Origin of the sequence: Nostoc sp. DedSLP04, from assembly GCF_034530775.1 — a bacterium.
GTDB lineage: Bacteria > Cyanobacteriota > Cyanobacteriia > Cyanobacteriales > Nostocaceae > Nostoc.
In genome coordinates, this window is record NZ_JAVRCL010000010.1 from 1 (window position 1) to 115343 (window position 115343).

Below are 115343 nucleotides of genomic sequence, written 5' to 3' on the forward strand. Positions count from 1 at the left end.
TTTCATCAAGGTCTACTTCCAGTTTATGGCTTAACCGCCTTGGCGGTTGCTATATTTTGCAGTTATATTAAGCCAAATATTATATATATTACCTTAGTTGTCAGTTAATTAAAGCAAAAATAAATCTAGCTAAAATTTTATTTTTTAAACTTATCATTCAAACCTTGTAAAGAATAAATCTCTTGGATTAAGAATAAGAATTATTCATACAACTCCTAACTTTATTATGTATGGGAGTCCCATTTGCCTGTACTAACATCTTGTTTACAGCATAATAGCTAGATTTTATCCACTATTTGAACTAGGCAACACTACTACAAATTTTATATTATTTATTCATCTGATTTTTTTTGTTTTTCATCTGTCTGTAAATAGCTGCAATGTTGCGGGCATCATCAATGCCACGATGATGTGTACCTTTTAATTCTATCCCCAACTCATTGAGAGCTTGTGCCATGCCAAATTTTTTAGATACGCCAAGATATTCCGAAAATTCCTCTTTGATATTTATGTGTTCTGAAGTAAAAGGATAAGGGAAATTATGAAACGTGCAATCTTGAATAAATTGCTTTTTGTCATAATTACCCCAAGAACAAAAAATATAGTCAGGAAATAAATTAATCCATTCTTTGAAGCGAGAAATTGCTTCTAAAAATTTTGGCGCTTCGTCAACATATTGCTGGCGAATACTAGTCAATTCTGTGCAAAAATTTGTCAGTTGCGGATGTCTCACAGGTTGGATGAATTGCTGAAACTCCGAATCAATTTCCCACGTTGTTCGGTTGAGCATCACTGCACCGATTTCAATGATTTCCATTTGGTGACGTGGAATAGTTTTACTGTTACAGCATGTAGCTTCCAAATCAACTATCAGATAATAGTGAGATATTCTAGTATTCATATTAGATTGAGAAGAATATTAGTAACTTTTTATACTTATATTTTAAAATTATAAAGTTTGTAGTAACTGCATACATTATACTACAAAAACGTAATGTTTACAGTAGCTTTGCTTTTTTCATTTATTTGAACCACAACCTTCTGTATAGGCTTACAGGTAGCTGTAAGATTACAGAAATTTAGATTGATGAAAAAGGTTTAACCCAACGGAGTTGAATAGCCATATCAAGAACGATCGCAGCCAGCGCAAACCATAACAAACTTTCTGCCGCCAACACCAAAAAAGGCCAAATTGCGCTGTGGGAATTCCACCCAAATTCTATCTGAGTTAATCCGCGCACCAAGCCAAAGGCTAACACGCCACCAGCTTTGAGTTGGGGATTTTGATCGGAGCGGATGATATAGCGGTAGGTGACACCAAATAGGAAACCAGTAAAAGTTGCGATCGCACCACTCACCACCAAGTGCCAGTTAACATCACTTTGCAGACATACAAGTGTCTGAAAATACTTTGCCAGTATGAAAGTATTCAACAGGTTAGCGATCGCAAAAGCCAAACACACAGAGAATCCCCCAACTATTCCAGCCTTGAGGGATTCTATGCGTTCTGCCATTAATTGAGGATCTAAAATTGAGTTCACTCTATATAGAAGTTAAGGATTAGGTATTAGGGAAATTTTTCCTTACTCTCCAGTATGATAAATGCTTGAGCAGCTTTGTCATTAATTAAATACCGCTCTCAAGTGGGAATTTTGATGATAAATTCGGTTCCCATACCAGGTTGAGAATTTACTTCTAATATACCTTCGTGTTTTTCTACAATAATTTGGTATGCGATCGACAAGCCAAGTCCAGTACCTTTGCCAACAGTTTTTGTCGTAAACAACGGCTCAAACAAGCGTTTTTTCAGCCGTTCAGGAATACCAATCCCATTGTCAGCAATCCGAATTATAACCAATTGTTGAGAATCTATTTCTGTGATAATTTTAATCTGAGGAATTATATTGCTGATTTTGCCTTCCATTATAGCTTCATCAAGGGCATCAATTGCATTCGCGAGAATGTTCATAAACACTTGATTCATCTGCCCTAGATAACACTTAACCTGTGGTAATTCTCCATAATTTTTAATCACTTCAATGCGGGGACGATCGCTATTAGCATGGAGGCGGTGTTGCAAAATCATTAGGGTACTATCTATTCCTTGATGTAAATCAGCAGATATTTTGGCATCGCTATCCGAGCGACAGAAACTGCGGAGTGAACTAGAAAGGTTGCGAATTCGTTCGCTTCCTATGTGGAGTGAGTTCAAGATTTTTCCCATATCTTCGAGAACAAAGTTTAGATCCAAGTTCTCAATAGTTTTGGTAATTTTGGCTGTTGGATTTGGATACTCTTGTTCATATAGTAGAAGCAACTCGGTTACTGCTGTAATATATTCTTGCAAGGGTGGAATATTGCTGGAAATAAAGTTGATCGGGTTATTGATTTCATGGCCAATACCAGCGATTAGCTCTCCGAGTGTTGATAGTTTCTCTTGCTGTACTAATTGGACTTGGGCTTTTTGCAAAGCCCTGGTGCGATCGCTAACTTGTTGTTCCAAAGATTCAGTCAATTGTTTGAGTTGTAAATGTACGCGTACTCTTGCAATCACTTCTTCTTGTGCAAATGGTTTCGGGATATAGTCAACTGCGCCAAGGGAAAATCCCTTCGTTTTGCTCTCTGTATCCGCTAATGCAGTAGTGAAAATAATCGGAATGTTTTGGGTAACAGGATTGGCTTTGAGGCGGCGACAAGTTTCAAATCCGTCAATACCAGGCATTTGTACGTCCAGCAAAATCAATTCTGGTTGATTGCGTTCGACTTGAGCGATCGCACTTTCTCCATCGACTGCAACCCGAAAACGAAAACCCTCACTATTAAGCGCTTCACACAGGAGAGATAAATTTGTGGGATTATCATCCACAATCAAAATAAATCCGGTATCTGAGGTTTTAAGCATGATTAATTAAAAATTGAAATTTAACTCAAATTAATTGATATATTCTTGAATAAAAGTTTCCAAACGTTTGAGTTGGAAATTACTAGCAAGCTGGACGATTTGCTGGACAAAAATGCTTAAAAGCTCGTCAGATTTAGAAAGTTCCTCGGCCAGTTCCAAAACTTTTTGAATATCACCGTCTTTTGTCAGTTCGAGTAAATCTTGCAAAACCTCTTTGGCAGGATAAATCATCTCATTTGGTCGATCCAAAGCATCTATATTGGTTTTTTTGATTTCATCTACCTTTACGTCAAAAATCCATTCCAGTTGCAAAAACTGTCGTAGCATTTCCAGCAGCGTTTCAGCTTCTACAGGCTTTGGTAGAAATGCATTTGCACCTACATCAATACTCTTGTACTGGTCGGCTGCAAACACACTGGCTGAGGAAGCGATGACAGCAATCTCTTTAAATTGCTCAGATTTACGTAAACGATCGATCAACTCAAATCCATTCAATATAGGCATCACTAAGTCAGTAATAATCAAGTCTGGTTTGTGGGCTAGAGCCTTTTCCCATCCTTCCTGACCCTGACTAGCTTCTACAACAGTAAACCCAACTGGTTCTAGTAAATTTACAATTACCGATCGATTTTCCCATTTGTCATCCGCAATCAAAATGGTGCGGCTTTGTCCTTGATAACCAATAATAGTTCCTTGCTCAACCACTCTAGAAACCTTTGCCCAGTCTTTAGATTCTGGAAATTCTGCCTCAAACCAGAAAGTACTACCTTTGCCAAATTCACTTTGTACCTGAATCTGACCACCCATCAACAAAACAATGTTTTGGCTGATTGCTAATCCCAAACCTGTACCTTCAGATTGTCGTTTTTGATTTCCTACTTGTTCAAAGGGTTGGAAGATTTTCTGCGCTTGTTCAGGGATTATCCCCGCACCAGTATCTATTACCTCAAAACGAATTTTGTAGTTAGTTTTTCCATTGGTGTTTGATTGTTTAGCAATGACCTTAACTTTGAAGGTGACACTACCTTCATTAGTAAATTTAATCGCGTTACTAAGCAAGTTAATCAGTACTTGCCGCAAGCGTTTTTCATCAGTATGAATGCCCGTTGGTAAATTAGGATCGAGTTGGACGTGAAATGCAATCACCTTTTGTTCTGCGCGGATGCGAGAAATTTCAGTCACGCTATCTATAAAGGCAGGTAAGTAGAAATCAACAGGATACAATTCTAGTTTCCGGGCTTCTATTTTAGAGAGATCCAGAACATCATTAATTAGGGTTAAAAGATGAGAACCACATTGATAAATGATGCTGACTCCTTTACGTCCTTTCTCACTCAAAGATTCTGTGCGTTGAAGAATTTGTGTATAGCCCAAAATACCGTTAAGAGGTGTGCGTAGTTCATGACTCATATTGGCGAGAAATTCACTCTTGGCTTGGCTGGAGTTTTGAGCAACTTCTTCTGCAAGGCGTAATTCTTTTTCGATGCGCTTGCGCTCGACAATTTCAGTTGAAAGCGCTCGATTGATAACTTCTAACTGGGTTGGACTAGGTAGTGTTAGAGCTTGAGGCATGAGATAAAATAACGCAAATGCCGTATATATCGAAATAATGGCAGTTAGAGCTTTTAAACTACCTGCAACCCAATAATTTGGATGCCAAAGCGTCCAAATATCCATTAAGTGCCCAGTACCGCAAGCAATGATAAAAGCACCAAATAACAAAAAGACGCCATTAAAAGGAAGGTCTTTACGCTTAGAAATAAAGTAAATCAGTAGGAAGGGAATAGAATAATAGGCTAGAGCGATCGTGGCATCAGAAATAATGTGCAGCCAGACTAATCCAGTTTGCCAAAGATAACAATGTCCATGAGGTATAAAACCGTTGGAGTGGAAAGGATAGTTGAAAAATGTCGGCATGATATTAGGGGTTGCTGGATTGGAAATATATACCCATAGCCCTAGTATTCCCAAAAGTATCAAGTCAGAAAGCGCGATCGCTACTTTTTTACATTCGTGTTTATCGTTGCTTTAAGTACTAACGTATCAAGAAAAGTTGGTGTCTTTTTTGTGTAAACGTACTCTGTCGTAAAGATCACACGCAAAAGTTACAATCTGATTGATAAAAAAATCTCAGCCTGCCCAATCCCTGTATGATAAGTATTAGAAACCTTTTGTAATTATTTGAAAAGTGGGACTATGGAGATTTTGACACTAGGTTGGGTAGCGTTGTTAGTTGTGTTTACTTGGTCAATTGCAATGGTAGTGTGGGGACGTAACGGACTATAGAGGCATTGTGGAAAGTCCATTCTTGAGTATTTTGGTTTTATTTGCTGTAGTGCTGCTCGTAGTAGTCACTGGTGGTATTGGTTATTTAACCCTGGCGGATTGGCGCGATCGCCGTCGTCGAGATGAAGAAAAACGCACCACCCGCAGCACCACTCCCAAGCGGCGATAGTTTTCTGGTAATTGAAAATCTTTTTGTAGGGACGCGATACAATCGCGTCCCTACATTGTTTTTATGACATTCCCAGGAAATAACTGTTACCTTTGCGATCGCAACGGGAATCATGAAATAGAAGACTTTCAATATTTAAAGTCCCACTGGGAATGGAAAACTCCTCTACTACTCAATCCATACAACCAAATTCAGAACGGCAAGAATCTCATTCAGATGTAACATGCTCCTTGCGTCAGAATGAGCAACAAAAAGCCTTATCTGGAGTTATTGCCCGTATTCGGGAGTCTCTAGACATAGAAACTATTTTCAAAATTACAGTCACTGAAGTCCGCCAACTTCTGAAAAGCGATCGGGTTGGCGTGTTTCGTTTTTATCCTGATTTGGCATGGGAAGGAGAATTTATCTATGAAGATGTGGCAACCGAATGGAATTCGGCATTAGCAGCCAAACTGCGCGACCACTGCTTTAGTGAGGAGTTCGCAGGACTTTATCAGCAAGGTCGAATTAGAGCAATAACTGATATTTATCAAGTAAATGCCAGTGATTGCTATATCCAGATTTTAGAAAAATTCCAAGTACGTGCCAGTATAATTGCCCCCTTGATCAAAGGTAAAGATTTATGGGGATTGTTGTGTATTCATCAGTGTGGTAATCCTCGACAATGGGAAGCATCAGAAATTGAGTTTGTGCAATTAATTGCCGAACATCTAGGAGTTGCTTTACAGCAAGCAGATTTCTTAGAACAAGTCAAACTACAATCAACAGAACTAGCACAAGCAAAAGCTAGAGAAAAAGCGGCTCAATGGCAGAAAACTATAGCTATCACCATTGAGAAAATTCGCCAGTCCTTAGATTTGGAAATCATTTTCCACACAACCACCGCAGAACTTAGGCAGCTACTAAATGCCGATCGCGTCGCTATCTATCGGTTCAATCCCGATTGGAGTGGTGAATTCGTGTTTGAATCAGTGGCAGAGGGTTGGGTTTCCCTCATAGATCAACAGTCGCAACGCCCGGAATTGAAAGATAACGTCAGCGAATGTAGCGCCAAAGATTTAGCTAAACCTCCAGTCGCTGATACCTATTTACAAGATACAGAGGGTGGGAACTTCACTCAGTGTGAAGTGTACCGAATTTGTAATGATATTTACAATTCAGGCTTTAGTGACTGCTACATTAAAATTTTAGAGATATATCAAGCAAAAGCTTATGCGATCGTTGCTATTTACCACGGTCAAAAGCTCTGGGGCTTGCTAGCAGCATACCAAAATGCTGAAACCCGTGATTGGCAAAAAGATGAGGTTTACTTGCTTACCCAAGTTGGCACCCAACTAGGTGTGGCTTTGCAGCAAGCGGAATTTATCCAACAAATGCAGATTCAAGCAGCAGATATCAGCAAAGCTGCTGAAAGGCAAAGAGCGTTAGCGCACACAGTAGAAAAAATTCGTCAGTCTCTTGAAATTGAAGCCATATTTAAAACCACTACTCAAGAAGTTCGTCGGTTATTAGAAGTGGAACGAGTCGCAATTTATCGCTTCTATCCTGATTGGAGTGGCGAATTTGTGGCTGATTCGATCGTTGATGGCTGGACACCAATGGTTAAGCCGCAGCCTGTGACAGAACGCGTTCTTGTGCAAGGAAAACAAGCGGGTAAGTATGCACGTAATGAAGTTTTTGTACCAATTTCTCAGGGTGAAAAGCTGTGGGGATTGCTAGTAGCTTATCAAAACTCCCAGCCCCGTTATTGGCAAGATGAAGAAATCAACTTGCTAGCCCAAGTTGGCGTTCAATTGGGGGTAGCATTACAGCAAGCTGAATCCTTGACACAGATGCAGGTGCAAGCCGAAAAACTGGCTCAAGCCGCCGAACGAGAACGGAAAGCAGCCGAAAGACAGAAGGCCTTAGCTGCAACAGTGGAGAAAATCCGCCACTCTCTTGATATTGACACCATTTTTGCGACCAGTACAGAAGAAGTCCGACGGTTATTGGAAGTTGACCGAGTGACAATCTATCGATTCGGGACTGATTGGAGTGGGAAATTTGTTGCTGAGTCTTTAGCCGAAGGTTGGACACCAGTAAAGGAAATTGTACCTGCAATGTCTACGACAGGCTACGCCTATGCAAGTAATTACTTGCAAGAAACCCAAGGCGGGGATTTTGCTAATGGTAAAACTCTTGTTATTAAGGATGTTTACAGCACCGATGATTCTTCTATTCCTTATATTGCGCTGATTGAACTCATGGAGGCTAGGGCATATATGATTGTGCCGATTTTTCAGGGTGAGAAACTTTGGGGATTGCTAGCAGCTTATCAAAATATCAAACCCCGTGATTGGCAAGAAGATGAAGTAGATTTGTTGATGCAAATTGGTACTCAGTTAGGCGTAGGACTTCAGCAAGCGGAATTACTAGAACAAACTCAATGTCAAAAAGAAGAGTTGACCCAGACTCTGAAAGAATTACAGGACACTCAGAGCCAGTTAATTCAAAGTGAAAAAATGGCAGGTTTGGGGCAGTTAGTTGCTGGTGTAGCACATGAAATTAATAACCCGATTAGTTTCATTTATGGGAATATCACTTATGTTACTGAACATACCGAAAATTTATTTAAATTACTGCGCCTTTATCAGAAACAGTATTCTAAAGCAACAGGAGAAATTCAAAAGCAAGTAGCAGCACTAGATTTAGATTTCATCAGTGATGATTTGCCCAAAATTCTGACTTCAATGAAGATAGGGGCAGAGCGGATCTCTCAATTAGTCTTGTCGTTACGAAGTTTTTCTCGGCTTGACGAATCAGGAATGAAGCCCGTTGACCTTCATGAAGGTATCGACAGTACTTTACTAATTTTACAACATCGCCTGCAACCACAAACTAATTCTTTTGCTATTGAGGTAGTTAAGCAATATGGTGAATTGCCTCCAGTAGTCTGCTATGCAGCCCAGATGAATCAGGTGTTTATGAATATTCTCAACAACGCGATTGATGCACTGGAAAACTCAGCAATTAGTGGCAAAAAAATTGACAATCCTAAAATTTGGATACGTACAGAAGTTATAGAAGAGAATATTGTTCTGATTTGGATTGCTGACAATGGTTGTGGGATTCCAGAGATTGTGCGATCGCGCATTTTTGAACCTTTCTTTACTACCAAACAACCTGGACAAGGTACTGGTTTGGGGTTATCTATTAGTTACCAAATTATTGTGGAAAAACACGGCGGTAATATCAAATGTGTTTCTGAACCTGCTAATGGCTGTGAGTTCTGGATACAAATTCCGATGAAAAGGACAATTATTTAGGAAAAAATAGGCGATGCATTCTCTATGAGAGGCTACGTCAGAGGACACACAGGAAGGAGAAAAAAGGCGATCGCACGCTGAAGATTTTACAGGCGATCGCTCTTTTTAAAGAACCACTCCAGGCGCAGAGGACAGAGAGGAAGGAGAAAGCGATCGCTCCCCTTGTGGAATACATATCTTATTGCTGCTGTTGCAACCAAGCCACTAAATCAGCTTCAGTGGAAAAATCTAGTAACGCTTCCGCTAAATCCTCTAACTGAGTTAACGATAACCCGCGCAGCCGCTCTTGTAATTCAGCAGTAATTACATCAATTCGCTTTGTTAATTGACGCTCGATTATTTTCAACTCTCCTTGTTGTATCCCTGACTCCATCCAACTGGTGACGATTTGCATAACTACCTCCTGTTGAGTTGGTTCAAATTGAGCAATTTCAGTCTGGAAAATTTCTTCTTCTTGGGCATTTAGTCGCAGATAAGTATCAATAAACCCGGAAATCAATTGTATTCGCGCTGGATCTAACTGCAAGGTAGCTAACAGGCGCAGACACTCAGATTTTACTTTGGGCCTGTCTTTTGGCGCTATGTTCATTTTAGCCATGAGCGCACTAGCTACGGGATTTTGCTGTTGCAGATATTCTCGCCAATTCAGGCGATTTAACTGGATGACATCATAGTTGAACTGCAAGACAATTTTATGAGGAAATGCTACTTGATGAAAATTTGTTTCAGCTTTTTTGGGGCTATCGTAAGAAAACAAAGCGATAGGATACACTGGCAAGGCGTATTTTTCATATAATCTAGCGAAGTAGCGATACATCCGCAAATCAAAAGCTTCTTGATAATAAGCTTGATGTTCTAGATGTATTAGAAAAAACGATTCTTGCTCTCTAAATCGCGCTTTTATTACTAAGTCAGTTTCATATTTTTCTCCAGCAGTAACATCGGTAAATACCTCTTTGTCAATGAAAGAGATCGTATCCCGTTCCAGATAAGCTGTTATCTCTGGAAAAAATAACTCGATGAACTCCCAGAAGAAGGTTGTTAATAGTTCTTTAAATAAGCGATCGTGGTCTATCATGTCAAATTTATATCATGTTTTGATAGGCGATCGCCTACGCATTGTGGAGATTGGCGATCGCTCTTTTTAACGAACCGCAGAGGCGCAGAGAACACAGAGTCAGAAGGGAGCGATCGCTCTTTTTAACGAATCACAGAGGTGCAGAGAACATAGAGGAAGGAGAGGGAGATCGCACAATGGAGATTTTGCAGGCGATGCCTTCTCTACGAGAGGCTTCGCCAACGGCTGGCTTCGCCTACGCTTTTTTAACGAACCGCCAAGACGCCAAGGAAGAATAGAAGAGGCGATCGCACGGTGGAGTTTTTTGCAGGCGATCACCTTTTTTAATGAACCGCAGAGGGGCAGAGGACATAGAGGAAGTAATATCAGCCGAAAGTGCTTCTGCCTGTAATAGCTTTTACGGCTAAGTACGCACGATTTGTAGAAGAACTATCTTGCTGTAATAAAATATCGTTTTGGTTTTGTCTTATTTTCTTTTCTTCTACTAAAAATTGACGCAACCATTTTTCTCTTTTACTTGCTTCCTCTTTAGTTATTTGTTCTGTCTCTTGCTTCAATTGTTGTGATGAATTCATAGGGAGAGAGCCAAATAATGAACATGGCTCTTGATTGATCTTTTCGCCGAAAAGGGAACGAGTAAAATTGTTGTAAGTCATGTAATCATCCTTATTTAATAAAGATACTTATTATATAATATAGGACTAATATTTGATTTCTGAAAAAGCTCCGTACATTTGAAGAGTGGTAAAATCAAAGGTAGTGTGTTGGATAAACCACTCAAACATCCACTTCATACGAGAGAAGGAAGGAATCAAAGCACAGAAACGCCGCACCCATGTTTTAGCTTGTAACCAAATATCCTCAATTGGATTTTGTGATGGGCAATTAGGAGCAAAACGGACGCAGTGAATTTTCCATTGCTCTGGTGGCAAACCTTCATTTAACTCACCTAAAAAGCCTTGAACGACATGAGAACGATGGTAAGAAGCACCATCCCAAAAAAGAAGTAATCGTTGGTTTGGGGACTGGTCTAATAAATAGCGTAGATAATCAATAGTATTGTCAGAATTACCAGCATTGTAAGCTTTCAGAAGTAACTTGCCACTGAGATAGTCAACCGCCCCGTAGTATGTCTGTTTATCTCGTTCGTTAATAACTTCCACTGCAATTTCGCGATCAGTTTTTCCCCAAACGTATCCGGTTAAGTCTCCCCATAGAAGATGACACTCATCTATTAATAATACTCTTAGTTTTCCTGATTCTATTTCCTCTCTCTTACTTGCCAACAATGATTCAATCTGTTTTTTTTTGCTGCAACAACCTCAATGTCCGCCTTTGGATTCAAGGCAGTGGTTTTCTTCCAACTAATTCCTGCTGCGTCAAATAAATCATAATAGCTTCGTTTTGATTCGTAGATCACATCATATTCAAATGCTAATTTATACTCCAGTTCACCCAGTTCCCAAATATCCTTTGTTTGCAGCCAACTTAATACTTTATCTCGCTGTTCATCGCTCAGATAACTCTTTCTGCCTTGATGATTTAGGCGTAGTCCTGAAATTCCATATTCCTTGTAGGCAAGATCCAACTTGTTATCGAACCAAGTGAGACATCTAAAATTGTTTGAATTTCTTCATACTTGTAGCCTTGATAAACCAGTTTAACTGCCAAAGCCTTCCTCACCTCACGCGCATCTGGGCGATGATCTATAAATTCTTGTAGTTCTGCGTTAGCGAAGCTCACCGAAGGTATCGCGGATTGTATATGCTGGTTTATCATTGTTCGCTGTTAGACAGATATACACCTCCGTATTATCTCGTAGTCTTTTTCAGAAATCAAATATGATTCCTATATAAAACTCCTATTTTATTTTTGAAAGCATACTTAGACTAAAATCTTTGTTAAGTAAAGCTTTTATCTAAAAAACTTTTCATTAATCAAACCGAAGTTTTATGGAATATTCACTTAGATAATATTTTTATGATTAAAAAATTTGCCTTGGGAATATCACACCCCCAAGGCAAGCTAACTCTCTAAATTCTTCCTTCGCGCCTCTCTCTGCGGTTCGTTAAAGTTGCTTCACTTCCGAAACCAACTTCGCCACCATATCCTTCGCACTACCAAAAAGCATCGTCGTTTTATCCTTGTAGAACAACTCATTATCTACACCGGCAAAACCCGTACTCATCCCGCGCTTAATCACAATCGTCTGCTTCGCCCGATCTACTTCCAAAATCGGCATACCATAAATCGGGCTATTTACATCACTTCGCGCTGCTGGATTTACCACATCATTTGCCCCAATTACCAAAGCCACATCCGCTTGTTCAAACTGGGGATTAATATCATCCATGTCGTACAACTGGGTATAAGCCACATTTGCCTCTGCAAGTAACACATTCATGTGCCCCGGCATTCTCCCAGCAACAGGGTGAATGGCATACTTGACATCAACGCCCATTTTTTCTAACTGATCGGATAATTCCCGGACGCTATGTTGCGCTTGTGCAACTGCCATACCATAACCAGGCACAATTACCACAGAACGGGCATAACCCAACATCATAGCCCCTTCTTCGGGATCGATACTGCGGACAGTTTGATCGGTTGCACCACCACCAGCAGCACCACCGCCAGAAGTAGATCCTGTACCAAAAGCGCTGAACAGCACACTGAAGAGAGAGCGGTTCATCGCCTTACACATAATTTCGGTAAGGATTAAGCCAGATGCTCCTACCAAAGCCCCAGCGATGATTAACATATTGTTCATCACCACGAAACCAGCCGCCGCCGCCGCTACACCTGACAAGGAGTTCAACAGCGAAATTACCACCGGCATATCGCCGCCACCAATGGGGATGACGAACATCACACCCAGCACTAAGGAAACAGCTACCACTCCCAAGAATATGGGTAAGCTATCTGGTGTGATGATTAAATAGGCACTGCCTACCAAATAAGCACCCAGCAGTAAGAGGTTAAATGGTTGCTGGAAAGGAAATGTAATCGGAGAACCGCTAATTAAACCTTGCAATTTGGCAAAGGCTAAGAAACTACCTGTGAAGGTAACGCCACCGATTAACACGTCCAATAGCATGGAAATGTTCACATCTAGGGGTACGGGTGCGCCAGAATCCAATAATCGCCAGAATTCGGCAACGGCGACTAATGCAGAAGCCGCACCACCTAAACCGTTGAGTAAACCCACCATTTGGGGCATTTCCGTCATTTGGACTTTGTAGGCAACGATCGCCCCAATTCCCGATCCAATCGCCAAGCCCAACAATATCATCTCGTAGTTCAACACATGCTGATCTAGCATTGTCGCCACAATTGCCAGCAGCATTCCCACAGATGCAATCACATTACCGTTTCGCGCTGTAGCTGGTGAACCCAGCTTTTTCAAACCAAAAATGAATAAGGATGCAGCGACTAAATATGTCAGCTGAATGCCAGTTGGTAAAAAGTCGCTCACGCCTTAATCTCCTTCTTCTTGAACATTTGCAGCATTCTATCTGTGACTAGAAAGCCACCTACAACGTTGACTGTAGCTAGTACTACGGCAATTAAACCGAGAATTACTGACACAGTTGTTTCTCTAGCACCTGAAGCCACTATTGCCCCAAGTACCGAAATGCCAGAAATCGCGTTTGAGCCTGACATTAGGGGCGTGTGTAAAGTCGGTGGGATTTTGTTGATAACTTCAAAGCCGATAAAAGATGCCAATACAAATACAAACAAAGCAGCAAGTAATGCCTCTGTCATGAAATCAAAACTCCTTGTGTAAATGGGAATTGGGCATTGGGCATGGGGCATTGGGCATTGTTTCTTCTCCCTTATCTCCCCTTACTTCCCCTCCTCCCTCATCTCCTTAATTAACCGCCGGTTGCTGAGTATTCGATGCTTGTAGTGCATCCCGCACTCGTTGATTGCGAATTTCACCTGCGTGGGTAACGCAAGCTGCATCAACGATGTCGTCGCCAAAGTCCACCTGCAAAGCTTTCTCTTTGTTAATTAGCAGTTGAATCAACGAGGTTACGTTCTTGGCATACAATTGGCTGGCGTGAATTGGCATCGATGATGGGAGATTGATGGGGCCGATAATTGTTACACCGTTCCATACAATATCTTTGCCGGGTTCGGTACAGGCGCAGTTACCACCTTGTTCAGCAGCCAAATCCACAATTACTGAACCTGGTTTCATTTGTGCCACCATTTCTTCTGTAACTAGCCGTGGTGCTTGTCTTCCAGGTACTTGGGCTGTAGTAATCACTACATCAGAATTCTTAATGTGTTCGGCGACAACTTCTTGGGTACGTTGTTTGCTAGCTTCAGAAATTTCCTTGGCATAACCGCCAGCAGCGACGGTTTCTTCGTCTAATTTGACTTCAACGAATTTTGCCCCTAAGCTTTGCACTTCTTCTTTGACGGCGGGACGAATATCAAAGGCTTCTACTACTGCTCCCAAACGTCTAGCGGTGGCGATCGCTTGCAATCCGGCTACACCAGCGCCCATAATAAATACTTTCGCTGGAGCGATCGTGCCTGCGGCTGTGGTTAACATCGGAAAGTATTTCGGTAAGGCTGCGGCGGCAATTAATACTGCTTTGTAACCGGCTAATGAAGCTTGCGAGGACAAAGCATCCATACTTTGCGCCCTGGTGGTACGGGGGATCATCTCCATACTCAAAGCTGTGACTTTCCGATTTGCTAGTTGCTGCGCCACAACAGGATTTCCCAAGGGATTGAGGAAACTGACTAATACAGCCCCTTCCTTTAACAAATCAACTTCTGAGCGTCCATCTTCTCGTTCTTGCGGTGGACTTACTTTCAGCAGAATATCTGTTTCACCCCATAATTTGGCAGTATCGCTGATTATTGTGGCTCCTGCTGCTTCATAGTCAGGATCGCCAAAAAATGAGCGTTCTCCTGCACCCGCTTCTACCCAAACTTCCAAACCTTGTTTTACCAATCGGGCAACGGTGTCAGGAATTAATGCCACACGACGTTCACAAACTTCAATTTCTTTAGCAACTGCTATTCTCATGAAATCTCCTGAAGATAAATACCTAATCTCTGCCAAGTAAGCGATTGTCCAGATGATGGGTGTCCCGCACTCATAGTACTTAGGCAGGAACATCAGCCATGAATTTTACTTGTAGATTGAACCTTGAATCTTTCCTCTCCCACTCTTTGCTCTCTAGACAAAGCCTCATTTTTTTGTAAAGTTCTGAGCGGAGGTTCCCTCCAATCGGACTTTTTGCTTTGCCGCTCGCAGATGTCATATTTTCAGATATTTGCAAACAGGGTTATGTATTGCACATCCTAAATTGATTCCCAAATTTTGCATCTTTATCTTTAGGTTGTTTTCGGGATTGAGAAATTTTGGTATTCCTTTCTTATAGAGTAATATTGACCGAATTTTGAAAGCTTGATAATTTCCCAATCAAATTTTAATGATTACAACTTCGATTCCAATCCAACTTATTTTAATCAATTTAGCCCAACTTAACTGGCGATCGCTGATGGCACACCTCAATTTTTATAACAAAATTCTCAAATTTAGATACACTTATACATATTTAGAAACACAATCCAACCCCCAACTGTGTTTATATCTAGTTCCAATTTGACCCAATTTAGCCATCAAATCATGGCTACATAAGGGTAATGAAGTAAATTTAATATACGTTTGTTTTAATACTAAGTAATTTTACTGTTGCCTAAACATCAGGCAGGATGGCACTTTTTTTGGAAATTAAACGTCCATTGTCGAGAAGCCAGTAGTAAAGTTTAGTAAAGAATACTAACACACAGTTATTTTTAGAGCGCAGATTTATATTTTCGTAGAGGAAGCCCGATTATGCGACGTTTACTTTCTGCTTTAGCCGTGACTAGCTTTTTGGTTACTGGATTACCAGCCTTGACTTGGGCGCAAAGCTTACCTGGATTTACGCTGTTTAGCGGCGTCAAACAAGAAAATCAGCTACCCTTCCGATTAGATTTTGGCGGACAAGCTAATGGTTGGGATCGATACATACTAAAGATTCCAGCTAAAAGAATGAAATTGGCAGTTGGTCAATTTGCCATTACCTACCCTGATTATTACAAAGGAACTTTTGACCAGAAAAAAATTGAAGTCCGAGTCAAGGGCAAAGCAGTTCCGCTTTCTGAGGTGAAATGGGACAAAGAAGGTAAACTGATCAATATTTTTCCTCAAGATCCAGTACCAGCAGGTAGCCCAGTCGAAGTGGTGTTATCTAACGTGAAAAACCCATCCTTCGGTGGAGTTTACTATTTTAACTGTCAAGTGCTTTCCCCTGGCGATGTACCACTACTGCGCTATATGGGAACATGGATTTTGAGTATTACTTAAGAATAGGGAGTAGGGATATAACCAATCGATGATTCCCAATTTCCTAACAAAGTGATACAATTAGAGATTGTGAGTTTTTATAAAAATCACTTAAGAGGAGAAGAGTATGAAAAGAACACTGGGCGGTACTAGCCGTAAGAGAAAAAGAACCTCTGGTTTTCGCGCCAGGATGCGGACACCAGACGGCAGAAACGTGATTAGCGCCAGAAGAAAAAAGGGCCGTCACCGTCTGAGTGTTTAGGACAGATCGAGCGATAAAGAGCATCTGTGGCTTTGCCCAAAACAAATCGGTTAAAATCCCGCAAGGATTTCCAGGCAGTTTTCCGAGAAGGAATTCGGCGTCATGGCTCTTATTTAACATTGAGAGCCTTAAAGCCCTTATATTCAACGAAACCTTCTTTGGACACTGCCACCCAGACTACACAAGCAACTGACTCAAAGCTCCTTGCTAGCACGCGGATTGGTATTTCAATTAGCACAAAAGTCAGCAAAAGGGCAGTGGTTCGCAACCGAATCAAACGGCAAATTACTGCTGCTTTATACAACTTGCTGCCAAAATTATCACCAGGATGGCGGCTAGTATTCATTGTCAAACCCACAGCAGCAGAATCTAAGTGCGTAAGCCCACAATTTCTGCAAGAATTAGAGCAGTTGTTGGCACAAGCTGAGGTGTTCGATGGGAATTCGTGAAGATGTTTATTATGAAGGTGGCCCCCATGTTGGGGATTTAATTGTCAACCTGCTGATTGGGCTAACCATTGTCGGGCTACCATTAGCAGTCGGGGCAATTGTCAGGGCATTGTGGCTGCGTTTCCGCATCACCGATCGCCGAATTACTGTTACCGGAGGTTGGCAGGGACGCGATCGCACTGACGTAATTTACTCAGAAATTGTCAAAATCGTCAAAGTTCCCCGTGGCATTGGCTTCTGGGGAGATATGGCAATCACCCTAAAAAACGGTAGTCGTCTCGAATTGCGTGCAATTCCCAAGTTTCGGGAAGTCTATGACTACATTAACGAAAGAATTGCTGCGAAAAATCCCGAATTTAGCGCTCCTGCTAACAAGTGATGAGCAGGGGAGCAGGGGAGCAGGGGAGCAGGGGAGCAGGGGAGCAGGGGAGCAAGGGAGCAGGGGGATAAGAACCAATGCCCAATGCCCAATGCCCAATGCCCAATGCCCAAAGCCCCATGCCCAATGCCCCATTTATAATGTGCGGCTATCCGTAGCGAGAGATAGTCGCCGACAATTCATGATTTAGATAAATTAGATTCAGTTTACAGTACCTCAGGTTGAATTCAGAATAATGGATTTTGGTATCGGCTTTCTCTCGAACAACGTGATGCTGCCAATCATAGATTTCTTCTATGGTATTGTGCCTAGTTACGGATTAGCGATCGTTGCTTTGACCTTGATAGTCCGCTTCGCGCTCTATCCCCTGAGTGCTGGCTCAATTCGCAATATGCGGAAGATGCGAATTGTACAACCTCTGATGCAGAAGCGGATGGCAGAAATTAAAGAGCGCTATAAGGATGAACCGCAAAAGCAGCAGGAGGAAATGGTTAATGTCCAAAAAGAATTTGGCAACCCTTTGGCAGGCTGTTTTCCATTACTAGTGCAAATGCCAGTTTTGTTAGCGCTGTTTGCTACCTTGCGGGGTTCGCCTTTTGCAAGTGCGAACTACAGTGTTAACCTGCAAATTCTTCCCGCAGAACAAATCGAACAAATTCAACCACAAGCCTTTGCTACTGCTCCTCAAAATATTTACATTGCAGATGGGGAACACGTTAAAGTAGCTGCTATTATTCCTAGCGGAAACAAACTAGCAGTAGGAGAACAAACCAAGATACAGTATCAGACTGTTGCAGGTAAACCATTTCAGGTACTCTTAGCAGAACACCCAGAAAATAAGCTGGTTCCTGATTGGAAAGTTACCAAAGGTGAAGATAGGATAAAAATTGATGCCCAAGGCAATGTAGAAGCCTTGCAACCAGGAGAAGTTACTATTCAAGGAACAATTCCTGGATTAGCAGCAGAAAAAGGCTTTCTATTTATTGACGCTTTAGGTAGGGTTGGCGCACAAGATCCAGATGGCACAATCCACTGGGATATCGTCGCCATGATCGTCTTTTTTGGAATCAGCCTTTATGTTAGCCAAATGCTTTCCGGGCAAAATTCCAGCGGTGGCAATCCGCAGCAGGATACAGTTAACAAAATCACCCCCGTCATCTTTTCTGGGATGTTCTTGTTCTTCCCCCTACCAGCTGGGGTGCTGATGTATATGGTGATTGGTAATATTTTCCAAACCGCCCAAACTTATCTTCTCTCCCGCGAACCTCTACCGGAGGAACTACAAAAAATTGTAGAAACCCAGGAAAAAGAAGCAGCAGTCACAGAACAGAAAGCATTACCGTTTGAACCAAAAAGTCCTAAGAAAAAGGCGGCAGGGGGATCATGAGCGACATTCCAATGCAGAGAGGTCAGCAATGGTTAAAAACCCTGCTGGAACTCACTGGAATACCTGCTGAGATTCAGGGTCATTTAGAAACTGCCCAATCTCAAGACGGCGATTCTCCAGAACCAGATAACTACTGGTTGACTATTGACCAAACCAATTTGACATCAGAACAAATCCAGGTGTTAATTGGTGCTGATGGTTCTGTGTTAGATGCGATTCAGTATCTAGCAAATTCGGTTCTAAACCTCAGCCAACCGCCGGAGGAACAAGCCTCTTTCACTATTGAGTTAAATGGCTACCGAGTCAAAAGAGAAGCCGAAATTCGCGCATTAGCAGAAGCAGCAGCCGATGAAGTGCGCTTTTCTGGTAGAGAAGTGGAAATCAAATCTCTTAGTTCTGCTGAACGGCGTCAAGTTCATACCTTCTTAAAGGAATTTGGAGATTTAGAAACCTTCAGTCGCGGTAAAGAGCCACATCGCCATCTGGTTGTTTGTCCCGCTTCGTTGGAAGGAGTTAGGAGTTAGGAGTAGAGACGCGATTAATCGCGTCTGTACAGGAGTTTGGAGTTAATTGAAAACTCATAACCATATATAATTTCAAAATTTCTCTTTTTGTTAAGGGATAAAATAAAGATTCAGTATCAGTATAATTGCTGATAATCTAGATAAATTTTAGTGAGGATGTCTCACAAATCCTATGGACGCAATTTATATTCCGCAGCTAACTAGAGCATCGGAGCGAACAGAGGAAGTTCAAGTTAAAGAATTTCTGCCTGGTCTAGAAACGTTAACTCCAGTTCGCGGCCATGTGCGCGTGCAACATCATGGCAATTACCTGGAAGTGTCAGGTCAGGCAGAAACAATTATTACTTGTACCTGCAACCGTTGCTTGCAGCAATACAATCGCCGTTTAGGGGTTGATACAAAGGAAATCATCTGGTTAGATGAAACTGCAAATCAGGCAAATGACTTGCCCTTAGAAAGGGAAGTGGTTATGGAAGATTTGCTAGAAAGCTTACCGCCCGATGGTTATTTTTATCCCAACGAATGGCTGTATGAGCAGATGTGTTTGGCAATACCGCAGCGCCAGTTATGCGATCGCAATTGTCCAGGTATTCCTGTAAGTAGTACTGTTGATAGTCCTGATACTTCTGATAGTCGTGAAACTCCTGTTGATAACCGTTGGGCTTCTCTAGAAGCACTTAAAAAGCAACTTCCGGGGTAGTAATTTGCTAATTCCGTCAGACTGAAGTCTGCACTCACATGAACTAAGCCTGTCTACACAGGCTTATTGTTTTATTAGTGAAAATGTCGATTAACCCCACAATCCCGACATTAATTTAAACGAAATAATTTTTTAGCGTTAATTTTATCTAATAAATTAAAATGCTTGTGTTAAGAAATGACCTACCTTCTTAATATGATTTGACAACTTCAACTGTATTAAAACGAACCTATGAAAGATAGATAACATACTGGTTATAGATTCCTATGTCTAGTTAAGGAAAAAAGTCAAAGATGAAAGAAATATTAAAGGATTTGGAAGGATTGGGTTTTTATTCTTATGAAAATTCAACTTTAGTTCCCATAATTCAAGCATTACAGTTAAATAACAATTCAATTTGGTTAAGAGATGGAAAATATAAAAGATTGAATACATTAGATATAACATCATTTCCAGAAGCAGAGGAACTGATGGATAATGAACCGGACGAAGACGATAACTTTTTGTATTTATACAGACCCTTACCACCACATCGTTGCTTTACTCTAGATAAAGAAGATTTGTATGAATATCCACCAATGATATTTGAAGATATTTACTTATGTAATAGTTTAAGCAGATGTGGCGTTATCATCGAGGATGTAGATGAATATGAGGATTCTGAGGGCAATTCGCATCTAATTACCAATGTAGGCGATTTTTTAATTTGCCCTTACGAATTTAGAACGTCATATACTCAAAATTATTTAAAATGGCGGGTTGTTACCGCAAGAATTCTGTTGATGCTTAATCTTATTCTGTCTCAAGCAGATAGTGATGCAAGATTTTATCTACTAAGTGAAGAAGGTAAAGAGGGAGATACTATTGTAGTTTTGATAAATCCACCTATATTTAAGTTTTTTCAAGACATTAGCGAATTAGAAAATCAAGATTTACCAAAGCCTATCGAGAAATATTTTGAAAGCATCTTGTTCTAATTTGATAGCGGCGACCTCGCAAAGAAGTTGCGACGAAAAGGCAGATGAAATCCTTAACAGCAATTACTTATAGGCATTAATAAAATATATTGCTCAACGGAAGTGTAGAGGTTAGCCCCAGATACAATAGCTAAAGTATCCATAGGTATCTTAATCTTATTCTGTCTCAAGCAGATAATGATGAAAGATTTTATATACTGTTATATGTTGGTTTTTTAGTTGTTAGAAGCGATACAAACCTGAACAATGAGAGAAGAACTAATAACCACACCCAAATATGAACTTCCGTGAAGAGTTTAAACTGCTGTTACGTGCCCGCTACCCCTTGATTTATATTCCTACATACGAGGAAGAACGGGTAGAAGCAGCTATCCGGGAAGAAGCAAGCAACCAGGGTAATCGCCCGGTGTATACTTGGGATTTTGTCGATGGCTACCAGGGAAACCCCAATGATGTTGGGTTTGGGCGACGTAACCCGTTGCAAGCTTTGGAATTTATTGAAAAATTACCAGCTTCCGCACCTGCGGTAATGATTTTACGAGATTATCATCGCTTTTTAGAAGATGTGGCGATCGCCCGCAAACTCCGCAATCTGTCCAGACTTCTCAAATCGCAACCAAAAAATATTGTCCTACTCTCACCACGCATCGCCATCCCTGACGACTTAACGGAAGTGCTGACAGTCGTCGAGTTTCCCTTACCTGCCGCCCCAGAAATAAAAACTGAGGTAGATCGCTTACTACAAAGTACTGGTAACTCCCTTTCTGGAAAAGTTTTAGATGATTTGGTGCGCTCTTGTCAAGGACTTTCGATGGAACGGATTCGCCGCGTTTTGGCAAAAGCGATCGCAACCCACGGAGAATTGCGACCAGAAGACGTGGAGCTGGTTTTGGAAGAAAAGCGCCAAACTATCCGCCAAACCCAAATTCTGGACTTCTACCCCGCCACTGAGCAAATTTCTGATATTGGCGGACTGGATAACTTGAAAGATTGGTTGATTCGGCGGGGAGGTTCATTTACAGATCGAGCGCGACAGTACGGATTACCGCACCCCCGTGGTTTAATGTTGGTGGGTATTCAGGGAACTGGTAAATCGTTAACAGCAAAAGCGATCGCTCATCACTGGCATTTACCCCTGCTACGTTTGGATGTGGGCAGATTATTTGGTGGTTTGGTGGGTGAATCAGAATCTCGCACTCGCCAAATGATTCAAGTAGCTGAAGCCCTCGCTCCCTGTATTTTATGGATTGATGAAATCGATAAAGCCTTTGCTGGGCTTGGTAGCAAAGGTGATGCCGGAACAGCCAGCCGTGTGTTTGGTACTTTTATTACCTGGCTAGCCGAAAAAAGCTCACCCGTGTTTGTCGTCGCCACCGCCAACGACATTCAAGCTTTACCGCCGGAAATGCTCCGCAAAGGGCGATTTGATGAAATTTTCTTTGTGGGTTTGCCTACTCAAGAAGAGAGAAAAGCAATTTATGATGTTCATTTATCCCGACTGCGCCCCCATAATTTGAAAAGTTATGACATCGACAGGCTAGCTTATGAAACCCCTGATTTTTCTGGGGCTGAGATTGAGCAAACTTTAATTGAAGCGATGCATATTGGATTTAGCCAAAACCGCGATTTTGCTACCGACGACATTTTAGAAGCAGCCAGTCAGATCATACCCTTGGCACGAACTGCCGTAGAGCAAATTCAGCAACTCCAAGAATGGGCTGCTGCTGGGAGAGCGCGTTTAGCATCTAAACACAATCCTTTGAGCGAACGCCTCCGGCGCACTACGTGAACCCAAAAAAATGTAGAGACAGCAGGAGTGCTTACGTCTCTACATTTTTTTGGATAACGCATATTTAATTTCACCAGATGTCTATTCAGCATAGCTACAATAATCAGTTAGTCAAAAGTCAATAATGATGAATTATTATGGACTATTGATTTTTATACTGATGGGTTATTTGCCTCTGAGTTTTCACGTCATGTGGAAAAGCCAATGGAAAACCTAACCCCCCAGCCCCCCTTCCCTTGTAGGGAAGGGGGAGAAATCAAAGCCTATCTCCTTCTAGGGGAGAGGTTTGGAGAGGGGTTTTCCAGATCCCGTGAAAAGTCAGATTTGCTTCTCTACTCGTAACCCTTGAGAGCCAGTTAAACACCACTCTCCTCAATGGGGGAAAATACGCAGATAACTGGCTCACCTACACCCTTGACTCTTGATAATCAGGTTTTAATTATGTTGTCTGGCTTAACAAAGTTTATACTGGGGTTTTTCTTAGCGATCGCTGTGCTAATAGGTGGCGGTGCTGCAATTGCACTCTATTTTATGAATCGCACCGGCATAGCCCCTGCCAAACCCATTTTTTCTAATGATAGTCCTTCAGTGAAAGCCCAAGCTCCTAAAAAAACTGAGCCTGGAGAAAGTAAGCCCGCTCTTACACCTGGAACATCTACTCAATCGTCTCCAAGCTCAACCTCTACTCCTACAGAATCACCAAAGGCTACCCCATCACCAAAACCATTACCATCGGGAGCTTACCGAGGACGTGTTAATTGGGCTGAAGGCTTGAGTTTGCGATCGCAACCAAATCAAGAAGCTGAAAAAATTGGTGGAGTTGCTTTTAATCAAAAAATTATTATTTTGTCAGAAAGCGAGGATAAAGCTTGGCAAAAGATCCGTTTGGAAGATAGCGAACAAGAAGGTTGGGTGAAAGCAGGTAATACTGAAAAAGTTGATGAACAATAGGCATTGGGCATTGGGCATTGAGCATTGGTTATTCTCCTTGTCCTCTTGTCCCCTTGTTTCCCTCATCCCCAGGACACTTACTTGTAAAGAATCATACGAAAAGTAATTCTTACATATAGTCAGTGGTATACTTTTTTATATTTATTAACTTAAAAAAGCAAGTGAAAACAGGGGTAGCTAGCCATTTAATCAAGCTTGCCTCAGTCTACGAGGCATCCGAAAGCATCAAGGTTGTTCCTATCGTAGTTAATTTTAATTTTTTAAATTGGAAAAAGTTATCGACTTTTGGTGCAATGCGTCTTTTGTCTGTGGCTCTGATTACGGGGCTTATGAGTATTGCTGGAGAAGTTTTAGCACTTCAGAAAATAGGAAGTAATGGGCCTGAAGTTAGCAGTAGCCAGAGATGTTTAAAAAAGTTAGGCTATTTTAACGGCCCAGTCACAGGTAAGTTTGCTAGCTTGACTCAAAATGCTACGATCAAATTCCAGCGAGCCAATAGAATATCGGCTGATGGAGTTATAGGTGTTAGCACTCAACGAGCCTTGCAACGAGCATGTAAAAATAGAAGTTCTAATAGAAATATCGGTGGCGCATCACGTTCGCCAGTTGGTCAATATCCTACTCTTTCTCAAGGCAAAACTGGTGCAGCCGTCACAAGATTACAACAGCGTCTACGGCAGTTAGGCTACTTTAATACTAATCCCACTGGGAATTTTGGACGAATTACTAAAGATGCTGTAATAGCATTCCAGCGAAGTTATCGTATAACTGCTAACGGGATTGTGAATCGACAAACTTGGAACGCACTAATGGGTTCTTCTCCGACTCCAGGAAGATCGAGTCTTTCCACTCAACAAGTCAGAGAACTGCAAGTGCGTTTGCGGCAGCTAGGTTATTTAAATGCTGATGCCACTGGGAATGTTGGCCCAATGACTAGAGAAGCTGTAATTGCATTCCAACGAAATAATGGATTACCTGTTGATGGCATTGCTAATGCCCAAGTTTTGGACTCAGTGCGTAGAGTCTCTACAGGTAGTATTCAACAACCAGGTAGAAATTATCTCACTGTAGGCGATCGCGGAGAAAATGTCAGAGTAGTTCAAGAGCGTTTGGCGCAGTTGGGTTTCTCTAATGCTAATCCTGATGGACTTTTCAACGATTACACCAGACAATCTGTGATTGCATTCCAGCAATATTCTCGAATTAATTCGAGTGGAAATGTAGATTGGCAAACTTGGGAAGCATTGGGGTTAAATGGTTCAACTGGGGGCAATTATACTCAGAATAATGATTATGTATTAGCTGACACTAATCGCTATGCATTACCTCCTGCCAATGACAATGTAGTACCTGTTACTAATGGCAACACATTAGTTGCTAATAATCCTTACAGAGTAATAATTCCCATTTCTAGTAATGATACTCTGAGTAAAGTGCAACAATATATACCCAACGCTGTCGCGGAGCAATCCAATTTAGGGGATTATGTGAATGCTGGAGCATTTAGCGATCGCGCCCAAGCAGAAACGCTAACGAAAAAGCTCCGCTCATTAGGTCTGGATGCACGGGTAAAATACAATTAACTAATTCGTAATTCGTAATTCGTAATTCGTAATTAAATTGACAAGCTCAACTGGGAACCTTCCTGAGTTTTATTCACTTCAATCCTGGCTTGGAAGGCTTCTTTGAGGTGGGGCATGTGGGTGACAGTGAGGATGCAGGCGAAATCAGAAGCGATCGCATTAATCGCCGCAATCAAGCGATCGCATCCTTCGGCATCCTGTGTACCAAAACCCTCATCCACAATCAACAATTGCAACGCCGCCCCTGCCCGTTGCGCTAATAGTTTTGCCAAAGCCAAACGGATAGCAAAGTTAATTCTAAAGGCTTCTCCACCTGAGTAAGTTTCGTAAGCTCGTGTTCCTCTAGAATCGGCGATTAAAATATCTAAGGTGTCTATCAGTTTGGCATTTTTCTTGGTTGATTTAGCACTACGTCCAGCTTTTTGAGTAATAAATTGTACATGAAACTGATTGCCACTCAACCGCGAAAGTAGTTGATTTGTTTCGGCTTCCAGTTGTGGCAACACATTCTCAATCATCAGTGCTTGGATACCATTTTTACCAAAAGCTTGCGCTAATTCCTGATAAACCCGATATTCCTGCTTGCACGATTGTAATTGCTGCTGCTGTTGTTCATACTGAATTTGCAGCGTTTCTAGTTGATGCGCCAGCTGTTCTAAACGTCCCAACTTGGCTATTTGCTCATCAAGTTGCCGTCTGCGGATTGCTAATTGCTGCTCTAAAGCTTGAATTTGGGCAGATGGGTTAGCTGTTGCTTGTAGTTGCCCAATAATGCTTTCGATTTGGCTGCCAAGTTTTTGCCGCTCCGTTACTCTGGCGCTTCTAGACTCCTCTAATTCTTGCAATCTCGTCTGGAGTTGCGGATACTGCTGCTGGGCTGATAGCAGGTGTTGATACCGCAAATGCCAAGATTGAGCTTTCTTTGCAGCCATACGCAGATTGTTGTGCTGCTCAGAACTGTAGCCAATTTCAGTAATGTGACGCTCAAGCGCTGCGATTTGTTTAGCACATTCAGAGTCAATCCGATCTTGCTGAATTCTGACTTGTAATTGGTCAATTTGCAATTGAAGTTCTGGTTTTCGGGCTAATAGTTGCGCTTGTCGCTTAGTCGCATCTTTAATTTGCCCTTGCTTAATTTCTGCCCAGCGCCACCGTTCAACTTCGCTCCGGGCGAGGGCGTGGTCTTGTTCATTATAATTAACTTGTTGCAGATATTGGTCTAGCTGCTGGAGTTCTGCTTGTTTATCTGGAGCGTAATCACCAGCTTGGAGCGATCGCTCTAAATGCTGTTTTTCAGCAGCAATTTGTTGTAACTGTTGTTGCACATCAGTTGTCGCTTCTAACTGGGCTGCTAACTGTCCCCGGTGTTCGCGTAAACCATCGTAGCCCGCCAATTGTTGGGATATATCGCGATATTCCTGCCTGAGTGTCTGAATTTCTTTGTCAGACACAGCCAATTGTTCCCGCACTACCCAAAACTGCCCTTGAGTATCTTCTAACTCACTTTGGGTTTTTTCCACCACCCGACTCCAGTGATGTTCGTCTAAAGGACGCTCGCATAATGGACAAAGTGCTTCAGGATTTTGCAGCATTTGCAATTTCTGCTCTAATTCTCCCAGCAGTTTTTCATAATCCCGTTGATGAGCTTGCAAACGTTCAATAAAATGCCGCCTTTCTTGCCCTTTTTCTTGGACTCGTTGCAGATAAACCCGCTTTTTCTCCAGTTCCTCAATCTGAATTGCCACATCCATCACCGCTTGTTGCAGTTGCGGTTGGCGACTATGTTGGCGTTGTAATTGGTTCTCAGTGCTTTGGAGTTGTTCGAGTCGCGCTACTAAACCAGCATGAGTGCGATCGAGTTGGCTTTGTAAAGTTGCTCGTTGTTGCAACAAGGGAGTTACTTGCATTTGCAATTCATCTAAACGAGCAACATGGTGACGGGCTGCGGCTAGTTGTGACAAAGCAGCTTCGACTTCACCTGATTTAGTTAAAGTTTGTTGAATATCTCGCTCTTGTTGCTGCAAAGCTTCTAGCTGCGCTTGGGCTTGTTGCAGTTGCCGTTCGATTTCGTGAATTTCTTTGGTAAGCTGTTGTTGCTTTTGTTGGCGATTTTGTTGAGCGCGAGTGTACTCTTCAAATTTGACAGCAAAAGCTTCTTCTTGAGATTGGAGACTTTGATATTGGGCGTATCCGGCTTTAATTTCAGCTTCTTGGTGTAATATTTTTTCTAAATCTGCTAGCTGAGAGCCAATAGCTGATTGTTCTTGTTGGAGGCGATCGCAATCTTGGGTAAGATTTTGGTATTGCTGCTTTATAAAGCTAAGTTGTTGTTCCCAATTTTGGCGCTGGTGCTGGACAACTTGCAAACTTTGTAATTGAATATTATCAAAAGCTTGCACCTGTTGCAGTTTATTGAGTTCGGCTTCTAACTCCACCCTTTGCGCTTGGGTAATCTGGCGTTGTTGCAGCTGAATTTTTATCGATTCCAAAGAACGCTCTAATTCTACTGCCTGGGCTTTGAACTGACGAGAAGATTCCTTTGCCCGTTCTTCCAAATCATCGTACTGATTGAGTTTTAACAACTCCGCTAAAATTTCTTTGCGTTCTGTCGGGCGTTTGAGCATGAACTCATCTGCACGGCCTTGACGCAAATAAGCAGAATTAATAAACGTATCGTAATCGAGCTTGATATGTTCTAAAATCAAATCTTGGGTTGCTCTTACCCCTTTGCCAGTGAGTGAGCGAAACCCAGATGGTATTTCTATTTGAAATTCAAGAACGCTAGTACCTCCCCGAATTCGAGTACGAATTACCCGATATTTTTGCTGGTTACTTTGGAAAGTAAAATCAACCCGAACTTCTTTTGCACCAGAATAGATGACATCATCTTCAGCAGTGGCGCGGCTTTCACCCCAAATTGCCCAAGTGATTGCTTCTAAAAGGGAGGATTTACCCGCACCATTGGAACCACAAATACAAGCCGTATGCAAACCGCCAAAATCTAAAGTTGCATCACGGTAACTAAGAAAGTTTTTGAGGATAAGTTGTACTGGGATCATTCACGCTATAGCGCCACATCTACTTTTAATCATTAACAGTACAGATGCACTGTTTGTTAGTTTAGCTATCTAAATATCAGGTTTCTAGTTTTGAAGACATCAAATTTACAAAAATTTACAATATTATCAGTCAATTTTTCTTATTGCATGAAAAAGTTTTACTGTCTTCGGAGAAAAATGAAACTTTCCAGGAGACTTTTGTTATTTCTTTCTGTTGTCTGAGGAGAAAACATTCTTTTTTGATTTGTGAGAATTGAAAGTTACAGATCCCTGACTTTGCAAAGAAGTCGGGGATCTTGTTTCTTGGGAATTATTTAGGATTGTTATTGGCTAGTTGCGTAGGCGTAGCCCGTCTTAGACATCGCGATCGCTTAACTTAGACCGAGGTATCAACAATCCAATATATGTACCGACAGCAAATTTGGTTAAATCTAGAAATGGAGGGCGACTCTTCTCATCAATAACTGCCAGAGTGAGAGAACCAATCACCATAATCAGCGTTGCAACAGCTAGCACTTCATCTCTTGAAGGAAATTTCTTGGATAACATAGACTCCCTCGCAAATTGTTTGAATAACTACATCCATACTTTGACAGGTGAGTGTTTGTTCTAGGCTTAAATACAGGTTTGAGATATGAGTGACTTGTGTATGCGATAAGGATGAATAGCCAAATTGGCAGTTAGAATCAGCAAAAGTGTGATGGTTAGCTTATGTTTGGGCGATCGCTTTCCTGTTCTCCAGAAGGTATCCAAAAAGCAAAAAAAGCTTTAATTCGTTATTCCTTAACTCAAAAAGCATTAGCTGAAGATTTAGAAGTAACTCGCCAGCCGATCGGGAAGTTCTTTAGAGGTAAGGCAGTTGACCGTAATCTCTTTGTCCAGATTTGCGACAGGCTAGATTTAGAGTGGGAAGAGGTAGTTGCTGAACCAGCTAGTGAACCAGAGGTAAATCAAGATAACAGCATTGATATTGATATTGATGCGATCGTCCAAGAGGTACGCGAAAAGATAAAACCCCGCATCCAAGAACTTTGTGGCACAATGCGGGTGCTAGATATGACTCAACCCATAAAGTTAAATGACATTTACACCAGCCTCAATATATTAGAGAAAATCACTGGACAGCAACGGTTAGGAATTAATGAATTATTGCAAGAATATACAAATGAGGATTTTGACCGCTTTACACTGGCGAGGATCACTATAAAACGAGTACCAGGGCTGGAGGCGGTTGATAAATATTCCAAGTTAATGATTTTAGGTAAACCAGGAGCAGGTAAAACCACGTTTTTGAAGTATTTAGCAATTCAGTGTATTGGAGGTGAGTTTCAGGCTGAACGTGTACCGATTTTTATTACCCTCAAAAACTTTGCGGAAGCTGCAAACAAACCTGGATTATTGCAATACATCACTGAAGAGACGATAAATTCTATCTCTTCTATCCGAAATGTACTAACTTACGGTAAAACATTAGTTTTACTCGATGGGTTAGATGAGGTTAGAGAAGAGGATAATAAGCGTGTATTAAAGGCAATTCGTGAGTTTTCTGACAATTTCCCAAAAAATCAGTTTGTCATGACCTGCCGGATTGCAGCAAAGGAGTATACCTTTGAAAGGTTTACAGAGGTAGAAGTTGCTGATTTTGATGATGAACAAATTTTAAACTTTACCAATAAATGGTTTAAGGATAAAGCTGTAAAACCAGAGACTTTTATCAAGCGTCTCGAAGAAAATAAACCCATCAAAGAACTTGCAGCAAGTCCACTGTTGCTGACGTTACTTTGTTTAGCATTTGAAGAGTCAGGGGATTTTCCTGCAAATCGTTCTGAGTTATATAAAGAAGGACTAGATGCGTTATTGAAAAAATGGGATGCCAAGCGGGGAATTCAACGCGATCAGATTTACAAAAAGCTCTCAGTCCAACGCAAAGAAGATTTACTCAGCAAAATAGCGTTGACTACCTTTGAGGGGAGTAAATATTTCTTCAAGCAGAAAGTAGCAGAGCAATACATTACAGAATACATCCGCAATTTACCCGGTGCTAATACTGACGAAGAAGCATTGCAACTTGACAGTGAGCAAGTTTTGCGTTCAATTGAGCATCATCATGGGCTAGTTGTCGCAAGAGCGAAAAGGATTTATTCATTTTCTCACCTGACATTTCATGAGTATTTCACAGCTAGAGAATTTGTGGTTGTGAGACAGTCATCAGAGGAAGCGTTGCAAAATCTTGTTAGCCATATTACTGAGAAACGCTGGCGGGAAGTCTTTTTGCTGGCGGTTGGGATGTCTCCAAGTGCAGATCGGTTATTGTTGTTGATCAAAGAGAAAATTGATTTTATATTGACTGATGATCCGAGATTGCAGCAGTTTCTTCTGTGGGTAAGAGAAAAATCTCTTTCCGTTAATTTTTATTACAAACCAGCAGCAGTTAGGGCCTTTTATCTCGACCTCTTCCGAACCATCGACCTATCTTCAACCATCGACCTCGACCTCGACCTTGACCTTGACCTTGACCTCGACCGATCCCTCTGCTTCGACTTCTCCTACTGCCTCTCCCAATCCCTCGACCGAACCTTCTCCGTCTACTTCTCCCAATCCCTCTCCCAATCCCTCGACCGATCCCTAGACCGATCCCTAGACCGATCTTTCTCCATCTCCCTCAACCTCGACCAATCCCTCTCCCTCTGCCTCGACCCAGAACTCAAGAATTTGCTGCAAAAACTTCAAGAGCAACTACCAAGCACAAAAGATTGGCAAAAATCTCACAAATGGTGGTTAGCTAATGGGAAGACTTGGTGTGAAGAATTAAGATTAGTAATGATTAAATATCGTAATATCGGTCATGATTGGCAGTTCAGTAACGAGCAAAAAGAATTGCTTCAGCAGTATTATGATGCCAATAAATTACTGGTAGATTGCCTAAATAGTGATTGTTATGTCAGCCGTGAAGTGCGACAGCAAATAGAAGATACTTTGTTATTACCGATCGCAGAGATTAAACAGCGCCAACAGCAATCATAAATACTCATATAAGAGATAGTGAATTATTCGTTAAAAAACCGAAAATATTTCACAAATATTCGCAAATAAATCTAGAATGGAAGTAAGAGTTCACAGTCAACCCATTCGCCTCTATTCAGTAGCTTAGATATGTGGACATGAGTAATAAAACAGCATTTTGGAACAAAATGATACTCATTTACGTCGTGTAAACCTTAACCTTGGATTTTAGTAACGCACATTAGCAGAATACAAATTCTGACAAGCGATGTCTATGACGGTTTACGTCTGTGCGATCGCAAAAACTTCCCATCATAATAAGTACTTGTATACCCCTACAGACAGGTTTAAAAACAGTCAGAAACAAACTCAGTGAATCCTCGTCATTAAATACATCACATACACAAAGGACAACCCTCTTATGACTCGCATACATCAATGGAAATCTGGAACTGCTGCACTGATGGCAATGGCCGTTACTACAAGCCTTATTAGTCCTCTATTGAGCTTGGCTCCTGCTAATGCTCAATACAGAATCGATCAAAATAGAACTAGTCAATACGGAAACGTTACCATTCCTTCTGGAGTTGCTCTTCCTGTCACCTACGAAAAAGAGACAATTACTATTGCTCCTGGAGAAAGTAAATCTCTAACCTTGAGAATTGCCAATGACATTATCGACAGAAATAGAAATGTCTTAATTCCTGCTGGTACTAAAGTAAATGGACGGCTAGAATCTGTTGATTTAGATAGTTATTCCAGAGATACAAGAAATGATGATAACCAAGGAAAAGGCGTGCGGTTTGTCGCTCAAGAATTAGAATTTTCTAACGGTCAACGTCAGTCGATTAATGCAACTTCTCGGACATACACCACAACTCAAAGAGTTTCACAGAAGCCCAACACTACTCAGGTTTTAACTGACGCAGCTATTGGTGGAGGTGCTGGTCTTTTAGGTTCATTAATTACTGGTAATCGCAAAATTGACGATTTAAAACCTGTTATTGGTGCGGCTGCGGGTGCAGGTGCGAGTGTGCTGTTGCGGAAAAAAGAAGGAAATGCCTTTGTCCTTAGACCTGAACAGGATTTAAGGCTTACATTGAATTCTAACTTGAATTTAGTACCACAATCCCGCTACTAGATTTAACTTCATTCAAGTTGTGAATTTAATCATCCCTTATATGCGATCGCCACTTTAACTAGAGTGTGCGATCGCCTTTATTTTTAACCCTAAAAATTTCTATTGTACAGCAACTATTCCACCTCTATATCGTCTTAATCAGTATGAATATTTATTTAAATACTTATTTAAAAATTGGCTCTATTGTCTTCTGTATCTAAAAGAGTATTCAAAATTATGGAATATCCTGATACTTTTATTAAGTAGTAGCGATCGAGGAGCTTCTTCTTGTGGTAATTCAAGGTTTGAATTTAAGCACATATCTTGCAATTCCTGTAGTATTAAGTCTTTTGGTTCCGGGAGACAATATAAAAGTATCTTTAGTTGAAAATGCCAGTCAGGTATCCACTAACAAGGAAGCGAGTCTATCTAGCGGTGAGCTAATCAGCGCGAATTCAACACCGAAAACATACTATGTTAGTGGTAGTGGAAACGACAATAATAGCGGACTTTCTACTTCATCTGCCTTTAAAACAATTCAAAAGGCAGCAGACCTTACGAACCCTGGCGATACAGTATTGATTATGAACGGAGTATACACAAATACAGGTAAAGCTGGGAGTGTAGTAAATATTATACGTTCTGGAACTGCAAATGCATGGATTAGGTATAAAGCATATCCTGGGCATTTCCCAAAAATTCAGCACAATACATGGAATGGGATCACGATTTCAAATAAAGCTTCATATATCGAGATCAACGGGCTAGAGGTTATGGGAAACAATGCCAATATAACCCTTGATTACGCGATGAGTCAGAAGACTAACAAACAAAACCCACTGACGAATGGAAACTGTATCAACATTGATGGTCGAAGCAATGGTCATGTTCATCACATCCGTATTTTGAACAACAAAGTGCATGACTGTGGAGGAGCAGGTATTTCAGCAATTCAAGCAGACTATGTAACAATAGATAATAATGTGGTATTTAATAATGCCTGGTACAGCGTTTATGGTTGCAGTGGCATTTCGATGTTGAATAATTGGAATTCTGATAACAACCAGGGATACAAGATGTTTGTTACCAACAACAAGACCTACAACAATCGTATGTACATCCCTTGGATTGCAGTTGGAAAGATTACAGACGGTAATGGTATTATTATCGATAGTACAAGAAATCAAGATAACTCAAAATTGGGTGTATATAAAGGACGCACTTTAGTTAAAAACAATCTTACATTTAATAATGGTGGATCGGGTATTCATGCATTTTTTAGCGACCATGTTGATATTGTAAATAACACAGCTTTTTTAAATAATCAGAGTCCAGAAATTAATGGGGGGCAAATATTTGCTCATACCTCATCCGATGTCAGAATTCTCAGGAACATTCTCTATGCTTTTCCTGACAAAAATATTAATAACAACACTAAAAACAAAAACGTTGTTTATGATTATAATATCTATCTCAATAGCTCTAAGATAACTGCTAAGGGGCCTCACGATATTGTTGCAGACTCAGAGTTTTTAAGTAAGCATCCCACTCTCGAAAAAATCTCTGACGATTGGAAATCACTAGAGAAACAAAATCCGCCAACGCGGACTGTTATACAGGCTAATTCAGCAGGTTTTGTTTGCGATCCAGTGAATTATCCTTTGCAAGGCAAACAGATCGTAGTGGGATGCTCCTCGCTATCTTCAACTCAAACTGCTTTTTCTGATGTTTCATCTAACTATTGGGCGGCACAATTTATTCAACAATTGTCTGGGCAAGGTGTAATTGCCGGATTTCCCGATGGTAGTTTCCGCCCAGAAGAACCGGTGACACGCGCTCAATTTGCCGCGATGATCGACAAAGCTTTCCCAAAAGCCCAGCAACGGCAGGCAATCAATTTTACTGATGTACCTAGCAACTATTGGGCATCCAGTGCGATTGGGCAAGCTTATACTATTGGTTTCTTATCTGGTTATCCTGGAAATCGCTTTGAGCCTAATCAAGCTATCCCCCGCGAGCAGGTTTTGGTTGCCCTCGCTAATGGTTTGAAATATAGTCCTAGTGGCAATACCGAAAGCACTTTGAAATACTTCAACGATGCCTCTAACATCACTAGCTATGCCCGTAGCCCGATCGCCGCAGCAGCCCAAAAGCAAATTGTGGTGAACTATCCAAATGTAAAGTTACTGAATCCAACTGCAACAGCTACTCGCGCCCAGGTAGCAGCTTTTATCTACCAAGCATTGGTTAGTTCTAATCAAGCTTCAGCAATTAACTCGCCTTATGTTGTGTTAAGACTTAGCAATTAACTCGCTCTATACAATGATTGTCGGGTCTACTACTTCAACACCTGTATCAGTCACAATTAGAATCTGTTGATTTAGATAGTTATTTAATAGGCGATCGCTACTTTAACTAGAGTGTGCGATCGCCTTTACTTTTAACCATAAAATTTTCTACTCAACAGCAACTATTCTTTCTCTAGATCGTCTCACTCCGTATCTATATTTTTGGAAATCTGCTAATAGAGAATAGTGTGATGAGATTACTTCTATTAGCTAGTTCGTTTGGCATAGATGTTTTAATGAATTTAATGATGACTGCATGACTAAAGTAATGGTTTTGACAAAAAGCAGAAAAATTAGGAACCTTGTACTTTAGTAAATGTCTAACTAATTAACAGTAAAAAAAATAATAAAACTGGAGCAAAAAAATAATGTTTAACTTAAATCGTTGGCAATCTAGAACAGCTGCACTCATGGCTTTGAGCGTCACAGTCGGTACTGTAGCGCCTTTCATTACAGCTTCACCATCTTTAGCTCAAACGACTTTTTCTGATGTTTCATCTAACTATTGGGCAGCACAATTTATTCAACAATTATCTCAGCGAGGTGTAATTGCCGGATTTCCTGATGGTAGTTTCCGCCCTGAAGAACCGGTGACACGCGCTCAATTTGCCGCGATGGTTAACAAAGCTTTCCAAAAAGCACAGCAACGGCCAGCAATCAATTTTGCTGATGTACCCAGCAACTATTGGGCATCTAGCGCAATTGAACAAGCTTATACCATTGGTTTCTTATCTGGTTATCCCGGTAATCGCTTTGAACCTAATCAAGCTATTCCCCGCGAACAGGTTTTAGTTTCCCTTGCTAACGGTTTGGAATATACTCCTAGCGGTAATACCGAAAGCACTCTGCAATACTTCAACGATGCCTCTAACATCGCTAGCTATGCCCGTAGCCCGATCGCCGCAGCAACTGAAAGGAAAATTGTGGTGAACTATCCGAATGTGAACTTCCTGAATCCAACTGCAACAGCTACTCGCGCCCAGGTAGCAGCTTTTATCTACCAAGCATTGGTTAGTTCTAATCAAGCCTCAGCAATTAACTCGCCTTATGTTGTGGCTGTCGGATCTACTACCCCAACACCTACATCAGTGACAATTGCCCAAGGGACTACTATTCCTGTGAAGTATGACAAGGCAGAAAAAATTCTCGTTACAAAGGATGAAACATCGCCCTTGACATTGACAGTATCCCAAAACGTGGTTACGCAAGACGGAGCTGTAGTGATTCCTGCTGGTAGTCAAGTTGTTGGTCAACTCAAACCTGCTACAGGCGGTTCTCAATTCGTTGCCGAGAAACTAGTTTTGACCAATGGTCAAGAGTATCAACTTAACGCTAGTTCTGAAGTGATTACCAAAACTGAAACCGTCAAGAAGGGTACTAGTGTTGGTTCAATTATCAAGAATACTGTATTGGGCGCAGGTGCGGCAACTGCGGTATCTGCTGTCACAGGCGATCGCGCCATTGCCACAGAAGAAGTCTTAGGTGGTGCTGGTATCGGTGCGTTGGTTGGTCTGTTCTTCGGCAAGAATAGTGTTGACTTAATCGCCATTGACCCAAATACCGATTTACAAATGACCATCAATCAAAACTTGTTGGTTTCATTAAGATAGTCATTAATACATCTAAAGCCGAATTGTAAGAATAGCGTAAATACTAATATATTTAGTATTTACGCTAGTTTTTTATCAAACTAGAAACTTTTAGAAAATTGCTTAAACTAAATTTAACGTGAGTTCGATGAACCTCTCCCCAACCCCTCTCCGAGGCACAGAGGGGCAGAAATATTTTTAGTTGACAACGAAAAAATTAGGGTTTCAAAGCCTCTCTCCCTGTGGGGGAGAGTAATGGAAGTGGGGTTTTTAGAGCCGTCGAACTCACGTAGTCTAATGTCTTTCTAGTTGGTGCAGAGTACTGATACTACTCTGCACCAATTAACTGAGGGTAAACAGCCACTCACGGATGCTTAGAAAAGCAAGCGGCTAAGATGCTTACTGGACAACGTTTTTAGCCTTAGCGTACAATTTTCCAGTTTTGGCACGGTGATGCCTATTACTCAGTGGCAAGGAAATAAAGCTCGCTACATTGGCTTACGCAAAAACCTATTTGACCTCCGACGCATGGCTGTTGTTCATAATCTCCACGTTCTTGCCCGTATGTCCGAAACTCATGCTGGAGCAATTTCTCACCTTACTACTCCACAATCTGCTTAATTTGTCAATATCTTCTACTGGACTGGCTCTCTAGGCGTTCAATTTCAAGTAAATGAATTTAACTCAAATTTGACCATACAAGTCGGCAGAAAAGCTGTTGTGTCTTCTTTTATATAAAATAGGAAATATTTTTTTGATATCTACAATACTTTGATACTACGAAATCATATGTTCAATAGACAAAATCATGAAAAGTTCCAAATCCAATGGATAATTACAAATACTGTTAGTTGTTTTTTAGCTTTTTTAATCTGGTTAATTGTAGGATTAGTGATGGATAAGATTAAACCAGATTTAGACTATTGGTTAAAGAATACTATATATCTTATTAGTTTTTTTTCCCCTGGTGTTGTAATTGGACTATCACAGTGGTTACTACTTCTAAAAAAGATTCCCACGATAAGTTGGTTATGGATACTATCCAATGTACCCGGATTGTATTTAGGTTTGATCTCTACATTTGTAGCTTGTGGTTATACTATACTATTTATTATTAATTTTTTACAAGGTACTCATGAACTAACACAGAGATTTTTAGTAGGAAGTATAGGAGGTGCAATTGGAGGTGCTGTAGGAGGAATTATTACTGGAATAATTCAACATCTTTTAATTAGAAAGAATTTTTCTGTAAATTACTTGTGGATAATCACTAGTACTGTAAGTTGGTCTCTAAGTTGGAGTCTAGGTTGGACTGTAGTATTTATAGGCTCTCGTATTTTTAATGCAATAGGTTCTTTTTTCGGTATAACATCATCTCAAGCAAGCTTTATGTTTGGTCTTCCATTGCCCGTTTTTGGGATTATTTTTGGTTTTGTAAATGCAATTATTACAGGAAAACTACTGGTTCGGTTATTGAGACAATACGATTAATTGAGAATCGGTAAAAAAGTGACAAAAAAATGCCGAAACTAAAAATATCAAAGAAAAATCAAGGTTTCGGCTATGTCTACTATTGTATCTCGCCTCGACATTACACAAATTTTCTGCGACTTAGATGATTTTTGTCACCAATGGGAAAACTTCTGGTTTTACATACACGCACTGGAGAAATTACTGGGATTAGCTTTATTGATTCCACACCGATAAATGTTTGTCATAACTGTCGAGCGCATTCTCACAAGGTATTTAAAGGTTTAGTTAAATGGGGAAAAAATTCTGTGGGATGGCACTTCGGATTTAAACTGCATTTGATTATTAACGATTGTGGAGAATTATTGGCATTTTCCCTAACTCCTGCCAATGTAGATGACCGAAAACCAGTCCCAGATATGACTCGTGACTTAATTGGTAAACTTTTTGGTGACAGAGGATATATATCTCAAAAATTATTTGAGGAGTTATATGAACGAGGGTTGCAGTTAGTCACAAAATCTAAGAAGAACATGAAAAATCGCTTGGTCAAACTGATTGATAAGATTCTGTTACGCAAACGCGCTGTCATTGAGTCGGTCAATGACCATTTGAAAAATATCTGTCAAATAGAACACTCTCGCCATCGTAGTCCATTTAACTTTTTGGTTAACTTGATGGCTGGTTTAACTGCTTACACCTATTTGCCCAAAAAACCTTCCATTGATATTTACCCAAAAGATTTGCCTGCTCTACCTCCTGCCATTTTTTAGTTCCGTCGAACTCACGTTAAGTTAAACAAATTTTTTACGCCGTTTTTTATTAGCGTAAGCTTGTACCATTAATTACGAATTACGTTAGCGCAGCATTAGCGACGCAGGAGCGTCATTACGAATTACGAATTACGAATTACGAATTAGTAATTATTCGGTCAAGCCGTTCGTAACCGTTCGATGTCTCGCATCGGTGGCGCACCGAACAGGCGGGAATATTCCCGGCTGAACTGTGAGGGACTTTCATACCCAACCTGATAAGCAGCAGAGGTTGCATCACAATCTTCCGTCAGCATCAAGCGACGAGCTTCCAACAGTCTTAACTGCTTTTGATATTGAAGCGGACTCATTGAAGTCACTTGCTTGAAGTGCTGATGAAACGACGAAGTAGACATTCTTACCTGCTTTGCTAAGTCCTCGACTCGCATCGGCTGAGTAAACTTAGACTTGATGCGTTTAATCGCTTCAGCAATTCGCTGCATACTGCTGCCAGATGTAGCAATTTGACGCACGGCTTCACTTTGTTCCCCGATCAGCAGACGGTAGTAGAGTTCCCGAATCATCATCGGTGCCAGCATAGGAATATCCTGTGGCGTATCTAAGAGCTTAGTGAGGCGAAGGGCACAGTCAAGCAACGTGGGATCGGCGTTGCTCACAAATAAGCCTCGGACGGAGTTCTCTTTCTTCGCTGAACTAAAGTTCATTTGAGCAGCCATTTCACAAAGTTGCATTGGATCTAGGGTCAGCTTTAATCCTAAATATGGCCGATCGCTTGTCGCCTCAACAATACACCCACCGATGGGGAGATCGACTGAGACAACAAGACATTGCCCGATCTCATAGGGATACGTTTCCTCTCCCAGCACTATGTTTTTCTTGCCTTGAACGAGAATGGCCAGACGCGGTTCATAATCCTGGTAAATGATGGCAGATGACGCATTCGATCGCGAAAAGCTCAATGGTGCGATCGCAGTTGGATAGACAAGGTTGTTATTGGGTTCGGTGTGCCGCTCCACTAATGCCGCCAGCGCTTCGCATCGATCTGCAACTACCTCAGAATTGGGGATAACGAAAGTCATGGTAAAGCCTCGACTCATTCAATGCCCTACACGATTATAGAATGTCTTCAAGCAATCCATGCTGGAGAATTAGGCAAGGATCGAAGAGTTTTAGGCATTGGAAACTCTGAATCGAATTCGTAGGATGAAAGCATCTCAAGCAAGACCTTAAAGAATCCGAACAACGATGCCGCATTTGTTTCCTGAAATTAAAAACTTCTTGGAGGAAATGGCAATCCGTCCAAACAAACTTTGAAAGCAGTTTTACGCCTTTGAACTCCTCAATAACAACTGAAGCAATAAGCAGGAAAACCTATTTATGCAAAATACTCCCCAACAAATGCAAACAATGGCTGTGGACGAGTTCGGTCATGCTGACAAGCTGACTTTGCACACCTTACCCGTGCCTATGGTAGATGCAGGCGAAGTTTTGATTCGCATCGAGATTGCCGGAGTTGGCATCTGGGACGCAATGGAGCGTGAAGGCGATCTGGTGTATAACGAAGTCCACTTTCCGCGCGTGCTGGGCGGCGAATGTGCAGGCACGATTGTTGCCATTGGCGACGGCGTTGAGCGTTTTGCTGTTGGCGATCGCGTTTACGCTCAGAGCTTCATGAATGACAAGGGCGGTAGCTATGCCCAATACGTCGTTGTATCTGAAAAAACGATCGCGCCGATACCCGATGGTCTCGATATGCTGATGGCAGGCGGGCTACCCATTGCTGGTATCACAGCGCTAAACAATTTGCTGGCACTGGGGATAGGCAGCGAAACCAAATTAATGCTGTGGGGCGCGAGCGGCGGTGTCGGTCACGTGGCACTGCAACTGGCTAAACGTATGGGGGCACACGTTTTCGCGATCGCATCGGGTGCGGACGGCGTAGAGCTGTCCAAGCAATTGGGTGCCGATGAAGCAGTGGACGGACACAGCGACGACATTGCCCAACGCGCCCGCGCTTTTGCACCCGATGGTTTCGATGCGGCGCTGGTGCTGGTGGGCGGCGATACAGTTCAATCCACGCTGAGTTTGGTGCGTCAGGGTGGGATCGTCTCCTTTCCTAACGGCGTGATGCCCGAACCCAAAGCGCCCGACGGTGTGGAACTCAAGAAGGCAAATGGCTTCGCCGACCCAATGTTGTTAGACGAACTTAACCGATTGATCGGTATCGGTGAATTTCAAGTTCACATCGCGCAGACATTTGGGCTGTCAGAGGCGGCACAAGCGCAGGATGCGATGAAACAGCACTATCTGGGTAAAATCGTGTTGCGCGTGAGCGGCGAATAAGCGCTGATTGAATTTTCAGCTTTGACAACAACTTTACTCTCAACAAATTTTGACATCTTTGCAGGAAAAATACCTATGAATCTCACTGACAACACCATCCTCATCACTGGCGGCACAAGCGGCATCGGTCGTGGGCTTGCCGAGGCGTTCTATCAACGCGGTAATCAAGTCATCATTGCAGGTCGTCGTCAACATCTCCTCGACAAAATCACCGCCGCTCACTCCGGTATGCACGGGATTCAACTTGACGTTCAAGATCCGGCGGACATCGAAGCCTTTGCGTCCCGCATTCGAGAGCAGTTCCCTAAACTCAATGTTCTAATCAACAATGCCGGAATTGCTAAGACGGAAGACCTCACCTCAGATCCGATCGATTTCTTTGCGATCCAGTCTATGATTCAGACTAATATTGTCGGTGTACTTCACCTGACGGCGGCACTCCTCCCGACTCTCAAACAGCAACCGCATTCAACGATTATCACCACCACCTCTGGCTTGGCTTTCGTTCCCATCAGTCCATATCCGACTTATTGCGCGAGCAAGGCTTTTCTGCACTCTTGGTTGCAGTCGCTCCGCGTTCAGCTTCAAGAAACCTCCGTGGAGGTTCTTGAACTTGCCCCACCCTATGTACAGACGGAGCTTGGCGGGGCTAGTCAGGCGACCGATCCTGCTGCAATGCCACTCGCTGACTTTATTGCTGAAGTAATGCAGATTCTCAGCACTCCCAACCCGCCCCACGGCGAAATCCTTGTTAATCGTGTCAAAGCACTACGATTTGCTGAAAGGAACGGTGAGTATGAGCAAATATTCGCGAGCCGCAACGAACAATGACAAGCGATAGAAATCTATCGATCGCCAAGAGAGGGCTTCGATCGCACGCAGCGACATCAATGAGAAATGGACTCTACAAAATTGCTGTCGTTAAATCACTAAAAAATTCTTGGAGAAAGTAGCAATATGTCTGAGCAAACGAACCTTGGTGGCAATTTTACGCTGCCGAACACTTCAATAACAGTGAAGCGCATAGGTTATGGTGCCATGCAACTCGCGGACCCGAATGTAATGGGTGCGCCGCGAGATGTGGATGCAGCCGTTGCTGTTTTGCGCGAAGCGATCGCACTTGGCATTAATCATATCGATACCAGCGACTTCTATGGGCCTCACATCACGAATCAAATTATCCGACAAGCACTGCATCCCTACCCGGAAGATTTAGCGATCGTCACCAAGGTTGGAGCGCGTCGTCCTGAAGATGGCTCGTGGGTTCCCGCGATGTCGCCGCAGGAACTAACCGAAGCGATTCACGACAACCTGCGTAATCTCGGACTCGATGCGATCGATGTTGTCAATCTCCGCTTGATGGGTGACGTTCATGGGCCATCGGAGGGTTCTCTTGCAGAGCCGCTAACGACCTTAGCCGAACTTAAGGAGCAGGGATTAATTCATCACCTCGGTTTGAGCAATGTCACACCTACGCAGTTGGCAGAGGCGCAAACGATCGCAGAAATCGTCTGCGTGCAGAATCAGTACAACGTAGCGCACCGAGAAGATGACGCTTTCATTGACGACCTCGCAAAGCAGGGAATTGCTTATGTGCCGTTCTTCCCGCTGGGTGGGTTCAATCCGTTGCAATCGTCAGCCCTCGATGCTGTCGCAGCATCACTTGGAGCTACACCGATGCAGGTCGCCTTGGCATGGCTGCTTCAGAGATCGCCGAACATCCTGTTAATTCCCGGAACGTCATCCATTAGTCATCTGCACGAAAACACCAAAGCGGCAGACCTGCAACTTTCACCACAAACGATCGCACATCTCGACGCGATCGCTACAACTGCGGTTCAGTGAAAACATTATTGTCCAAGACTAAAAACTAATTCTCAACTTCTGGCAACCAAATAATAAATGTAGTTCCTGGCGCATTGGGTGAAGTGAATTTAGAGTTGATTGCAGGGCTGAAAACCTCAATTTCACCCTGCATTTGCTCTATTAATTGTTTAGCGATCGCTAACCCCAAACCTGTACCTGGGATTTCTGTTTGCGCTTGTACTCCGCGATAATGCCGTTCTCCAAGATGTTCTAAATCTTGGGGTGGAATGCCGGGCCCGTTATCACTAATAACTATTCCCTGAAAATTAGCTTTTTCTTGCCCCGCCTGAATCAAAATTTTGCCACCAGTGGGAGTGTATTTCAAAGCATTATCAATAATATTAGTTAACACCTCTCGTAATGCTTTGACATTGGCACGTACTAGGGATGAATTTTCTTGAATTTCAGTTATTAGTTTTAGCTTTCGCTCTTGGGCGATCGCTTTGGCTGATATTAATAATGGTTCTAATATATCTGCTAGGGAGCAGTCAACTGCTTTATCTCCCGTTCCTGGTAATAATAACGGAGGTTTAGCATCTTTTTGGATAGTTGCTTCTACAAATACTTCTTCAGGGAGATGTAGTGGTGCTAAATCTGCCTCTGTCAAATCAATTACTTGATCGAATTGTTGCAGCAATTCTTGGAGGCGATCGCTTTCTCTGACAATACTATTTGCCACATCCCGGTTAACATCTGCTGGTCGTAGTCGTTTCAATAACAGTTTGCCAAAAGTCCGTAACGCCGTTAATGGGTTACGAAACTGATGCAACAAATTATCCAGCAAATCTCGCTGTTTTTCTTGGAGAATTTGTTGCTCGCGCAACTGTTGCTCAAACCATGCTCGCCGCTGATCTAAAATACAAGCGATCGCTAATGTTTGGGCTATCCGTTGAATCTGACTTTGTTCGTGTTCATTCCATACCCGATCTTTCCTACCTGTCACTAATAACCCCATCATCACACCCTCATAAATCAAAGGTAAAACAATTTGGTTGCCACTAAGTAGGTATTCCTCTTTGAGATCGGGTTGAGACGTATCTGGTATCTCAGACTCCCGTGACGAAGTTGGAGATTCTGAACCTGCTGTCAATAACCTTCCCTGTTGATTGGGTAATATAAACGCCTTTCCAAGTTGAAGTTGCTTGTATGCCGTCGCTTCAATAGTTTCCTCTCCTGGCAGCAATAATGCTGTTTCCGGGTAAATCACCACAGGAATCAGTTTGGCATCGCCAGAAGGAGTATCTACCAATTCTTGTGTTAAGTACACAATACTTAAAGTTGCTCCTAGCCCTTGGGTTAGTAGCGCTATTTGCTCTCGACACAAAGCAAGAAAATCAGAACTGGCAGACATTAACATTTTTTAGCTTTTGCTCAAGATTATAGATTTTGAGGCATGATGTAAGAGAGGATACTTAATTTTTACCTCACTCATTTCATCAAGCTTAACTAAAATCTTCAAAAGAGATGGTTTGTACTAAGGAATTATATTCTTAGGTGATTTTATTTTCTTGATGTTTCAAAGATATTAACTTTCTTATATTAAAAGGTTAAAAACTATTGATATTCTGAACTAGAACCTATATAATGACGACGGATTTTGTAGCTATCACTACAATCTATAGCTTGAAAGAGGAGGACAGTATATTGGCAAGGAGACGCAAAAGGAAGAGTCGTCGTCGTCAGGAAGGACGGCGTATTTTGGAACACGTGCCTCAATATAGCATCGAAAGTGGCGAAGAAAAGCCAGTAACAGCAGCGAGAAGATTCATTCAAGCTGAAGGGATTTTGCCACCAGCGTTGCTACTTGTAAAGCGAAATGAACACACTACAGATCGTTATTTCTGGGCAGAAAAGGGACTGTTTGGTGCTCAATACGTAGAGGAAAACCATTTCTTGTTTCCTAGTTTGAGGGTGTTGGAACCTTCACCAGGTCAAGAACCTCTTGCTTTAGCTAGTCGTTGAACCATAGATGGTCATCTTGGGCATTGAATGTGGCTCCTGACTATTATTAACTGGCAAAATTGCTAAGTTTATGCAAAATTTAATTTTTTTTTAGTTTGTAGCTGATTTGCCAGGAAATCTAGTCCAGGTAGTTGGAAAGTGAAGCTGTTTCAAACCATGCTAGATTGCATGGATTGATACTAATTTGATGATGCAAAAGGGAGTGGGTATAGAGCCAAGCGCGTCTAAAAAGAAGAGTGAAGTTGCGCTCTTATGCCGTAGATGGTTAAAGCTTGCTCTGTCAATGAATTTAAGTTAATGAATTTAAATTTTTTCCCCACGACTTTGGTCGTGGGGAAAACTGACAAAGCAGCAGTCTTGATTTTCTCCTGACTACTTTCCATTGCCTGCATAGTAGGTTAGGTCAGAAGTCTGCATATCATAGTTAAGAGATGGTCGCAACAATCAACAATTATTTCCCAGGCTTGAGCTGTAGAGTCCTCTGCAACTCGCTGAGTTCATCTCGATGGGCAACTACAGCAATCTTACTTGAGGAGGTTTGTTCGCTCTGAGTTGTTTCTACTTTGAGCGATACCTTCTCAAGTCTTCCAGATTTTTTCCAATAAAATAGACCACTTAAAGGCGACAGCAGTACCATCGCCAGAACAAGGGTACTCAGGCTAGGAAAAAGCAGGGATGTCACCAGAGATAGACAAACAATGCCAGTCGCTGCTAGGAAAGTTAGAAATATGGCTAAGAACCAGCTGGGACGAACATTACCTTCAAAAATTACCTGATTTTGTTCTCGGTCTACCGCTGCCACTCGGTAAGACCGCGATCGAAAATACTCTTTTAATTGAGACATTAAAACAGCTTCATCTTGCTCAGATACTAGGTGGGCTATTTCTGTGCGGTCTTTAGTCGAGGCACGAATAAAGAAAAACAGCCCAACCGATAACAACAAGGTTAGCAGGAAGGTAGATGGCAGAATAGCAGTATCCATAACTAATTGTTAGTGTTTGACTGGAGGAGACTTATTCATTATCAATGATTCGTTACTTTTTCCTCCCGTTGATGTAGTCAAGCCATTGAAAAGCTAAATCCTGAGCTTGAACTTGCCATTCAGGAGAAACTTGGTACATCCGCCTGGGGCGCCCCCGTCCTTCGAGTTTCTTCCAATATCCAGTGATTGCCTTTTGGTCTTCTAGAAATTTGATTGCACTATAAAGTACGGTATCTGAAAGCCGATAGACGGGATACTCAGTTTCTAATTGCTCAATCAACTCGGTTCCGTAGGATTCACCTTGTAATAAAACAGACAGTATGTAACAAACTGCTAGTTCTTGACAAAGGTAAGTTGGCGGAGGATTCTCAAAAAATTGATATATATCCTCAAGTTTCATGGTTAGTGAATGGCTAAAAAAAATGCCTTAGGGTAAAGTCTACAATCCTTGTAGCTAGTATACAGTGCTACTACTACGCGAGTAATACATATAAAGCTACTTAGACTAGATATCTATTGCGTAAACATCAAACAATTACCCACGCCTGTGAAGTTGTGGGGCGAGTTTGCGAGTTTTAGGGGCACAAAACAATGTACCCCCACTCAAGCTCGATACGGTGTGGTGAGGAGCGAACAGACAGTGAGAGACTCAGTATCTTGGTGTTAACTGATGCCGAGCTGCTTAAGCAATAAAATGCCATCGAAGAAATTTTACAGGTAAAATGCTATTTTGTCTGTAAAGCTTAATAAACACTTTGTTTTACAGTGATTTTCCCAATGCAAATTCTAAAATCTTAAGCTAAGGGATATATCTGAGATCGAACTGCTACGTCGGTAGACATACTTAAACAGTAACCATTTCTGATTTCCTCGATCGCAGAATTTCTTGTCTTATTTGACAAGTGTGATAGTAAATTTATCAAAGAAGGCGCTAAACTCCCTTCGTCCTCTCCTCTTCGCCTTCCTTTATCAAGCACCCAGCATATTAGCGATCGCTATGTCACAAACTCCCGATGCCCCATCATCTTCCTCAACTCTTAGGGCAATTGCCCAAACTTTTCGCCTTACAGGTTGGATTAGCTTCTGGATTCAGCTAGTACTAGGCGTTGTTTCTAGCATAATTGTGCTGCTGTTCGCCATCTTTAATCAAAGAACTGGCAGTCCTAGTAATAATCCTGGGACTGGCTTTGGCGTATTTTTAGCAATTTGTGGACTGGTTGTTTTAGGTGGGGGGATTTATTTAGCTTACCGTTACACGAGAATTGGCAAGCAATTGGAATCCTCCAATCCCAGCAACCGCCCTCGGAAAAGCGAGACTGTGCAAGTATTACGCTTAGGTGTGTGGGTGAATTTAGGAGGAACGCTAGTGACTCTTTTGGGAGCGCAAGCGATCGTTGGAACACTGGTAGCACGATCCATATCTCCGCAAGCGATAACTACCCAATTTTTTGACCCTACCCGGATTATTAGCGGTCTAGATATGCTTGTAGTACAGGCAAACACCAACACTGTCTCAGCCCACTTTGCAGGGCTGGTGGCGTCACTTTGGTTACTCAATCGCATTAACCGACCGTAGAAAAGGGAGTCAGAAGAAAAGGTAATAGTCAAAAATCAGCAATTCTTTTGACTTCTTTTCTCCTCTTTTTCAAAAGTTGTATGGCAATAATTCAAATATGTTGATTGTACTTTTCCGAAATTATTAAATTACTGTGTGAAGAATAATACCAGTTTCTTACGTTAGCACCCATCTAAAGAGTGATATTAGAACCGTTATCAAGGTGAATTAATTTTTATTGAAGGTCTGACACTATGAAAAAACTAGAAATATGGAAGTTTGGTATACAAGTACTTTTTAGCACATTGATGATTGGATTATGTAGTTCCCTAATCTTTTTGGAACGCGATAATAGCCAAAACCAGGCAGTTTACTGGAGTGGTTTATCAGGCGTACTTGCCTACTGGCTAGCCTCACCTGCAAACACTCAGGAATCTACAAAATCAGAATAATACTAAATTTAAATGCTTGCTTTTCTGCTCACACAAAGCCAAAATCAGTATATGCTGATGTGTTGGCAGGTAGATAATAGGCTAAAAACTGAGAAAAATCTGTGCTGGATATCAAGCAAATACGGGAAAATCCCCAATTAGTTCAAGAACGATTGAATAGTCGTAGTGGTAAATACGACATCGAACCGATTTTACAGTTAGATCGGAAACAACGGGAACTTGAAGGGACGCGTAGTCAACTGCAAGCTCGTAGCAACGAAATTGGTAAAATTGTCGGCCAGAAGATTAAATCTGGGATCAATCCTCAAGACCCAGAAATTCAAGCTTTGCGGGATGAAGGTAACTCTCTTAAAGCGACGTTGAGTCAACTCGAACCCCAAGAAAAAGACCTCAAAGCTGAAATTTACCAACTTGTGTTGGCACTTCCGAATTTACCAAGTGACTCTACACCCCTTGGTAAAAATGAGGAAGATAACGTAGAAGTACGCCGTTGGGGTGATGAGTACATTCCTCAAAATCCGAATATTCTCCCTCACTGGGAAATTGGCGAAAAGCTGGGTATTCTCAATGTTGAACGAGCTGTAAAAGTTGCCCAAAGTCGCTTTGTGACATTAATAGGCGCTGGTGCAGCATTGGAAAGGGCATTAATTCAATTTATGCTGTCTCTCCATACTCAAGCTGGGTATGTGGAAGTCAGTCCGCCGCTGTTAGTTAATACCGAGTCTTTGACGGCGACCGGTCAGTTACCCAAGTTTGCGGAAGAAAGCTTTAAATGCGCTGATGATGACTTATGGCTGATTCCGACAGCTGAAGTTCCAGTTACAAATCTCTATCGGGGTGAAATTCTCGCTGCTGAAGATTTGCCTATTTACCACTGTGCCTTTACTCCCTGTTTTCGCCGCGAAGCTGGTAGTTATGGGCGCGATATGCGGGGATTAATTCGCCTGCATCAATTTAACAAGGTGGAAATGGTGAAGTTTGTCGAACCCAGTACGTCTTTTGATGAACTGGAGAAATTGGTAGGGAATGCCGAAGCAATTTTACAGGCGTTGAAGTTGCCTTACCGAGTAGTAAATTTAAGTACTGGGGATTTGGGATTTGCCTCTACCAAAACTTATGATTTAGAGGTTTGGTTGCCCTCTTCTGGAAAATACCGTGAAATTTCTAGCTGTTCCAATACTATAGATTTTCAGGCACGACGGGCTGATATTCGTTTCAAAGAGACGGGGAAGAAAGGTACTCAGTTTGTACATACCCTCAATGGTTCGGGTTTGGCGGTGGGAAGGACGATGGCAGCAATTTTGGAGAATTATCAACAACCTGATGGGACGGTGAGGATACCAGAAGTATTGCAACCTTACTTGGGACGTGAAGTTTTGTAATTTGTCATTGGTCATTGGTCATTTGTCATTTGTCTTTTACCAATGAGCTATGCCCCATACCCCATTCCCAATGCCCAATTAGAATAGAGATAACTATAGCTTAATATCTTCACTAATTTACTCTATGTCAGTTTTAGCAGCGATCGCAGTCTTGGCTGTTTTGATCTTGGTACACGAGTTGGGGCATTTTGTTGCAGCACGTTCTCAAGGCATTCTCGTTAACCGTTTTTCTTTGGGTTTTGGCCCAGTTCTTTTGAAGTACCAAGGTTCACAAACCGAATATGCTGTCCGCGCCTTTCCTTTGGGCGGTTTTGTGGGCTTTCCCGATGATGACCCCGATAGCGATGTTCCACCCAATGACCCAAATCTGCTGCGTAACCGTCCAGTTTTAGACCGGGCGATTGTCATCAGTGCTGGAGTAATCGCCAATTTAATATTTGCCTACTTGGTGTTGGCTCTGCAATTGGGTATTGTCGGCATTCCCAAGGAATTAACCTATCAAGCTGGTGTAGTTGTCCAGCCTGTTAATCAAGAATCTGTTGCCTACCAAGCAGGAATTCGGGAAGGAGATATTATTCTGGCTGTTAACGGTCAGGAACTCCTAGCTTCTGATAAATCAACTCCTTTGCTGACTAAAGAAATTCAAACTCATCCCAATCAGCAAATCGAACTGAAAATTCAACGTGAAAACCAACAACAAACCCTGAAATTAACTCCGAAATTGGGAGCCGATGGCAAAGGCGTAGTTGGGGTGGCACTTAGTCCAAATGCTACAGCAGTTTATCGCCGTCCTAATAGTCCTTTTGAAATTTTTGGTCTTGCTGCTAATAGATTTCAACAATTATTTGTTGGTACACTAAGCGGTTTTGGTCAGTTAATTACTAACTTTCAACAAACTGCTGGGCAAGTTTCTGGGCCAGTTAATATTGTCAAAATTGGTGCGAAATTAGCTGAGGACAATACTGTAAATCTGTTGTCTTTTGCGGCAATTATCAGCATTAACTTGGCTATTATCAATATTTTGCCTTTACCAGCTTTGGATGGCGGACAACTCGCTTTCCTGCTAATTGAAGGTTTACGCGGTAAGCCTGTACCCGCCCGCATTCAAGAAAGTGTAATGCAAACTGGTTTGGTGTTACTCTTAGGGTTAGGAATTTTTCTGATCGTCAAAGAAACTACCCAATTAACTAGCCAATTGGAATGGGTACAAAAATTGTTCCAGTAAGCATTACCTGCAAATCGTTATCTAAAAAGCAACGGGCGATAGAAATTTTAGCTCGGCTGAAGCGTCTTTATCCAGATGCTACTTGCTCTTTGAACTACTCAACGCCAGTACAATTGTTGGTGGCAACGATTCTCTCTGCTCAGTGTACTGATGAGCGGGTGAATAAAGTAACACCAGCTTTATTTGCTCGGTTTCCTGATGCAGAAAGTTTAGCGATCGCTGATTTGGTAGAATTAGAAAGTTTGGTGCGTTCAACAGGGTTTTATCGCAATAAAGCCAAGAACATTCAAGCCGCCTGTCGGATGATTGTCACTGAGTTTAACTCTGTTGTCCCCAACCAAATGGAGCAATTATTAAAGCTTCCAGGTGTGGCGCGCAAGACAGCAAATGTAGTCCTAGCTCATGGTTATGGCATTAATGCTGGCGTGACAGTAGATACTCACGTTAAGCGCCTGTGCGAACGCTTGGGTTTAACTGAACATACAGACCCCATTCGGATTGAGCAAGATTTAATGGGTTTATTGCCTCAGCCTGATTGGGAAAATTGGTCAATTCGGCTGGTTTATCACGGTCGTGCTATTTGTAAAGCCCGCTCTCCCGTCTGCGTTGCTTGCAAGCTTGCCGATTTATGTCCGGCTGCAAATAAGCCAGTGGTTGTAGGATAAGCGACACAAGTAACCCCAGAATTGATGGAGAGACTGTAGAATGGAAAACGGTGTCTTCAAATAAGTTAGAGAATATATGGCAAAAAAGAGCATGATTGAGCGCGAGAAAAAGCGCACCAAGTTGATTGAAAAGTATGCTGACAAGCGGGAAACTCTTTTAGAAGAGTTCAGAAGTGCAGCATCTCCTTTGGATAAACTAGAAATCCACCGGAAGATTCAACAGCTACCCCGGAACAGTGCGCCCACCCGCCACCGCAACCGTTGCTGGTTGACTGGTCGTTCTAGAGGAGTTTACCGCGATTTTGGGTTGTCTCGGAACGTACTGCGAGAATGGGCGCATGAAGGTCTTTTACCTGGAGTTGTTAAGTCTAGTTGGTAGTCAAGAGTCATTAGTCATTAGTCATTAGTCATTGGTAAAGAACAAATGACAAAGGACAAATGACAAATGACAAATGACAAAAATTATTGCCCACAACACTTATCAATTCCCAGACTTTCTAAGAGTAGATCGCTGACGGCGTTGGCGATCGCAAACTCTCCATAGAAGCTATTGGAAAAATCATAGGACTGCATCTCTGTGACAATGGCAATTACCAGAGAACCAAGGTCATTTTCTCCTTCCATCCGTTGACGCACAAAAATCTGTGCGGCTCGTTGGGCAATATTTTGGTTTACTGCTTCGGGGATAAATTCTGTATCTAGCCACCGTTGTAAGCGTTCTCGTAACCATTCACCTTCGAGTAGGGGGTTTTCGGGCGGTGGTAGGGTGATGGGTGGAATTGGTTGAGTCATCTTTTTTTAAACGCAGAGGGACGCGGAGGGAAACGCAGAGGAACGCTGAGGTTGATTTTTTAGCATCAAATTGCGTTTCTAGGAGTGTTTTTTTATATTTATTTATGCAATATGATATCGCGGCTATTGTTGAGGGCTATGCACAAGGCTATTTTCTCATGGCTGATGAACGCGATCGCCTGAGTTGGTACGGAAGTCGCGATCGAACTTTTATTCCTTTGGATGAACGGTTTCGTTATCCCAAGTCTTTACAGCGTGTTCTGAATCAAGAGCGGTTTACTGTGGCGATTAATCGGGACTTCCAAGCTGTGGTGGCTGGCTGTGCTAATAGAGAGACAACTTGGATTTCACCAGAATTGGAAAAGATTTACTGGCTACTTTACCAGAGTGGTTATGCTTATAGTTTTGAAACTTGGCAAGGTGACGAATTAGCTGGAGGAATTTTAGGGATTGTGATTGGTGGGGCTTTTATTGGCGAGTCGATGTTTTACCGCATTCCCGAAGGCTCAAAGGTGGCGATGGTTAAGTTGGTGGAAAGATTGCGTCAGAGAAAATTTGTGTTTTTTGATGCCCAAATGATGAATCCCCATTTGGAGAGGTTTGGCGCTTATCGGGTTGGGGATGAAGAATATCAATCTTTACTTGAGCAAGCGTTGCAATGTGCTTGTAGTTTAGTCTAATTTAAAAGAAAAGCTGGATGTGATTGTTACTGATGTAATAATGCTGGAAATAAAGGTATTACCATAAAAATCTTTCAATCATTACAATAGCGATCGCGCCCATTTTGTTTGGCATCGTACAGTGCTTTATCTGCTGAAGCAATGAGTGTGTCTGGCCTGATGTTCCAAATAGGTATGCGAGAGGTAATTCCTAAACTAACGGTGATAATATTTTTGACATCAGACTGTACATGGGGAATAGCCAGAGCATGAATTGCTTGCTGAATACTTTGCCCTACTTTAATCGCTCCCGCTAAGTCAGTATTGGGCAAGAGTACCAAAAATTCTTCTCCACCGTAACGCGCTACTAAATCGGCAGGACGATGAATTGTTTGTTGCACTGTTTGCGCTATCCTCATTAGACAATGATCGCCTGCAAGATGACCATAGTAATCGTTGTAAAGTTTGAATTTATCAACATCAAACATAATCAGTGACAAGGGTTGTTGTTCTCGTGCAAGGCGTCTCCATTCTGCTTTGAGTCGTGCATCAAAGCAACGACGGTTAGCCACCTGAGTCAAGCCATCTAAATTTGCCAGTTGTTCTAGTTTCTGATTTGCATCTTGGAGAGCCAATTCAATTTGTTTTCGTCCAGTGATGTCGCATATGGTAATAGCAAAACCATCATCTAGTTTGACTGCAACAAAGTGATACCAGCAAGAATTCCCTAATGGATGATAAAAATCTCGCTTGAAAGCTTCCCCTGTTTTGACAAGATTAACGAAGTGATTAAAGAGGTCTGGTTCTAGATGAGCTAAAAGTTTTTTGAGTACTAATTTGCCGATTATCTCTTCACATTTGCTTCCGAAAGCTTTAGCAATAACAGGATTGATAACTAAGCAACGAAAATCTTCAATGTCTCCAGTTACAGGGTTGCGGACAGCTTGCATAGCGGCAATACCATCTAGCGAACTATTCAAAATACTGGCTAGCATTGCCCTAGACTGATACAGTATTTCTTCTGTTTCCCTACGCTTAATATTTTCTTGTTCTAGAAGCCGTTGCTGGCGTTGAATGGTTAACTGATTTTCTAGACGCGCTACAACTTCTTCCATCTGAAAGGGTTTAGTGATGTAGTCTATGCCCCCTGACTCAAAGGCTATCACTTTATCGAAGACATCATCTAAAGCACTAATAAAAATAATGGGAATGGTGCGTAGAACTTCATCGGCTTTCAGAGTTCTACAAACTTGATAGCCATCCATTTCTGGCATTTTAATATCTAAAAGAATGATGTCTGGTCGCTTTGCCTTTACTGTTTTTAGTGCCATCCGTCCACTTGTGACACTGCGAACAGTATAGCCGAGTTTGACCAGAGAATCACTTAATAAATGTAAATTTTTGGGATTGTCATCTACTAGGAGAATATTACCTTTATTTTCTTTATCAGAATTAAGATTCATTGCTTCTCAGGGGTTCGGCTAAATCAACTAATTCCTCAAATTCAAATTGACGAGCAAGTTTTATTAAAGATTGAATTAAAAAAGTTTCTGTTTTAGGAATATCTCTAATTAATTCTATGACACGATTAGTATTTGCTTCTAATGCAGCTTCATAGAATTGATTAATCCATTCTTGAGACATACATATTAGATTTTGGGATGTTAAAGTATTTTTTTCTGTATATTCCAAATTTGAAGAATTATTTTCAGCAAATATATATTTGACACCAAGATGTTTGGCTAGTGTGTCAAAAATTGTATGTTCTGCAAAAGGTTTGCGGAGAAAGTCATCACATCCGGCTGAAAGAACGATCGCTTTTTCTTCTTCTAAAACACTTGCTGTCAGAGCAATTATAGCTGTAGCATTCCCCTTGGTAGTGGACTTGATATATTTTGTAGCTTCGTAACCGTCCATGACAGGCATTCGCATATCCATCCAAATCAGGTGGGGTTCCCATTCATTCCAAATAGCGATCGCTTCTTTGCCATTACTAGCTTCTTTCATCTCAAACCCTAACGGTTGTAAGAGTTTAATTAATAATTGGCGATTAATAGGTTTATCATCTACTATTAATAGTTTATATATAGGTTGTCCTGGTGCAAGTTCTAATACTTTTGGATGTACTTCTAAAGTATTGTTATTGGTTGGTTGACCTAACTTTGCTTGAATATAAAATTTAAAAGTTGTCCCGACTCCTAATTTACTTTCAACAGAAATATCTCCTCCCATTAACTGAATAAACTTGTGACTAATTGCTAAACCTAAACCTGTTCCTTCTTGAGATTCTTTTCCAGCTTGTGCTTGAGAAAAAGCATTAAAAAGTTTGGGTAATTCTGCGGCTGCAATTCCCACTCCTGTATCACAGACTTCAAAATCAAGAGTTAAAATATCTGTAATTTCTTCACTAGTATTATTTACTGTTAAACTAATTGTTCCTTTTTGAGTAAACTTAATGGCATTAGTAATCAAATTAATTAATACTTGCCGGAGTTTTAACTCATCTGTGCAAATATAACATGGGACATTTTCACTACGTTGAAATATTAAATTTAAGCCTTGATTGCTTGCCTGTAAATGTAGCATATCTTCTAAGTCATCTAGCAAGCGATATAGATCGAAATCTCTAGGATTAAGAGTAGTTTTACCCGCCTCTATTTTTGATAAATCGAGAATATTATTGATGAGCGTTAGTAAATAATCACCACTGTGATAAATGATCCCGGCATTTTCATAATGCTCGGTAGGCAAGTTTTTCGCGCGTAACATTAACTGAGAAAAACCTAGAATAGCATTGAGGGGCGATCGCAACTCATGACTCATATTCGCAATAAATAAACTTTTAGCTTGATTTGCGACTTCGGCTTTGTCTTTAGCAATGGCTAACTCTGCTGTTCTCTCCTGTACCCGTTGTTCTAAAGTTTCCAAAGATGTTTGTAACTGAAGTGCCATGTTGTTAAACGATTTTGACAGTTGACCTATTTCGTCTTTTGATTTATTTTTGGCACGGATATCTAAGTTACCCGCGGTAAACTGGAAAACTATATTGGTAAGGTGAATTATTGGCTTTGTTAGCACTTGTCCAATAGCAAAAGCGATGATTGTCACTACTCCAGCGATAAATGCAAATAGAAAAATTGTGTTACGAATTTGCTTTTCTACAGGTGCTAAAGCAACGGCAAGGGGTCGGGCAAACAACACAGACCAAGGTTTATATTGCAAACGAGCGATCGCAATTAGATTAACGCGATCGCCTGTTGCTGACAAGGATGCAATTAAATACGACTGTTTATTATCCAATGCTTGTTTAAGTTTGGATTCATTAGTTGCCAATTCTTTGAAAGAAGAATTAGGCAAACGACCTTCTTGTTGCAGTTGAGTTACAACATCATCAGGCAGAGGCACAATTGATTTAAAAAGCAGTTCTGGTGCGGTGCTATGTGCGAGATAAATATTATTGTCATCTAAAAGAATCGCAAAAGATTTTTCCCCAGCCCATTCGGTTTGTCGAGTTACTAACTGCTGAACAACAGTTGCATTATATGAAACACGCAATACACCCAATATATCTCCCTTGGCATTGCGAACCGGACTACTAAAAAAGAGGGTAATAAGATCGGGAATTGTCGGCGATCGCTTCATGCTAGAAACAAAGGAGAAACCAGTTTGTAGCGGTTTTTTAAAATAATCTTGAACTGATTCGTCTTTGCCAATATTCAGTGTACGTGTATCCAATACATTTTTACCGTTTAAGTCGAGCAAAGCATAAGAGAGAATATTGAGCATATCTTTGCGACTGAGACGCATTAATGTTTCTGTCGCCAATTGCATTTCGGGGCTGCCGTCTCGCTGTTTTGGAGTTAGGCTGAGGTAGCGTGCCAAACCTGGTAAAATCGCCTCTACACGCACGGCATTGAGATTTCCATCAATAAAGGCATCTATTCTGTTAGCGGTTTCGTTAGCCGCCGCAGATAGGGCTTGTCGGGCGTTGTCAGTTAGTGCTTTTTCAGTTGTCTGTTTGTTGATAAATGCCAATAACAGCAACGGAATCAAAGCAACAACGAGAAACGAAGCGATCAACTTTGTACGGATGCCGCCCAAAAAGGAGTGCTGCATAGCTTCAAACTAAGGGGGATTCAAGAAGGAAGAATTGAACAAACTTTTTAGCTCAGGAATACGCGTAATGTTTCCAGAGCGAATAAAAAAGTCTGCATATATCTTGGCAGTTTTGTCAATGGACTTAGGGTTATCAGATTGAAAATATTTTTGATTTTCACCTAAATCAGTTAGGTTTATTCCCTCTAGAGAGAGAGTATTTATCGGAATTTTTAACGCTTTGCTGACGATCGCTTTTCCTTCTTCAACATTTGCTTTCCAGTAGGTCGAAGCTTGCAGCCATCCCTGCACAAATGCACGAATGTCTTCGGGGCGATCGCGGATTGTCTCACCACGAAAGATAATCAAATCTAAAATAAAGCCAGGGGTTTGTTTGCTAGTAAATAGGATATTTCCCCCTAATTTTATCGTTTCAGAGAGATAGGGTTGCCAAGTGTGTCCGGCTTGAATAGTATTATTTTTCAGGCGTTGAGGAATTTCTGAAGCCTCTAATTGAACTAAGTTCACATCATCACTAGTTAAATTGGCAGTTTTCAACATTTCAGTCACGAAAACTTCGCTAAAACCACCTAGATTTGCACCCAGCTTTTTCCCTTTCAAGTCAGCTACAGTTTTAATTTTTGATTGGGCTACTACCACATCTGCTCCTATTGATTCATCTATAACGATCGCGCCTTGTATATCTGGATTTGCGGCACTCAAGATGATAAAATTTCCCAAGGACGACGTAATCCCATCATACTTACCCGCATTGAAGTTTGCTTGTTCCAATTGGGCGTATTGTGTATGAATTAGTTCCACATCTACCCCTTGGGCTTTGAAGAATCCTTTTTTTTGAGCAATGATGCCTGGAAGCTCTCCAACAAAAGATCCAAATATCACTTTCAATGGAGGGCGTTTTACTTCAGTTGGTACTGAAGTATTACAAGCAAGTAGTAAACAGGCAGTAATGAGAAAAATACTAATGTATCTGAGTAGTTTAAGCATAGAATTTTTGATGTTTTTTAATTATTGTTAATCAAAGATTCTGCTAAATAAACTAATTGTTCAAATTAAATTGCCGTGCAAATTTCGTCAGTGATTATATTAAACGAGTTTTGGTTGTTGGAATTGCTTCAAGATTTAGAAATTCTGACCGCAAGGGCAGCTTGAGAATTTCATTCACAGGTATTGAGCCGCCTTAACAAGGGATTATGCTTCAAATCAATGAAAAAGGCTGTAATTGCAAAGAGAGCGATCGCTCTTTTCTACTGTTATATTAGTCTTTAAATAATCCCGTACCCAATCACAACTGTATTTCAGTAGGTTGAGATGGAGAATTTCTTCTAAATCCCACAGAATTACAAGTTGGTCATCTCCGCCAGAGGCAAGGGTTTTACCATCAGGGCTAAAGGCAACACTGCTCACATTAGAAGTATGTCCATTCAGGGTGACGAGTAAAGTACCATCAATTTTCCAGACTTTGATCGTATTGTCAAAACTTGCGGCTGCTAGCATTTGACCATCTGGACTGAATGCTACCCTGGTTAAGCCAATACTTTTACCATCAAAGCTCCTCACCAGAGTGCCATCACGTTTCCAAAGTCGCAGACTACCATCCCCACCTGTAGAGGCAATCAATTGACTATTCGGGCTAATGGCAACCCCAAAAACTTCACTCTTATGCCCTTCTAAGGTGCGATCGGGTTTTTCTAACAGGCGTTCGCTATTTTTTGAAGTCCACAGTTTGATAGTGCCATCAGCACTAGCAGAGGCGATAAACTGCCCATCTGGACTATAAACAATGTCCCAAATTCGCCCTGTATGCGCCTGAATAATTTGCTGGAGTTGAAACTCTCCATTGGAGCCGCGTTGCCAGAGTCTCAGCTTGTAATCAAAACCCACAGTCACTAATCGGTTGCCATCAGGACTGTAGCTAACACCCAAAAGACCGATACCTGGCCCTTCCAGAATGGTTCGCTGATTGCTGTCTAGTTGCCACAGTCTTACAACACCTTTAGAACCAACGATCGCTAAAGTTCGACCATCGGGGCTAAAGTCAAGACTAAGCATTCGAGAATCTTCTTCAACAATGGTTTTGGCGAGAGAACCATCGCGTCTCCAGAGTTTGACTTCTTTGCCAGCAACAGAAGCTAGCCGTTGCCCATCAGGGCTAAATGCCACCCGCCAGACCATTTCTTGATGGCCATTGAGTAGCTTTATTAAGGGTGAGTGGACTCTCCAGAGTTTGATGGTATTGTCGTGACTGGCAGAGGCGAGAGTTTCTCCATCAGGACTGAAGGCGATGGTTTGAATATTTGAGGTATGCCCCTGCAAAGTTCTTAATAAAGTACCATCTATTCGCCAGAGTTTAACGGTTTTATCAGAACCGCCGGAAGCAATAGTCTGCCCATCAGGGCTAAAAGCTACACCAAATATTTCAGCAGTATGCCCTTTAAAAGTTCTCAGGAGAGTGCCTTCTCGATTCCACAGTCGCACCATCTTATCTGCACCGCCAGACACTAAAGTTTGTCCATCGGGGCTAAAAGCAACACTCCAAATAGTTGCGTTTCCAGCTGTGAATGTTTTGAGCAGCGTTCCATCTAATCGCCAAAGCTGATTCTTGCCGCCTACCATAGAAGAAGCGAGAGTTTGACCATCGGGGCTGAAGGCAATTCCCCACACACCACGCTGATGTTTAAGAGTTCTGATTAAAGTGCCATTTAGTTGCCAAAGCTTGACGCTAAAATCGCCACTGGCAGAAGCGATCGTTTGTCCATCTGGGCTAAAGGCAACTCGCCACACCGCAGATTTGTGCCCTTTGAAGATGGTTGACAATTTACCATCGATCGTCCAAAGACGGATAGTGCCATCAATGCCGGCAGCGACTATCCGGCGGCTATCCGGGCTGAAGCGGACGCTTTGTATGGTTGCACTATGTGGTAGCGTTCTCACCAGTGTTCCATCCCGCTTCCATAGCTTGACTGTGCGATCGATGCTAGATGAGACAATCCACTGACCATCAGCGCTAAAATCAACGCCTAAGACAATCCCTTGATGCCCCGACAAGTGATTGAATTCATCAGCACCGTAGACAGCTTGTTCTAATACTTTACGGGTTTGGAGATCCAGAGCATTGGCATCTGCCAAATTTTGCAGATCGAGCCGTTGAAATTCCTGTCTGGCTCTGATTGCTTGTACCAGTGCATCTAAGCGTTGATTGGAATTAAAACTTCCATTGGAAGCAGCTGCGATCGCCCGTACCTCACTCAGTGATGCTTGTCGATCGGCGTAGAGTGTTGTGAACCCCAAGACAATAACTGCTAGTAGGGCCAAACTTACCCCTAATAAGAGTCGTCGCTGAAGCCGAGCGCTCTTTTGTTCGCTTGCCAATCGCGCTTCAGTTTCTTTGAGCCGTTCTACTTCCATTTTTTGCTGGACTTCTCGACGTTCCAATTCTTGGCTAGCTGCTAAAAATCGATAGTCCAAATCACTGAGACTTTTACGCTGAGTCCAGTCCAAAACCTCTTGTAAGGCATTACCCCGCAGCAAGCGTGACTCATCTTGAAAGCTCGATGCTACCCAAGCATTGAATGGCTGTGAATAAGGGCGCAAATTGTCTAACTGCTTTAACACCCATTCAGTATTGAAAATATGCCGGTAGATGGGATTTTTAATTCTGAGATAGCCGTTGTACTTCTCGACCAATCCTGATAGTAAAAGCTCCGTCTGTTCTCGGCTATCATCGGTAGCCACGGGAGATAAAAAAGGACGCAAAGACTGGGAACGCCAAGAGTCGCTAGTGTCTTCATTATTTGCGTCCTCCCATCCCCATTTCCCCTCGTCCTCTATTTCCTGGGTTTGCAATACCTGCTGATAAAGACTCAGCAACCGTCCACTTTGTTGTTGGTTGAAAAGTAAGCGATCGCGAATCGTACGCAGGTGTTCGGGTTCATCTTGTGATTCCCAGTGTTGGATAATCTGCGATCGCACCAATTCTTCTACCCAATAGGCCTCAGTTTTTGGGGGTAGGAAAATTTTCCGCTCTGATGTCTTTAAAGCAGTTTGGAGAATTAATTGACAGAGTTTTTGAGTGAGAAACGGTTGTCCACCTGTCCAATAGATCACCTCTTGCAGCACAACTTCTGGTCGCTCAATTGCTCCTTTTAACCCATTTAGCAATGGGCTAGCTTCATGCAATCGAAAGCCGTATAACTCAATAGCTGTTCCAATGTTAAAAGGTGTCCGACGTTTGTCAGCAATTAAATCAGATGGACTGGCGACTCCAAATAATGCAAATCCCAGGCGTTGAAAATTTGGGTCGTGTGCTTGCTGATTGTAGCAATGACGAATCCAGGCAAAAAAGTCATTGACCGGAAAATTCAAACTCAGCAAACTATCAATTTCATCAATTAAAATGAAAATGCCTTTAGCTTCGCCGCCTTCTTCAGAATCGCTCTTAACATTTGGCAGCAATATTTCTTCAACAAACTGGTGTAGTTTTTGTACAGGAGAAAGACCTGTTTGCATATTCCACCATTGCTTAAAGTTGACGTGTTCCGCCAGATCTAACCCGTAGAATATGCTGACAATGATTCCTTTATACCATTGTGCTGATGTGGTATCCTCGCTACCCAATTGCGTCACGTCTAAGTAAACACATTTATAGCCTTCTGACTTGAGACGACGACTTATTCGCTGTAGTAGAGATGATTTACCCATTTGGCGAGAGTTGAAGACGTAGCAAAAATCGCCACCTTTTAAACTGGTATAAAGTTTTTCATCTGCTTGACGCACAACATAAGTGGGATCGTCACTGTGGAGGCTACCGCCAACTTGGTATCTCATGTGCAAAGTGTGATTAGAAAAGGGGGAAATAAAGAAGGAGTCAGAATTCGGAATTCAGGATTTAGAATACTATATCCATGCCACACTATCCCGTCCGTGAAGTGTCTTGTAGAGTAAAACGGTGAGGAATGGGTATGGAGTAGATGCGAGCGCAGATGGAAAAACGACGGCGCAATGGTTTGCCTTTCGCCAAGATTATGATTTACTGATTTTAAATTGGATGTTGACCAAAGTCAGTAGGTTGATTAAATCCGCCAAATTTCTGAAAGCAATTTCGTCTTTGTCTAACCATCGCTAACCTTGACCCGGAAAACATGGCAGATTACTTGAATAAGTACCAAAAGTCTGATAGGAAAACCATACTAATGAGAATTTGGACTATTACTGCTGTGCTAGCTGTTTTTTGGCTAATATCTGGGGTCATCGGTTCTAAGCCAATTAACGCTACTTCTGTTTTGGTAGAAAATGCCATATCATCTCTGCCGTCAACGAATGCAAAACAGATTACTGTCAGTAACACCGAGTTTGGTCTGAAGAGAGTTGACTCCAAAGGAAACGTTACCATTTTCCAGACAAAAAGAGTGCCACTTCAGGAAGGAAATACCTACGGGTGGCGGATTAAACTCAAAAACTACCAAGGTGAAGTGAAATGGCGTGAAGTCTTGTATTTACCAAAACCTCCAGAAACTTGGGGTACAGATAATGGTGAAGATTTTTCAATATCAGCAGACGGCAAGACATCTGTAACACGACGCACGCAGTCGGTTTCAGAAGGTGTAATTGAGAACTTTTGGACAATTGCCCCTGGCGATCCAGTTGGTAAGCATAGAATAGAAGTCTATATTGATAACCGTTTGATCGGTACTTTCCAGTTTGAAGTTATTCCAGTTAAGTAGAGATGAAGGGCATTGGGCATGGGGCATTGGGCATGGAGAAGAGACAAGCTAGACAAGGAAGAGGGGGGAGACTTGGGAGAGACTTGTTCAATAATTCCCCCTTGTCCCCTTGTCCCCTTGTCCCCTTGTCCCCTTGTCCCCTGCTCCCCTGCTCCCCTGCTCCCCTTGTCCCCTTGTCCCCTGCTCCCCTGCTCCCCTGCTCCCCTGCTCCCCTGAAACTGAGGAGTATCTTAGAGATAGAAGTTTGATTCTTGTTAGGTGGCGATCGTGAATACAGAGGAATTTCTGCGATTGATCGAAAAGCAGCGCCCATGCCCTGAGACACTACCAAAAGGGCTGCAAGCAATGTGGTATGACAACAAAGGTGATTGGAACAAAGCTCATGAAATAGTTACAGATGCCAGCGATGCTGACAGTGCCTGGGTTCATGCTTACCTGCACCGCAAAGAAGGCGATTTGAACAATGCCCATTTCTGGTATCAACGCAGTGGTCAACCAGTATTTTCAGGAGAACTAAGCCAGGAATGGGAACAAATAACTTCTGTATTGCTAAAGAAGGTGAACGCGACGCATGAATGCTGAAGAATTAAAAAGGCGTTTTGCCGCAGGAGAAAGATATTTTCCAGCCGTCAACTTGAGTCGGGACAAGCTGATTGGAGCCGATTTGCCGGGAATTAATTTATGGGGATCTGACTTGAGTGGAGCTAACTTAGCTAAAGCTAAACTCTGGGGAGCAGATTTGAGTAGAACTAATTTAGCCAAAGCGAATTTGACCAGAGCTAATTTGAGCGGTGCCAATCTGAATGAAGCAAATCTTCGGGGAGCAAAACTCAACTATGCCAAGTTGTATGGAGCTAATCTGACTGGCGCTTACTATGATGAAAGTACGCGGTTTTCTAGAGGTTTTGACCCTATCAGTAAAAATATGCGGAAGGTGTGAAGGCAGTAGGGGAGCAGGGGAGCAGGGGAGCAGGGGAGCAGGGGGGACAAGGGGACAAGGGGGACAAGGGGACAAGGGAGACTTGGGGAAATTATTGAACAAGTCTCTCCCAAGTCTCCCCCCTCTGACTTGTCTACCTTGTCTCTTCTCCATGCCCAATGCCCCATGCCCCATGCCCAATGCCCAATCTCCTTTAAATAACTGATACATGTTGATGTGAACCATCCATAGACGATATCAACATTTGTTCAAAGACTTTGGAAAGAGCAGTTTGAAAACGCTGACGATGCTTGATTTTGAAAAAAGGTCGAACTATTTCTGCGTAGGCATAGCCTGCCTTAGTCATCGCACTGTTGACTTCTCTATTATCAATAACTCGAATTGCCCGCAGAGTTCCTAGCTGGATTTCTTTTTTTACCATCAACTCAGAAATTCCAGTTGCGCCTACTCCATTTTCAATTGCGGCTTTTGCCATCTCACCACTGGTAAACACTAAAATTACATTCAGCTCGCTGAGGTTGATCCCCCAATTTTGCAACGCTTCTTCAAACCTTTGTTGGGTTCCAGATTCTGGCACTCGCATCACCCAAGGAGTTTGAGTTAATTGGCTTAAATCAATTTCTCCCCACTCAAACCAAGGGTGTTTTTGACCAACCACAATTTGTAAGCGATCGCTCGCCACTATTTCGTACTCCAGAGTATTCTGAAGCGCTGGCTTCACATCACCTTCCACCAAACCTAAATCAAACTGTCCCATCGCTGTACCGACACAAATCGTTTCTGCATTGGCAAGGGTACAGTCAATCTGGATACCAGGATATTGGCTCTTAAACTCACTAATTTTACTTGGTAGCCAGTAGTTACCAATTGTCAGACTCGACCCTAATTTCAATTCACCCCGTTGCAGATTGTTCAATTCTCGCAATCCTCTTTCTGTCAAGGAAACTTGATCGAGAATTTTCTGCGCTTCCACTTGCAATAATTTACCCGCCTCAGCAATCTCGATATGGCGACCAATCCGATGGAATAGTTTCACACCATATTCTTGCTCTAAGTTGTGGATCGCTGCACTGACGGCAGGTTGTGTAATATAAAGCTCCTCTGCTGCGCGAGTGAAGTGTAAGTTCTGCGCCACAGCCAGAAATATTTTTAGCTGCTCAAGCGTCATTCCAGCCATTGGTCGTATCCCTAAGACTTAATGTCAAAATTTTAATCACTTTCATTTATCATTTTGACAAATAAAAGCATTTGATTCTATCGGTTAGTTTGACTAAAGTATAAATCAAAGCTTTTTACTTAGTCATTTGTCATTAGTCATTGGTCATTTGTCATTTGTCCTTTGTAAGTGACCAATGCCCCATGCCTAATTACCAAGCACGAACATAAGGACATCCACAAATGAACGATTTAGTAACTGCAATTACCACAGGGATTACCGCATTCACTGCCACCAACATCGATGATATTGTCATTCTGACGTTGTTTTTTTCACAAATAAGTAAAACGTTTCGCAGTCGTCACATCCTTGCTGGTCAGTATCTCGGTTTTGCAGCATTGATCGTTGCTAGCCTTCCCGGTTTCTTCGGTGGACTAATCATACCGCAGGACTGGATTAGACTACTTGGTTTTATGCCAATAATCATTGGTGTGAGCAGTTTACTAAAACGCGAAGAGGATTCATCTGAGGAAGCTGAAGAAGAAACCGAGCCGTCTTGTCCCTCTATAGTTAGGAGTTTTGTTTCTCCACAAACTTGCAATGTAGCCGCGATCGCCTTTGCTAATGGCAGTGATAATATTAGCGTCTATGTGCCCTTGTTTGCCAACTCAGAATTAGACAGTCTGCTGGTGATTATAGGTGTATTCTTTACTTTAGTGAGTGTATGGTGTTATACCGCTTACAAGTTAACCTACTTGCCTGCGATCGCCAACTTTTTAACTGAAAATGGTAATACTTTTGTCCCTTGTATCTTGATTGGTTTGGGCGTATTTATTGTCACCGAAAATGTTACTTGGACTCTTTTATCTGTAGTTTCTAGTTATATATTTTCATTAGTTTTAGGTTTCAATACTCAGCCGTCAAGTGAAAAACAAGAAAAATTAAGTGTCTAATAAAGAGGTGCATCATCAATTTTCTGAGCAAAACAAATTCTCAACGGCAAAATATCTTACCCATCAACAGGAATCAAAACATGAAAATCTGGAAATCTCTGCTAATTGTCTTAATGATTGTCGCTAATCTAGCCTTTGCTCAACCTTCTTTTGCTGATAGACCAAAATTTAGCAAAAACCCTGATTATATCGAAGTCACTAAAGCTCTTAAGCAACTCTCTCAGACAAAAGATGCCCAAACTCAAGTTGAAGGTCTGACACCAGAAGAAATTCAAAAAAGAACCGAGGAATTAACACTGCAAAAATATGCTTTAGAGACGGGAATCAATTGGGGTCAATGCAACAACCAAACAGGTAATACCATAGCGGTATACGGTAAAAGACCAAATGATGAAGAAGATGAAGATGCCGTATACGAGAATGGTCTATATTTTCTAGCTGATGGTCAGTCCACTAAAAATAACTGGGATTGTGATGGCATCTATCTACCGAATGATGTCCAGGTAGAAAATTTCACCTCTAGTCCTAATGGACAAGGTGAAGAATTGACAGGAGCGGCGGCTCTGAAGATCCTTGATGGAACTCAGCTGGTAATTAAGAGGAATCCAGATACTGCTGCGATTGAATTGAATGTCCCGACTGTAAAAGTTGTTAACAGCAAAAAGGCTAACTGGTTTATCCCAGATATATCGCAGGATCTAATAAATACACGAGTTCCTAATGCGCCTAGCAATCAGTCTTGAAATAGAACTGCATAGTCTATTTTTGAATGATTGTTCTGAATTTAAATAGGGTGACAGCCAAAATCAGAGAAGAACAGGACAAACACTGGTAAAACATCTCTCTGATCTTGGCTCTTTTTTTTTGAATTTATCTATCCTCAATTTTAGGCTTGTTTTATTTTGATATCTGCATTAAAATTAATTTTGGAAAAAATGTACAATCACAACAGGCATATTTCAGTAGCGCAACTATTGTGCTGGGTGCAAGTCATCTGGAAAGAGATTTTCTACTACCTTCGCATTTTTTTGATCGGAGCCGCTTTGGGGATAAGGGTGTTATTGATGCAGTTAAAATTGAAACCTACAGAAGAAGAAAAAGATAAAAAAAAGCCAGGACGACTGAATCCGTCTAGAATCCGAGATCACTTGGCAAATGAGCGTACCTACCTCGCTTGGATGCGGACAGGAATCGCTCTTTTAGGTTTTGGTGTCGTCATTGTGCGTCTGCGTGCCTTCCATGTACCTTTAGTACCCCGTCCTGGCAACGGCTGGAAGTTAGGTTTAGTCTTCTCGCTGGTGGGTTTAATCACGGTGTGGCTGTCAACAGTACATTATTTTGCTGTCCGTCGTGATATCGAAGAAGATACTTACGAACCAACAGACCGATGGGTGTTGCTGTTCAGTCTCGCTGTGATGATTCTCGGAACTGGGGTAATCTATTTTGTTTTTACAACTTCTTTAGATCCAATGAGTCCAGTTATCCCTGAGTAATATAGCGTTTCCTGGTCTAGTGAGGTACACTTAATAAATAAGTAGCGCATTTTATCTAATAGAAATGAAGGCATACTCACTCGACTTCCGTCAGAAAATCATCGATGCCTATCTTGAAGGTAAAATATCTCAGCGTCAGATTGCAAAACGATTTCAAGTAGCTCTGAGTTTTGTGGAAGAATTGCTGAAACAATATCGAGAGAGAGGAAGTATTGCTCCGAAGGTACGTATACAACAAACACCAACAAAACTTTCCCTTGAACAATTAAACATTTTATCTTCAATTGGATCTGAGAATAATGATGCAACCCTAGATGAACTGCGTATGCTTTTAGAACAAAAAACAGGAGTTTTAATCGGTCGCTCAACTCTAGATAGAATGTTGAATCTTCTAGACCTGAAACTCAAAAAAAAACACTACACCCCAGCGAAAAAGAGACTGAAAGAGTTCAATTACTAAGGGTAGAATTCTGGAAAACGGTTCAGGGGATTCTAGCTGAAAACCTTATATTTATTGACGAGTCTGGTATTAATTTATCTTTAGTACGATTGTTTGCCCGTGCCCCTAAAGGAAAAAGAGCGCGAGGGCAACGTCCTATTAAACGAGGAAAAAACGTCTCCTTAATTGGTGCAATTGGCTTCCAAGGTATAATTACTAAAATTAGTCTTATTGGTGCGACAGATGGACTCACCTTTGAGGCATTTATTTCCCAGAAGTTAGTTCCAAAACTGTGGAAAGGAGCAGTTGTTGTCATGGATAATTGCTCGATTCATAAAGGTAAAGAGATTGAAGCATTGATCCAAGCGGCAGGAGCAAATCTTATTTATTTACCGCCTTACTCTCCCGACTTTTCACCGATTGAAAATTGCTGGTCAAAAATCAAGAGTATACTACGTTCTATTCGTGCCAGGAATTATCCTTCTTTAGCGAAAGCAATTGAAGAAGCTTTTAATAAAGTGTCTTTAAAAGATATCCAAGGCTGGTTTACTCACTGTTGCTACTGTACCTCAGTAGACTAGGAAACGCTATAGTATTTTTAAAACCGCACTTTGTATAACTCGAATAATTCCCCTGATTTGTGCGTTACGACTTTAGCACCAGCGGCCTTAATCGTTTTTTCCCACTTAGCCAAAGGCTCTAAAAACACCTCAGCCCCTAAATAGGTTTCTAGAACTGCCCAATCTTCCGCTAGAGGCTGTTCTGGATTGAGAACGTCAAATACAAAATGTCCACCTGGTTTTAACACCCGCTTGACTTCTAGTAGTACGGCATCCCAATATTCGAGGGGAAAATAGCAGCTAAATCCGGTGGCGATCGCTAAATCAAATTGCTCTGATGGGTAGTTTAACTGATGAGCTGCTCCCAACTCAACACCTTTGAACAGCTTAGAATTCAACTGCGGTCCGCGAGAATTCAGGGTATCGCGTGCCACATTACTGATTTCTTGCCCATGAAAAAACGCTTGCCAATCCCGCCAAGGATAGATTAAAAAGCTGATCCCACAGCCAATATCTATACAGTGTTGATTTTTTTGAGGTTTAGCAATTTCCCAAAAAGCGGAAGCAATTCTTCCTGAGAAACTCCCAGCAATCCACTCGCTAAATATCGGCATCGCCTGTACTTCTGCTGGGAGTTCAAAGGTTTCACGTTGATATTCTCGGTTAAAGCGATAGGCTATTTGGGCTAATCTTTCGTCCCAGTTGGTTGATTTGGGTGAACTAAAGAGATTTTGAAACTGAGAATCGGACTTTTTAGACATTTAGGTTTTTGCTACTCTTTCTAAGAATTGTAGTCAAATTTGCCAAGCGATCGCTTACGGTGGGTGCGCCATCGTACCCCCATTCAATCTCCTGCTATTTGTTCAAAGTCATGAGTATTAATGACTAATGACTAATAGACCTCTTGCAAAAATCATTAAATCACCCCTCCCCAACCCTCCCCTTATAAAGGGGAGGGGGCAAGATTTTAAGTTTCCCCCCTTTATAAGGTGGGATTGATTAAGGGGGATCTATTCGACTTATGTAAGAGGTCTAATGACCAATCACAAATGACAAATGACTAATGACCAATGACTAATGACTCCTACTCAACTTTTTCATACCAGATACCTACTTTCTCAAAAGCACCATAAGCAAGCTTCAGAAAATTCACTATTCTCTGTTTTCCAATTATCCCAAATTCTTTATATTCTCTAGCCTCTGCAAAAGTCAGGCGATTTTGGTCAATTATGTTTCTTTCTCTGTATGCTAACTTCGGAAAATCTATAACTTTTATCTGATATTTATTTACTATGTTCTGATAGTTGGAGTCTGACTCTAGATGCTCCCAATCATCACACAGCCCTAAATTCCTCACCAGAATATGAGGGATTTTATCACCGTAAGTATTCACTGACTGAGCAAACAGGTTGATGCTGTCGTATCCTCCTGTCGATACAAACCATTTACAAAACAGAACTCCCTGCGAACTTCCTAATTCAAGTAATTGATTAGATTCAATCCACCCTTGTACTGCTCTATGCGATTGTGCAGATAAATTCACAATTACTGGCTTCTCTATTGCCCACTCAAATATTCTATCTGCCTTATTTGCCTGTCGTTCATTCTCACTAAACACTGCATATTTACATATCTCCTTATATACCCCTGCGACATCTGGATTCGATCTATCTGTCTCCACTGGTACAAATGGGATTCTCTTATCCAGACAATACTGAATCATTGTCCTGGCAAAGAGAGATTTTCCTACCCCGCCTTTTTCACCATCTACAAAATGAATCGTCGGCATTACAGCCACCTCTAATAGTTATTAAAGTCTGATATATCTTTCCCAAACTAAGAACTTTTTGGCCATTGCCCCCAAGTATTTTGGTGGTTTTATGAGAAAGTATAGCCGTGATTTGGATATATTCCAACAGTCTCATTTTACACAGGCGAAGTCCGTCTGCGCGGACTAAAACAAAACAAGGGGCTTAAGCCCCTTGTTATAACCTGCAAAAGCAAGTTTTGTTTGTTTAGACGTGGTTTCTAAGCGCCCTTTTAGCTGCAATATTAGCCTAAATCGAAAAGCAAGATTTCGCCGCCGATGTTGGTGCTAATTTCTAACTGTTCTTCGCCGTTGATTTGTACACCATCACCTGCTCTGAGTTCTTCGCCATTTAGGTTAACTATGCCTTTGGCTACTTGTAACCAGGCATAGCGATCGCTTTTGACTTGATAATTAACAACATCACCATCCTCTAAAACAGATGTGTATAAATCAACATCTTGGTGAATTGTCACAGCACCATCGCGCCCATCCCTAGCAGCAATTAAGCGGAGTTTACCGCGCTTTTCTTCGATAGGAAAAGCTTTTTGTTCATATCTTGGCGTTATTCCTTCTCGATCGGGAAGAATCCAGATTTGTAGTAAATGGAGTGGTTCAGTTGGTGAAGGATTAAATTCACTGTGGCTGATTCCAGTTCCAGCGCTCATAATTTGGGCATCACCGGGGCGAATTACCGAACCAGTACCCAAGCTGTCTTTATGCTCTACAGCACCTTCTAAGACATAAGTGAGGATTTCCATGTCACGATGGCTATGGGTAGGGAATCCAGCACCAGGGGCGATGCGATCGTCGTTAATTACCCGCAGAGAGCGAAATCCCATACGGTTGGGATCGTAAAAACTACCGAAGGAAAATGTGTGATAGCTATCGAGCCAGCCCATTTTTGCATGACCACGGGCATTGCGATCGTGAATTAAGTGGGTAATTGTATTTTGAGACATAGATTTACCTCGCTGTTAATTAGTTGGTAAGCTTAAAAAAACCAAATCTTGTTGTTAGCGATCGCTAATCAAATATGGTTAAGTAAATGTGTAGCGCTTTATCGAATATAATTTTTACTTTTGAACTTTTCTTACCTAGTTTTGAACTATTTAAATAGTAAAGCATATACATATAAAAAGAAAAGTACGCACTTAAAAGTGACGTACTTACCAAAAAGATACTATTAGATTTGAAAAAGCGGATTCTCAAAAGTGCTTATCTAAAAGCAGGAACTTTTTGAGGTTGAGTAGCACCCGCTTTGCCATTTTCTCCTTTGATTTCTGCTATTTGCAAATGAGCTTCTAAGAACCAGAGTCGTTTGTCAATGGTGCGAGAAATTTCGGTGTAAAGGTCAGCAGTATCGAGGTCGCCTAATTCATCAGTTTTATCGATCGCTTCCCGGAGATGTTTACCATAGGATGCATAACGATCTGACAAGGCTGTTACATGGTCTTTACCATCCAAAATATCTAAGGGATATTCTGGCAAAATTGAATTACTAGCTGCGGCGCGGGCTGTTCCAAAAGCGTATCCGCCTAAAGCTGTAACGCGTTCAGCGACCATATCGATGTATCCTTCTAATTCCCCAGCAAGTTCATCAAATAATAGGTGTAGCTGGTAAAAGTCAGTTCCTTTAACGTTCCAGTGCGCTTGCTTTGCTTGGGTTTTCAAATCCGAAGTAGCTGCCAAGGTTTGGTTGAGAAGTACCACGATTTGCACTCGCGCTTCGGCGGGAATATCAATACGGGTAGGGTACAAACGTGATGCAATGGTGTTGTCGCTCATGATTCTACGTTGTTAATGCCTTTTACATCTAACTCTACAGAATTGTTTGGCTTGGCGAAACTCTCTGACGACCGATTGAATTAATGCCTGAATATGTTAAACTTTATGACTATTAGTCAAATACGGTGGTTTTTTATAGTATTAAAAGTACCACCAAAAAGGCGATCGCGAATTACGTCATTGTGCAAAAAGTCATGGGGAAAACCCAGTTCAATTTGACTGATTTCATCTAACCGTTGCAGATGTTCTGGCGAAAGTGTGACTTCTATTGAAGCTAAGTTATCTTGAAACTGCGTTAATTTACGTGCGCCAATAATCGGAATAATCACACCACTTTGAGCGCGTAACCAAGCTAATGCTACCTGTGAAGGTGTACGATCAATTTCTGCCGCAACTTGACTAACAACTTCAGCGATCGCTAAATTCTTTTCAGAAATACCTCCACCCAAAGTTTCGAGTCGCCCTTGTTCAGCGCCTCCTTGAGGAGACTGATTATATTTACCTGTCAACACACCACCACCCAAAGGCGACCACGGTGTTACTGCTAAATCGAAGGCTTTAGCTAGCGGTAGCAAATCTCGTTCTGGTGTTCGCTGAATCAAACTATACTCAATTTGCAGGGCGACAAACTGCGTCCATCCTTGATAATGGGCGATGGTATTTGCTTGGGAAACGATCCAAGCGGGTGTGTCAGAAATGCCGATGTAAAGTACTTTACCTTGACGCACTACATCATCAAGCGATCGCAAGACTTCTTCAATTGGTGTTGTGAAATCCCAAGCGTGCAACCAGAATAAATCAATATAATCGGTATTCAGCCGTTTGAGACTACCTTCCAAAGACTGAATTAAATTCTTGCGATGGTTTCCACTGGCGTTAGGGTCGCCCTTTTGATCGTTCATCCGCAAGGGAAAGGAATATTTTGTCGCAACTACAAAGCGTTCGCGTTCTTTAGCAATCAACTCGCCGACAATTTTTTCACTGCTACCATCGGTATAACCGTTGGCGGTGTCAATGAAATTTCCGCCTGCTTCTGCATAGCTATCAAAGATTTTCCGACTTTCGTCAACAGATGCACCCCAACCCCAATCTTCACCAAAGGTCATGGTTCCCAAGGAGAGTTCAGAGACTCTTAACCCGCTTTTACCCAAGAGTTTGTATCTCATGAATATTTTCTCATTAATGAAAAAACTATGGCATTTACCATTCCAAGGGCATGATAACTGGAAATCGGGGACGATGTTTGAAGACAAACCGTTTAGTATTTGTATTGTCGTGCTATTTAAATACGGCGATCGCTTTGCAATACTACTTGGATTAAGGCTAAAAAATAAAAATGTGTAGGTTACGCTTTAGCGTAACCCAACCTACAAAAATAAATTATTAAATATACTGTTATTTTAATAATATAAGAAAATAGAAATTGAATATTTTTCTATAACTAGGTTTTTAAATTTATGAAACTCGGCTTCTGAGTTTTTTGATGTCTGCTAATGGGGCCATAGTCCATCTAGCTACGGCACCCGACTCTACAATCTAAAATCCAAAATCTTCTAGGCGATGACTTCGATCGCTTGAGGGCCGTTAACGCCGTTTATTTTAGCAATTTCGATGGAGCCAAATTGCGAACCGCTACCATCTTTGTCGAAGAATAGAATCGAGCTACTGATGTCAACTCTAAAGCGTTGGTTAGGATTGGTGAAAGCACTACCGAAAGTTAATTGAGAACGTTGTAATTGCCCTACTACGAGTCCACCTCCGAATCCAGATGCAGAAACTTGGATTTTATCACCTTGAGATGCGTTTAAGTCATTGATAATATCGCCACCTTCTAAAGCACTGTTGTAACGGAAGATATCAGCTCCTGCTCCACCAGCTAAGGTATCTCTACCCAATCCGCCAATTAGAATATCATTACCATCTTTCCCATCAAGGTTGTCATTACCCGAACCACCGTCGAGAGTATTGGCTCCAGCATTCCCTGTTAAGCGGTCATCTCCATTCAGTCCATTGATTACATCGTTGCCAATAGTAGCGTTAAGAACATCGTTTAGAGGGGTTCCAGTGATATTAGCCATACTTGTTTATTAGATAATTGGTGTTTTAAGATACAAAGTGTGAAAATTAAGGATATACTTATATGTCGCAAACATCCTGTATTTTCTTGTACCAATGTATGTACGAAAAGACTATATATTAAATAGGAATCAATACACAAGATTTTTTTGCTAAAAAATAAGAATGCTAATTATTTTTGGTAAGAGTAATTTATCTAAACATTTTATAGTCCTTTGTAAACTATGATTGTAGGGCTTTCATGCTGTATAAAAGCATCGTGATATAAATTAAAAAATGGATTTTTTTAGGATTTTATTAATTATCCTGCGATCGCAGACCATGCTGTAGGGGCATAGCAATGCTGTATAATAAGCCTACGTCAAGTCAAAACAAGACATAATGACCTATACCTCGCCCAAACTGCTGACCTTCGAGGAATTTATAGCTCAATATGGCGATAATACACGCTACGAATTAATTGACGGACAACTAAGAGACATGGAACCTACAGGGCCACACGAAGCTGTTGCTGGTAGTATTGCTGGTAGAATCTATGTCGAAATTTTTAATTCTAATTTCAACTGGCTAGTTCCAAAAACTTGTCTAATTAAACCGCCTGCGGCTGAAGCCACAGCACTGCGTCCTGATGTAATTGTTTTAGATAAAGCAGAACTTAGTAAAGAACCACTTTGGCAAAAAGAACCAATAATTTGTAACGGCAATACAATCAAACTTGTTGCTGAAGTTGTGAGTACTAATTGGCAAGATGATTATGCAAGAAAAGTGGAAGAATACGCTTTTCTTAACATCCCAGAATATTGGATTGTGGACTTTCGTGGCTTGGGTGGTTTGCAGTTTATCGGCAATCCTAAACAACCAACATTTACGATTTGTCAGTTAGTTAATGGTGTGTACCAGCAACAACAATATCGCTTAGGAGATACTATTTCTTCTGGTGTCTTGCCAAATTTACAACTAAAGCTAGACGACATTATGCATATTTAAACTGGAGACTGGTTCGGTGAGGCAAGAGCGATCGCTACGGTTTTCTAAGCTAGAATACCAAAGTTGTGTTTTAGACACATTCGACAATTCAATTGCCAAAGAGCCATTATTTTTATGAATTACTTCGTAATCTACGACGGGAATTGTAATCTCTGCGTTACCCTAGTGCAATTGCTAGAAACCTTAGACCAAGGAAAGCTGTTTCGCTACAGTCCTATGCAAGATGAGCAAACACTTTTACAGTGGGGAATTTCAGCCCAAGATTGCGAACAAGGGATGATTTTAATTGATGGCAATAACCCTCAGAGACGTTGGCAAGGCAGTAATGCAGCAGAAGAAATTGGGCGGTTATTGCCCGCAGGAAGTATATTTGTAGACGCTTATCGAGCATTACCGGGGATGAAATGGGCAGGCGATCGCTTTTACGAGCAAATCCGCGATAACCGCTACGCAATCTTTGGTAAACGTTCTAATACATATCAATCATCGTACTGTGTAGATGGTAGCTGCAAGCCAACTTAAGCTCAAATGCTTGCCCCACATACGCTTTACCCCACCCCAACCCCTCCCCTTGCCAAGGGGAGGGGCGGTTTTGGCTTTAGACAAAACCGGGGTGGGGTGACGCGGATAGTGATGGTAAACGAGTGGATTTAATATCAGGTGATTATAGAGCTTTCACGTGAAGTTGACACCAATGCTTCTGCCCCCTGCCTCCTGCCTTCTGCCCCTTTGGTCATTAGACAGAGTTTATTTTAGTCAAAAATCCCCCTCCAGATGCTAGCAAAATGTCTGCTAGACCAACCATTATGCTATCTGGCGTCTTTGTAAACATTGTGCAATCAATGACATTTGCGATCGCGCCATACCATAATTTGGCACAACAAAGAATCTGACGGGAGGATACTGCGTGAAAATTGGTGCTCAATACTTAGGTAACGGAGAGTGTGAATTTACAGTTTGGTCTCCGCTATTAGATAGCGTCACGGTAAAAATTTTGACGCCAGAACAGCAGTTAATTCCCCTCAAGCCTCAATCTGAGGGATACTGGCACACGAAAGTCAACGATGTGTATCCGGGTACGCTTTATCGGTATGTCTTGAATGGCCAAGACAACTTTGCCGATCCGGCGTCGCAGTATCAACCGGAAGGGGTACATGGGCCGTCGCAAATTGTCGATCATGACTTTGAGTGGACTGATGAAGGATGGGCGGGCATTCCTGTAGAGTCGATGATTTTCTATGAAGTTCACGTTGGGACATTCACGCCGGAAGGAAGTTTCACCGCCATTATTCCCCGTTTACCAGAACTGAGAGAACTGGGAATTAACGCCATTGAAATCATGCCGATCTCCCAGGTTCCGGGAGACACTCATATTGAAGCATCTCTGGCATACCGCAACTGGGGCTATGATGGCGTTTATCCTTATGCTGTCCAAAATTCCTATGGTAGTCCAGCCGAACTCAAGCAACTGGTAAATGCTTGCCATCAAAATAATATCGCCGTTGTGCTGGATGTGGTGTATAACCACTTTGGGCCGGAAGGCAACTATATGAGTCAGTTCGCGCCCTACTTTACTAAAACCTATAAAACGCCGTGGGGCGAAGCAATGAATTTCGATGATGCCCATAGTCAGGGTGTGCGAAATTATTTTATCGAAAATGCGCTTTACTGGTTGGGCGAATTCCACATTGATGCATTGCGGCTGGATGCCATTCAAGCAATTTATGACTTGGGAGCCAAGCATTTTTTATGGGAATTGGCGGAAGCAGTTCATCATTTCTCACAACAAGGACAAAGATGGAAACGCCATTTGATAGCCGAAAGTGACTTGAATAATCCGCGAATAATTCGTCCAGCAGAATTGGGTGGATATGGACTCGATGCTCAGTGGAGTGATGATTTTCACCACGCATTGCATACACTGTTGACAGGCGATCGCCAAGGATATTATCAAGATTTTGGGAAATGTGCCGATCTAGCAAAAGCTTATAGCGATACTTTTGTCTACGATTGGAAATACTCGCCCGATCGCAAACGATTTCATGGCTTATCTTGCCGCGATCGCCCTTTGTCACAGTTTACAGTCTGTATTCAGAATCACGATCAAATCGGCAATCAAATGAAAGGAGAACGCCTCGGCCAGAAAATCTCTTTTGAGGGATTGAAATTAGGTGCTGGGGCTGTGCTGCTATCGCCCAACTTACCCCTGTTGTTCATGGGAGAGGAATACGGCGAAACTGCACCCTTTATTTACTTTGTCAGTCACTCCGATCCAGATTTAATTCAAGCAGTTCGAGCCGGACGCAAACAAGAGTTTGAAGCATTTCACTTCGCAGACGATCCCCCAGATCCAGAATCATCAGAAACTTTCCTTAAGTCTAAACTTAATTGGGAATTACGCAATCAAGGAAAACACAAAATTCTCTGGGATTGGTATCGTCAGTTAATTAATTTACGGAAGACACATCCAGCCCTGCTCAACCAAGACCGCAATTTCATCGAAGCAACTAGCGATGAAGAGAAAGAGATAGTCATCGTGCGGCGTTGGTGCGAATCGAGTGAAATAATATTTGTGATGAATTTCAATTCGTCGGCAGTGACAGTAACTTTGCCGTTTGAGCAAAATGCTAATAAATTGTTAGACTCTGCTGATACCTCATGGTCTGGGCATGGTTCTGAAGCTGCTGAACATCTGTCTGCGGGCCAAGAAGTGAAATTGCAACCTACTAGTTTAGTACTCTATGAAAAAGGATGAGGGAGATAGTTAGAACTTAAAGTTTCAGCCTGATAACCTCAAGGTTCGAGCATTAAGGCTTAATGTTTGAGCATAAAGGCTTAATGTTCGAGCATAAAGGCTTAATGTTCGAGCTAAAAGGTTGTTTGAATAATGGTTAGCTGTGATGTTAGGCACTTATCGATCTCCCCTAACCCCCTTAAAATTTACCCCACCCTAACCCCCTTTAAAATTTACCCCACCCTAACCCTCCCCTTGTAAAGGGGAGGGAACTAGATTAGATTTCTTGTTTCCCCCCTTTACAAGGGGGGATTAAGGGGGGTAACACCTTTTTGCTGCCGAGAAGAGGACTTTTCAAACATCCTCTAAAAGGTTCAACGTTTAACCTCAAAACCTCATCTTCCACCCTGCGGGAAGCTAAAGCTACATCCCCCTTACTCCCCACTCCTACTAAAAAAATATGCGAATTCCCACCGCCACTTATCGAATTCAGTTTACACCTCAGTTTGGCTTTGACAACGCCAAAGCGATCGCAGCTTATCTAGCAGATTTAGGTGTTTCCGATTTATATGCTTCCCCCATTTTCAAAGCACGATCCGGGAGTACGCACGGCTACGATATAGTAGATGCGACTCAACTTAACCCAGAACTGGGAACTAATGAGTCCTTTGATGTATTAGTTGCTGAAGTTCAATCCCTTGGTATGGGCTGGTTACAAGATATTGTGCCCAACCACATGGCCTATAGCAGCGAAAACGATTACTTGATGGACGTATTGGAACACGGCCCAGATTCCAGCTATACTGATTACTTCGATCTTTCTTGGAATGCTCCCTTTGGCGATCGCCAAGAGCGAATTCTGGCTCCTCTGCTGGGAGATTTCTATGGTACATCCCTAGAAAACGGACACATTCAACTGCAATACGAACAAAACGGTTTAACCGTCAACTATTACAGCTTAAAACTGCCACTGCGGCTAGAATCTTATACAAAATTTATCAGCCATAATTTAGGTAAACTCACGCGCACACTGGGACGCAATCATCCCGATTTTATTAAACTATTGGGGATTCTCTACATTCTCAAAAGTGTACCCTCAGAAGTTGCCGGAAAACAGCGACAAGACCAAATTGCATTTATTAAAGGATTGCTTTGGGAACTCTACACCACAAATGATACTATCCGCGAGTTTATTGACGAAAATCTCCAAACATTCAACGGAGAACCCGGTAATTCAGAAAGCTTTAACCTCCTAGATGAATTACTGAACGACCAGTTTTACCGCCTCGCCTTCTGGAAAGTTGGCGCGGAAGAAATGAATTACCGTCGTTTCTTTACTGTCAATGAACTGATTTCCGTTAAGGTTGAAGAAGTGCGGGTTTTTAATAATACCCACAGCCTAATTCAGAAACTAGTTGAAGAAGGCAAATTTACTGGTTTACGGATTGACCATATTGATGGACTTTATAACCCAATCCAGTATCTTGAAAGACTGCAAGAAAAGATGGGAGATGTTTATATCACCGTCGAGAAGATTTTAGAACTCACCGAAGAGTTGCCGGAAAACTGGGAAATAGAAGGTACGTCTGGATATGACTTTTTAAATTATGTAAATGGCGTATTTTGTCAAACGGAAAATGAATCATCCTTCGATAAAATTTACCAAAACTTTATCAGTTCCAGAGCAGATTATGCATCGGTAGTAAAAGATAAAAAGCACCTGATTTTAGAAAAGAATTTAGCAGGTGATATTGACAATCTGGCTCTTTTGTTAAAGAACGTTTCCAGCAAATATCGCTATGGCAATGATTTTACACTGAATGGATTAAAAAGAGCGATCGCCGAAGTTTTGACACTGTTCCCAATTTACCGCACCTACATTACGCCCGATGGAATTGGAGAAAGCGATCGCGCTACCATTCAAGAAGTAATTAGCCAAACCAAAGAACAAGTGCCACTGTTGCAGAATGAACTGACCTTTATTGAAAAGTTAATGCTGCTAGAGTTTGATAATTCTCTGACTCAAACAGAACGCGAACAGTGGATATATTTTGTCTTGCGAATGCAGCAATACAGCGGCCCGCTAATGGCCAAAGGCGTAGAAGATACCACATTATATGTTTACAATCGGTTGCTGTCGCTGAATGAAGTCGGCGGAAATCCCGGCCACTTTGGCATCGAATTAGCCAAATTCCATGCCTTTAACAAACAGCACCAAGCAACCTGGCCTCACACAATGAACACCACAGCCACCCACGACACCAAGCGCGGCGAAGATGTGCGGGCAAGGTTGAATGTCCTCTCAGAAATCCCCGATGAATGGGATCAGCAGGTAAATACCTGGAGTGCCATGAATCGAGGACATCGTAGCCATCGCCACGGGTTTGCGATGCCCGATCGCAACGACGAGTATTTTCTCTATCAAACCCTAGTAGGGGCGTTTCCCTTTGCCGAACACGAACATGCATCCTTCGTGGAACGGGTGAAAGACTATATAATAAAAGCAATACGAGAAGCGAAGGTGCATACAGCCTGGTTACGACCTGATAGTGAGTATGAAGAAGCTTGTACCTCCTTCATTGAGAAAGTACTCGATCCTGCTATATCCGGGGAATTTCTAGAAGCGTTTCGTCCATTTCAACAGCGAATTGCAGATTATGGGATATTCAATTCCCTTTCCCAAACTTTACTGAAGATTACCGCACCCGGCGTACCCGATTTATACCAGGGAACAGAACTTTGGGAACTGAGTTTAGTCGATCCAGATAATCGCCGTCCTGTGGATTTTGAACAGCGACGTACTTACTTAAGCGCCATCCGCGAACAGGTCAAAACAGACATTTTGGGACTAATTCAGGAGTTACTAAACGACAAAACAGACGGCAGAATCAAACTGTTTTTAACGGCTCAATTACTCCAAGCCAGAACAAACTATGTCTCATTATTCCAGGACGGCGATTATTTACCGTTAGAAGTTCAGGGAACCTACGCCAATCATATTATCGCCTTTGCACGGCGGGAGGGGAATCAAACAGCGATCGCGATCGCGCCCCGCTTTTTAACCAGCCTCATCCAGCCAGGAGACAATCCTTTAGGCGAGTCAGTTTGGCAAGATACGCACCTGCAACTACCCCCTGGAACTTCCCCCACTTGGAAAAACGTCCTAACTCAGCAACCCTTACAAACTACAGAAACCCTATCAATCGCAACAGCCCTTACCCATTTCCCAGTTGCCCTCTTAATTAGCACTGCTGAGTAAAAACAAAAATCTTGTCCCACGCAGAGAGAACCCTGTAAAACCTCAGCGTTCCTCTGCGCTTCCCTTGGCGACGGCAGTCGCTCATGGGGGAAACCATGCCAGATGCTCCACTTGGGGAAACCCCAAGACCGCACTGGCTCCCCAAGACCCTTACGGGTTCGGCAGTTGCTTCAAGTCGGGGAACCCGCCCAACGCACTGCCTCACCGCGCTGCCTCTCCTTCGCGTTAAAAAAACAATTCTGTAATTTATGACCCCAACACTGACCACCGCGCAGATTGAAGCTGTGCGCCTCCACATCAAAAAAATGTGGAAAACTTTAACGCGATCGCACGAACACTTATTACAATCTGCCAAGGATACCAAACTAGACCACAAAACAGAAACTCCCTGGATTGTTTACATTTCCCCTTCAGAAGATTGTCCCAACATTCAGACTGTGTTGGAGCGATCGCTATCTCCAAAAGATATGCAACAGCTAGAAATTCGCACTTTGCCAGCAGAAGCAGAAGCGATTAAAGAGCATGGGTTATTATACTTACCAGGGCCTTATGTTGTACCAGGCGGTCGCTTCAATGAAATGTATGGCTGGGACAGCTACTTTATATTGCTAGGACTTTTGCACGATGGAGAATTGGAGCTAGCACAAAGTCAAGTCGATCAATTGTTGTACCAAGTACAACATTACGGCATTATTCTCAACGCCAACCGGACTTATATGCTGTCGCGATCGCAGCCTCCTGTCCTGAGTATGATGGTTTTGGCGTTATTCCAGCACACCCAAGATGAAGAGTGGTTGAAAGCAACCGTACCGCTGTTAGAGCAATTTTATTATTACTGGGTAGTACCGCCCCACCTGAATGCTGCAACCGGCTTATCCAGATTTTATGCCTTTGGGGAAGGCCCGGCGCCAGAAGTTTTGTTTTCCGAGCGAGATGAAGAGGGAAAAAGCCACTACGATCGCGTCAAGGAATATTACCAAACCTTTGAGGTTGAAGATTACGATGTCAATCTTTACTACGACCGCGAAAATGACAAACTGACCAATCTATTTTACAAAAGCGATCGCACCATGCGTGAGTCTGGTTTTGATATCACCAACCGATTTGGCCCTTTTAGTGCTGATATTCTCCACTACGCTCCTGTGTGCCTCAATAGTTTCTTGTATCAGGTGGAACAAGACATGGCGCAAATTAAGCATATTCTGGGGAACGAACAATTGGAACAAAAATGGAGCAATCGCGCAGAGATCCGCCGCGATCGGATCGATCAATTTCTCTGGGATGAAGAACAAGGATTATATTTCGACTATCATTTCCAGAATGGAAAACGCCGCCGCTACGAATTTGCCACCACGTTTTATCCTCTCTGGCTGGGAATTGCTTCTCCAACTCAAGCCAAACGCGTCGTAGAAAATCTCTCTCTGTTTGAAGCCCCAGGCGGAATTTTTACCAGTACTCGTGTCACCGGCAATCAGTGGGATGCTCCCCTTGGCTGGGCACCATTGACATTAGTTGCAGTCCTTGGACTTCACCGCTATGGGTATCATACAGAAGGCGATCGCATTGCCAACAAATTTTTAGCTATGGCAGTTAAAGAATTCGAGCGTCACAATACTCTAGTTGAGAAATATGATGTTGAACGCTGTTCTGCCAATGTTTCCGACGAAATCTGCTTTGGATATAGTTCTAACGAAGTTGGTTTTGGCTGGACAAATGGAGCGATTCTGGAACTCTTAGCAATCGGCGATCGAAAAGTTTAAATAAAAGGGTGTGAGATAAAACCTCACGCCTTAAACTTACTTACTTTTTTCAATGTCATTTTTTTGCCCACCATAGCAAACACCCTACAATGAATCTCCAAATATAAATGATTAACTTTAGGCTTGTTTAGGGAATACTAAAACTGTCTATTACTTTTTGAATTTTAAATATGTCCTCAACCTTATGTGATACTTTCAAAAACTGCTCAAAAGAAACATGGGATATGCTTGCCAAAGGACGTGATTTAGATCATCAGATTGGAGAAGAAACTTTAACAGATATAAATATTCTTAAACTAAAATCTGAGAAAAAACTGGAAATTTATAATCATAAATTTACTAAACATAAAGAAGGATCAAACGGTGCAGATTGGGAGTGGTGGTTTACTGGTGCTAGCAATAAATGGATAGGTTTTCGAGTGCAAGCTAAAGTTATAGATTTTAAAAACAATTCTTTCAATCATCTGTATTACTACAAAAGAACTAAAAGTAAAAATAAGGTATATCAATGCGATCTTCTTATAGAAAATGCTTCAAAAGAAAAGAATTCACCTATCCCTTTATATTGCTTTTACTCTAACTGGAATGACTCAACATCTAGTAAAGAGTATCTAAAATACAACCCTATAGAAAAAGAAAATAGCTATGGTTGTTCCATTATTTCTGCTTTCATAATTCAACATTTACGGAGCAAAAAAGAACTAAAACATCTTACAGATTTACTAAAATATATGCAGCCGTGGCATTCTTTAGTATGTTGTCATGGAGATAGCTCAGACGATTTACCAAGTAGAGTTTTGGAATCTTGGAGAAACTCTATTCTCCAAAGCGAGAGTTTATTTCTCGAAAGATTTGACGTAAGTATTTCTCAAAAATTGAAGAATATGCCAAATAATTATCAAACAATTTATGATGATTTGTATCTAAGTGATGTGCCACCTAAACATGTACAACTACTGCTTAATAACGATTTAGTAGAGCTACCTGACTCCAATCTGGGACAGGTTACAATCATAAAAGAACGGAAGCAACTAACATATAGTAGATATGAGGAAGAACGTATACGAAAGGAGCTACTTGAACTACTTTAATATGTTAGGTGAAAGAATTACTTGGGAATTAGCAAGCACCAAATCATGAGGAATAATCACAATGGTTCAATCAGCCTCAAAAGTTCTAACCGTTGATGAATTTATTAGCCATTACGGTGAGTGCGATCGCTATGAACTAATTGATGGTGAATTAATCGAGATGGAACCAACCGGGCCACACGAGCAAGTATCTGCATTGATTGGGCGAAAGCTGAATGTAGAAATCGATCGTCAGGATCTAAGCTACTTTATTCCCCATCGCTGTCTAATCAAACTCTTAGGAACAGAAACAGCTTTTCGTCCCGATGTGATTGTGTTAGACCAAACTCAATTAATTAATGAACCATTATGGCAACAACAACCTGTAATTACATCAGGAAACTCAATAAAACTGATTGCTGAAGTTGTCAGCACAAACTGGCAAAACGATTATGCCCGTAAAGCCGAAGACTACGCCCTGTTAGGAATTCCTGAATATTGGATTGTTGATTATTTAGGTATTGGTGGCAGAGAATATATTGGTAAACCCAAACAGCCAACGGTGACAATTTGCAGCCTAAGAGAGGATGAGTATCAAAAACAATTATTTCAAAACAACGATCGACTTATCTCTTTAATCTTTCCCAACTTGCAACTAACGGCACAACAAATATTTTCGGCTGGACAATCTGTTATTAAGTAGTTTATGTCAAGCGCAACGCAACTATAGCAATCCTATTTGATTGCTTCTCCACCGAGAAAATCAGATCCCCGACTTATTGAAGAAGTCGGGGATCTTTTTGTTCATAAATATTTTTCACATACCGGATCGGCATCTACCAATTATCATCTCTATCTTCGTCGTAAGGCTCACCTGTAAAAGGTTGTACGCCAACAGCAGGATAAGCATCATCCGTAGGGCCAAAAATCCGCATTGCAGCTTCAGAAATATACTGGGTTATGTTCGCAATGATTTTGGAAATATCCATAATACTTGGACTCCTTCTTTTTGAGTCGCTTTAATAGTGATGCTTATACTCTAATCCTAATACTCAAGCCTTGCTCATATTCTCAATATATTGAGAATATATGCAATGTTTATTCAGATAACTTTGCAATACTTTAGCTTGTCAAAAAGTCAAATTTTTCTCTTCGATTCTAATTGTAACATAGTTGTTTCTTTCAACCCATTTGGAAAAAGAGCGAAGCAAAACAAACTTTCTCTGACAGGATATTATTTCCCTTGATTAGCCCCCCGATTTAATTAACATTATTGTTAGCCATTACTATTAAAAAATATTAATTATTTGATGAAATTAGTATTAAGCTACTCAGAAATCTACTGTTATACGGCAATTTCAGACAATATACTTGCAGGGAGTTGACATTATTTATGGTAAATATTACCATAATAAAAAGAAGCATCTTGTAAGGAAGCTCTTGCATGACAACTTTGCCAGATTTGGACTATGTATATAAACAGCAAAGCCAGCAGAACCCGGAACTGAACCTTTCTGCCGATGACTACAGCTTGCTGACCGACCTTTACCAGTTGACGATGGCAGCTTGTTACACAGGCGAAGGTATAGAACAACGACGGGCAAGCTTTGAATTGTCTGTCAGACGATTGCCAGAGGGTTTTGGTTATTTAATTGCGATGGGGCTGACGCAGGCATTGGAATATTTAGCCAAAATCCGCTTTAGTTTGGCGCAAATTGCGGCATTACAGGCAACAGGGATTTTTGCTCACGCAGGCGATCGCTTTTGGTCACTTTTAGCTGAGGGGAAGTTCACGGGTGATGTTTGGGCAGTACCAGAAGGGACAGCCGTGTTTGCCAATCAACCACTATTGCGGGTGGAAGCACCCCTTTGGCAAGCGCAACTAGTAGAAACTTACCTGCTGAATACGATTAATTACCAGACTTTGATTGCCACAAAAGCAGCCCGGTTGCGGGATGTAGCAGGGGAATCAGCAACACTTTTAGAATTTGGCACCAGACGAGCATTTAGTCCCCAAGGGTCTTTATGGGCAGCACGGGCGGCGTTGGCGGGTGGGTTAGATTCCACTTCTAATGTGTTAGCAGCGCTACAACTGGGACAACAGCCAAGTGGTACGATGGCACACGCCTTAGTGATGGCATTGTCAGCAATAGAAGGCACTGAAGAACAAGCTTTTAGTGCATTTCATCGCTATTTTCCGGGTGCGCCATTACTAATTGATACTTACGATACCATTGCTGCTGCCGAGCGCTTGGCCGAAAAAGTAAATTCCGGGGAAATGCAATTAACAGGAGTGAGATTGGACTCAGGAGATTTAGTTACCTTATCAAAACAGGTGCGATCGCTCCTTCCCGGTGTGCCAATTTTTGCTAGTGGTGACATAGACGAGTGGGAAATTGCCAGATTAAAAGCTGCTGGAGCGCAAATTGATGGTTACGGACTGGGAACGCGACTAGTTACAGGTTCGCCTGTCAATGGAGTTTATAAACTTGTAGACATTGATGGCATCCCAGTCATGAAGCAATCGAGTAGTAAAGTTACTTATCCAGGGCGCAAGCAGATTTTTCGCTCGTTTACGGGAGGTAAGGTAAAAGCAGACAGATTGGGACTTTTAGATGAAATTGCTTTGGATGAAGAACCTTTATTGCAGTTGGTAGTGCAAGAAGGTGAACGGATACAGCCATTGGAATCGTTGGCAACAATTCGTCAGCGTACCGCCGCCTCAGTTGCGAGTTTGCCACAACAGACACGGCGTTTGGATCGTCCGGTAGCTGTAGAAGTGGAGATTTCTGAAGGGTTACGGGTGTTGACTGAAGAAACTAAGAAACGCACCGCAGAGGCGCAGAGAACACAGAGGTAAAATTACTCTTTCAGTATGTCTTAATTACGAATTACGAATTACGAATTACGAATTATTATGAGAGTTGCTTTATTTGGAACTAGTGCCGATCCACCAACTGCTGGACATCAAGAAATTCTAAGTTGGTTATCTGAGCGTTATGATTGGGTAGCGGTTTGGGCGGCGGATAATCCATTTAAGTCCCATCAAACACCCTTAGAACATCGGGCGGCAATGCTGCAACTGTTGATTGCAAATATAGACGCACCACGGCACAATATTGCTTTGGAACAAAAATTGAGTAGTTTCAGAACGCTGGAAACAGTGGAAAAAGCCAAGCTTACTTGGGGTGAAGAGGCTGAATTAACGTTGATCGTTGGTTCAGATTTACTGACTCAGTTGCCACGTTGGTATCGCATTGAAGATTTGTTACAGGAAGTGCAACTACTGATTGTACCGCGACCCGGATATGTAATAGATGAGTCTAGTTCAGAGGTAGTGCAAAAGCTGGGAGGGAAAATAGCGATCGCTAGTCTGACCGGTCTAGATGTTTCCTCAACAGCGTACCGCGAACATAGAGATCCCCAAGCCCTCACAGCCCCTGTAGTTGCCTATATTAATCGAGAGCATTTGTACGAATGCCAGGACGTTCACCAAAAAAGATACCAACTCCGTTAAACCAACAACCCTTGGCCGATTTCAAGGTTGGTGTTGATAATGTAATTTTTTCTGTAGATACTGTACAAAATCGGCTGTTAGTTCTACTAGTAATGCGACAGCAAGAACCATTTTTAAATCATTGGAGTCTTCCCGGTACTTTGGTACGTCCAGGAGAGTCTTTAGAAGATGCCGCTTATCGCATTATGGCGGAGAAAATTAAGGTCAATAATCTCTATTTAGAACAACTCTATACATTTGGCGGGCCAAATCGCGATCCACGGGAAGCAACTGATAGTTATGGTGTGCGTTATTTATCAGTTAGTTACTTTGCCCTAGTGCGATTTGAAGAAGCCGAATTGATTGCCGATCGCATGACTGGCATTGCTTGGTATCCGGTAAAACAAGTGCCGCAATTAGCTTTTGACCATAACGAAATTCTGGCTTATGGGCACAGGCGATTGCGAAATAAATTAGAGTATAGTCCGGTGGCTTTTGAAGTCTTGCCAGAAATGTTCACCTTGAATGATTTATATCAGTTATACGCCACAGTTTTAGGTGATAACTTTTCCGATTATTCTAATTTTCGGGCGCGTCTACTCAAGTTAGGTTTTTTATGCGATACCGGAATTAAGGTATCACGGGGTGCCGGTCGTCCGGCTAGCTTGTATAAGTTTGACGCCGAAGCTTTTGCTCCCTTAAAAGATAAACCTTTAGTGTTTATTTAACCAATCTCTACCCCAAGTCAAGAGTTAAAAGTCTTAAGTCCAGAGTAACTTATGACTCCTGACAAATGACAAATGACCAATGACCAATGACAAATAATATGAAAATTGCGATCGCTCAAATTAATCCGACAATTGGTGATTTGCTTTTAAATGCCCAAAAAATCCTGGAGGCGGCACAACGAGCCGCATCTAGCGGTGCGCGTTTGTTGTTGACCCCAGAACTTTCTCTGTGTGGCTATCCACCAAGAGATTTATTACTAAATCCTAGTTTTGTGGAAGCGATGGGCATCACTTTACAAAATTTGGCTGAGGATTTACCACCAAAATTAGCTGTGTTGGTAGGAACTGTTGAATCGAATATCAAAGCAGATATTAGTGGCGGTAAAAGTTTATTTAACAGCATGGCTTTGTTAGAAAATGGCACAGTCAAGCAAGTTTTTCACAAGCGACTTTTGCCTACTTACGATGTCTTTGATGAACGCCGTTATTTTGAAGAAGGCTTGCAAGCTAATTATTTCACTCTCGATAATATCCATATTGGCGTAACTATTTGCGAAGATTTATGGAACGATGAGGAATTCTGGGGCAAACGTAGTTATGCAGTAAATCCGATTGCTGACTTAGCAATTTTGGGTGTAGATTTGATTGTAAATTTGTCTGCTTCTCCCTACACGGCTGGTAAGCAACAGTTTCGTGAAACCATGCTTAGGCATAGTGCAATACGTTTTCAACAACCAATGATTTACGCTAATCAGGTTGGCGGAAATGACGATCTAATTTTTGATGGGCGTAGTTTTGCCTTAAATCGTCAAGGTGAAATTATCTGTCGCGCCCGTGGTTTTGACACTGATTTAGTAGTAGTAGAATTTGATGAAACGCTGCGTGATTTGCAGTTGGGTTCTGTAGAACCGATGTATGAATCGGAAGATGAAGAAATTTGGCAAGCTTTGGTTTTGGGTGTGCGAGATTACGCTCGTAAGTGCCGCTTTTCTAAAGTAGTGTTGGGTTTAAGTGGCGGGATTGACTCGGCAATAGTAGCTGCGATCGCCACGGCTGCACTTGGTAAAGAAAATGTCTTGGGTGTTCTCATGCCTTCCCCTTACAGTTCCGAGCATTCCATCAGTGATGCTGAAGCATTAGCCGAAAATTTGGGAATTAAAACTCATCTTTTACCAATTGGCGAGTTAATGCAAGGCTTCGATCGCACTTTAGATAATTTGTTTGCGGGTACGGAGTTTGGACTGGCTGAAGAGAATATACAGTCTCGGATTCGCGGTAATTTATTAATGGCGATCGCTAATAAATTTGGCTATCTGCTTTTATCTACCGGTAACAAGTCAGAAATGGCAGTTGGTTACTGTACTCTCTACGGCGATATGAATGGCGGGTTAGCGGTAATTGCAGATGTTCCTAAAACCCGTGTGTATTCACTTTGCCATTGGTTAAATCGCCATAATGAAATCATTCCGCAAAACGTCTTGACTAAAGCACCCAGCGCCGAACTCAAACCAGGTCAAGTCGATCGAGACTCTCTACCGCCTTACGAAATTTTGGACGATATTTTGCAACGCCTGATTCACAACCACCAATCAGCAGCACAAATTGTTGCAGCCGGTCACGATGCGGTGATTGTAGACAGAGTAATTCAAATGGTAGCGCGGGCTGAATTTAAACGGCGACAAGCACCCCCCGGTTTAAAAATTACCGATCGCGCCTTTGGAACCGGTTGGCGAATGCCAATTGCTAGTAACTGGGTTGGTGTCAAAAATGCTTACCAGACTAAAACCACAGCTACACCTAACCTTAGTTTGTTGTGATGGACAAAATGCTCATCCACAAATCAAGTAATTAGTTATCAAACCTCTTCCTGTCTTGAACTTTTATTAAAGTCTGTCCTTCTCCGAGGCGAAGAGGGACAGGTTTTACATTCTTCGTTAAAAGTCGTGTGATTTATCCGTAAACGGTAATGATTTTGATTAATGGGCGAGAGGGATAGCTACATTGAAGGTGAAATTGTCTGGTTAAAAGGGCGTAAATCTAGCTTGTCGGAGACATTGCTCAACCTCTGAACTCGAACCATATTACCGAAAAAAATTTAATAGATGTCGCCAATAAATAGTTTTTTCTTCAGTGTAATATCTGTGAATTTTTGTGTGCTTAATCATAAATTAATAGTAAAAATTGTGACATCATCTTTTAGTCAAGAGTATAGTTTCAAACAACATCAATTTTAAAAATGATGTTTATACTTAAAACTCAGTAAATGAAAGCAGGTGCATAATGAAACTACAAGATTTCTTGGGAAAAGATGAGAAATGGTCATTTGATGCGATCGCAGAAGATGCAGACTTGGCTCGTCAGATTCAGATATTGTTAATCGGCTTAGGTTTGCTGGAACCTCCAGCCGATGGTAAATTTGGCCCTGTTTCTGTCATATCTCTCAAAAAATTTCAAGAATTAATAAAGACTGAAGAGAGTGGTTTTTTAGGAGCAGTCACAGCCAAGAAACTAATCGAAACCAAAATAGACGATCTTCCTCAACCCCCCTTAAAACTAGGCAATGACATCGCTAGTAAGATTGTGAAATATATGTTAGCCAAAGGTTATCAAGTATTTACCAATCCCAAAGAATACAACATTGTTTATGTAGAGGGTATCAATGGAGACTGGACTCTCAACAGTGATACACCCAATCAATTTAACGATCGCCGGATTGTAATTGAAGTAGTAAATGGCGTTCCCAAAATCGTAGATCACTGGGAAGCTACTACAGAACCAGGGAAGTACTACACTTACAATCCGATGAATCCCAAAGGAGCAGCTAGGATTCAGTTTGGACAATACAAAGCTTGGGCTGTGGGTACTCACGGTACAGCCGAGCCTCATGAAGCATTAGTGCAAGTTGGAGATATAACAGTTTGTAGAGATTTCAACCAAGATTTTAAACGGACTGGCGACAAACTTGATACAGGTGATAATTTTTATGTGAATCAACACTACGGCTTTGATTTCCCCCGAAATGATATTCGCCTTGCTAGTGCAGGTTGTTTAGTGGGACGTAGCCGTGAGGGACATAGAGAGTTTATGGCAATTATTAAACAAGACCGACGTTATGTCGCTAATCGCAAATATACTTTTTACACTACCGTCATTCCTGGAGATGATTTACTGTAAACGTTTACAGGATGAGGTAATGATTAATTAGTAGCATTCATTAGACCTGCCTTGAAAATAAGGCAGGAGGCAGAAGGCAGGAGGCAGGAGGAAAAGACATTTTCATTGTTCCTTGTGAGCGCAGCTCATGAAGTTTCTTGCAAAAATCCTTGAATCACGCCCTACAGTGTACACAACAAGTCTAAAATAGCTGAAAAACCCAAGGTTTTACCCCACCCTAACCCTCCCCTTATAAAGGGGAGCCACTGCGTTGGACGGGTTTCCCGGCTTGAAGCAAGTGGCGTGAGGGAACGAGATCAACGAGAAAACAATGGAAAATCAAGCTTTTTTCGACTTGTGTGTACACCGTAGGGATAAGGGGAGGGTTAGGGTGGGGTATTTTTGTACTTCATTAATTTACAATCTGCTGTATTGTTGTGATGCGAGATAAAGTAAGGTAGCACAGCTGAGCTACCTTACTTTGTCTAACTTTGTTCTTGTGGTTGCCCTATCTGTGCCGTCAATTTCTCTTTATCCTGCCTGCGTTTTTTGGCGTAAAGTTGAATAGTGACTGCCATCAAAATAATCATGGCGAAAATAGCCCAAGCAGCCATATCTGTAGGTAGATTATTCTTAAACACAGCCAACAAAACGATCGCTACTAACATAACTGTAGGCGCTTCATTTAAAGCACGTAATTGCTGACTATTCCAGCGACATTCATCTACTGCTAATTTCTTCATCAGCCGAGCGCAGTAATGATGATAGCCAATTAAAAGCGCCACAAACAGCAGTTTGATATGCAACCAACCCTCTTTTAAAACGTCCGGTTCAGTGGTTAATAAACCGATGGCCATTGCGATCGTCACAAACATTCCTGGGTTAGTGATGATAGAGTAAAGGCGCTTTTCCATAATTTGATACTGATTTTTCAGTATCGTTCGTGCTGGTTCAGGTTCAACGTTCGCTTCAACGTGATAGATAAAAAGACGTACTAAGTAGAATAAACCAGCAAACCAAACTACAAATCCGACAATATGAAAGGCTTTAAACCATGAATAAGCCATGAATCATAATTTCCTTTACTTGTAATGGTAATAACAAAGTAGTCAGGAGCCAGAATTCTGAATTCAGAATATTTTACCTATTCAAAGATGGAGTTTTAACAAGAAATAACATTTGAATTCTGCCACTCAATCTTCTATTTAGTGGGCTAAAATGATGATTTTGCATCCTCTACTAATTAATTCTGACTCCTGAATTCTGACATTCATTTTTATAATATCCATTTTTGCCAAAGCTATAGCAATCCTAAATCATTCGTAAGACAAAACCAAGGACAAATGACCAATTGACTTAGGACAGTCAACACCAAAATTCTCACAAATCAAATAGAATTGCTATATATTGTCAATGAGCATCTTTACGACGCACAAAGGGTAAAAGGTCTTGCAAAATCGTCTCGTGGTAGTGTTCTTGAGGATAATGTCCGACGTTATTAAGTTTTATTAATTCGGTATTTGGTACGGAATTGGCAAAGTTTTCGGCAATGTCTATAGGTAGCCAAGGGTCAATCATACCCCATTGAATCAGAATTGGTTGTTGCCATTCTTTAAAGCCAGTTTGGATTTCGGTCATGGCTGAATCAAGCTGTAAATTGCGAATACTTGCTAAGAGACTTCGACCAGACGAAGAAGCAGTTAAAAATGGTTTTCGATAAACATCTAAATCCTTGTCTCCTATGCGATAACGGCTTCCGCCTTCTAGCGTTCGATCGACTAACAAGGGGTCTTGGGTCATGACTTCACCTGCTAAAGGTAAACCCATTTGTTTAATTTTCCAGGGTAATTTAGCAGCAGTTGAAATTGGTGTATTTAAAATAGCTATATTGGCAATTTGTTCTGGATGACGCAAAGCGTATTGTAGTCCTACAGAACCTAAAAAACCTTGGACAACTAAAGAAAAATGTTCAAGTTCTAAAGCTTTGACAAATCCTTCTAAAGCTGTGATAAAAGCATCGGGAGTGTAAGCAAAATCTCGTTTTTCTGGTTTGAAAGAATTGCCGTAACCAATCCAATCTGGTGCGATCGCTCTTGTCCCCTGATTCGCCAAAGCAGGTATAATATGACGCCAACTGTAACTTTGTGAAACTAAGCCGTGTAGCAATAACACAGGCGCTAAGTCACTTCTGCCGATTGGTAAAGATTCCCGATAAAACCATTCCAGTGAATCTACATTGATTTTATGTTCTTTTATTGACACGCTATTTTCCTATATTGGGCATTTGTCATTTGTCATTTGTCATTGGTCATTTGTCATTTGTCATTTGTCATTTGTCATTGGAAAAGAGGAGGCAGGAGGCAGAAGTTCTAAAATGTTTGAATTTTGAATTTTGAATTTTGAATTTTGAATTGATTTCTCCCCTACTCCCCAGTCCCCATTCCCTGAGAAATAATCATCTCACGAATCGCATAAGCTGTAGCGGGTGCTAATAAAACGCCGTTGCGATAGTGTCCGGTAGCTAGGAGGACGTTATTAAACCCTGGCAACTTACCAATAACTGGGGCTGGGCGACCTTCAGGGCGGGGACGTAAACCCGACCAGGTACGGAGAATAGTTGCTGTGGCTAATTCTGGACAAAATGCGATCGCTTGTTCTCTAATAGATTTCAGCAGTTCTTGATTTGGTTGTATCTCATCGCCATTGCTGGGAAATTCCACTGTTGCGCCTATCCAATAATCTCCACCGCCCACAGGAACAATATGGACATCATTACCCGTTATCGCTGGCTGGAAATCGGGATTTCCTAATGGATGCCCCACACGCATTTGCAAGGCTTGCCCAAGTACGGGGCGGATATCAATTATCTGATTTAATTTTGCTGTTACTGGGGTTGAACCTAACCCTGCTGCAATTACAAACCAATCAGCGGTTATTTTTCCTTCTGTAGTCTCTAGTTGATGGCAAAATTCAGGTGTTGAGGTTGGGGTATCCAAAACAGTCACACCAAATTTGAAAGTTACACCATTTTGCTGGGCAGCTTTAACTAAAGCCAATGTCAGGGCAGTTGGATCGAGCTGGCGGTCTTGCAAAGAATAGACAGCGCCAGTAATTTTTTCGTTATTAATTTGAGGACAGATATTCTGGAGTTTAGCCGTGTCCCAAATTTCTAAATTCCAGCCTTGAGAGTGGCGAATTTCTACTAACTTTTCCCATGCTGACATCCCCTCTAGGGAGGAATCAGATAAAAGCATCAGAATTCCCTGACGATTAAAAGGAATTTTGCGACCTGTTAAAGCTTCGAGTTCAGGAATCAAGGTTTCATAGCGTTGGATGCTAGTTTGCCGCATCTGCCAAGCCTTGCCCTTGATTTTTTGGCTGATTGCGCCCATCAAAACGCCAAGTGCAGCGCCCGTGGAAGCTTGTGCTGGTGGTTGGCGATCGCAAACTGTAATTTTCAGCCCTTTTACTAAACTCAGTTCGTAAGCGATCGCAGCCCCAACTACACCACAACCGATAATAACTACATGACTCATTGCTGTTTTGAGGCAAAAATTGAGAGATGTGGGAGATGAGGGAATAGGGGGAGAAATTTTTTCTCTCCTTCATCCTCCTCATCCCCCTTTGCTCATCTTACCTTGGGCTTAACTTGCCTCTGCTTCACTGCTGGTATTAGGAAGCAAGTCGAAGAATTTGTCAATCTCTGCAAAAGCATCTTGGGATTGATTCAAGGCAACTAGAGGATTGCCTGCACTAGTAGCTTTATCAAGCTTAACCAAGTCATTAAACAAATCTCGTGTTATTTGACGTGCTTTGGGTTGGTCATTGGGTAGAAGGTTGGAAGTGACATAAGTCAGGTTCAGCCTTGCTTCTGTCATGGGCCCATGTATAAAGTTACGCACATTGATCCAATCACCTCTTTTAATCAGGGTTGTTAACTCTTGTGAGCGATCGCGCACAGCCTGAATTTCAGGAACATAAGCCTGAATTTTTTCAAGTTGTACTGCTGTGTAAGTCGGAGGTGCTACCGCAACACCAGGGCCACCACAACTAATCAGGAATGTGGCCAATAATACTAGGAAAAATGAAAAAATCGAGCGTTGACGCACCATATATTGAACTTAATTGCTTTTGGTTTACCGATTAACAGTGTCATTTTAGATCGCTAGCGGAGTTAATCGTTCTTGTCAGCCAAGGATTTTGCAGAAAATCTTGATATTTTCTTCAAAGAACAGAGTTTCATCTGCTTTGGAGTAATTTTTAAGTACAATTACTTAATAGGTGTTAGGCAGTCCCAACAAGAAGCGATTTTTGGCTTCTGTTAGTAACGAGGATTGTTAGGAAAATATGATTTAGAGTTGCTAAATCTCAAAGGTCTTGATAAGCTGAAACACCAATAATATAAGCCTTCTGGCGGTTTTTATGTCTTCACATCCTTGAAGATGGCGACGCAATATAGGAGTGTTTTTTAGTGAACGCAGCTGAACAGGCAACGAACCTTGAACTCGCCAGCAACATTGCCACGGTAGTTAATTTGTTCAAATTTGAGTTTCCTGATGCCAAATCCGATCTCAAACCCTGGAAAAATGACCCGGAAACTAGGGAGTTAGTCGATCCAGATTCTATAGATATTGGCTTTCACTTTCCTGGTATTAGCAAATCTTGGCGAAGTCGCAGTATTTTAATTCAAATCCGATTTTATCAAGATCCCATCAATAATTCCCGGCGTGCGATCGGCGTGGAGGTGGCGGGATTCGATCATCGTGGTGAGGCGTGGCGACTTTCTACGGTAGAAAACTGGAGTGTTGTCGGCGCATCTTCGCCTTCTGGTGAAATCGAGGAAAAGCTCAAGCAGATTTGCCGACAGATTTTAGAAGTTTTTAATAAACCAAGTGAATAAAATCAACAATGACAGCACAACTAGAAGTTGTTGCTGCTTTTGAATTACAGCAGATTGCAAGTTAATGAAGTACAAAAATACCCCTCCCTAACCTCCCCTTGGAAAGAGGAGGGAACTAGATTGGGAATTTCCCCCCAATACAGCGGAGGGATTAAGGGGGGTAAAAGATGTACTTCATTTAGATGCAAACTGCTGTAATTTTAGAATTACTAAACATCCTCTTAAATTATCTTTAGAGAACTACAAATTTTTGTACGAGAAAAGAATAAGTGCATCTGCCAAACTAACCAAGATTTTACCCGCCAGGCTCCCATTGAAAGGTGTTCTGTAGATGATAGAGATAAGTCAGAGCTATGTTGATCGTAGTGTAACCATTTGGCTGGTAAGTGTCCCATCGGTGTCATCGGGGACAATTTAAAAGTTAGTTGCTCATAGTCTAACCAGTTTCCCTCTTTTCGCCAACCAAGGCGATCGCCTAGTCTCTTTTCTGTTTCATAATCTACTTGACCACCCATTTCACTCCAGATAGTTTGCTGAACACTGAAACCGAAATAACCATAACTATATTGTTCCCAAAGTTCATCAATGGTATGGATGTCTTGACAACAAAAATTATCAATATCTTCCTTATAAACTTCATTCCAATAATTCTTCTTCATGGCTTTTAGCATTAATTTAGCTGTTTCAATGTCAGCTTCTTTCCACTTATGCTGCGATAGGAGATATCGCAATTGGGTATAATCAATATCTTTATTGCTGAAAAATTCTTTTGTCAATGTAAGATTGTTATCAGTCAGTTCCATCAATCCTGTTTCTTCAACATTAGATAGAGAAACTGTAGAGACAAAATCTACTTCTGCTATTCCTAGCATTTTTCTTTGATCGGTAAGTTGCTTAGATATATAGTTAGCTATTAAATCAATACCCTTGTCTAAAAAGACAAAATTTTCGCTCGAATCTAAATTATAGATTTGCCAATCTAATAATTTAGATTGAATAAAAGCATCTTTTAATCTAGTTTTTTTATCATAACTTGTCACCATAAAATCGAGAAAAGTTTCAGAAATTATCTTAGCTTCTTCAAGGTTAAATAAATTTGACTGATACTTTAAAATATTATCCCCTAAATTTTTAATATCTCCGACAGTTGCGTAAAAATATTCATCTATTTTTACGAATTCATCGATTAAAGATTGAAAAGGACTAAAGTAATCTTGTAAAGAATTCTCAAAATTGATTGCTGTCTGGGCAATTTTTGCTATTTCTTGACGAATTTTATAGGCTTTACTTTGATACTCATAAAGCTCTTGATAGGTATCTAAATCTTCAACTATTTGCTGAACAATTTCTTTTTGTTTTTTTAAATCTTCTGCAAGTTTTTTAATTCCTTCACTAAGCAAGCTTATTTTTTCTAACATCAAAAAATAAGCATTACTTAATAATAAAACTGCTTTAAAGTTTTCTTCTTTCTCCCATCTTAGTTCATTAAGTATTTGGGGATTTTTATAATTCTTTAGCTCTATCTTGCTTCTTTCATCTTCTAAATTTTTTATTGTCAAATATTTCTGTTTAAATAATTCCTTTAAATCATTAATTAAGTTTAACAAAAAATTGTGATAACTATCTTTATAACTGTTTAAAAAGACAATAATCTGATTGTAGTCTTTAATAAATAATTGAATTTCATCAAAAATCTCTCCCTGACTAATTTTTTCTTTTCGCTTAATTATTCCTCCAAGTTTATGATGATATCGAACACCTTCTTTAATTAATCTTTGACGTTCTCTAATTTTTTTTTGAACCGTTTCTATACCGTGATTTTTGAGAATTGGTAATTGATAAGTTCGCTCGTAGATTGAAATACTTTTATAAGTAATTAGTTGTCTTTGCTGTTTAGTTAACATGACCTTAATTTTCACAAACATTAATAGTTCTTAAGTTATTACCCATTTCAACACCTTAGGGTTTTTGTCATAGCGATAGGTAAAACCATCTTTGGTAGTAATGGATTTACCAAGGCTAGCTTTACTTCTGATAGTGTTAATGGGAGAGTTTGTTAATATCTGCATTTCTTTATGAGAAAGTCCTACAATTGTGTCTATCTCTATCGATATTTCTGGTTGGCTTTGGGATTGATTATCGGGTAAAATATCTATTGTAGTTTCAGGATTTACGGAACTATTAGTGACAATTTCTTTTGCTTTTTGCAGCCGATAATCTTGCACAGTCAAAAGTTGCCAACTGGAATCTTGTGAAAGTTCCAAAACCCATTGATGATAATTAAATAGACTTTCTCGGTGTCCAACACTGATAAAAGTTGTTTTTGTTTCTTGCAACTGTTGATATAAATTGCCTTCATTATTCAAATCCAAAGCGCTAGTTGCTTCATCTAATATCGTGAAGCTAGGGTTAGTAACTAATAATCGTGCAAAAGCCAGACGTTGTTGTTCTCCCAGCGATAATATATTCTCCCAAGGAACTTCTGTATCAAAGCCTTCAACTCGATTTAACAAGTTTTGCAGATTTACTTGTTGTAAAATGTCTTTGAGTTCTGGGTCGGTCATTTGACGATTTGTATTAGGATATATTAACTGTTCGCGCAAAGTTCCTAAGATTATGTAAGGACGTTGGGGTAAAAATAAAACTTCTTCTAGGGGAGGTCGCACCAGGCGACCAGTTCCCGCATTCCACAAACCAGCGATCGCTCTCAATAGAGAACTTTTACCTCGACCACTAGGGCCAATAATTAATAAACCTTCACCTGGTTGAATAGACACTGACAAGTCTTCAACAATCACCTGCTCATAGTTTGGCGTTTGTAAGGTGACATGCTCAAAAGCAAGATGGTTTTCTTCTATTGTTTTAATCGTACTAACATTCTCTGGTTGTTTGGTAACAGCTTCTAAGGCATCTGAAAATTCAGATAAACGTTCAACATAACTAGAAAATCGTCCGGAATTCCCAAATTCTCTAATTAATGTTGCCATAGCATTGGCAAACGAATTACAAGCTATACTGGCTTGAACAACTTCTCCAAAATCAGCTTGACCGCTCATATATATAGGTGCGAGTACCAAATATGGGAATATTTGGATAGCAGATTTATATGCTCCGTCAAATAGTTCTTGATTGTTCTCCCAATTAATCTTGCGTTCGATATTTTTTAGGAGATTAATAAATCTTCGTTGAATTATATTAGATTCTTGATTTTCTCCCTGGAAAAAAGCTATTGATTCGGCATGATTACGAACATGAGTCAGACAATAATTGTATTCTGCTTTCAGTTCTAATTCCTCTTGATTAATTTTATTCAATTGTTGACCCAAATAAACAGCAATCAAATTGCCTACGATCGTATAAACAACCAGAACAGTTGCAATAAATTGGGAAATTGACCAAATGATTACTAAAAAAGTCGTCATTTCCAGCACTTTTTCTAGGAAAATAGCTGAAAACGAGAGAGCATTACTGGTAATGGGTTCTATTTCTTGAGATATTCGTTGATCTGGATTATCAACATCGGATCTAAAGTTGATTCTATAATAGGCACGATTGCTAAAATATTTTGATAATGTATGATTATTTAACCATTTGTACCAATCAAGAGCAATTTTTTTTCTAACAAGTTTAGAAAATCCGCTTAATAGTGTTATGCAGATCAGAGCAGCGCTGAAAACTACTATTGTCTTAATAAAGTTAGGATAATCTTTCTCTTCAATTACATCGGTTATATAGCGAGTAACAAAGCTATTAAAAGCCGTTACACTCACTAGCGCGATTATTAATAAAATCAGGAGAATGAGCATCCCCCATATCCGAATCACGTCTGAAAATGCTCTTTCCCCTGACTTGGTTGGATACCAGTAAGGGCCAGCGATCGCTCTGACGCTCTGCCAAAATTTATTAAAATCCGAAGGAGAAGGATCGTTCATTAAGGAGCGATCGCGAGAAACTTTAGTTTGCATATTCTAAAATAAACTGAACATATTTTTGGGATTGAAATATAGAAAAATTCAATGATTAAATAACATCAGCAGGATTTACGCAAAATTATAAAAAACTAACTGCAAATGACATAAATTCAAGGGTTTCAAAGAGATATTAGGTAAGTTATAACAGGATTGAATGTATATCATAAATGTTGAATATAGATATAAAAATTTATGAACTCAATTAACAGTTAGCTATTTAAAAAAATAGATAATTTAAAAAATCAAATAATAATTTTAAACTAGTAGAACTTTTAATCAACTTTCACTATGCAACGCTAAATTTAGGATACCAAAGAAACTGCATCATTCTTGCTAGAAGGTGTATCAGTAGCCATCGCAACTGCATTACTAACATTAGGGAGTTCATCTTCCACAAACCGTAGGCGAGGGTACAAATAGGCAATAGAGGTTTCTAAAATGGTTAAGACTCCCATAATAATCAGTAGAAGTCCCATACCACGACCAGACCCAACACCGATGATTTGTCCGATGCTTCCTGCCAAATAACCATCAGTAGCCATTAAGGGTTCAAAAACCTTCTCAGCTAAAGGCCCAATCGTGATGTAGCCTAGAGGTAAAGCAGCCGCTTCAATCGCGCCTTTGATCGCAAAAACTCTACCTTGCACACTAGGTTCTACTTTTTTTTGCATGACAGCTTGCGTGGAACTGGAAACGATCGGTTGTGTCAAAGAGAATAAGAAAATGCTAGCAGTGAAGATGACAAGAGAGGGTTGCAAACCGGCGGCGATAATAAATACACCATTTAACAGCATACACCCGTATATTGCATAGATGTTGCGTTCTAGTCCTCCCCAGATACTCACGAGCAAGCCGCCTGCTAGAATAGCAATGCCAAATAGCGAAAGAATAGTTCCCAGAACGCTTACTGAAGCGAAATTCAACACTAGCGGAACAGTAATGACATTAATACCTCCCACAAGATAAAGACTGGAAGCTGAGAATAAAATTAGTCCCAGCAGTCCGGGTCGAGCGGTCAAATATGTAAATCCGTAAGTTGCTTCACTGAGAAATGAACTTTTTGCAGTTGTAACAACACTTGTGTTGACTTGCGGGAACCGAACCAGCATCAGGGAGACAACAGCGATAGACACACTGGTTACGTGAAGCAAAATAATCCCTTGGAAATGAACAATGCTTAGTAGAATACCTCCGAGAGTTGGTGCAATGATTATGGAAATGCCATACATCAGACTCATCAGACCGTTAGCACGATTGAGGTGCTGTTTTGGCACAAGTAAGACTGTTGATGCTGTATAAGCTGGCATGTGAAAAGCCATGAAAACAGCAGTGAAGGTATTGGCTAAGTAAATATGCCAAACTTCCAACCGACCCATGACAAATAAAACGCCGATCGCAATTGTTCCCAAACACGCCAAGACATCAGCGAAAATCATCGTCTTGCGGCGATCCCACCTATCTACCAAAGGCCCAGCGATCGGGGAAATTAAGATTAGCGGTAGAGTATTGAACAGGGAGATTAAAGCAAACTGGGTAACTGAGCCAGTGCGATTATAAACCCAGATATCTAAGGCAAAGGCAGTGGTACTGGAACCAATCAAGGCGATCAACTGTCCTATCCAAACAATGATAAACAGCCGCATTTCCCGCAAAGCAGTCAGTCTTGTTTTTTCTATCATCTGTACGTTTGACATCATAATCTGATATTTTCTAGCTTTTTACTGTTCAAATCTTTTAATTACGAATTACGAATTACGAATTACGAATTACGAATTACGCACGGCATTGATAATTATGCTTTCGAAATAGTAAACCAAGGTCACTCAGGCGGCATTCGGGATTATTAATTAGTAGCTCAAGCAGCACTAAAAACTGAGTTACCACACGGCTAATAGTAGTAGCATCAAACAAATCTATTTTGTAGCACCATTTTCCTTCAATACTTCCTAATGTTGTTTGTTGAAGATAAATATCCCAATCAAATTCTGCTGTTTTACTTTCAATTGACCAGGGATGAACAGTTAAATTTGTCAGTTTTAAATCTGATGGAGGCAAGAAGTTAAACATTACTTGATATAGCAAAGAGTGGCTTGGTTCTCGTTTTGGCTGTAGTGCTTCTACTAACTTCACGAAGGGAATTTGCTGGCGATCGCAGGCTGCTAAAAAACATTTACGTACCCGATCGAGCAATTCTCTCAAACTTGGATCACCATCCAGATATGTACGTATTGGCAATGTGTTAATAAAGCATCCAATAAGTCCTTTAGTTTCTACTTGCTGGCGATTGGCAAAAGGAGCGCCCACGATAATATCTGACTGTCCAGTGTAATAGAACAGCACTATTTTGAAGGCTGTTAATAAAGTTACGAATAGAGTTACATTGTGCTGTTGGCTCAAATGTTTAAGAGCATTTGTTAGGCTTTTAGAAATAATGAAAGTTTGACTTGCACCTTGAAAAGTTCGCACTGGTAAGCGCGGGCGATCGCTAGGTAACTTTAGTAAAAGTGTACTATTACTTAGTTGCTGTTTCCAGTAGTCAAGCTCAGACACGAAAGCCGGACGAGCAACCCACTGCTGTTGCCAATGGGCAAAGTCAGCATATTGAATGGGTAAATCGGGAAGTGGTGAGGGCTGACCATGACAAAATGCTGCGTATAATTTTGTTAGCTCCTGTAAAAACACACCCACAGACCAACCATCAAAAACCAGATGATGGATAGTTATTATGAGTAAATGCTCGGCATCAGAGAGCCGCAGCAGTTTAATGCGTAACAATGGGCTTTGTTCTAAATCGAAAGGCTGGTTTTTTTCCTCAGTTACAAATCTTTGAGCCAGAGCCTTTCGCTCAGTTTTAGATTCAGAAAGTTTTCGCAAATCTATCACTGAAAATGGTAGGATAGGCTCCTGAATAATTTTCTGAACAACTTGTCTATCTGTAATAGTAAAAGTAGTTCGCAAAGCTTCGTGACGACGGACAATTTCCACGAGGCTTTGCACCAAGGCATTTACGTTGAGTAAACCCGTCAAGCGATAAGCCAGGGGAATATTGTAGACGGGAATGCCCGGATTTAATTGAGCTAATATCCAAAACTCAAGCTGAGTCAAAGAGATTGGCAACTCTTTTGTATTCCGAGGTACTGGTTTGAGAGATGGAGTCAACTCATTTTGGCGGTATTCTGAAATCTGCCGATCTAGTTCGACTATTGTCGGGTAATCAAACAGACAGCTTATGGGTAACTCCATCTTGAAGGTTTCTCGCAACCGAGCAATGACTTGCATTGCTGATAAAGAATGCCCTCCTAATGCAAAAAAGTTGTCATGGATACCAACTTGTTCCAACTCTAAAACATCGCTCCAGATTCCTGCCAGAACCTCTTCACTCGCAGTACGGGGTGGGATCAAGTCTGTAGAGATGTTACGTTCCCTACTCATAGGTATTGGTAAAGCGCGGCGGTCTGTTTTGCCACTGCTGGTTAAAGGTAGAGCATCCAGCAACTTGACAAAAGCGGAAGGCAGCATATATTCTGGTAGCTTTTGTTTGAGGTAACAAAGCAGTTCGCTGGTATCTAGGTGCTGTTTGGGGACAATGTAGGCGACTAGACACTTGTTCCCCGATCGCTCAACTCTTGCAATAACTACTGCTTCTCTTACCTGTGGGTGCGCGGCGAGTACGGTTTCAATTTCTCCTAGTTCAATGCGAAAGCCCCGCACCTTTACTTGATTGTCAATACGACCGAGAAATTCGATGTTGCCATCAGGTAAATAGCGAGCGCGATCGCCTGTTTTATACAAACGACTTCCATCCTTGGTAATGAATTTCTCAGCAGTCAATTCCGGGGAATTAATATAACTTCTGGCGATCGCCACGCCGCCAATATACAGTTCTCCGGGAACTCCAATCGGTAATGGTTGCAGATTGCAGTCAAGAATGTAGATTTGTGTATTTGCGATCGCCCGACCAATGGGCGGAAGTGGCGACCAATTGCTGACAGCATTGTTTAGAGTAAAACTTGTTACTACATGGCTCTCCGTCGGGCCGTACTGATTTTGCAGCTTACAACCAGGAAGCTCTCTAAAAAAGTTGACTAAAACAGGAGTAACTTGTAACTGTTCTCCTGCCGTGATAATTTGACGCAAAGATGCAGGATAGGATTGAGAAATAGAAGCGGCATGAGCTAATTGCTGAAGGGCGACGAAGGGCAAAAACAGTCTTTCTACCTTTTCTTGGGCAATTAATTGTAATAATCCGAACGCATCTTTTTGTACTTCTTCGGTGATTAAAACTAAGGTTCCGCCGTTACACCAAGTAGAGAAAATTTCCTGAAAAGAGACATCGAAACTGATAGAAGCAAATTGCAAGGTTTTGGCACAACTAAAAGCAGTTTCGTTGATTTGCCAATATAAAAGGTTTGCTAGAGAACGGTGACTCATGGGTACACCTTTAGGTTTGCCGGTTGAGCCTGAAGTATACATGACATAAGCCAAGTTCTCTGATGTCACTTGACTAACAGAATTCTCCTGACTGTTTTGGCACAAATCCGATGTATCTAAGCAAACTACTGTTAATGATTGCTCATATAAAGCAATTGATGAGTCTGTCAGCAATACCGATGCTTGAGAATCACTCAAAATATAAGTCAAGCGTTCTTGGGGCGATCGCGGATCTAAAGGTACGTAAGCACCACCAGCTTTGAGGATTGCCAACAGTCCTACTGCGATCGATAAAGAACGCTCAACGCAAATCCCTACCCGCACTTCTGGCCCTACCCCAAGTTTTTGTAGGTGGTGTGCTAACTTGTTAGCCTGACAATTTAACTGTTGGTAAGTCAGTAGTTGGGATTGGAAAGAGACTGCTACCGCATCCGGTGTTCGTTCTACCTGTTCTTCAAACAACCGAGCGATACATTTGTGAGGATAATCTGTTTGAGTATCATTCCATACTAAAAGTTGTTGCTGTTCGGCAGCAGTTAGCATAGGTATCTCGCTTACTGTCTGCTCGATATTAGCGCCCATACCCTCTAATAAAGTCACAAGATGCCCCATCATCCGGTGAATCGTTTCCCCATCAAAGCGGCTACCATCATAAAGAATGCGTAGGGATAACTCTTGTCCCGGTACAGCGATGACTGTAAGCGGATAATTAGTTTGTTCAATGACTCGCCGTTTAGTAATCTGGATGCTGCTACCTGGATTTGATAAAAACGTATCTTGTGGATAGTTCTCAAACACCACGATGCTTTCAAACAAAGGTAATTCTGGGGGAATTTCACTAATAGCCTGAATTTTGACTAACGGACACCAAGAATATTGCGATCGCTCTACCTGTTGAGTCTGCAATTGCCTCAGCCATTGCCATAAAGGAGTCGCTGTTGGGACTTTCACCCTTACTGGTAGAGTATTAATGAATAGTCCCACCATAGATTCCACCCCCGATAAAGTGGGAGGACGGCCGGACACAGTTGCGCCAAATATCAGCTCAGACTCATCAGTGTAGCGACTGAGTAAAATTGCCCAAGCTGCTTGTACGAAAGTTGAAACTGTCAGATGATATTGCTGTGCTTGGGACTGTAAAGCAGCAGTTATGGGCAACGATAAACAGTAGTGCTGTTCGTGGTAGGTTTTTAGTTGTGGAGAATTTTGCACCTCACCCCGATTTAGTAGCAAACGGGTAGGACTAGTAAATCCTTGGAGTTGTTGCCGCCAAAAAGCTTCTGCTGCTCTCAAATCTTGTTGTTGTAACCAATTGATGTAATTTTGGTAAGGACGAGGAGTATTTAAATATAAATATTTGCCTTTAAGTAAAGCATTGTAAAAAGTAAAAACCTCTTTGCAGAGAATCGGCCAACTCCAGCCATCAATCAGCAAGTGATGAAAGCTCCAGATAAATTCGTAAGTATCATCAGTGACTCGAATTAACGTGAAGCGCATGAGTGGAGCTTTGTCAAGAACAAAGCCTTGGACTCGATCTGCTTGTAAGAAAGTTTCTAGGCGCTCTTGTTGTTCTTTTGCAGATAAGGAACGCCAATCATAGTTCTGCCAAGGTAACTCTACTTGCTTACATACTACCTGGAGAGGCTTTTCCTGCTTTTCCCAAACCACAAGAGTACGCAAAACTGGGTGACGCTTCACTACTCGCACACAAGCTTGCTGAAGTACTGTAATATCTAGATTTCCAGAGAGCGTGAGACAGAACTGCTCAAGATATACTCCTGATTCTGGCTCGTGCAGAGTATGAAAAAGCATACCCTCCTGCATAGGAGAAAGAGGGTAAATAGATTCAATATTTTTATTTTTAATTATTTGCAGTTTGCTCATATAAGGCTATTATTTTATTTTTGAAAAGATAGATACACATCTTTATCCAACTTTTATTGTTCGCCATATGATATTTAATTTCCTACGCTCAAGTTATGAAATCAGATTTATTTATATAATTAGGAAGAATCGCCAAATAATACTCCATCTTTTTGCCCTAAATACTTGTAAGCTATTTGACTATTTAATTCTTGAAATTGTCTCATAATATCTTCTTTCTCTTTCGGCAAGAGAAGTACATCATCAATTAAAACATTTGGCAGCATTGATACTAATTTACATATTGTTTTATTATCAGATAAAAAGCTCAGAAAATTTTGATAGTTTGACCAATAACTATCATCTAACTTTATAAACCTAGCTAAAACTCTTTCATTTAAATTATTTATAAGTAAAAGCATCTTGATCGTTTTCCCTGAAGGAGACACATTTATTTTTGCACCATAGTCAACTTTATAATCACTTTTATTGTTGAATTGATTAATGACTCCTAAAAAATCAGCAAAAATATGATTTTTTGTATTTGATTTTGCAAATAGTCGAACAATCATATTGTCATATCCAAATATATCTGCCCAATTCTCTAATATTTGATAATAGTTAAAGATATATTGATATTCATTAAATAACTCTTTAATTCCTACGCTACATGCTCCTAGTTTGACCATGTAACAGTAAGAGGATTCTAAAAAATCATCTTGTTTTCTTAGATATATAACTACCTTAATTTCGTATTCTTTTAACAAATTTTTTATTTTTGCAAGTGTTTCAGGTTGATAAAAGATTTCAAAAGAAGTAAAAGCTTCTGTGGAAATTATCACATTTTTAGGGTTAATAGAGTCTATTTCTGTTTTCAGTTATTCCCAAATTGACATTGAAAGCGTATTATCCTTGTCTTCCAAACCCATTAAACAATGGGCTAAAGTATTATGACAGTAACGGTTAACTATTTCTTTGGCATTATGTTTTATACCAGATATAGGATACAAATAACCGTTTTCTAAAAATTTATACCTATTGTTAAACAATGCTTTTTGTAAACAAGTTGTTCCGGTTTTGGGCATTCCAATGTGTAAGTAAATTGTTGTCATATCTCTCTAATCAATGGCGGTAATTTAAAAGGTATTTTTTATAAAAATTGAGCGATCGCACACTAAAACTGAAAGTATACAAAGGGTTGAGGACTAATTGCTGTCAGCCGAAATATTGTTGAAACCAACACCCCAAATAAAACAGCAAAACTCCAACTAGGAATTTTACGCCACCAATCGGCAAACCAACCCTTATAAGCCGCCCAGTGGAGGATAATTAAAGGTACAAAAATCCATGCAATTTGGAGATTTAGGTTTTCATAACCAAGAGAATTAAAGAATAAAAAGGATTTTTCTATTTCTACAGCACTGCTGAGATCGTTACTCCGAAAGAAGATGGCAGAGGCACAAAACCAATAGAATGTTAGGGGAATACCTAGCATCTTTCTCAGTGGTACTAATTCCTTATAGGGAGCGATCCGAGATGACCATTGCTTGTGAACAACTAAGGCGATTCCATTTAATCCACCCCAAACTACAAAATGCCAAGCAGCCCCATGCCAGAGTCCTGATAAAAGCATCAAAATGAGAAGATTTCTATAGCCAAACAGTTCTGTGCGTTCAGCTTTTGGCCGCTTTCTCATTAAAGGAATATAAACATAGTCTCGCAACCAACTGTAGAGAGTTATGTGCCAACGTTGCCACAAATCAGTGATATTACCGGAAAGGTAGGGAAAATTAAAGTTTAAAGGTAGTTTGTATCCAAGTAAACCGGCTGAAGCGATCGCCATATCAGAATAACCAGAAAAATCGCAGTATATCTGGATGACGAAAGAAATAACAGCAATCCAACAACTCAAGAAAGTATAATTTTCTGGATTCGTAAAATACTGTTCTACTAAAGGCGAAAGATTATCAGAAATGCAGGCTTTCTTAAAATACCCTACGAAAAAAAGCATTAAACATCCTCGAAAATCAACCTCGCTTAAATTTTTTGGGGTTAGCAGTTGAGGTAAAAAGGTGGATGCACGGACAATTGGCCCTGCAACCAGTTGAGGGAAAAAAGTTACAAATAGAGAAAAATCCCAAAAACTTTTAACAGGTTTTAGTTTACCTAAATACGCATCAAGGGAATAACTCAGAGTTTGAAACGTGTAAAAACTAATGCCTGCTGGCAGAATAATTTTAAGGGTTGTAAGGCTTATAGGTAAACCCAAAAAAGCTAATAAGTTTGCAGCAGACTCAGTGAAGAAGTTATAGTACTTAAAAAACCCTAATATTCCTAGATTTGCTACTAAACTAAGTACCAACCATGCTTGGCGCTGTTGCTGATTGATTGGCTTATTCAGCAAAGCATCCCAATTTCCAAAACTTGTAGCTTTTCTCTTATCTACTATATCGCTTATTGAGATTACTGGTTCTGATACAGAGCGATCGTTTTGGAAATCATTAATCTGTGGTCTAGACAGCATTAAACCCACAAAGTAATCAATGACTGTCGATAGCAAGAGCAAAAAAAGGAAGCGCCAATCCCAAGCACTATAGAAAATATAACTACAGACTAGCAGCCAGAATTTTCGATGATTGTGTTTCTCCAAAGCCCAATAGATGCAGAAAACAATCAGAAAGAAAAATAGAAACCGAAATTCTGTAAATATCATAAATTATTTAAGTATTGAGCAAATTTTGATGCTAATAAAAGTGTGAATTCTTGAGCGCCTTGATAATTGAGATGGGCGCTATCAATTCTGCGATCCACTTCATATAAATTACTAAACTTCTTAGGATTATTAAAAGCAAAAAGGGTATCGATATATCCTGATTGATATGCTTTGTAAAGAGCAGATGGGTTGGAATCAGTCTCTAGGAGTGGCGGAATAAAAAAGACAGCTTCAATTTTCTTGTTGTTAATTTGCTGTTGTTCAATTCGGGAAGCAATATTTTTCACCATTTTCGCTCCATATATTATAGATGTATTACTAAATACACTTTCTGAATTTAAAGTGGCTAATTTTATTTGTTCATCTTTGAGATGTTTTTGATAAGTATTCAACCCATTTGTTCGGAATATAGTCTTCCATTTATCAGCTTTTTTTTGCCAATCTATTGCGTAATATCCAGATTCTTGTATGAGCCTATCCTCAGATACTTTTGCTAATGGATCTGCATTTGATAAATCTAAATTTAATATTCTCTCCTGCCACAAAGTAGAAAGCTGACCAATCCCTAGCCATCGGTAAATAAAACTTTGAAAGTTAGCGTATATATATGGAACTTTTACTTTCCAACTATCAATTGATGATTCCAAAATTAATTGGAAATTTTCTAGCGTTTTCTGAGGAGTATGCCAATATATTTCTTGAGCGGAAGTATAACCAATGTTTGTAAATAGGTCAACTGAACAATCTAGAAATATCCACTTTAAGTTTGCTGGTTCTAAAGCCAGAATTTTTTGTAAGTAAAAATCTAGTTCTGATACATTTGCACCTGCGATCCCAAAGTTGAAAGATTTTACACTTTTACCCTCTGTTGTCATGTATTTATCAAACAATTTCGGGATTACCCCAAAGTACGTAGTACTTGGCCCTAGAAAAATAGCGTCATAATCATCTTTGTGTTCAGTCAAATATTGCCATTTAACACTGATTTCACCAAGGTTTTGGATAGTCTTGTAATAGGGTAAAATTAGATTCAAGCATCCCGAAGAAAAAAATATAGTAATAATAAAAATTAAGCTATAGCCAAACATCACTAATGGTCTTAACATGATTTTTTCTTAAATATCTACAATTACATCTGTTTTTGTTAATTGCCAGTTCATCTTCAGGTTGAGCCAGAAATTCCAAAGTGTCACACAAGCGATCGCTACCAATTTAGCTATGTATTCATTCACTTGAAATTGATAAAACAGCAAATTTACAATTAGGCTATTGAAAATAAGTCCAATTAAACAAATGAGATTAAACTTGACAAAGCGTTGCAACTTTTGACTGTTTTTTTGCTCAAAAGACACATCACCAAATGTCCATAAATCATTCCACAGAAAGTTATTAATAATTGCTATTTCTGTGGAAAGCATTGCACTCGGAGTTAACGCCAAACATAACGAGCTATGAAAGCAATAGAATGCTCCTAAGTCTACAAATACTCCACTAAAACCGACTACAGCAAAGCGGATAAACCGACTAAAAAGTGCGGAATTGAGATAAAAGTAGATTTTACCTCTCAGATAACTAATATTGAAATAGTCAAGATATTGCTTCATTGAACTTCTACTTTTTTAATATTTTTTATGTTTTCTGATCTTTGTCGAGTTGCCAAAATCCTTCAAGTGGGTAGACTAATTTAAGTGAGTTAGTTTTATCTTGCTGGAGTTGATGAGCTAAACTATTTTCTAGGTCGTCAACAAAGAAGATAGATTTATAATCTTGAGGCATTATTGGTAATTGGTTGTTTTGGATGGGAAGTAAGGAAATTTTTGGTTCTAAACTATGACTTAATGTGAGGATGACTCCCAAGTTATAATCATTTTTATTACTTATTAATAAAACATTATTATTAGATTGGTTAATAAGTTTACTCATTGCTAGTAAATTCTTGCCACCTATTTGTGGCCACCAAGTTTCAGCCTGAAAAAATCTGACATCAGAAACTAGCCCAGAGATAAGTAATCCCACCAAAATGAGTTGCCAAAAGTTTTTCTGCCAACTCTTAGCTAGAAAAAGATGGAAAGCTAAAATATAGACTACAGCAATTTGAATGCTGAGATATAACGGTATCTGATAGCGAAAATGAATAGAGCGAATTCCCCCAAAAGCTAGGTCGTATAAAAGCAATGTTAACCCTGGAAATCCGCCTAATAAAGCAACAAATAAACTAGTATTAGTTGATAAAGATTTGGTCAAAAAAATAATAATATAAATAATTAAAAACAAACTAAATATTATCGCAGTAATACTATAAAATAAAGGACTTTCATAACTTAAATTATTGACCCAAGCATCATCAGAAGCCAAATTAAAATCAAAAAATATTCGGCTAATCCGACTGAGCCAAATTCCAATCAGGTCAAAAGGACTATCTGTTTTAAATGTTATCCATGACAAAAGATTTGTTGCTGTGTCAGCTTTGGTAATCAGCACCGTTAGCCAGGGTAAAAACATTAAACAAGCTGCTATTGAACTCAGTAAATAATTACGCAGGGTTTTTTGAAAGCGAAACTTTTGCCTAATAACTATATAAATACCATGAGCGATCGCAACCATTACTGTTAATAAATGGGTGTAGAATCCTAAGGCTAGGGTGAGAGCATACACAGCCCAGGTAAAGAAACTTTCTCGGCGAATGGCTCGCAACAAAGCAGCACTTGATACTAGGATCATCACCATCCACAGACCGTATTCTCGTGCATCTTGGGCAAAGAAAACTTGCAAGGGAGAAATCCCCATCACAGCCATTCCCACCCACCCTACTAGTGGCGATTCAAATAACTCTAAACACAACCAATACACACTAGGAAATATTAACAGACTGATGACTGCTGATAAACTCCTGACTCCCGCCGGAAAATCCCCAAAGACTTGCGCCCACAATCTCACCATTACATAATACAAAGGTGGATGTTGCGGGTCTGAAGTTATTAAGTAGCGAACTGTATCAACCACAGATCGATCTGGGTTAATGTGTTGATATTTGTCTAAAGTGATGGCAGGAATTATGCCTTGATTATTGCCCCAATTGCTAAAAACCTCTTGTTTAACCTCAGCTAGCGTATGACCAGATATTGCCAGTGATGTAGCAATTTCATCGTACCAATACACTTTTTGCCCTAAATGAGTAAAGCGAAAGAAAATACCTAACCCAATCAGGCTAATTACCAGAATTTTTAACCAAGTTGGAGGATTTGACTTTGCTAAGATTTGTAATTTGTCCATTTATTGCACTAATACCTAATTAGCAAAGGATGTATTGTCTGAGGAAGAGATTAGCAAATATAAAACAGCCCATATCAAGCCTTTTTGAAGTGTCTATTAATTAAAAATTACGAATTACGAACTACGAATTAGTAACTATCATTTTGGCTGCTTGAAATACTCCTGTGCAAGAATTGGTGGATACTTAGGCACTTCATCTATATCTAAGCAAGTCTTAATGGACTTAATTGGAGCATCGTAATTAGGGCCTGTAAAAAAGGCGCATGAGTATCTTTGTTTAGCACTGTGAGATTGAGTTGGAACTATAACTCGATGTGGTGTAGCGCGAAATTTATCGTTCGTCCATCGCTGCATTAAATCTGCAACCAATACTATAATTGCATCAGGAATGAAGGGTGCTACAACCCATTCTCCAGCATTTGTATATACTTCTAACCCTTCAGAATCTTGAAATAAAAATGTCAGAGTTCCGATGTCAGTATGTTCTGCCAGATAAACTTTTCCTAGTTCTGGAGGCTGATATATAGATGGGTAGTGATGCCAAACGATGCCGTGGTTTTGTTCTGAATATAAATTTGTAAAGTAATCTTCTGGAATTCTCAGAGAAATAGCCAAAGCTTGAAATACTTTCAGGGCGCTTTCGTGACAACCCGTGAAAAATTCCATCATCACTTCACGAAACTGAATCGGATTTTTAGGCCATTTATTCGGTTCAAAAAAAGGATCTTCGATTGCACCAACTTCATCGAGAGTAATTTCCTTTCCAAAATGAAAGCCTTCAGTCATTAGCTCATTGGCGTTATGTTTATCTTCACTCTTTTTAAAATTATGATATCCGCGAAGATTCCGATCTGGAAAGAAAGATACTTGTTCTTTTTCATCCTCCGGTAGTGCAAAAAAGGACTCGGTTTGTGAAAAGACTTGAGCGATTAGAGTCTGAGAAATACCATAATTTTTCAGATAGAAACATCCGACCTCATGAATAGCAAGAGAAATTTGTGTAGCAACAGCTTCTTTTGCGGTTGAGTCACCTATAAGAAAAGGATTGAAATCAATGATAGGAATTTGCATACAAACGATATCCTCTTTAGTTAATCTCAGTCAGTTTCAAGTTGTAAGTGTTCCAAAATGTCCCTAGTAGGGGAGAGTGTTCAATACCTTGGATACGATTTCGTACTGCTACCATTGAGAAAGGGTTAACTAGATAAATAAATGGCAGATACTCCTGAGTAATTTGTTGAGTTTCTACGTACATGGCTTTACGCTTTGCTTCATCCACTTCGGAGGCTGCCTGAATGTATAAATTACCAATTTTTCGTTCCCAATCTGCAACCTGTCGCCCTATTATCGGCATTTGTCCTGCTTGGGATTCTTGATTAAAAAAGTGCCAACCAGCTTCAGGCAACCAAACATTAGCCCAATCATTTGGTTCTTGACCGACAGCAACCTCAAGTAATTGACACTCCCAATCGAAAGTTTGAGTCAATTTATTGATGAAAATGCTAGCAGCTACGGGATTAAAATCAACAGTTATGCCAAGATTACTCAAATTTTGTTTTATGTGTACTCCCATCGCCTGCAATGCATTATTGGTACTATTCGTCATCAGGCTAAAGCGGACAATATTTCCTTGCTCGTCTAATAGCTGACCTTGATTGTTGTATTTAAAGCCTACTTTTAGAAGTAATTGTTTCGCTTTTTGAAGATTGTATTCGTAGACAGTTTGGACAGGAGAATAATACTTGCTCTGTACAGCAATCGGCGAATTTTGCAGTTTACCCAATCCTTTATAGATATTGTTGAGTATTTGTTGGCGATTGATTCCATAGGCAACTGCTTGTCTAAATTCTACTGTATTGAACCAACGAGACTTTATGGGATCGACCAGTGGTTGACCATTCCTACTGCCTTGATTGAGATTAAAAGTAATAGCAGTTGATCCAACAAAAAGACCGCCATTATAGATAGTAAACTTTCCTTTGCTTTCTTCATGTTTTAATAATGAAAAATAATCAGTATTGACGTTGATGTAATCCAATCCTCCAGAACGAAATTGGATCAAAGAAGTATCTTGATTAGGAATAATTTGCCCAATCACACGCTCGATATAAGGTTGCGAATTGCCTTGAATATCTTTACGCCAGTAATAAGGATTTTTGCGGAAAATTATTCGCTGGCTCGGAGTATAAGATTCTATTGTATAAGGGCCGTTGACAATAATATTTTTTGGGGGAGTATCAGTTCCCCAAGTAGACATAAATTTAGGTATGCCATCCTGCTCTTTTGTTTTGATGCTTTCCCGAAAAACATGGGCTGGTAAAATTTCTAGTTTTGTAGCCCGAACAAATGGAGCAAATGGTTCAGGTAATGTAAATTCAACTCGCAGATTATCAAGCTTTCGGACAGTAGGGAAGGTACGATTTTTACCAATCATGAAGAAGTCTTTAGCGTAAGTAGGAATGTCTGGATTACGGTAAATTTCATTGTAGGTAAAAACGACATCTTCAGTCGTTAGTGGTTTCCCATCTGACCATTTTAGCCCTTTTCTGAGGGTGTAAATTACTTGTTTATTATCCTTGGAAGTTTGCCACGATTTAGCTAGATCGGGTTCAATTTCTCCACGAGCATTTTCTTTAACTAGCCCTTCATAAGTATAGTTTAAAATATAAGCCGATTCTACGATTAAAGCCGGATTGAAAGTTGTGGGTTCAGTTGGGAAAGGGACGATAATTTCAGATGTTGGTATTACGTTGGTTTTTAAGGTAATTTGATGATAGATAATTATTGCGATCGCAGTTACAAAAGCCAGCAAAATTACTAGCCAACGATGGCGAATTACAGTATATTTTTTATTAATTTTTAATAACTTATAATTCAACATCGTGAAACCACTCCGCAATTTATTATTGACTAGGTTGAGATAACAACCTATGAGCATCTTCTAATAAAGCTGGTATTTTGTCAGCATGTGGACTATGACGCAAACAATCACTTAGATCGAATTGTCTAACTTTTTCTGCTGTCAGACCAGGGAACCAAGGATCGGCAGTATTTAAGTGGTTGTAACGCCTTGTAGCATATTCAAACATATCAAAAGCGATCGCTAAATTTCGCAACCATAAAATAACTGGAATATTAATCTCACCAGGGGTTTGGGGATATCTGGGTAAACCAATATGCCAAGTGCGATACCAGTCTTTTCCGAGTGTGGCGATCGCTGCTTTTTCTAAACGGTTTAAAATTGGCGGTAAAATTTCATCTGCTTGCTCTAAAAGTTCTATAACCTTCAAGTGTTCGTCAAAATCTGATGGTTTAGATGCACCCAAACTGAGAGTATGTACTTGAGTATGGCTTAAACAAAACAGATCGTTAAACACCATCGGGCTAAGAGGATGGCACAAGTCTAATAACTTTTGTGGAGGCTTATAAAGCATACCACCTTTATCTGATGGGCTAATGATAAATACACCCATATCATGACGTGTGGCGGCTTCAATGGCGGGCCAATTGAATTGATTAATGTAGTACCAGTGGAGATTGACATAATCAAATTGATTGGTTTCAATGGTTTTGATAATTAAGTCTGTTGGAGCGTGGGTAGAAAAGCCAATAA

99 protein-coding genes and 3 pseudogenes (1 of these 102 running past the window's edge) are annotated in these 115343 nt (G+C 41.0%); 55 read left to right on the forward strand and 47 right to left on the reverse strand.

From position 1 onward, the window contains the following. Positions 1–328: 328 nt before the first annotated feature. The 4 genes from RMX89_RS08120 to RMX89_RS08135 form a co-directional block, all read right to left on the reverse strand. The gene (locus RMX89_RS08120) at positions 329–901 is read right to left on the reverse strand and encodes a 3'-5' exonuclease (protein WP_322688572.1); all 573 of its coding nucleotides are present in this window, start codon (positions 899–901) and stop codon (positions 329–331) included. A 178-nt stretch (positions 902–1079) separates the two neighbouring features. Beyond that, positions 1080–1514: a hypothetical protein gene (locus RMX89_RS08125; RefSeq protein WP_322688652.1), complete on the reverse strand. Its 435-nt coding sequence runs from the start codon at positions 1512–1514 to the stop codon at positions 1080–1082. A gap of 125 nt (positions 1515–1639) precedes the next feature. Beyond that, positions 1640–2902, reverse strand: coding sequence for a sensor histidine kinase (locus tag RMX89_RS08130; RefSeq protein WP_322682996.1), 1263 nt, complete (start codon positions 2900–2902; stop codon positions 1640–1642). A gap of 30 nt (positions 2903–2932) precedes the next feature. Beyond that, positions 2933–4819 carry an ATP-binding protein gene (locus RMX89_RS08135; RefSeq protein WP_322688573.1) on the reverse strand — a complete coding sequence of 629 codons (1887 nt, stop codon included), beginning with the start codon at positions 4817–4819 and terminating at the stop codon, positions 2933–2935. A 279-nt stretch (positions 4820–5098) separates the two neighbouring features. Between RMX89_RS08135 and petN the strand changes: the two genes are divergently transcribed. The 3 genes from petN (at position 5099) to RMX89_RS08150 (ending at position 8662) form a co-directional block, all read left to right on the forward strand. Then, complete coding sequence (petN, locus tag RMX89_RS08140) at positions 5099–5188, forward strand: cytochrome b6-f complex subunit PetN (RefSeq protein ID WP_017322509.1); 90 nt, start codon at positions 5099–5101, stop codon at positions 5186–5188. A gap of 7 nt (positions 5189–5195) precedes the next feature. After that, positions 5196–5357, forward strand: coding sequence for a hypothetical protein (locus RMX89_RS08145; protein WP_322688574.1), 162 nt, complete (start codon positions 5196–5198; stop codon positions 5355–5357). Positions 5358–5509: 152 nt separating this feature from the next. After that, positions 5510–8662, forward strand: a complete 3153-nt coding sequence (locus RMX89_RS08150; RefSeq protein WP_322688575.1) for a GAF domain-containing protein — start codon at positions 5510–5512, stop codon at positions 8660–8662. A 37-nt stretch (positions 8663–8699) separates the two neighbouring features. Here the strand turns inward: RMX89_RS08150 and RMX89_RS08155 are convergent, their stop codons facing one another. Together RMX89_RS08155 and RMX89_RS08160 are read right to left on the reverse strand one after the other, a co-directional pair. Further along, positions 8700–8837, reverse strand: a complete 138-nt coding sequence (locus tag RMX89_RS08155) for a hypothetical protein (protein WP_322682999.1) — start codon at positions 8835–8837, stop codon at positions 8700–8702. A gap of 3 nt (positions 8838–8840) precedes the next feature. Continuing rightward, positions 8841–9740 carry a DUF4351 domain-containing protein gene (locus RMX89_RS08160; RefSeq protein WP_322688576.1) on the reverse strand — a complete coding sequence of 300 codons (900 nt, stop codon included), beginning with the start codon at positions 9738–9740 and terminating at the stop codon, positions 8841–8843. 50 nt (positions 9741–9790) lie between these two features. On the opposite strand from RMX89_RS08160, the gene RMX89_RS08165 reads away from it, so the two are divergent. Beyond that, positions 9791–10018 (forward strand): hypothetical protein, encoded by a 228-nt coding sequence (locus RMX89_RS08165; RefSeq protein ID WP_322688577.1) that lies wholly within the window; start codon positions 9791–9793, stop codon positions 10016–10018. A gap of 87 nt (positions 10019–10105) precedes the next feature. Here the strand turns inward: RMX89_RS08165 and RMX89_RS08170 are convergent, their stop codons facing one another. The 5 genes and pseudogenes from RMX89_RS08170 to RMX89_RS08190 form a co-directional block, all read right to left on the reverse strand. Then, entirely contained in the window at positions 10106–10396 is a 291-nt protein-coding gene (locus RMX89_RS08170) for a hypothetical protein (protein ID WP_322688578.1), read from the reverse strand. A gap of 45 nt (positions 10397–10441) precedes the next feature. Continuing rightward, a pseudogene (locus RMX89_RS08175) lies at positions 10442–11519 on the reverse strand (IS630 family transposase). 289 nt (positions 11520–11808) lie between these two features. After that, positions 11809–13215, reverse strand: a complete 1407-nt coding sequence (locus tag RMX89_RS08180) for an NAD(P)(+) transhydrogenase (Re/Si-specific) subunit beta (protein ID WP_322688579.1) — start codon at positions 13213–13215, stop codon at positions 11809–11811. Further along, on the reverse strand, positions 13212–13505 hold the full coding sequence (locus RMX89_RS08185; RefSeq protein ID WP_138499926.1) for an NAD(P) transhydrogenase subunit alpha: 294 nt from the start codon (positions 13503–13505) through the stop codon (positions 13212–13214). Before RMX89_RS08185 ends, RMX89_RS08180 begins: the two co-directional genes overlap by 4 nt. Positions 13506–13611: 106 nt before the next feature. Then, positions 13612–14787, reverse strand: coding sequence for a Re/Si-specific NAD(P)(+) transhydrogenase subunit alpha (locus tag RMX89_RS08190; protein WP_322683004.1), 1176 nt, complete (start codon positions 14785–14787; stop codon positions 13612–13614). A 409-nt stretch (positions 14788–15196) separates the two neighbouring features. On the opposite strand from RMX89_RS08190, the gene RMX89_RS08195 reads away from it, so the two are divergent. From RMX89_RS08195 to RMX89_RS08250, 12 genes are all read left to right on the forward strand, one after another. After that, complete coding sequence (locus tag RMX89_RS08195) at positions 15197–15373, forward strand: hypothetical protein (protein WP_322688580.1); 177 nt, start codon at positions 15197–15199, stop codon at positions 15371–15373. Between the two features lie 230 nt (positions 15374–15603). Beyond that, a complete protein-coding gene (locus tag RMX89_RS08200; protein WP_322670945.1) occupies positions 15604–16116 on the forward strand; it encodes a DUF2808 domain-containing protein in 513 nt (170 codons plus the stop codon). A 106-nt stretch (positions 16117–16222) separates the two neighbouring features. Continuing rightward, entirely contained in the window at positions 16223–16357 is a 135-nt protein-coding gene (gene rpmH, locus RMX89_RS08205) for a 50S ribosomal protein L34 (protein WP_099102484.1), read from the forward strand. 26 nt (positions 16358–16383) lie between these two features. After that, positions 16384–16806 carry a ribonuclease P protein component gene (gene rnpA, locus RMX89_RS08210; protein ID WP_322670946.1) on the forward strand — a complete coding sequence of 141 codons (423 nt, stop codon included), beginning with the start codon at positions 16384–16386 and terminating at the stop codon, positions 16804–16806. Then, positions 16793–17185: a PH domain-containing protein gene (locus RMX89_RS08215; protein WP_322688581.1), complete on the forward strand. Its 393-nt coding sequence runs from the start codon at positions 16793–16795 to the stop codon at positions 17183–17185. The genes rnpA and RMX89_RS08215 overlap by 14 nt, the downstream gene beginning before the upstream one ends. A 235-nt stretch (positions 17186–17420) precedes the next feature. Beyond that, positions 17421–18572 carry a membrane protein insertase YidC gene (gene yidC, locus RMX89_RS08220; protein ID WP_322670948.1) on the forward strand — a complete coding sequence of 384 codons (1152 nt, stop codon included), beginning with the start codon at positions 17421–17423 and terminating at the stop codon, positions 18570–18572. Beyond that, a complete protein-coding gene (locus RMX89_RS08225) occupies positions 18569–19096 on the forward strand; it encodes a protein jag (protein WP_322670949.1) in 528 nt (175 codons plus the stop codon). The genes yidC and RMX89_RS08225 overlap by 4 nt, the downstream gene beginning before the upstream one ends. 172 nt (positions 19097–19268) lie before the next feature. Continuing rightward, complete coding sequence (locus RMX89_RS08230) at positions 19269–19796, forward strand: DUF177 domain-containing protein (protein ID WP_322688582.1); 528 nt, start codon at positions 19269–19271, stop codon at positions 19794–19796. Between the two features lie 293 nt (positions 19797–20089). Further along, positions 20090–20773 carry a hypothetical protein gene (locus tag RMX89_RS08235; protein ID WP_322688583.1) on the forward strand — a complete coding sequence of 228 codons (684 nt, stop codon included), beginning with the start codon at positions 20090–20092 and terminating at the stop codon, positions 20771–20773. A gap of 277 nt (positions 20774–21050) precedes the next feature. After that, positions 21051–22562 (forward strand): AAA family ATPase, encoded by a 1512-nt coding sequence (locus tag RMX89_RS08240; protein ID WP_322688584.1) that lies wholly within the window; start codon positions 21051–21053, stop codon positions 22560–22562. Positions 22563–23003: 441 nt separating this feature from the next. After that, the gene (locus tag RMX89_RS08245) at positions 23004–23513 is read left to right on the forward strand and encodes an SH3 domain-containing protein (protein WP_322688653.1); all 510 of its coding nucleotides are present in this window, start codon (positions 23004–23006) and stop codon (positions 23511–23513) included. Between the two features lie 161 nt (positions 23514–23674). Beyond that, positions 23675–25096 carry a peptidoglycan-binding protein gene (locus RMX89_RS08250; RefSeq protein WP_322688585.1) on the forward strand — a complete coding sequence of 474 codons (1422 nt, stop codon included), beginning with the start codon at positions 23675–23677 and terminating at the stop codon, positions 25094–25096. A gap of 32 nt (positions 25097–25128) precedes the next feature. Here RMX89_RS08250 and RMX89_RS08255 read toward each other — a convergent pair whose 3' ends face one another. Beyond that, positions 25129–28155 carry an SMC family ATPase gene (locus RMX89_RS08255; RefSeq protein WP_322688586.1) on the reverse strand — a complete coding sequence of 1009 codons (3027 nt, stop codon included), beginning with the start codon at positions 28153–28155 and terminating at the stop codon, positions 25129–25131. A 354-nt stretch (positions 28156–28509) separates the two neighbouring features. Next, positions 28510–28704, reverse strand: coding sequence for a hypothetical protein (locus RMX89_RS08260; protein WP_322688587.1), 195 nt, complete (start codon positions 28702–28704; stop codon positions 28510–28512). Between the two features lie 162 nt (positions 28705–28866). On the opposite strand from RMX89_RS08260, the gene RMX89_RS08265 reads away from it, so the two are divergent. From RMX89_RS08265 to RMX89_RS08295, 7 genes and pseudogenes are all read left to right on the forward strand, one after another. Beyond that, on the forward strand, positions 28867–31179 hold the full coding sequence (locus RMX89_RS08265) for an NACHT domain-containing NTPase (RefSeq protein ID WP_322688588.1): 2313 nt from the start codon (positions 28867–28869) through the stop codon (positions 31177–31179). A gap of 400 nt (positions 31180–31579) precedes the next feature. Further along, entirely contained in the window at positions 31580–32299 is a 720-nt protein-coding gene (locus RMX89_RS08270) for a conjugal transfer protein TrbI (protein ID WP_322670959.1), read from the forward strand. Positions 32300–33939: 1640 nt separating this feature from the next. After that, a pseudogene (locus tag RMX89_RS08275) lies at positions 33940–34569 on the forward strand (S-layer homology domain-containing protein); the annotation flags it as partial. A 425-nt stretch (positions 34570–34994) separates the two neighbouring features. Beyond that, on the forward strand, positions 34995–36236 hold the full coding sequence (locus RMX89_RS08280; RefSeq protein WP_322670960.1) for an S-layer homology domain-containing protein: 1242 nt from the start codon (positions 34995–34997) through the stop codon (positions 36234–36236). 432 nt (positions 36237–36668) lie between these two features. Further along, complete coding sequence (locus RMX89_RS08285; protein ID WP_322688657.1) at positions 36669–36836, forward strand: hypothetical protein; 168 nt, start codon at positions 36669–36671, stop codon at positions 36834–36836. Between the two features lie 273 nt (positions 36837–37109). After that, positions 37110–37706 carry a hypothetical protein gene (locus tag RMX89_RS08290; protein ID WP_322688589.1) on the forward strand — a complete coding sequence of 199 codons (597 nt, stop codon included), beginning with the start codon at positions 37110–37112 and terminating at the stop codon, positions 37704–37706. A gap of 167 nt (positions 37707–37873) precedes the next feature. After that, positions 37874–38458: pseudogene (locus RMX89_RS08295) on the forward strand (IS982 family transposase); the annotation flags it as partial. Between the two features lie 158 nt (positions 38459–38616). On the opposite strand, the gene RMX89_RS08300 reads toward RMX89_RS08295, so the two are convergent. Then, a complete protein-coding gene (locus RMX89_RS08300) occupies positions 38617–39537 on the reverse strand; it encodes an AraC family transcriptional regulator (protein WP_322670961.1) in 921 nt (306 codons plus the stop codon). A 298-nt stretch (positions 39538–39835) separates the two neighbouring features. Here RMX89_RS08300 and RMX89_RS08305 point away from each other — a divergent pair, with 298 nt between their 5' ends. The 3 genes from RMX89_RS08305 to RMX89_RS08315 all read left to right on the forward strand — a co-directional run bounded on the left by RMX89_RS08305 (position 39836) and on the right by RMX89_RS08315 (position 42646). Continuing rightward, positions 39836–40801 carry an NADP-dependent oxidoreductase gene (locus RMX89_RS08305; RefSeq protein ID WP_322688590.1) on the forward strand — a complete coding sequence of 322 codons (966 nt, stop codon included), beginning with the start codon at positions 39836–39838 and terminating at the stop codon, positions 40799–40801. A gap of 21 nt (positions 40802–40822) precedes the next feature. Then, positions 40823–41632, forward strand: a complete 810-nt coding sequence (locus tag RMX89_RS08310; RefSeq protein ID WP_322688591.1) for an SDR family oxidoreductase — start codon at positions 40823–40825, stop codon at positions 41630–41632. 126 nt (positions 41633–41758) lie between these two features. Next, complete coding sequence (locus RMX89_RS08315) at positions 41759–42646, forward strand: aldo/keto reductase family oxidoreductase (RefSeq protein WP_322688592.1); 888 nt, start codon at positions 41759–41761, stop codon at positions 42644–42646. Positions 42647–42671: 25 nt separating this feature from the next. Here the strand turns inward: RMX89_RS08315 and RMX89_RS08320 are convergent, their stop codons facing one another. Then, positions 42672–44024 (reverse strand): ATP-binding protein, encoded by a 1353-nt coding sequence (locus tag RMX89_RS08320; RefSeq protein ID WP_322670965.1) that lies wholly within the window; start codon positions 44022–44024, stop codon positions 42672–42674. A gap of 287 nt (positions 44025–44311) precedes the next feature. On the opposite strand from RMX89_RS08320, the gene RMX89_RS08325 reads away from it, so the two are divergent. Further along, a complete protein-coding gene (locus RMX89_RS08325; RefSeq protein ID WP_041566316.1) occupies positions 44312–44629 on the forward strand; it encodes a DUF3155 domain-containing protein in 318 nt (105 codons plus the stop codon). 451 nt (positions 44630–45080) lie between these two features. Here the strand turns inward: RMX89_RS08325 and RMX89_RS08330 are convergent, their stop codons facing one another. After that, on the reverse strand, positions 45081–45611 hold the full coding sequence (locus RMX89_RS08330; RefSeq protein WP_322688593.1) for a cofactor assembly of complex C subunit B: 531 nt from the start codon (positions 45609–45611) through the stop codon (positions 45081–45083). A gap of 52 nt (positions 45612–45663) precedes the next feature. Then, positions 45664–46011 carry a PadR family transcriptional regulator gene (locus RMX89_RS08335; RefSeq protein ID WP_289798053.1) on the reverse strand — a complete coding sequence of 116 codons (348 nt, stop codon included), beginning with the start codon at positions 46009–46011 and terminating at the stop codon, positions 45664–45666. Positions 46012–46608: 597 nt separating this feature from the next. Here RMX89_RS08335 and RMX89_RS08340 point away from each other — a divergent pair. The 6 genes from RMX89_RS08340 (at position 46609) to rpsN (ending at position 51269) form a co-directional block, all read left to right on the forward strand. Then, complete coding sequence (locus tag RMX89_RS08340) at positions 46609–47187, forward strand: DUF3611 family protein (RefSeq protein ID WP_292730500.1); 579 nt, start codon at positions 46609–46611, stop codon at positions 47185–47187. A 233-nt stretch (positions 47188–47420) separates the two neighbouring features. Further along, positions 47421–47618 (forward strand): hypothetical protein, encoded by a 198-nt coding sequence (locus tag RMX89_RS08345; protein WP_322683020.1) that lies wholly within the window; start codon positions 47421–47423, stop codon positions 47616–47618. Between the two features lie 101 nt (positions 47619–47719). Further along, complete coding sequence (serS, locus tag RMX89_RS08350; protein WP_322688594.1) at positions 47720–49000, forward strand: serine--tRNA ligase; 1281 nt, start codon at positions 47720–47722, stop codon at positions 48998–49000. A gap of 124 nt (positions 49001–49124) precedes the next feature. After that, positions 49125–50225, forward strand: coding sequence for an RIP metalloprotease RseP (gene rseP / locus RMX89_RS08355; RefSeq protein ID WP_322688595.1), 1101 nt, complete (start codon positions 49125–49127; stop codon positions 50223–50225). Next, positions 50201–50890 carry an endonuclease III gene (gene nth / locus RMX89_RS08360; protein WP_322688596.1) on the forward strand — a complete coding sequence of 230 codons (690 nt, stop codon included), beginning with the start codon at positions 50201–50203 and terminating at the stop codon, positions 50888–50890. The genes rseP and nth overlap by 25 nt, the downstream gene beginning before the upstream one ends. Before the next feature lie 76 nt (positions 50891–50966). Beyond that, positions 50967–51269 (forward strand): 30S ribosomal protein S14, encoded by a 303-nt coding sequence (rpsN, locus tag RMX89_RS08365; RefSeq protein ID WP_322670970.1) that lies wholly within the window; start codon positions 50967–50969, stop codon positions 51267–51269. Positions 51270–51352: 83 nt separating this feature from the next. On the opposite strand, the gene RMX89_RS08370 is transcribed toward rpsN, so the two are convergent. Then, complete coding sequence (locus RMX89_RS08370) at positions 51353–51682, reverse strand: hypothetical protein (RefSeq protein ID WP_012410384.1); 330 nt, start codon at positions 51680–51682, stop codon at positions 51353–51355. A 104-nt stretch (positions 51683–51786) separates the two neighbouring features. Here RMX89_RS08370 and aat point away from each other — a divergent pair, with 104 nt between their 5' ends. Then, positions 51787–52362 carry a leucyl/phenylalanyl-tRNA--protein transferase gene (gene aat, locus RMX89_RS08375; protein WP_322688597.1) on the forward strand — a complete coding sequence of 192 codons (576 nt, stop codon included), beginning with the start codon at positions 51787–51789 and terminating at the stop codon, positions 52360–52362. 74 nt (positions 52363–52436) lie between these two features. Here the strand turns inward: aat and RMX89_RS08380 are convergent, their stop codons facing one another. The 4 genes from RMX89_RS08380 to RMX89_RS08395 form a co-directional block, all read right to left on the reverse strand. Beyond that, positions 52437–53804, reverse strand: a complete 1368-nt coding sequence (locus RMX89_RS08380) for a diguanylate cyclase domain-containing protein (RefSeq protein WP_322688598.1) — start codon at positions 53802–53804, stop codon at positions 52437–52439. Further along, entirely contained in the window at positions 53794–56457 is a 2664-nt protein-coding gene (locus RMX89_RS08385) for a hybrid sensor histidine kinase/response regulator (RefSeq protein WP_322688599.1), read from the reverse strand. Before RMX89_RS08385 ends, RMX89_RS08380 begins: the two co-directional genes overlap by 11 nt. Positions 56458–56466: 9 nt before the next feature. Then, positions 56467–57444 (reverse strand): ABC transporter substrate-binding protein, encoded by a 978-nt coding sequence (locus RMX89_RS08390; RefSeq protein ID WP_322670975.1) that lies wholly within the window; start codon positions 57442–57444, stop codon positions 56467–56469. A gap of 216 nt (positions 57445–57660) precedes the next feature. Further along, on the reverse strand, positions 57661–61284 hold the full coding sequence (locus RMX89_RS08395) for an AAA-like domain-containing protein (RefSeq protein WP_322688600.1): 3624 nt from the start codon (positions 61282–61284) through the stop codon (positions 57661–57663). A gap of 365 nt (positions 61285–61649) precedes the next feature. On the opposite strand from RMX89_RS08395, the gene RMX89_RS08400 reads away from it, so the two are divergent. The 3 genes from RMX89_RS08400 to RMX89_RS08410 all read left to right on the forward strand — a co-directional run bounded on the left by RMX89_RS08400 (position 61650) and on the right by RMX89_RS08410 (position 63120). Further along, complete coding sequence (locus RMX89_RS08400; RefSeq protein WP_322688601.1) at positions 61650–62180, forward strand: hypothetical protein; 531 nt, start codon at positions 61650–61652, stop codon at positions 62178–62180. A 267-nt stretch (positions 62181–62447) separates the two neighbouring features. Then, on the forward strand, positions 62448–62762 hold the full coding sequence (locus tag RMX89_RS08405; protein ID WP_322688602.1) for a hypothetical protein: 315 nt from the start codon (positions 62448–62450) through the stop codon (positions 62760–62762). After that, a complete protein-coding gene (locus RMX89_RS08410; RefSeq protein WP_322670979.1) occupies positions 62752–63120 on the forward strand; it encodes a pentapeptide repeat-containing protein in 369 nt (122 codons plus the stop codon). The genes RMX89_RS08405 and RMX89_RS08410 overlap by 11 nt, the downstream gene beginning before the upstream one ends. 193 nt (positions 63121–63313) lie before the next feature. On the opposite strand, the gene RMX89_RS08415 is transcribed toward RMX89_RS08410, so the two are convergent. Continuing rightward, entirely contained in the window at positions 63314–64297 is a 984-nt protein-coding gene (locus RMX89_RS08415; protein WP_322688603.1) for a LysR substrate-binding domain-containing protein, read from the reverse strand. A gap of 221 nt (positions 64298–64518) precedes the next feature. Between RMX89_RS08415 and RMX89_RS08420 the strand changes: the two genes are divergently transcribed. The 4 genes from RMX89_RS08420 (at position 64519) to RMX89_RS08435 (ending at position 67742) form a co-directional block, all read left to right on the forward strand. Continuing rightward, positions 64519–65229 carry a cadmium resistance transporter gene (locus RMX89_RS08420; protein WP_322688604.1) on the forward strand — a complete coding sequence of 237 codons (711 nt, stop codon included), beginning with the start codon at positions 64519–64521 and terminating at the stop codon, positions 65227–65229. Positions 65230–65309: 80 nt separating this feature from the next. Further along, positions 65310–65972: a hypothetical protein gene (locus tag RMX89_RS08425; RefSeq protein ID WP_322670982.1), complete on the forward strand. Its 663-nt coding sequence runs from the start codon at positions 65310–65312 to the stop codon at positions 65970–65972. Positions 65973–66293: 321 nt separating this feature from the next. Then, positions 66294–66722 carry a DUF202 domain-containing protein gene (locus RMX89_RS08430; protein ID WP_322661105.1) on the forward strand — a complete coding sequence of 143 codons (429 nt, stop codon included), beginning with the start codon at positions 66294–66296 and terminating at the stop codon, positions 66720–66722. 64 nt (positions 66723–66786) lie between these two features. After that, positions 66787–67742 (forward strand): IS630 family transposase gene (locus tag RMX89_RS08435; protein ID WP_322688605.1). Its coding sequence is split into 2 segments (ribosomal slippage): positions 66787–67126 and positions 67126–67742, totalling 957 coding nucleotides; the frame shifts between segments, so codons are not numbered across the junction. Between the two features lie 17 nt (positions 67743–67759). Here RMX89_RS08435 and RMX89_RS08440 read toward each other — a convergent pair. The 5 genes from RMX89_RS08440 to RMX89_RS08460 all read right to left on the reverse strand — a co-directional run bounded on the left by RMX89_RS08440 (position 67760) and on the right by RMX89_RS08460 (position 72482). Beyond that, entirely contained in the window at positions 67760–68482 is a 723-nt protein-coding gene (locus tag RMX89_RS08440; protein ID WP_322688606.1) for a class I SAM-dependent methyltransferase, read from the reverse strand. Positions 68483–68805: 323 nt separating this feature from the next. After that, complete coding sequence (locus RMX89_RS08445) at positions 68806–69510, reverse strand: mobilization protein (protein ID WP_322670984.1); 705 nt, start codon at positions 69508–69510, stop codon at positions 68806–68808. Between the two features lie 263 nt (positions 69511–69773). Next, a complete protein-coding gene (locus tag RMX89_RS08450; protein WP_322683029.1) occupies positions 69774–70490 on the reverse strand; it encodes a pirin family protein in 717 nt (238 codons plus the stop codon). Between the two features lie 256 nt (positions 70491–70746). Continuing rightward, entirely contained in the window at positions 70747–71316 is a 570-nt protein-coding gene (gene dps / locus RMX89_RS08455) for a DNA starvation/stationary phase protection protein Dps (protein WP_322683030.1), read from the reverse strand. Positions 71317–71432: 116 nt separating this feature from the next. Beyond that, a complete protein-coding gene (locus tag RMX89_RS08460) occupies positions 71433–72482 on the reverse strand; it encodes an aldo/keto reductase (RefSeq protein WP_322688607.1) in 1050 nt (349 codons plus the stop codon). A gap of 16 nt (positions 72483–72498) precedes the next feature. Here RMX89_RS08460 and RMX89_RS08465 point away from each other — a divergent pair, with 16 nt between their 5' ends. Further along, positions 72499–72660, forward strand: coding sequence for a hypothetical protein (locus tag RMX89_RS08465; protein WP_322688608.1), 162 nt, complete (start codon positions 72499–72501; stop codon positions 72658–72660). Between the two features lie 209 nt (positions 72661–72869). Here the strand turns inward: RMX89_RS08465 and RMX89_RS08470 are convergent, their stop codons facing one another. Next, a complete protein-coding gene (locus RMX89_RS08470; RefSeq protein ID WP_322688609.1) occupies positions 72870–73394 on the reverse strand; it encodes a hypothetical protein in 525 nt (174 codons plus the stop codon). Positions 73395–73773: 379 nt separating this feature from the next. Here RMX89_RS08470 and RMX89_RS08475 point away from each other — a divergent pair, with 379 nt between their 5' ends. The 7 genes from RMX89_RS08475 (at position 73774) to RMX89_RS08505 (ending at position 83905) form a co-directional block, all read left to right on the forward strand. After that, positions 73774–74379, forward strand: coding sequence for a Uma2 family endonuclease (locus RMX89_RS08475; RefSeq protein WP_322670991.1), 606 nt, complete (start codon positions 73774–73776; stop codon positions 74377–74379). A gap of 114 nt (positions 74380–74493) precedes the next feature. Continuing rightward, on the forward strand, positions 74494–74901 hold the full coding sequence (locus tag RMX89_RS08480) for a thiol-disulfide oxidoreductase DCC family protein (RefSeq protein ID WP_322688610.1): 408 nt from the start codon (positions 74494–74496) through the stop codon (positions 74899–74901). Between the two features lie 385 nt (positions 74902–75286). Further along, complete coding sequence (treZ, locus tag RMX89_RS08485) at positions 75287–77134, forward strand: malto-oligosyltrehalose trehalohydrolase (protein WP_322688611.1); 1848 nt, start codon at positions 75287–75289, stop codon at positions 77132–77134. A gap of 439 nt (positions 77135–77573) precedes the next feature. Next, entirely contained in the window at positions 77574–80372 is a 2799-nt protein-coding gene (treY, locus tag RMX89_RS08490; protein WP_322688612.1) for a malto-oligosyltrehalose synthase, read from the forward strand. Between the two features lie 248 nt (positions 80373–80620). Further along, positions 80621–82132: a trehalase family glycosidase gene (locus RMX89_RS08495; RefSeq protein WP_322688613.1), complete on the forward strand. Its 1512-nt coding sequence runs from the start codon at positions 80621–80623 to the stop codon at positions 82130–82132. A gap of 170 nt (positions 82133–82302) precedes the next feature. Beyond that, positions 82303–83223 (forward strand): DUF6615 family protein, encoded by a 921-nt coding sequence (locus RMX89_RS08500; protein ID WP_322688614.1) that lies wholly within the window; start codon positions 82303–82305, stop codon positions 83221–83223. Between the two features lie 61 nt (positions 83224–83284). Continuing rightward, positions 83285–83905, forward strand: a complete 621-nt coding sequence (locus RMX89_RS08505; protein ID WP_322688615.1) for a Uma2 family endonuclease — start codon at positions 83285–83287, stop codon at positions 83903–83905. Positions 83906–84038: 133 nt separating this feature from the next. Here the strand turns inward: RMX89_RS08505 and RMX89_RS08510 are convergent, their stop codons facing one another. Then, complete coding sequence (locus RMX89_RS08510) at positions 84039–84191, reverse strand: hypothetical protein (RefSeq protein ID WP_194041182.1); 153 nt, start codon at positions 84189–84191, stop codon at positions 84039–84041. 455 nt (positions 84192–84646) lie between these two features. Here RMX89_RS08510 and RMX89_RS08515 point away from each other — a divergent pair, with 455 nt between their 5' ends. From RMX89_RS08515 to RMX89_RS08535, 5 genes are all read left to right on the forward strand, one after another. After that, on the forward strand, positions 84647–86062 hold the full coding sequence (locus RMX89_RS08515; RefSeq protein WP_322688616.1) for a nicotinate phosphoribosyltransferase: 1416 nt from the start codon (positions 84647–84649) through the stop codon (positions 86060–86062). A 57-nt stretch (positions 86063–86119) separates the two neighbouring features. Beyond that, complete coding sequence (locus RMX89_RS08520; RefSeq protein ID WP_322688617.1) at positions 86120–86719, forward strand: nicotinate-nucleotide adenylyltransferase; 600 nt, start codon at positions 86120–86122, stop codon at positions 86717–86719. Continuing rightward, positions 86680–87426 (forward strand): NUDIX hydrolase, encoded by a 747-nt coding sequence (locus RMX89_RS08525; RefSeq protein WP_163929288.1) that lies wholly within the window; start codon positions 86680–86682, stop codon positions 87424–87426. The genes RMX89_RS08520 and RMX89_RS08525 overlap by 40 nt, the downstream gene beginning before the upstream one ends. A 98-nt stretch (positions 87427–87524) precedes the next feature. After that, positions 87525–89243 carry an NAD+ synthase gene (locus RMX89_RS08530; protein WP_322688654.1) on the forward strand — a complete coding sequence of 573 codons (1719 nt, stop codon included), beginning with the start codon at positions 87525–87527 and terminating at the stop codon, positions 89241–89243. Positions 89244–89706: 463 nt separating this feature from the next. After that, the gene (locus tag RMX89_RS08535; RefSeq protein ID WP_322673949.1) at positions 89707–90600 is read left to right on the forward strand and encodes a peptidoglycan-binding protein; all 894 of its coding nucleotides are present in this window, start codon (positions 89707–89709) and stop codon (positions 90598–90600) included. 464 nt (positions 90601–91064) lie between these two features. Here RMX89_RS08535 and hemJ read toward each other — a convergent pair whose 3' ends face one another. The 4 genes from hemJ to psbQ all read right to left on the reverse strand — a co-directional run bounded on the left by hemJ (position 91065) and on the right by psbQ (position 94691). After that, positions 91065–91646: a protoporphyrinogen oxidase HemJ gene (gene hemJ, locus RMX89_RS08540; RefSeq protein ID WP_322688618.1), complete on the reverse strand. Its 582-nt coding sequence runs from the start codon at positions 91644–91646 to the stop codon at positions 91065–91067. Between the two features lie 343 nt (positions 91647–91989). Beyond that, complete coding sequence (locus tag RMX89_RS08545) at positions 91990–92841, reverse strand: alpha/beta fold hydrolase (protein ID WP_322688619.1); 852 nt, start codon at positions 92839–92841, stop codon at positions 91990–91992. Between the two features lie 161 nt (positions 92842–93002). After that, a complete protein-coding gene (locus RMX89_RS08550; protein WP_322688620.1) occupies positions 93003–94115 on the reverse strand; it encodes an FAD-dependent oxidoreductase in 1113 nt (370 codons plus the stop codon). Positions 94116–94223: 108 nt separating this feature from the next. Further along, on the reverse strand, positions 94224–94691 hold the full coding sequence (gene psbQ, locus RMX89_RS08555) for a photosystem II protein PsbQ (protein WP_322673945.1): 468 nt from the start codon (positions 94689–94691) through the stop codon (positions 94224–94226). 359 nt (positions 94692–95050) lie between these two features. On the opposite strand from psbQ, the gene RMX89_RS08560 reads away from it, so the two are divergent. Then, positions 95051–95479, forward strand: coding sequence for a hypothetical protein (locus tag RMX89_RS08560; RefSeq protein ID WP_322673944.1), 429 nt, complete (start codon positions 95051–95053; stop codon positions 95477–95479). Positions 95480–95700: 221 nt separating this feature from the next. Here the strand turns inward: RMX89_RS08560 and RMX89_RS08565 are convergent, their stop codons facing one another. The 13 genes from RMX89_RS08565 to RMX89_RS08625 form a co-directional block, all read right to left on the reverse strand. Next, positions 95701–97383 carry a GUN4 domain-containing protein gene (locus RMX89_RS08565; RefSeq protein ID WP_322688621.1) on the reverse strand — a complete coding sequence of 561 codons (1683 nt, stop codon included), beginning with the start codon at positions 97381–97383 and terminating at the stop codon, positions 95701–95703. Between the two features lie 30 nt (positions 97384–97413). Beyond that, the gene (locus RMX89_RS08570) at positions 97414–99444 is read right to left on the reverse strand and encodes an ABC transporter ATP-binding protein/permease (RefSeq protein WP_322688622.1); all 2031 of its coding nucleotides are present in this window, start codon (positions 99442–99444) and stop codon (positions 97414–97416) included. A 308-nt stretch (positions 99445–99752) separates the two neighbouring features. Then, positions 99753–101147, reverse strand: coding sequence for an MFS transporter (locus RMX89_RS08575; RefSeq protein ID WP_322688623.1), 1395 nt, complete (start codon positions 101145–101147; stop codon positions 99753–99755). Between the two features lie 76 nt (positions 101148–101223). After that, the gene (locus tag RMX89_RS08580; protein ID WP_322688624.1) at positions 101224–105765 is read right to left on the reverse strand and encodes a non-ribosomal peptide synthetase; all 4542 of its coding nucleotides are present in this window, start codon (positions 105763–105765) and stop codon (positions 101224–101226) included. A 119-nt stretch (positions 105766–105884) separates the two neighbouring features. Beyond that, entirely contained in the window at positions 105885–106586 is a 702-nt protein-coding gene (locus tag RMX89_RS08585) for a hypothetical protein (RefSeq protein ID WP_322688625.1), read from the reverse strand. Between the two features lie 36 nt (positions 106587–106622). Then, positions 106623–106856: a hypothetical protein gene (locus RMX89_RS08590; RefSeq protein WP_322688626.1), complete on the reverse strand. Its 234-nt coding sequence runs from the start codon at positions 106854–106856 to the stop codon at positions 106623–106625. A gap of 62 nt (positions 106857–106918) precedes the next feature. Continuing rightward, entirely contained in the window at positions 106919–108457 is a 1539-nt protein-coding gene (locus tag RMX89_RS08595) for an MBOAT family O-acyltransferase (RefSeq protein WP_322688627.1), read from the reverse strand. Then, positions 108454–109563: a hypothetical protein gene (locus RMX89_RS08600; protein WP_322688628.1), complete on the reverse strand. Its 1110-nt coding sequence runs from the start codon at positions 109561–109563 to the stop codon at positions 108454–108456. The genes RMX89_RS08595 and RMX89_RS08600 overlap by 4 nt, the downstream gene beginning before the upstream one ends. A gap of 9 nt (positions 109564–109572) precedes the next feature. After that, entirely contained in the window at positions 109573–110061 is a 489-nt protein-coding gene (locus tag RMX89_RS08605) for a GtrA family protein (RefSeq protein ID WP_322688629.1), read from the reverse strand. 25 nt (positions 110062–110086) lie between these two features. Continuing rightward, entirely contained in the window at positions 110087–111730 is a 1644-nt protein-coding gene (locus RMX89_RS08610; protein ID WP_322688630.1) for a glycosyltransferase family 39 protein, read from the reverse strand. A gap of 138 nt (positions 111731–111868) precedes the next feature. Beyond that, positions 111869–112801 (reverse strand): isopenicillin N synthase family dioxygenase, encoded by a 933-nt coding sequence (locus RMX89_RS08615; protein WP_322688631.1) that lies wholly within the window; start codon positions 112799–112801, stop codon positions 111869–111871. A 16-nt stretch (positions 112802–112817) separates the two neighbouring features. Next, positions 112818–114611 (reverse strand): ABC transporter substrate-binding protein, encoded by a 1794-nt coding sequence (locus tag RMX89_RS08620; protein ID WP_322688632.1) that lies wholly within the window; start codon positions 114609–114611, stop codon positions 112818–112820. 22 nt (positions 114612–114633) lie between these two features. Then, positions 114634–115343, reverse strand: the 3' portion of a protein-coding gene (locus RMX89_RS08625; protein WP_322688655.1) for an aldo/keto reductase. Its footprint extends 457 nt past the window's final position; 710 of the gene's 1167 nt are visible here — the last part of the coding sequence; the start codon falls outside the window, past its right edge — the gene reads right to left on this strand; the stop codon is at positions 114634–114636.

Excerpts from the sequence above, each read along its gene's own strand:
- RMX89_RS08120 (WP_322688572.1), bottom strand. The coding sequence starts at position 901 with ATGAATACTAGAATATCTCACTATTATCTGATAGTTGATTTGGAAGCT.
- RMX89_RS08125 (WP_322688652.1), bottom strand. The coding sequence starts at position 1,514 with ATGGCAGAACGCATAGAATCCCTCAAGGCTGGAATAGTTGGGGGATTC.
- RMX89_RS08130 (WP_322682996.1), bottom strand. The coding sequence starts at position 2,902 with ATGCTTAAAACCTCAGATACCGGATTTATTTTGATTGTGGATGATAAT.
- RMX89_RS08135 (WP_322688573.1), bottom strand. The coding sequence starts at position 4,819 with ATGCCGACATTTTTCAACTATCCTTTCCACTCCAACGGTTTTATACCT.
- petN (WP_017322509.1), top strand. The coding sequence starts at position 5,099 with ATGGAGATTTTGACACTAGGTTGGGTAGCGTTGTTAGTTGTGTTTACT.
- RMX89_RS08150 (WP_322688575.1), top strand. The coding sequence starts at position 5,510 with ATGGAAAACTCCTCTACTACTCAATCCATACAACCAAATTCAGAACGG.
- RMX89_RS08155 (WP_322682999.1), bottom strand. The coding sequence starts at position 8,837 with ATGTATTCCACAAGGGGAGCGATCGCTTTCTCCTTCCTCTCTGTCCTC.
- RMX89_RS08160 (WP_322688576.1), bottom strand. The coding sequence starts at position 9,740 with ATGATAGACCACGATCGCTTATTTAAAGAACTATTAACAACCTTCTTC.
- RMX89_RS08170 (WP_322688578.1), bottom strand. The coding sequence starts at position 10,396 with ATGACTTACAACAATTTTACTCGTTCCCTTTTCGGCGAAAAGATCAAT.
- RMX89_RS08185 (WP_138499926.1), bottom strand. The coding sequence starts at position 13,505 with ATGACAGAGGCATTACTTGCTGCTTTGTTTGTATTTGTATTGGCATCT.
- RMX89_RS08190 (WP_322683004.1), bottom strand. The coding sequence starts at position 14,787 with ATGAGAATAGCAGTTGCTAAAGAAATTGAAGTTTGTGAACGTCGTGTG.
- RMX89_RS08195 (WP_322688580.1), top strand. The coding sequence starts at position 15,197 with ATGATTACAACTTCGATTCCAATCCAACTTATTTTAATCAATTTAGCC.
- RMX89_RS08200 (WP_322670945.1), top strand. The coding sequence starts at position 15,604 with ATGCGACGTTTACTTTCTGCTTTAGCCGTGACTAGCTTTTTGGTTACT.
- rpmH (WP_099102484.1), top strand. The coding sequence starts at position 16,223 with ATGAAAAGAACACTGGGCGGTACTAGCCGTAAGAGAAAAAGAACCTCT.
- RMX89_RS08215 (WP_322688581.1), top strand. The coding sequence starts at position 16,793 with ATGGGAATTCGTGAAGATGTTTATTATGAAGGTGGCCCCCATGTTGGG.
- yidC (WP_322670948.1), top strand. The coding sequence starts at position 17,421 with ATGGATTTTGGTATCGGCTTTCTCTCGAACAACGTGATGCTGCCAATC.
- RMX89_RS08225 (WP_322670949.1), top strand. The coding sequence starts at position 18,569 with ATGAGCGACATTCCAATGCAGAGAGGTCAGCAATGGTTAAAAACCCTG.
- RMX89_RS08230 (WP_322688582.1), top strand. The coding sequence starts at position 19,269 with ATGGACGCAATTTATATTCCGCAGCTAACTAGAGCATCGGAGCGAACA.
- RMX89_RS08235 (WP_322688583.1), top strand. The coding sequence starts at position 20,090 with ATGAAAGAAATATTAAAGGATTTGGAAGGATTGGGTTTTTATTCTTAT.
- RMX89_RS08240 (WP_322688584.1), top strand. The coding sequence starts at position 21,051 with ATGAACTTCCGTGAAGAGTTTAAACTGCTGTTACGTGCCCGCTACCCC.
- RMX89_RS08245 (WP_322688653.1), top strand. The coding sequence starts at position 23,004 with ATGTTGTCTGGCTTAACAAAGTTTATACTGGGGTTTTTCTTAGCGATC.
- RMX89_RS08255 (WP_322688586.1), bottom strand. The coding sequence starts at position 28,155 with ATGATCCCAGTACAACTTATCCTCAAAAACTTTCTTAGTTACCGTGAT.
- RMX89_RS08260 (WP_322688587.1), bottom strand. The coding sequence starts at position 28,704 with ATGTTATCCAAGAAATTTCCTTCAAGAGATGAAGTGCTAGCTGTTGCA.
- RMX89_RS08265 (WP_322688588.1), top strand. The coding sequence starts at position 28,867 with ATGTTTGGGCGATCGCTTTCCTGTTCTCCAGAAGGTATCCAAAAAGCA.
- RMX89_RS08270 (WP_322670959.1), top strand. The coding sequence starts at position 31,580 with ATGACTCGCATACATCAATGGAAATCTGGAACTGCTGCACTGATGGCA.
- RMX89_RS08280 (WP_322670960.1), top strand. The coding sequence starts at position 34,995 with ATGTTTAACTTAAATCGTTGGCAATCTAGAACAGCTGCACTCATGGCT.
- RMX89_RS08285 (WP_322688657.1), top strand. The coding sequence starts at position 36,669 with ATGCCTATTACTCAGTGGCAAGGAAATAAAGCTCGCTACATTGGCTTA.
- RMX89_RS08290 (WP_322688589.1), top strand. The coding sequence starts at position 37,110 with ATGGATAAGATTAAACCAGATTTAGACTATTGGTTAAAGAATACTATA.
- RMX89_RS08300 (WP_322670961.1), bottom strand. The coding sequence starts at position 39,537 with ATGACTTTCGTTATCCCCAATTCTGAGGTAGTTGCAGATCGATGCGAA.
- RMX89_RS08305 (WP_322688590.1), top strand. The coding sequence starts at position 39,836 with ATGCAAAATACTCCCCAACAAATGCAAACAATGGCTGTGGACGAGTTC.
- RMX89_RS08315 (WP_322688592.1), top strand. The coding sequence starts at position 41,759 with ATGTCTGAGCAAACGAACCTTGGTGGCAATTTTACGCTGCCGAACACT.
- RMX89_RS08320 (WP_322670965.1), bottom strand. The coding sequence starts at position 44,024 with ATGTTAATGTCTGCCAGTTCTGATTTTCTTGCTTTGTGTCGAGAGCAA.
- RMX89_RS08330 (WP_322688593.1), bottom strand. The coding sequence starts at position 45,611 with ATGGATACTGCTATTCTGCCATCTACCTTCCTGCTAACCTTGTTGTTA.
- RMX89_RS08335 (WP_289798053.1), bottom strand. The coding sequence starts at position 46,011 with ATGAAACTTGAGGATATATATCAATTTTTTGAGAATCCTCCGCCAACT.
- RMX89_RS08340 (WP_292730500.1), top strand. The coding sequence starts at position 46,609 with ATGTCACAAACTCCCGATGCCCCATCATCTTCCTCAACTCTTAGGGCA.
- RMX89_RS08345 (WP_322683020.1), top strand. The coding sequence starts at position 47,421 with ATGAAAAAACTAGAAATATGGAAGTTTGGTATACAAGTACTTTTTAGC.
- rseP (WP_322688595.1), top strand. The coding sequence starts at position 49,125 with ATGTCAGTTTTAGCAGCGATCGCAGTCTTGGCTGTTTTGATCTTGGTA.
- nth (WP_322688596.1), top strand. The coding sequence starts at position 50,201 with ATGGGTACAAAAATTGTTCCAGTAAGCATTACCTGCAAATCGTTATCT.
- rpsN (WP_322670970.1), top strand. The coding sequence starts at position 50,967 with ATGGCAAAAAAGAGCATGATTGAGCGCGAGAAAAAGCGCACCAAGTTG.
- RMX89_RS08370 (WP_012410384.1), bottom strand. The coding sequence starts at position 51,682 with ATGACTCAACCAATTCCACCCATCACCCTACCACCGCCCGAAAACCCC.
- aat (WP_322688597.1), top strand. The coding sequence starts at position 51,787 with ATGCAATATGATATCGCGGCTATTGTTGAGGGCTATGCACAAGGCTAT.
- RMX89_RS08380 (WP_322688598.1), bottom strand. The coding sequence starts at position 53,804 with ATGAATCTTAATTCTGATAAAGAAAATAAAGGTAATATTCTCCTAGTA.
- RMX89_RS08385 (WP_322688599.1), bottom strand. The coding sequence starts at position 56,457 with ATGCAGCACTCCTTTTTGGGCGGCATCCGTACAAAGTTGATCGCTTCG.
- RMX89_RS08390 (WP_322670975.1), bottom strand. The coding sequence starts at position 57,444 with ATGCTTAAACTACTCAGATACATTAGTATTTTTCTCATTACTGCCTGT.
- RMX89_RS08395 (WP_322688600.1), bottom strand. The coding sequence starts at position 61,284 with ATGAGATACCAAGTTGGCGGTAGCCTCCACAGTGACGATCCCACTTAT.
- RMX89_RS08400 (WP_322688601.1), top strand. The coding sequence starts at position 61,650 with ATGAGAATTTGGACTATTACTGCTGTGCTAGCTGTTTTTTGGCTAATA.
- RMX89_RS08410 (WP_322670979.1), top strand. The coding sequence starts at position 62,752 with ATGAATGCTGAAGAATTAAAAAGGCGTTTTGCCGCAGGAGAAAGATAT.
- RMX89_RS08415 (WP_322688603.1), bottom strand. The coding sequence starts at position 64,297 with ATGGCTGGAATGACGCTTGAGCAGCTAAAAATATTTCTGGCTGTGGCG.
- RMX89_RS08420 (WP_322688604.1), top strand. The coding sequence starts at position 64,519 with ATGAACGATTTAGTAACTGCAATTACCACAGGGATTACCGCATTCACT.
- RMX89_RS08425 (WP_322670982.1), top strand. The coding sequence starts at position 65,310 with ATGAAAATCTGGAAATCTCTGCTAATTGTCTTAATGATTGTCGCTAAT.
- RMX89_RS08430 (WP_322661105.1), top strand. The coding sequence starts at position 66,294 with ATGCAGTTAAAATTGAAACCTACAGAAGAAGAAAAAGATAAAAAAAAG.
- RMX89_RS08440 (WP_322688606.1), bottom strand. The coding sequence starts at position 68,482 with ATGTCTAAAAAGTCCGATTCTCAGTTTCAAAATCTCTTTAGTTCACCC.
- RMX89_RS08445 (WP_322670984.1), bottom strand. The coding sequence starts at position 69,510 with ATGCCGACGATTCATTTTGTAGATGGTGAAAAAGGCGGGGTAGGAAAA.
- RMX89_RS08450 (WP_322683029.1), bottom strand. The coding sequence starts at position 70,490 with ATGTCTCAAAATACAATTACCCACTTAATTCACGATCGCAATGCCCGT.
- dps (WP_322683030.1), bottom strand. The coding sequence starts at position 71,316 with ATGAGCGACAACACCATTGCATCACGTTTGTACCCTACCCGTATTGAT.
- RMX89_RS08460 (WP_322688607.1), bottom strand. The coding sequence starts at position 72,482 with ATGAGATACAAACTCTTGGGTAAAAGCGGGTTAAGAGTCTCTGAACTC.
- RMX89_RS08465 (WP_322688608.1), top strand. The coding sequence starts at position 72,499 with ATGAAAAAACTATGGCATTTACCATTCCAAGGGCATGATAACTGGAAA.
- RMX89_RS08470 (WP_322688609.1), bottom strand. The coding sequence starts at position 73,394 with ATGGCTAATATCACTGGAACCCCTCTAAACGATGTTCTTAACGCTACT.
- RMX89_RS08475 (WP_322670991.1), top strand. The coding sequence starts at position 73,774 with ATGACCTATACCTCGCCCAAACTGCTGACCTTCGAGGAATTTATAGCT.
- RMX89_RS08480 (WP_322688610.1), top strand. The coding sequence starts at position 74,494 with ATGAATTACTTCGTAATCTACGACGGGAATTGTAATCTCTGCGTTACC.
- treY (WP_322688612.1), top strand. The coding sequence starts at position 77,574 with ATGCGAATTCCCACCGCCACTTATCGAATTCAGTTTACACCTCAGTTT.
- RMX89_RS08495 (WP_322688613.1), top strand. The coding sequence starts at position 80,621 with ATGACCCCAACACTGACCACCGCGCAGATTGAAGCTGTGCGCCTCCAC.
- RMX89_RS08500 (WP_322688614.1), top strand. The coding sequence starts at position 82,303 with ATGTCCTCAACCTTATGTGATACTTTCAAAAACTGCTCAAAAGAAACA.
- RMX89_RS08505 (WP_322688615.1), top strand. The coding sequence starts at position 83,285 with ATGGTTCAATCAGCCTCAAAAGTTCTAACCGTTGATGAATTTATTAGC.
- RMX89_RS08510 (WP_194041182.1), bottom strand. The coding sequence starts at position 84,191 with ATGGATATTTCCAAAATCATTGCGAACATAACCCAGTATATTTCTGAA.
- RMX89_RS08515 (WP_322688616.1), top strand. The coding sequence starts at position 84,647 with ATGACAACTTTGCCAGATTTGGACTATGTATATAAACAGCAAAGCCAG.
- RMX89_RS08520 (WP_322688617.1), top strand. The coding sequence starts at position 86,120 with ATGAGAGTTGCTTTATTTGGAACTAGTGCCGATCCACCAACTGCTGGA.
- RMX89_RS08525 (WP_163929288.1), top strand. The coding sequence starts at position 86,680 with ATGCCAGGACGTTCACCAAAAAAGATACCAACTCCGTTAAACCAACAA.
- RMX89_RS08530 (WP_322688654.1), top strand. The coding sequence starts at position 87,525 with ATGAAAATTGCGATCGCTCAAATTAATCCGACAATTGGTGATTTGCTT.
- RMX89_RS08535 (WP_322673949.1), top strand. The coding sequence starts at position 89,707 with ATGAAACTACAAGATTTCTTGGGAAAAGATGAGAAATGGTCATTTGAT.
- hemJ (WP_322688618.1), bottom strand. The coding sequence starts at position 91,646 with ATGGCTTATTCATGGTTTAAAGCCTTTCATATTGTCGGATTTGTAGTT.
- RMX89_RS08550 (WP_322688620.1), bottom strand. The coding sequence starts at position 94,115 with ATGAGTCATGTAGTTATTATCGGTTGTGGTGTAGTTGGGGCTGCGATC.
- psbQ (WP_322673945.1), bottom strand. The coding sequence starts at position 94,691 with ATGGTGCGTCAACGCTCGATTTTTTCATTTTTCCTAGTATTATTGGCC.
- RMX89_RS08565 (WP_322688621.1), bottom strand. The coding sequence starts at position 97,383 with ATGTTAACTAAACAGCAAAGACAACTAATTACTTATAAAAGTATTTCA.
- RMX89_RS08570 (WP_322688622.1), bottom strand. The coding sequence starts at position 99,444 with ATGCAAACTAAAGTTTCTCGCGATCGCTCCTTAATGAACGATCCTTCT.
- RMX89_RS08575 (WP_322688623.1), bottom strand. The coding sequence starts at position 101,147 with ATGATGTCAAACGTACAGATGATAGAAAAAACAAGACTGACTGCTTTG.
- RMX89_RS08580 (WP_322688624.1), bottom strand. The coding sequence starts at position 105,765 with ATGAGCAAACTGCAAATAATTAAAAATAAAAATATTGAATCTATTTAC.
- RMX89_RS08590 (WP_322688626.1), bottom strand. The coding sequence starts at position 106,856 with ATGACAACAATTTACTTACACATTGGAATGCCCAAAACCGGAACAACT.
- RMX89_RS08595 (WP_322688627.1), bottom strand. The coding sequence starts at position 108,457 with ATGATATTTACAGAATTTCGGTTTCTATTTTTCTTTCTGATTGTTTTC.
- RMX89_RS08600 (WP_322688628.1), bottom strand. The coding sequence starts at position 109,563 with ATGTTAAGACCATTAGTGATGTTTGGCTATAGCTTAATTTTTATTATT.
- RMX89_RS08605 (WP_322688629.1), bottom strand. The coding sequence starts at position 110,061 with ATGAAGCAATATCTTGACTATTTCAATATTAGTTATCTGAGAGGTAAA.
- RMX89_RS08610 (WP_322688630.1), bottom strand. The coding sequence starts at position 111,730 with ATGGACAAATTACAAATCTTAGCAAAGTCAAATCCTCCAACTTGGTTA.
- RMX89_RS08615 (WP_322688631.1), bottom strand. The coding sequence starts at position 112,801 with ATGCAAATTCCTATCATTGATTTCAATCCTTTTCTTATAGGTGACTCA.
- RMX89_RS08620 (WP_322688632.1), bottom strand. The coding sequence starts at position 114,611 with ATGTTGAATTATAAGTTATTAAAAATTAATAAAAAATATACTGTAATT.